The sequence below is a fragment of the Cryobacterium cryoconiti genome, assembly GCF_004403065.1.
Taxonomy (GTDB): Bacteria; Actinomycetota; Actinomycetes; order Actinomycetales; family Microbacteriaceae; genus Cryobacterium; species Cryobacterium cryoconiti.
On record NZ_SOHA01000020.1, the window covers coordinates 1 to 113,057 of the forward strand.

The 113,057-nt window shown below is 68.1% G+C and carries 103 protein-coding genes, 3 tRNA genes, 2 pseudogenes and 1 riboswitch (1 of these 109 running past the window's edge); of the genes and pseudogenes, 51 read left to right on the plus strand and 57 right to left on the minus strand.

The genetic code is table 11. The features are described 5' to 3' along the window. From E3T49_RS07265 to galU, 3 genes and pseudogenes are all read right to left on the minus strand, one after another. Nucleotides 1–367 (minus strand): annotated as a pseudogene (locus E3T49_RS07265) (hypothetical protein); the annotation flags it as partial. A 72-nt stretch (nt 368–439) separates the two neighbouring features. After that, nucleotides 440–1,099, minus strand: coding sequence for a GNAT family N-acetyltransferase (locus tag E3T49_RS07270; protein ID WP_134424303.1), 660 nt, complete (start codon nt 1,097–1,099; stop codon nt 440–442). A gap of 56 nt (nt 1,100–1,155) precedes the next feature. Continuing rightward, nucleotides 1,156–2,049, minus strand: a complete 894-nt coding sequence (galU, locus tag E3T49_RS07275; RefSeq protein WP_134424304.1) for a UTP--glucose-1-phosphate uridylyltransferase GalU — start codon at nt 2,047–2,049, stop codon at nt 1,156–1,158. 34 nt (nt 2,050–2,083) lie between these two features. On the opposite strand from galU, the gene E3T49_RS07280 reads away from it, so the two are divergent. Beyond that, nucleotides 2,084–2,662, plus strand: coding sequence for a 5-formyltetrahydrofolate cyclo-ligase (locus E3T49_RS07280; protein WP_134424305.1), 579 nt, complete (start codon nt 2,084–2,086; stop codon nt 2,660–2,662). Between the two features lie 92 nt (nt 2,663–2,754). Then, a pseudogene (locus E3T49_RS16515) lies at nt 2,755–2,895 on the plus strand (FmdB family zinc ribbon protein); the annotation flags it as partial. A 14-nt stretch (nt 2,896–2,909) separates the two neighbouring features. Here E3T49_RS16515 and E3T49_RS16520 read toward each other — a convergent pair. Then, a complete protein-coding gene (locus E3T49_RS16520; RefSeq protein ID WP_241972706.1) occupies nt 2,910–3,128 on the minus strand; it encodes a hypothetical protein in 219 nt (72 codons plus the stop codon). A 49-nt stretch (nt 3,129–3,177) separates the two neighbouring features. On the opposite strand from E3T49_RS16520, the gene mscL reads away from it, so the two are divergent. Beyond that, nucleotides 3,178–3,615 (plus strand): large conductance mechanosensitive channel protein MscL, encoded by a 438-nt coding sequence (mscL, locus tag E3T49_RS07290; protein WP_134424307.1) that lies wholly within the window; start codon nt 3,178–3,180, stop codon nt 3,613–3,615. A gap of 289 nt (nt 3,616–3,904) precedes the next feature. Here the strand turns inward: mscL and E3T49_RS07295 are convergent, their stop codons facing one another. Together E3T49_RS07295 and E3T49_RS07300 are read right to left on the minus strand one after the other, a co-directional pair. Next, the gene (locus E3T49_RS07295; RefSeq protein ID WP_134424308.1) at nt 3,905–4,183 is read right to left on the minus strand and encodes a hypothetical protein; all 279 of its coding nucleotides are present in this window, start codon (nt 4,181–4,183) and stop codon (nt 3,905–3,907) included. Beyond that, a complete protein-coding gene (locus tag E3T49_RS07300) occupies nt 4,176–7,970 on the minus strand; it encodes an AAA family ATPase (RefSeq protein ID WP_241972702.1) in 3,795 nt (1,264 codons plus the stop codon). Before E3T49_RS07300 ends, E3T49_RS07295 begins: the two co-directional genes overlap by 8 nt. A gap of 139 nt (nt 7,971–8,109) precedes the next feature. Between E3T49_RS07300 and E3T49_RS07305 the strand changes: the two genes are divergently transcribed. Then, nucleotides 8,110–9,141 carry an adenosine deaminase gene (locus tag E3T49_RS07305; RefSeq protein WP_134424309.1) on the plus strand — a complete coding sequence of 344 codons (1,032 nt, stop codon included), beginning with the start codon at nt 8,110–8,112 and terminating at the stop codon, nt 9,139–9,141. On the opposite strand, the gene E3T49_RS07310 is transcribed toward E3T49_RS07305, so the two are convergent. Continuing rightward, entirely contained in the window at nt 9,119–10,135 is a 1,017-nt protein-coding gene (locus E3T49_RS07310) for a magnesium and cobalt transport protein CorA (protein WP_134424310.1), read from the minus strand. The two genes, E3T49_RS07305 and E3T49_RS07310, sit on opposite strands and share 23 nt — an antisense overlap. Nucleotides 10,136–10,230: 95 nt before the next feature. Between E3T49_RS07310 and E3T49_RS07315 the strand changes: the two genes are divergently transcribed. Then, nucleotides 10,231–10,932 (plus strand): 4'-phosphopantetheinyl transferase family protein, encoded by a 702-nt coding sequence (locus tag E3T49_RS07315; RefSeq protein WP_134424311.1) that lies wholly within the window; start codon nt 10,231–10,233, stop codon nt 10,930–10,932. Between the two features lie 12 nt (nt 10,933–10,944). On the opposite strand, the gene E3T49_RS07320 is transcribed toward E3T49_RS07315, so the two are convergent. The 4 genes from E3T49_RS07320 to E3T49_RS07335 all read right to left on the minus strand — a co-directional run bounded on the left by E3T49_RS07320 (nt 10,945) and on the right by E3T49_RS07335 (nt 20,557). Continuing rightward, nucleotides 10,945–12,357 (minus strand): M1 family metallopeptidase, encoded by a 1,413-nt coding sequence (locus tag E3T49_RS07320; RefSeq protein ID WP_134424312.1) that lies wholly within the window; start codon nt 12,355–12,357, stop codon nt 10,945–10,947. 6 nt (nt 12,358–12,363) lie between these two features. Next, nucleotides 12,364–16,296 (minus strand): Pls/PosA family non-ribosomal peptide synthetase, encoded by a 3,933-nt coding sequence (locus E3T49_RS07325; RefSeq protein WP_134424313.1) that lies wholly within the window; start codon nt 16,294–16,296, stop codon nt 12,364–12,366. 123 nt (nt 16,297–16,419) lie between these two features. After that, entirely contained in the window at nt 16,420–17,280 is an 861-nt protein-coding gene (locus tag E3T49_RS07330; RefSeq protein ID WP_134424314.1) for a Cof-type HAD-IIB family hydrolase, read from the minus strand. A gap of 115 nt (nt 17,281–17,395) precedes the next feature. Beyond that, complete coding sequence (locus tag E3T49_RS07335) at nt 17,396–20,557, minus strand: hybrid sensor histidine kinase/response regulator (RefSeq protein WP_134424315.1); 3,162 nt, start codon at nt 20,555–20,557, stop codon at nt 17,396–17,398. Between the two features lie 330 nt (nt 20,558–20,887). On the opposite strand from E3T49_RS07335, the gene E3T49_RS07340 reads away from it, so the two are divergent. The 12 genes from E3T49_RS07340 to E3T49_RS07395 are packed head-to-tail and all read left to right on the plus strand — an operon-like array spanning nt 20,888 to nt 34,535. Beyond that, nucleotides 20,888–22,099 (plus strand): glycosyltransferase, encoded by a 1,212-nt coding sequence (locus E3T49_RS07340; RefSeq protein WP_134424316.1) that lies wholly within the window; start codon nt 20,888–20,890, stop codon nt 22,097–22,099. Continuing rightward, entirely contained in the window at nt 22,096–23,379 is a 1,284-nt protein-coding gene (locus E3T49_RS07345) for an oligosaccharide flippase family protein (RefSeq protein ID WP_134424317.1), read from the plus strand. Before E3T49_RS07340 ends, E3T49_RS07345 begins: the two co-directional genes overlap by 4 nt. Further along, nucleotides 23,376–24,227 (plus strand): dolichyl-phosphate beta-glucosyltransferase, encoded by an 852-nt coding sequence (locus E3T49_RS07350; RefSeq protein ID WP_134424318.1) that lies wholly within the window; start codon nt 23,376–23,378, stop codon nt 24,225–24,227. Before E3T49_RS07345 ends, E3T49_RS07350 begins: the two co-directional genes overlap by 4 nt. Then, entirely contained in the window at nt 24,224–24,556 is a 333-nt protein-coding gene (locus tag E3T49_RS07355; protein ID WP_134424319.1) for an STAS domain-containing protein, read from the plus strand. The genes E3T49_RS07350 and E3T49_RS07355 overlap by 4 nt, the downstream gene beginning before the upstream one ends. Further along, on the plus strand, nt 24,553–25,950 hold the full coding sequence (locus E3T49_RS07360; protein ID WP_134424320.1) for a PP2C family protein-serine/threonine phosphatase: 1,398 nt from the start codon (nt 24,553–24,555) through the stop codon (nt 25,948–25,950). The genes E3T49_RS07355 and E3T49_RS07360 overlap by 4 nt, the downstream gene beginning before the upstream one ends. Next, nucleotides 25,947–26,405, plus strand: a complete 459-nt coding sequence (locus E3T49_RS07365; protein WP_134424321.1) for an ATP-binding protein — start codon at nt 25,947–25,949, stop codon at nt 26,403–26,405. The genes E3T49_RS07360 and E3T49_RS07365 overlap by 4 nt, the downstream gene beginning before the upstream one ends. Further along, on the plus strand, nt 26,398–26,760 hold the full coding sequence (locus tag E3T49_RS07370) for an STAS domain-containing protein (protein WP_134424322.1): 363 nt from the start codon (nt 26,398–26,400) through the stop codon (nt 26,758–26,760). Before E3T49_RS07365 ends, E3T49_RS07370 begins: the two co-directional genes overlap by 8 nt. Nucleotides 26,761–26,769: 9 nt before the next feature. Continuing rightward, entirely contained in the window at nt 26,770–27,141 is a 372-nt protein-coding gene (locus tag E3T49_RS07375; RefSeq protein ID WP_134424323.1) for a response regulator, read from the plus strand. Beyond that, nucleotides 27,138–28,160 (plus strand): endonuclease/exonuclease/phosphatase family protein, encoded by a 1,023-nt coding sequence (locus tag E3T49_RS07380; RefSeq protein WP_134424324.1) that lies wholly within the window; start codon nt 27,138–27,140, stop codon nt 28,158–28,160. The genes E3T49_RS07375 and E3T49_RS07380 overlap by 4 nt, the downstream gene beginning before the upstream one ends. Further along, on the plus strand, nt 28,157–31,585 hold the full coding sequence (locus E3T49_RS07385) for a hypothetical protein (RefSeq protein WP_134424325.1): 3,429 nt from the start codon (nt 28,157–28,159) through the stop codon (nt 31,583–31,585). Before E3T49_RS07380 ends, E3T49_RS07385 begins: the two co-directional genes overlap by 4 nt. Further along, a complete protein-coding gene (locus tag E3T49_RS07390) occupies nt 31,582–32,844 on the plus strand; it encodes a hypothetical protein (RefSeq protein ID WP_134424326.1) in 1,263 nt (420 codons plus the stop codon). The genes E3T49_RS07385 and E3T49_RS07390 overlap by 4 nt, the downstream gene beginning before the upstream one ends. After that, complete coding sequence (locus E3T49_RS07395) at nt 32,841–34,535, plus strand: glycoside hydrolase family 5 protein (RefSeq protein WP_134424327.1); 1,695 nt, start codon at nt 32,841–32,843, stop codon at nt 34,533–34,535. Before E3T49_RS07390 ends, E3T49_RS07395 begins: the two co-directional genes overlap by 4 nt. Nucleotides 34,536–34,541: 6 nt before the next feature. Here E3T49_RS07395 and E3T49_RS07400 read toward each other — a convergent pair. The 5 genes from E3T49_RS07400 to E3T49_RS07420 form a co-directional block, all read right to left on the minus strand. Continuing rightward, a tRNA-Arg gene (locus tag E3T49_RS07400) sits at nt 34,542–34,616 on the minus strand. A 140-nt stretch (nt 34,617–34,756) separates the two neighbouring features. Then, nucleotides 34,757–35,782 (minus strand): CHAP domain-containing protein, encoded by a 1,026-nt coding sequence (locus E3T49_RS07405; RefSeq protein WP_134424328.1) that lies wholly within the window; start codon nt 35,780–35,782, stop codon nt 34,757–34,759. A 117-nt stretch (nt 35,783–35,899) separates the two neighbouring features. Further along, a complete protein-coding gene (locus E3T49_RS07410; RefSeq protein WP_134424329.1) occupies nt 35,900–36,397 on the minus strand; it encodes an HNH endonuclease in 498 nt (165 codons plus the stop codon). Between the two features lie 346 nt (nt 36,398–36,743). Continuing rightward, on the minus strand, nt 36,744–37,592 hold the full coding sequence (locus tag E3T49_RS16360) for a C40 family peptidase (protein ID WP_198414232.1): 849 nt from the start codon (nt 37,590–37,592) through the stop codon (nt 36,744–36,746). Nucleotides 37,593–37,837: 245 nt separating this feature from the next. Continuing rightward, nucleotides 37,838–38,545, minus strand: coding sequence for an iron-dependent transcriptional repressor DtxR (locus tag E3T49_RS07420; RefSeq protein ID WP_134424330.1), 708 nt, complete (start codon nt 38,543–38,545; stop codon nt 37,838–37,840). Between the two features lie 73 nt (nt 38,546–38,618). Here E3T49_RS07420 and serC point away from each other — a divergent pair, with 73 nt between their 5' ends. Continuing rightward, nucleotides 38,619–39,737 (plus strand): phosphoserine transaminase, encoded by a 1,119-nt coding sequence (serC, locus tag E3T49_RS07425; protein ID WP_134424331.1) that lies wholly within the window; start codon nt 38,619–38,621, stop codon nt 39,735–39,737. Nucleotides 39,738–39,742: 5 nt separating this feature from the next. Next, nucleotides 39,743–39,976 carry a DUF2530 domain-containing protein gene (locus E3T49_RS07430; RefSeq protein WP_134424332.1) on the plus strand — a complete coding sequence of 78 codons (234 nt, stop codon included), beginning with the start codon at nt 39,743–39,745 and terminating at the stop codon, nt 39,974–39,976. Here the strand turns inward: E3T49_RS07430 and E3T49_RS07435 are convergent. Both E3T49_RS07435 and E3T49_RS07440 read right to left on the minus strand, forming a co-directional pair. Next, complete coding sequence (locus E3T49_RS07435; protein WP_134424333.1) at nt 39,973–40,551, minus strand: DUF3027 domain-containing protein; 579 nt, start codon at nt 40,549–40,551, stop codon at nt 39,973–39,975. The genes E3T49_RS07430 and E3T49_RS07435 overlap by 4 nt on opposite strands. Continuing rightward, nucleotides 40,544–40,924 (minus strand): cold-shock protein, encoded by a 381-nt coding sequence (locus tag E3T49_RS07440; protein ID WP_134424334.1) that lies wholly within the window; start codon nt 40,922–40,924, stop codon nt 40,544–40,546. The genes E3T49_RS07435 and E3T49_RS07440 overlap by 8 nt, the downstream gene beginning before the upstream one ends. Before the next feature lie 93 nt (nt 40,925–41,017). On the opposite strand from E3T49_RS07440, the gene E3T49_RS07445 reads away from it, so the two are divergent. The 3 genes from E3T49_RS07445 to E3T49_RS07455 are packed head-to-tail and all read left to right on the plus strand — an operon-like array spanning nt 41,018 to nt 44,857. Continuing rightward, a complete protein-coding gene (locus E3T49_RS07445; RefSeq protein WP_134424335.1) occupies nt 41,018–41,293 on the plus strand; it encodes a hypothetical protein in 276 nt (91 codons plus the stop codon). Nucleotides 41,294–41,295: 2 nt separating this feature from the next. Further along, a complete protein-coding gene (locus E3T49_RS07450; protein WP_134424336.1) occupies nt 41,296–43,158 on the plus strand; it encodes a helicase-associated domain-containing protein in 1,863 nt (620 codons plus the stop codon). Nucleotides 43,159–43,201: 43 nt separating this feature from the next. Next, entirely contained in the window at nt 43,202–44,857 is a 1,656-nt protein-coding gene (locus E3T49_RS07455) for a DNA repair helicase XPB (RefSeq protein ID WP_134424337.1), read from the plus strand. 34 nt (nt 44,858–44,891) lie between these two features. Here the strand turns inward: E3T49_RS07455 and E3T49_RS07460 are convergent, their stop codons facing one another. From E3T49_RS07460 to E3T49_RS07470, 3 genes are read right to left on the minus strand one after another with little or no spacing between them, the layout of a single operon-like run. After that, nucleotides 44,892–45,605 carry a pyrimidine reductase family protein gene (locus E3T49_RS07460; protein ID WP_134424338.1) on the minus strand — a complete coding sequence of 238 codons (714 nt, stop codon included), beginning with the start codon at nt 45,603–45,605 and terminating at the stop codon, nt 44,892–44,894. Between the two features lie 2 nt (nt 45,606–45,607). Further along, on the minus strand, nt 45,608–46,516 hold the full coding sequence (gene folP / locus E3T49_RS07465) for a dihydropteroate synthase (RefSeq protein WP_134424339.1): 909 nt from the start codon (nt 46,514–46,516) through the stop codon (nt 45,608–45,610). A gap of 10 nt (nt 46,517–46,526) precedes the next feature. Next, on the minus strand, nt 46,527–47,771 hold the full coding sequence (locus E3T49_RS07470; RefSeq protein ID WP_134424340.1) for an NAD(P)/FAD-dependent oxidoreductase: 1,245 nt from the start codon (nt 47,769–47,771) through the stop codon (nt 46,527–46,529). A gap of 108 nt (nt 47,772–47,879) precedes the next feature. Between E3T49_RS07470 and E3T49_RS07475 the strand changes: the two genes are divergently transcribed. The 3 genes from E3T49_RS07475 (at nt 47,880) to E3T49_RS07485 (ending at nt 50,784) form a co-directional block, all read left to right on the plus strand. After that, nucleotides 47,880–48,572 carry a response regulator transcription factor gene (locus E3T49_RS07475; protein ID WP_134369100.1) on the plus strand — a complete coding sequence of 231 codons (693 nt, stop codon included), beginning with the start codon at nt 47,880–47,882 and terminating at the stop codon, nt 48,570–48,572. Nucleotides 48,573–48,604: 32 nt separating this feature from the next. Next, nucleotides 48,605–50,332 carry a sensor histidine kinase gene (locus tag E3T49_RS07480; protein ID WP_134424341.1) on the plus strand — a complete coding sequence of 576 codons (1,728 nt, stop codon included), beginning with the start codon at nt 48,605–48,607 and terminating at the stop codon, nt 50,330–50,332. 161 nt (nt 50,333–50,493) lie between these two features. Further along, a complete protein-coding gene (locus E3T49_RS07485) occupies nt 50,494–50,784 on the plus strand; it encodes a WXG100 family type VII secretion target (RefSeq protein WP_134424342.1) in 291 nt (96 codons plus the stop codon). Nucleotides 50,785–50,857: 73 nt separating this feature from the next. On the opposite strand, the gene groL is transcribed toward E3T49_RS07485, so the two are convergent. From groL to E3T49_RS07510, 5 genes are all read right to left on the minus strand, one after another. Then, nucleotides 50,858–52,477 carry a chaperonin GroEL gene (gene groL, locus E3T49_RS07490; protein ID WP_134362228.1) on the minus strand — a complete coding sequence of 540 codons (1,620 nt, stop codon included), beginning with the start codon at nt 52,475–52,477 and terminating at the stop codon, nt 50,858–50,860. Nucleotides 52,478–52,595: 118 nt separating this feature from the next. Beyond that, nucleotides 52,596–53,456, minus strand: a complete 861-nt coding sequence (locus tag E3T49_RS07495) for a DUF3048 domain-containing protein (protein WP_166785493.1) — start codon at nt 53,454–53,456, stop codon at nt 52,596–52,598. Between the two features lie 351 nt (nt 53,457–53,807). Beyond that, nucleotides 53,808–54,011, minus strand: a complete 204-nt coding sequence (locus E3T49_RS07500) for a cold-shock protein (protein ID WP_134362230.1) — start codon at nt 54,009–54,011, stop codon at nt 53,808–53,810. A 211-nt stretch (nt 54,012–54,222) separates the two neighbouring features. Continuing rightward, a complete protein-coding gene (locus E3T49_RS07505) occupies nt 54,223–54,804 on the minus strand; it encodes a LytR C-terminal domain-containing protein (RefSeq protein ID WP_134424344.1) in 582 nt (193 codons plus the stop codon). A gap of 63 nt (nt 54,805–54,867) precedes the next feature. Continuing rightward, nucleotides 54,868–55,167: a DUF3263 domain-containing protein gene (locus E3T49_RS07510; RefSeq protein ID WP_134424345.1), complete on the minus strand. Its 300-nt coding sequence runs from the start codon at nt 55,165–55,167 to the stop codon at nt 54,868–54,870. 189 nt (nt 55,168–55,356) lie between these two features. Between E3T49_RS07510 and msrB the strand changes: the two genes are divergently transcribed. Together msrB and E3T49_RS07520 are read left to right on the plus strand one after the other, a co-directional pair. Then, nucleotides 55,357–55,758, plus strand: a complete 402-nt coding sequence (msrB, locus tag E3T49_RS07515; RefSeq protein WP_134424346.1) for a peptide-methionine (R)-S-oxide reductase MsrB — start codon at nt 55,357–55,359, stop codon at nt 55,756–55,758. A gap of 3 nt (nt 55,759–55,761) precedes the next feature. Continuing rightward, nucleotides 55,762–56,310 carry a nitroreductase family protein gene (locus E3T49_RS07520; protein WP_134424347.1) on the plus strand — a complete coding sequence of 183 codons (549 nt, stop codon included), beginning with the start codon at nt 55,762–55,764 and terminating at the stop codon, nt 56,308–56,310. A 56-nt stretch (nt 56,311–56,366) separates the two neighbouring features. Here E3T49_RS07520 and E3T49_RS07525 read toward each other — a convergent pair. Together E3T49_RS07525 and E3T49_RS07530 are read right to left on the minus strand one after the other, a co-directional pair. After that, nucleotides 56,367–56,439 (minus strand) — tRNA-Thr (locus E3T49_RS07525). A gap of 73 nt (nt 56,440–56,512) precedes the next feature. Further along, nucleotides 56,513–57,427 (minus strand): DsbA family protein, encoded by a 915-nt coding sequence (locus tag E3T49_RS07530; protein WP_134424348.1) that lies wholly within the window; start codon nt 57,425–57,427, stop codon nt 56,513–56,515. Between the two features lie 254 nt (nt 57,428–57,681). On the opposite strand from E3T49_RS07530, the gene E3T49_RS07535 reads away from it, so the two are divergent. Both E3T49_RS07535 and E3T49_RS07540 read left to right on the plus strand, forming a co-directional pair. Beyond that, complete coding sequence (locus E3T49_RS07535; protein WP_134424349.1) at nt 57,682–58,779, plus strand: ABC transporter ATP-binding protein; 1,098 nt, start codon at nt 57,682–57,684, stop codon at nt 58,777–58,779. Between the two features lie 91 nt (nt 58,780–58,870). Next, a complete protein-coding gene (locus E3T49_RS07540; RefSeq protein ID WP_134424350.1) occupies nt 58,871–60,199 on the plus strand; it encodes a DUF4032 domain-containing protein in 1,329 nt (442 codons plus the stop codon). Between the two features lie 94 nt (nt 60,200–60,293). On the opposite strand, the gene rlmB is transcribed toward E3T49_RS07540, so the two are convergent. From rlmB to E3T49_RS07560, 4 genes are all read right to left on the minus strand, one after another. Beyond that, nucleotides 60,294–61,403, minus strand: a complete 1,110-nt coding sequence (rlmB, locus tag E3T49_RS07545; protein ID WP_134424351.1) for a 23S rRNA (guanosine(2251)-2'-O)-methyltransferase RlmB — start codon at nt 61,401–61,403, stop codon at nt 60,294–60,296. Then, a complete protein-coding gene (gene cysS / locus E3T49_RS07550) occupies nt 61,403–62,818 on the minus strand; it encodes a cysteine--tRNA ligase (protein ID WP_134424352.1) in 1,416 nt (471 codons plus the stop codon). Before cysS ends, rlmB begins: the two co-directional genes overlap by 1 nt. Further along, the gene (gene ispD, locus E3T49_RS07555) at nt 62,815–64,023 is read right to left on the minus strand and encodes a 2-C-methyl-D-erythritol 4-phosphate cytidylyltransferase (protein ID WP_134424353.1); all 1,209 of its coding nucleotides are present in this window, start codon (nt 64,021–64,023) and stop codon (nt 62,815–62,817) included. The genes cysS and ispD overlap by 4 nt, the downstream gene beginning before the upstream one ends. A 133-nt stretch (nt 64,024–64,156) precedes the next feature. After that, nucleotides 64,157–64,639, minus strand: a complete 483-nt coding sequence (locus E3T49_RS07560) for a CarD family transcriptional regulator (protein WP_134362241.1) — start codon at nt 64,637–64,639, stop codon at nt 64,157–64,159. 168 nt (nt 64,640–64,807) lie between these two features. On the opposite strand from E3T49_RS07560, the gene E3T49_RS07565 reads away from it, so the two are divergent. Continuing rightward, nucleotides 64,808–65,284 carry a DNA modification methylase gene (locus E3T49_RS07565; protein ID WP_134424354.1) on the plus strand — a complete coding sequence of 159 codons (477 nt, stop codon included), beginning with the start codon at nt 64,808–64,810 and terminating at the stop codon, nt 65,282–65,284. Between the two features lie 21 nt (nt 65,285–65,305). Here the strand turns inward: E3T49_RS07565 and E3T49_RS07570 are convergent, their stop codons facing one another. Then, the gene (locus E3T49_RS07570; protein WP_134424355.1) at nt 65,306–65,986 is read right to left on the minus strand and encodes a response regulator transcription factor; all 681 of its coding nucleotides are present in this window, start codon (nt 65,984–65,986) and stop codon (nt 65,306–65,308) included. Further along, a complete protein-coding gene (locus tag E3T49_RS07575) occupies nt 65,983–67,137 on the minus strand; it encodes a sensor histidine kinase (protein WP_134424356.1) in 1,155 nt (384 codons plus the stop codon). The genes E3T49_RS07570 and E3T49_RS07575 overlap by 4 nt, the downstream gene beginning before the upstream one ends. 181 nt (nt 67,138–67,318) lie before the next feature. Here E3T49_RS07575 and phoU point away from each other — a divergent pair, with 181 nt between their 5' ends. Then, nucleotides 67,319–67,975 (plus strand): phosphate signaling complex protein PhoU, encoded by a 657-nt coding sequence (gene phoU / locus E3T49_RS07580; RefSeq protein WP_134424357.1) that lies wholly within the window; start codon nt 67,319–67,321, stop codon nt 67,973–67,975. 90 nt (nt 67,976–68,065) lie between these two features. Here phoU and E3T49_RS07585 read toward each other — a convergent pair whose 3' ends face one another. The 4 genes from E3T49_RS07585 to E3T49_RS07600 form a co-directional block, all read right to left on the minus strand. Continuing rightward, entirely contained in the window at nt 68,066–68,818 is a 753-nt protein-coding gene (locus tag E3T49_RS07585) for a phosphoglyceromutase (RefSeq protein WP_134424358.1), read from the minus strand. 76 nt (nt 68,819–68,894) lie between these two features. Continuing rightward, nucleotides 68,895–70,073: a CAF17-like 4Fe-4S cluster assembly/insertion protein YgfZ gene (gene ygfZ, locus E3T49_RS07590; protein WP_134424359.1), complete on the minus strand. Its 1,179-nt coding sequence runs from the start codon at nt 70,071–70,073 to the stop codon at nt 68,895–68,897. Between the two features lie 67 nt (nt 70,074–70,140). Continuing rightward, nucleotides 70,141–70,755 (minus strand): nitrobindin family protein, encoded by a 615-nt coding sequence (locus tag E3T49_RS07595; protein ID WP_134424360.1) that lies wholly within the window; start codon nt 70,753–70,755, stop codon nt 70,141–70,143. 155 nt (nt 70,756–70,910) lie between these two features. Continuing rightward, a complete protein-coding gene (locus tag E3T49_RS07600) occupies nt 70,911–71,174 on the minus strand; it encodes a hypothetical protein (protein ID WP_134424361.1) in 264 nt (87 codons plus the stop codon). A 74-nt stretch (nt 71,175–71,248) separates the two neighbouring features. Here E3T49_RS07600 and E3T49_RS07605 point away from each other — a divergent pair, with 74 nt between their 5' ends. The 8 genes from E3T49_RS07605 to pstB all read left to right on the plus strand — a co-directional run bounded on the left by E3T49_RS07605 (nt 71,249) and on the right by pstB (nt 80,245). Next, on the plus strand, nt 71,249–71,941 hold the full coding sequence (locus E3T49_RS07605; protein ID WP_134424362.1) for a response regulator transcription factor: 693 nt from the start codon (nt 71,249–71,251) through the stop codon (nt 71,939–71,941). Further along, nucleotides 71,916–72,809, plus strand: coding sequence for a mycothiol synthase (gene mshD, locus E3T49_RS07610; protein WP_134424363.1), 894 nt, complete (start codon nt 71,916–71,918; stop codon nt 72,807–72,809). Before E3T49_RS07605 ends, mshD begins: the two co-directional genes overlap by 26 nt. A 56-nt stretch (nt 72,810–72,865) precedes the next feature. After that, nucleotides 72,866–75,040 (plus strand): RNA degradosome polyphosphate kinase, encoded by a 2,175-nt coding sequence (locus E3T49_RS07615; protein ID WP_134424364.1) that lies wholly within the window; start codon nt 72,866–72,868, stop codon nt 75,038–75,040. Beyond that, on the plus strand, nt 75,037–75,975 hold the full coding sequence (locus E3T49_RS07620; protein WP_134424365.1) for an NUDIX hydrolase: 939 nt from the start codon (nt 75,037–75,039) through the stop codon (nt 75,973–75,975). Before E3T49_RS07615 ends, E3T49_RS07620 begins: the two co-directional genes overlap by 4 nt. A gap of 176 nt (nt 75,976–76,151) precedes the next feature. Beyond that, on the plus strand, nt 76,152–77,240 hold the full coding sequence (gene pstS / locus E3T49_RS07625; RefSeq protein WP_134424366.1) for a phosphate ABC transporter substrate-binding protein PstS: 1,089 nt from the start codon (nt 76,152–76,154) through the stop codon (nt 77,238–77,240). Nucleotides 77,241–77,384: 144 nt separating this feature from the next. Then, the gene (pstC, locus tag E3T49_RS07630) at nt 77,385–78,329 is read left to right on the plus strand and encodes a phosphate ABC transporter permease subunit PstC (RefSeq protein WP_134424367.1); all 945 of its coding nucleotides are present in this window, start codon (nt 77,385–77,387) and stop codon (nt 78,327–78,329) included. Continuing rightward, complete coding sequence (gene pstA, locus E3T49_RS07635; RefSeq protein WP_134424368.1) at nt 78,329–79,423, plus strand: phosphate ABC transporter permease PstA; 1,095 nt, start codon at nt 78,329–78,331, stop codon at nt 79,421–79,423. The genes pstC and pstA overlap by 1 nt, the downstream gene beginning before the upstream one ends. A 42-nt stretch (nt 79,424–79,465) precedes the next feature. Then, nucleotides 79,466–80,245, plus strand: a complete 780-nt coding sequence (pstB, locus tag E3T49_RS07640) for a phosphate ABC transporter ATP-binding protein PstB (protein WP_134424369.1) — start codon at nt 79,466–79,468, stop codon at nt 80,243–80,245. A 35-nt stretch (nt 80,246–80,280) separates the two neighbouring features. Here pstB and E3T49_RS07645 read toward each other — a convergent pair whose 3' ends face one another. The 4 genes from E3T49_RS07645 to E3T49_RS07660 form a co-directional block, all read right to left on the minus strand. After that, nucleotides 80,281–81,183, minus strand: coding sequence for an aminodeoxychorismate lyase (locus E3T49_RS07645; protein WP_134424370.1), 903 nt, complete (start codon nt 81,181–81,183; stop codon nt 80,281–80,283). 52 nt (nt 81,184–81,235) lie between these two features. Further along, a complete protein-coding gene (locus tag E3T49_RS07650) occupies nt 81,236–82,144 on the minus strand; it encodes an anti-sigma factor (RefSeq protein WP_134424371.1) in 909 nt (302 codons plus the stop codon). Continuing rightward, entirely contained in the window at nt 82,141–82,725 is a 585-nt protein-coding gene (sigK, locus tag E3T49_RS07655; protein WP_241972703.1) for an ECF RNA polymerase sigma factor SigK, read from the minus strand. The genes E3T49_RS07650 and sigK overlap by 4 nt, the downstream gene beginning before the upstream one ends. 292 nt (nt 82,726–83,017) lie before the next feature. Beyond that, nucleotides 83,018–83,647: a DNA-directed RNA polymerase subunit beta gene (locus E3T49_RS07660; protein WP_134424373.1), complete on the minus strand. Its 630-nt coding sequence runs from the start codon at nt 83,645–83,647 to the stop codon at nt 83,018–83,020. Between the two features lie 131 nt (nt 83,648–83,778). Here E3T49_RS07660 and E3T49_RS07665 point away from each other — a divergent pair. Both E3T49_RS07665 and E3T49_RS07670 read left to right on the plus strand, forming a co-directional pair. Continuing rightward, nucleotides 83,779–83,851, plus strand: a tRNA-Lys gene (locus E3T49_RS07665). Nucleotides 83,852–84,056: 205 nt separating this feature from the next. Further along, nucleotides 84,057–84,497: a transferase gene (locus E3T49_RS07670; protein WP_241972704.1), complete on the plus strand. Its 441-nt coding sequence runs from the start codon at nt 84,057–84,059 to the stop codon at nt 84,495–84,497. 18 nt (nt 84,498–84,515) lie between these two features. Here E3T49_RS07670 and E3T49_RS16525 read toward each other — a convergent pair whose 3' ends face one another. From E3T49_RS16525 to E3T49_RS07685, 3 genes are all read right to left on the minus strand, one after another. Beyond that, on the minus strand, nt 84,516–85,745 hold the full coding sequence (locus tag E3T49_RS16525) for a GAF domain-containing protein (protein WP_134424374.1): 1,230 nt from the start codon (nt 85,743–85,745) through the stop codon (nt 84,516–84,518). A gap of 109 nt (nt 85,746–85,854) precedes the next feature. Beyond that, nucleotides 85,855–87,174, minus strand: a complete 1,320-nt coding sequence (locus E3T49_RS07680) for a DUF445 domain-containing protein (protein WP_134424375.1) — start codon at nt 87,172–87,174, stop codon at nt 85,855–85,857. A gap of 137 nt (nt 87,175–87,311) precedes the next feature. Then, entirely contained in the window at nt 87,312–89,228 is a 1,917-nt protein-coding gene (locus E3T49_RS07685; RefSeq protein WP_134424376.1) for a primary-amine oxidase, read from the minus strand. 139 nt (nt 89,229–89,367) lie between these two features. Between E3T49_RS07685 and E3T49_RS07690 the strand changes: the two genes are divergently transcribed. The 4 genes from E3T49_RS07690 (at nt 89,368) to E3T49_RS07705 (ending at nt 94,214) form a co-directional block, all read left to right on the plus strand. Beyond that, entirely contained in the window at nt 89,368–89,964 is a 597-nt protein-coding gene (locus tag E3T49_RS07690; RefSeq protein ID WP_134424377.1) for a TetR/AcrR family transcriptional regulator, read from the plus strand. Between the two features lie 112 nt (nt 89,965–90,076). Beyond that, the gene (locus E3T49_RS07695; protein WP_134424402.1) at nt 90,077–91,036 is read left to right on the plus strand and encodes an AraC-like ligand-binding domain-containing protein; all 960 of its coding nucleotides are present in this window, start codon (nt 90,077–90,079) and stop codon (nt 91,034–91,036) included. A 127-nt stretch (nt 91,037–91,163) separates the two neighbouring features. Next, nucleotides 91,164–92,609: an aldehyde dehydrogenase family protein gene (locus E3T49_RS07700; RefSeq protein WP_134424378.1), complete on the plus strand. Its 1,446-nt coding sequence runs from the start codon at nt 91,164–91,166 to the stop codon at nt 92,607–92,609. A 99-nt stretch (nt 92,610–92,708) separates the two neighbouring features. Then, nucleotides 92,709–94,214: an APC family permease gene (locus tag E3T49_RS07705; protein ID WP_134424379.1), complete on the plus strand. Its 1,506-nt coding sequence runs from the start codon at nt 92,709–92,711 to the stop codon at nt 94,212–94,214. A gap of 36 nt (nt 94,215–94,250) precedes the next feature. On the opposite strand, the gene E3T49_RS07710 is transcribed toward E3T49_RS07705, so the two are convergent. After that, a complete protein-coding gene (locus E3T49_RS07710) occupies nt 94,251–95,231 on the minus strand; it encodes an aldose 1-epimerase family protein (RefSeq protein ID WP_134424380.1) in 981 nt (326 codons plus the stop codon). Nucleotides 95,232–95,240: 9 nt separating this feature from the next. Beyond that, a complete protein-coding gene (locus E3T49_RS07715; protein WP_134424381.1) occupies nt 95,241–96,083 on the minus strand; it encodes a DeoR/GlpR family DNA-binding transcription regulator in 843 nt (280 codons plus the stop codon). Nucleotides 96,084–96,168: 85 nt separating this feature from the next. Here E3T49_RS07715 and galT point away from each other — a divergent pair, with 85 nt between their 5' ends. Continuing rightward, on the plus strand, nt 96,169–97,383 hold the full coding sequence (galT, locus tag E3T49_RS07720) for a galactose-1-phosphate uridylyltransferase (protein ID WP_134424382.1): 1,215 nt from the start codon (nt 96,169–96,171) through the stop codon (nt 97,381–97,383). Continuing rightward, nucleotides 97,380–98,540, plus strand: coding sequence for a galactokinase (gene galK, locus E3T49_RS07725; protein ID WP_134424383.1), 1,161 nt, complete (start codon nt 97,380–97,382; stop codon nt 98,538–98,540). The genes galT and galK overlap by 4 nt, the downstream gene beginning before the upstream one ends. Before the next feature lie 167 nt (nt 98,541–98,707). On the opposite strand, the gene E3T49_RS07730 is transcribed toward galK, so the two are convergent. Beyond that, the gene (locus E3T49_RS07730; protein ID WP_134424384.1) at nt 98,708–99,184 is read right to left on the minus strand and encodes a YbaK/EbsC family protein; all 477 of its coding nucleotides are present in this window, start codon (nt 99,182–99,184) and stop codon (nt 98,708–98,710) included. A 148-nt stretch (nt 99,185–99,332) separates the two neighbouring features. On the opposite strand from E3T49_RS07730, the gene E3T49_RS07735 reads away from it, so the two are divergent. Beyond that, nucleotides 99,333–99,881: a gamma carbonic anhydrase family protein gene (locus E3T49_RS07735; protein WP_134424385.1), complete on the plus strand. Its 549-nt coding sequence runs from the start codon at nt 99,333–99,335 to the stop codon at nt 99,879–99,881. A 6-nt stretch (nt 99,882–99,887) separates the two neighbouring features. On the opposite strand, the gene E3T49_RS07740 is transcribed toward E3T49_RS07735, so the two are convergent. The 8 genes from E3T49_RS07740 to E3T49_RS07775 all read right to left on the minus strand — a co-directional run bounded on the left by E3T49_RS07740 (nt 99,888) and on the right by E3T49_RS07775 (nt 108,636). Beyond that, on the minus strand, nt 99,888–100,772 hold the full coding sequence (locus E3T49_RS07740; RefSeq protein ID WP_134424386.1) for a bifunctional methylenetetrahydrofolate dehydrogenase/methenyltetrahydrofolate cyclohydrolase: 885 nt from the start codon (nt 100,770–100,772) through the stop codon (nt 99,888–99,890). Nucleotides 100,773–100,992: 220 nt separating this feature from the next. Continuing rightward, nucleotides 100,993–102,291, minus strand: a complete 1,299-nt coding sequence (gene glyA / locus E3T49_RS07745; RefSeq protein WP_134424387.1) for a serine hydroxymethyltransferase — start codon at nt 102,289–102,291, stop codon at nt 100,993–100,995. 41 nt (nt 102,292–102,332) lie between these two features. After that, a riboswitch (ZMP/ZTP riboswitch) is annotated at nt 102,333–102,422 on the minus strand. 6 nt (nt 102,423–102,428) lie between these two features. Further along, a complete protein-coding gene (mnhG, locus tag E3T49_RS07750; RefSeq protein WP_134424388.1) occupies nt 102,429–102,767 on the minus strand; it encodes a monovalent cation/H(+) antiporter subunit G in 339 nt (112 codons plus the stop codon). After that, entirely contained in the window at nt 102,764–103,027 is a 264-nt protein-coding gene (locus E3T49_RS07755) for a monovalent cation/H+ antiporter complex subunit F (protein WP_134424389.1), read from the minus strand. The genes mnhG and E3T49_RS07755 overlap by 4 nt, the downstream gene beginning before the upstream one ends. After that, the gene (locus tag E3T49_RS07760; protein ID WP_134424390.1) at nt 103,027–103,653 is read right to left on the minus strand and encodes a Na+/H+ antiporter subunit E; all 627 of its coding nucleotides are present in this window, start codon (nt 103,651–103,653) and stop codon (nt 103,027–103,029) included. The genes E3T49_RS07755 and E3T49_RS07760 overlap by 1 nt, the downstream gene beginning before the upstream one ends. Continuing rightward, complete coding sequence (locus E3T49_RS07765; protein ID WP_134424391.1) at nt 103,650–105,221, minus strand: Na+/H+ antiporter subunit D; 1,572 nt, start codon at nt 105,219–105,221, stop codon at nt 103,650–103,652. The genes E3T49_RS07760 and E3T49_RS07765 overlap by 4 nt, the downstream gene beginning before the upstream one ends. Next, on the minus strand, nt 105,218–105,727 hold the full coding sequence (locus E3T49_RS07770) for a sodium:proton antiporter (RefSeq protein ID WP_134424392.1): 510 nt from the start codon (nt 105,725–105,727) through the stop codon (nt 105,218–105,220). Before E3T49_RS07770 ends, E3T49_RS07765 begins: the two co-directional genes overlap by 4 nt. Further along, complete coding sequence (locus E3T49_RS07775; RefSeq protein ID WP_134424393.1) at nt 105,724–108,636, minus strand: Na+/H+ antiporter subunit A; 2,913 nt, start codon at nt 108,634–108,636, stop codon at nt 105,724–105,726. The genes E3T49_RS07770 and E3T49_RS07775 overlap by 4 nt, the downstream gene beginning before the upstream one ends. Before the next feature lie 120 nt (nt 108,637–108,756). Here E3T49_RS07775 and E3T49_RS07780 point away from each other — a divergent pair, with 120 nt between their 5' ends. Together E3T49_RS07780 and E3T49_RS07785 are read left to right on the plus strand one after the other, a co-directional pair. Next, the gene (locus E3T49_RS07780; RefSeq protein WP_134424394.1) at nt 108,757–110,352 is read left to right on the plus strand and encodes an amino acid permease; all 1,596 of its coding nucleotides are present in this window, start codon (nt 108,757–108,759) and stop codon (nt 110,350–110,352) included. Nucleotides 110,353–110,458: 106 nt separating this feature from the next. Beyond that, the gene (locus tag E3T49_RS07785; RefSeq protein WP_134424395.1) at nt 110,459–110,878 is read left to right on the plus strand and encodes a GreA/GreB family elongation factor; all 420 of its coding nucleotides are present in this window, start codon (nt 110,459–110,461) and stop codon (nt 110,876–110,878) included. Between the two features lie 101 nt (nt 110,879–110,979). Here E3T49_RS07785 and E3T49_RS07790 read toward each other — a convergent pair whose 3' ends face one another. Next, nucleotides 110,980–112,305 (minus strand): MFS transporter, encoded by a 1,326-nt coding sequence (locus E3T49_RS07790; protein ID WP_134424396.1) that lies wholly within the window; start codon nt 112,303–112,305, stop codon nt 110,980–110,982. 167 nt (nt 112,306–112,472) lie between these two features. On the opposite strand from E3T49_RS07790, the gene purU reads away from it, so the two are divergent. After that, nucleotides 112,473–113,057 carry the 5' portion of a formyltetrahydrofolate deformylase gene (gene purU, locus E3T49_RS07795; protein ID WP_134424397.1) on the plus strand. Its footprint extends 288 nt past the window's final position, so 585 of the gene's 873 nt are visible here — the first part of the coding sequence; the start codon lies at nt 112,473–112,475; the stop codon falls past the right edge of the window.

Consider the following 113,057-nt stretch of genomic DNA (forward strand, 5'->3'; position numbering starts at 1 on the left):
CGGCGGCGGCCTGGGCGGCAACGGCCTTCGCAGCGGCGGCACGGTTCGCGGCCGCGAGGGCGGCGGCCGAACGGCGAGCGGCGACCGCGGCATCCGTCACGGCTTTGGCCTCGGCGCGGGCGTCGTCCTCGGCCTGGGCGAGCAGCTTGCGCTGGGTGACCACGGTGCGGGCGTTCGCTTCGAGCCGCACCTGCTGGGGCACCTCGGACGTTTCGGCGAGAATCCGCATGGTCTGCTGCAGCCGCACGGCGTTGCGCTCGGTGGCCAGGTACTGGCGTCGGCGCGCCCAGGTCGGCATGAGGTAGGTCACCCACAGGGCAGCGGCAACCGCAATCATCACTCCCCCGCCGAGAACCTCGCTACTCATAGTTTCTAAGGTAGGAGCGGCACGGCGGTGCGGGGATGATTACCGAGGGTGTGTCACGGCCAATTACCGGCCTCATCGGTCGCTCACCGGCAACGGATGCGCCGCGGCCGCCCGATCGACGTCCGTCACCCGGGCAGCGTCGGCCGGCGCCAGACCCGACTGCCACCGGTGCAGAACGCCCTGGCGCACTTCCTCGGCCACGAGACCGAAACAGAAATGGTCGCGCCAGTCACCGTTGATGTGGATGAACCGGCGGCGCAGGCCCTCGTAACGGAAGCCGAGCTTCTCCACGACCCGCAGCGACGGCACGTTCTCGGGCCGGATACAGATCTCCATCCGGTGCAACCCCAGTTGACCGAAGCAGTAGTCGGTGGCCAGCGCCACGGCCGTCGGCGTGATCGACTTGCCCGCGAATTCCTCGCCCACCCAATAGCCGATCGTGGCCGAGGACAGCGAGCCCCAGGTGATCGACGACACGTTCAGCTGACCGGCCAGTTCGCCGTCGTATTCGATCACAAAGGGCAGCCCGCTGCCGGTGCGCGCGTGTGCGAGCAGACTACGGATGCTGGAACGGGTGTCGAAGGACATCGGCGCGTAGGGGCTCGTGGCCTCCCACGTTCGCAGCCAGCCGCGGTTCTCCATCAGGGACCGCTCGAGGTTCCTGTCGTCGCGCAACCGGATCGGCCGCAGGGTGACGGGTCCGTCATGAAGCGTCGGTAGTGCGATCGCCACAGTGTGCCCGTCTACTCAATCCCGCGATGGTGTTCCCTCAATGTACCGCTCGTGCCCTAGTCGAGGGTCGCGACGAACTCGTGCAGCCACGGCCGCAGATCGGGCCCGAGGTCTTCACGATCCACCGCGAGCTGCACGATGGCCTTGATGTAGTCGAGGCGGTCGCCCGTGTCGTAGCGGCGGCCGCGGAAGATGACCCCGTACACACCGCCGGTGGTTTCGGGCGTGAGAGCCATCTCCTGCAGGGCGTCGGTGAGCTGGATCTCATTGCCCTTGCCGGGCAGGGTGTGCTCGAGCACGGCGAAGACTTCGGGTCGCAGCACGTAGCGACCGATGATGGCCAGGTTCGACGGGGCATCCTCGGTGCTCGGCTTCTCGACCAGCCCGGTCACCCGCACGACGTCGGGGTCGTCGGTCGGCTCGACGGCGGCGGCGCCGTAGAGGTGGATCTGCGAGGGCTCGACCTCCATCAGGGCGATGATGGTCGTGTTGCGCTTGGCCTGCTCGGACAGCATCTTCGTGAGCAGTGGGTCGCGATCGTCGATGATGTCGTCACCGAGCAGCACCGCGAAGGGTTCGTTGCCCACGTGCATCTTGGCGCGCAACACTGCGTGGCCCAGTCCCAGCGGGTCGCCCTGGCGCACATAGTGGATGTCGGCGAGTTCGGTGGCGTGGTTGACCTTGGCCAGGCGGCCCTGGTCGCCCTTCTGCTTCAGGATCGCCTCGAGCTCGGTCATGCGGTCGAAGTGGTTCTCCAGCGCGTTCTTGTTGCGGCCGGTGACCATCAGCACGTCGGTCAGACCCGCCGAGACGGCTTCCTCGACCACGTACTGAATGGCCGGTTTGTCGACGACGGGCAGCATTTCCTTCGGCATGGCCTTGGTCGCCGGAAGAAAGCGCGTGCCCAGTCCTGCAGCAGGAATGACGGCTTTGGTAATTGTTGTCCCCATGGTCCCTACGATATCGGCATCTAGGATGAGTTATATGGACTCCGACATCGGTCATCGAAAGCGCGCGCTCCGCGCCGAGCTGCGGGAGCGCCGCCAGAACATGTCTTCGGTGCAGCGGGATGCCGCGACGGCCGGCCTCACCCAGAACCTGCAGAGCATCACCCTGGACCTGTCGGCCCGGTCGATTTCCTGTTATCTGTCGAGTCGCACCGAACCGGACACCCGGCCGTTCGTGAACTGGGCGGAGGCTCAGGGCATCCGTGTGCTGTTCCCGGTCTCCCGCGATGACGGCCTGCTCGACTGGACCGTCGGTGAAGACCAGACCGAATTCGAGGGCCTTTCGGGCGCGCCGGAGCCGCAGGGCCTCCTGCTCGGCCCGATCGCGATCAACGACGTCGACCTGATCGTCGTGCCGGCCGCCGCCATCGACGCGTCCGGACTGCGCATGGGCTGGGGTCGCGGCTACTACGACAAGACCCTCGGCTCGATGGAGAAGTGCCCGCCGGTGTACGCCGTCGTCTTCGACAACGAGTTCGTCGACGAAGTACCCCGCGAGGTGCACGACCAGCCGGTGGACGGCCTGGTCACCCCCACGCGCATCATCGCGTTCTGACCCGTTCCCCCCTACTTTCCCGCCCGTTCCACGAAAGCCATTCAACAATCGGAGATTCCGGCCCGCGCGCCGGTTCCCCCATCGGAGTTCCAGTGCCTACCTATTCTTATCGCTGCACCGAGTGCGACACCGCGTTCGACATCCAGCAAGCCTTCACCGACAACACGCTGACCGAGTGTCCGAGCTGCGGTGGCAAGCTGCGCAAGGTCTTCTCGTCGATCGGTGTGACCTTCAGCGGGTCCGGCTTCTACAGCAACGACTCCCGGTCGGATGCGAAGCGCTCACTCGAACGCTCGTCGAAGACCTCGGACAAAAAGTCCGAGAGCACATCGGCCGACTCCGGCTCGAGCTCGAGCTCCACTTCCAGCGAGAAGTCCGCCGCCGCCTCGACGCCCGCAGCGAAACCCGCCACCAGCAGCACGTCAGCGCCGGCGGCGAAAGCCTCCTGAAGTAATTCCCCTCTCACCACCCCCCACTCGCCTGTCCCGGCGCCGAAACCTCACCGGAGAATCACCATGATCCAGGGCTTCAAAGAATTCATCATGCGCGGCAACGTCATCGAGCTGGCCGTCGCCGTGGTCATCGGCGCCGCGTTCACCGCGGTCGTCCACGCCATCGTCGCGGGTATCTTCAACCCGCTGATCGCGGCGATCTTCAATTCGGAGAGCCTCGCCAAGGCCATGGTCGTCGACCTGCCCGGCGGCGGGGAGCTGTCGTTCGGGCTCGTGCTCGCGGCGGCCATCAACTTCCTTCTGGTCGCGGCCGTCGTCTACTTCGTCTTCGTGATGCCGCTCAACCACGTCAAGCACGCGCAGGAGCGCCGCCGTGCGGCCGGGCTTCCCACCGAGGCCGAGGCCGCCGCCCCGGCGACGGAACTCGACCTCCTGACCGAGATCCGCGACCTTCTGGCCGCCGGAGCGACGATCGACCAGGGTCCGAAGCACACCCGGTAACCGGGCGGGTCCCACCCGATCGGCGGCGCAGCCTCCGGTCCGGAATCGAACCAATTCGACGGAGATTCTGCCCGGATCGGCCTTGACCAGCCCGAAACCCCGCTCCACGACGAAAATCTCTGTCGAATTCGTTCGGGGCGTGGGCGGCGAGCGGCGGGTGAACGTCCGCTCCGGACCCGCACTGGTCCGTGACGGCCGGTGCATGTGGGCGACGGATGTCCCGAGTCAGCCACACGCGCGCGCTCGGCCTGCGCCCAGGCAGCAGGGGCCCAGGCAGCAGCGCGGACGGCTACCAGTGCGGCGGGCGGTCCTGCCGGAGCCGCTCGTCGTTGACGCCGCGGGTGCCCGGTCCGTCGGGGTCGGCGGGCACGACGCCGCCCTCCTCGCGCAGAACCGGCGGATGCGGATTCGGGTCGGTGCCCGGCGCCGGCGTCAGCCGGGCGCGCCGTGAGGTACCGCCCGACGTGACGACCGACTGTCGGGGAACGCCGGATGCCGGTGTCCGCGGGGCGAGCCCGGCAGGACCGACGCCCGCCTCATCCTCCTCGGGCGCTGCGCGCTCAGGCACCAGGCCGGCGTACCGTGCCGGATGAACCAGGCCCGGCCGAACCGTGTGCCGCCGATCCCGGAGCGGAGGGCGTCGCCGTCACCCCGACCAGGGCGGCCACGCGCGCGGCCACCGCGTCCGGGTTGCTGAACAGTTCGAAGCTGTGCACGCGCAGGTAGTGCCAGCCGAGCCGGCGCAGCACCTCGGGGCGGAGCCTCAGGGACTCGCGCAGGCTCGATCGGCCGACGACGGCATCCGTCTCGACGACGACGGCGCGGCCCGCGTGCGAGCCGGCGAGCGCCAGCTTGCCGCGGTGCCCGAGCGACACGGTGAGGCCAAGCCGTTCGAGCCGGCGGGCCAGGTCGACCAGCATGGCCTCGCTCGCGTCGGGCACCTGCGCCTCGTTGCGGCGCGCCTCGGTCTCGCTGAGCACCTGGGAGAGCGCGAGGATGCCGTGGCGCTGACGGTCCTCGTCGATGTCGGAGGGGCGGAAACAGGAGACGATGTCCATGGCGCGGCGCGCGCGGGTCATACCGATGGCCAGCAGCCGTTCGCCGCCGGGTTCGCCGAGGGAACCGAAGTTCGTCAGCAGCCGACCGTGCGGGGTGCGGCCGTAGCCGATGGAGAAGATGACGCGGTCGCGGCTCTGCGCCACGGCCTGCTCGAGCGTGAGCACCGTGAACGGTTCGGCCCGGTCCTTGAGGATGAAGTCGGAGAGGTCGGTGCGCTTGGAGAAGGCGGACAGCACGGCCTGGTGCACGCGCACGGAGTGCCGCGCGCTGGCCGTGATCACCATCAGCGATTCCTTCGGGCGCTTGACGGCGTGGTCCATGACGAGTTCGACGACCTTCGCGACCTCGGCGTCGACGCTCTCCACGGCCCCGGAGTCGGCGTCGGGCATGCCGTGCCCGCCGGCGACGTAGTTGATGGTGAGGCTGCCGTGCCCGAGGTAGCTGCCCGCCCAGGGCAGGGAGTCGATGCGGCCGCCGTAGAAGCGGTGATTGACGAGCTCCGCGAGGTCTTCGCCGCCCGCGCGGTAGCTGCGGGTCAGGGTGAGGGTCGGCAGGAGTTCACCGAGACGGGCCAGGGCGGAGTCGGCGTGGAGGGCGTCCACGTTGGTCTCCTGCAGCGGCTTGTCGTCGGCGGCGGCCGTGATGCCGGTCTCGAACGAGGACGGCGTCTGCGTGACCGGGTCGCCGAACGCCACGATCTGGCGGCCGCGACGGATGGCGCCCACATTTTCGGCCAGGGTGGTCGCGCCGGCGTCGACCAGGAGCACGGTGTCGAAGCTCATCAGGTCGTCAAGGCCGGCAACCTCGTAGGGCGAGGCCAGCCAGACCGGGGCGAGCACGCGGCCCAGGTGCGGGGCGGCCTTGTGCAGGCGGGTGGGGGTGGCCCGGTCCGCGCGCAGCAGGCGCCGGAGGTTATCGGCCTCTTCGGGCCAGTCGACGACACCGATCTTCCAGGTTTCGGCGAGCAGCCAGGCCAGCAGCTGCCCGGTGGTCGAGGCGTGCGCCTCGTCGACCAGCCGGAAGTCGGCCTCGAGTCGGTCGAGCACCTGGGTGTTCGCGTTCAGGAGGGCCTTGTCGCCGCTGAGCATGGTCTCGAGCACGGACTGCCACCAGGCGAGCTCGAGTTCGTCGGCGACGTCTTTCTCTGACACGTGACGCTGGGCCAGGTCGGTCATCAGGGGGTCGAGGTTGTGCTCGCGCAGGGTGGCCAGCAACGCGGTGCGCTCGTGCAGGTTCGCGAGCACCTCGCTCTCGGCGGCCAGTCCGGAGATCGCGTAGATCAATTCCTTGACCGGGCGATTCGACAGCTGCCGCGTCGTTCCGGCCGTGCCGAGGGGGATGTCGAGGCTCGCCAGGTCTTCGGAGACACGCTGGTAGGCCACATGCACATCCGAAATTCCCACCGGGACCTCGGGGGTGACGCCGGCCACCACGAAGCGCTGCCACAGGGTGCGCTGCTGCTGGATGCGACGCAGGCTCTCGTTCATGTCGCTCACGTGAACGCCCGGACGCAGGTACTCCACGGCCAGCTTGCGCAGGCGGCGGCGGTTGGCTCCGGTCATGTCGGGCGATTCCCGACGAGATGCGGTCGCCGTGATCAGTTCGGTCAGCGACCGGTCGAAGACGGCCGGCTGGAACTTGTCGAGGGTCTCCCGGATGTCGAGCAGGAGACGCAGGTACACGCCCAGTTCGGCGATGGTCTCGAAGGGGCGCAACCGGGTCTGGCCGACGAGGCCGGCGGCGCGCTCGAGCAGGCGCGGCAGTTCGACCTGGTTGACCCGTTTGGCGAGCTGATGCGCCCCCGAGGCGTCGGCCGGGGAGGTGAAGGACGCCCCGTACCAGGGTGAGTCGCCGGGGCCGTAGCGGAATTCGCCGAGCGCGGCGGCCTTGATCAGAGTGGCGGCGGCGAGCGGCCGGCCCTGCGCCAGACGTTCGAGCGCGTTGCGGTCGAGGCGGGCCGTGGTCGACGGCGGGGCAGGCAACTGCGCCAGGCGGGCGAGCTCGCCGAGGGCGTCGAGCACGGACACCCCGAGGGCCGGGTCGCGCCGGGTGAGCGCCGACCGGTAGTCGAGCAGCACCTTGCGCAGTCGCACGAGCGCGTCGTCCACGTCGCCGACCAGGGGCTGGGTGGCCTTCTCGTTGCGGGTGATCGACTGGATCAGGTCACGGCGCAGGGTGCGCGGGGTGACCGCGACCCCGGGCAGCCCGACCTGCACCAGACGGTGCGCGATGCCGTCGAGGCTGGAGCGGCGGGCGCTGACCACGAGCACGCGCTTGTGCTGCGCGATCAGCGATCCGATCGCGTTCACGATGGTCTGGGTGCCGCCGGTGCCGGGAAGTGTTTTGACGACCAGGGAGTTGCCGGCCGCGATCTGGGCGACGACGTTCTCCTGCTCGGAGTCGGCGTCGAGCAGCAGGGTGTCGGTGGCCGGCGGCCGGGAGTCCTGGCCGATCGGGACGACGGGGTTGTACGCGGTCTCGATGGCGCGGCGGGCGTTGTTGTTGCCGCCGATCGCGTCAAGAAGCGGATGGTCCAGCTCGGCGGCATCCGCGGCGAGTGCCCGTCCCACGTCGGCGAAGGAGGACGCCACGAGACGGGGAACCACGTTGAACCAGGGCAGGTGCGAGGTCAGTCCGCGCAGGCGGTCGATCACGGGTTGCGGTTTGAAGGCGCCGTTGGTGACGGCCAGCGCCACGAACGCGTCGGCATCGAGCACGATCTGGAACTGGTCCTTCAGCGCGCGTGCCAGCTCCGGGTTCAGGAACGGCTGGCCCTTGAGTTTGAGTTCGAAGTCGCGGCCGTACCGACGGATCGCGAGCGGGCGCAGCAGCACGGGGGCGCTGTAGTCCACGTCGTTGTAGCGCCACTCGGCGAGGCCGATGGCGAGGTTGACCGACTCGATCCCGCGCATGGAGCGCAGTTCGATGCCTTTCTGGGTGATCTCACCGGCCGCCAGCCTGGCGTTCCTGAGGGCCAGCTCGTCGCGGATCAGGTTGGAGAGCAGCGTCGTCTTGCCGGTGATGAACTGGGGCAGGCCGCCCGGGTGGGTGGCACTGAGTTCGATGCGGGTGCGGGGGCCGTCGCTGAAGTGCAGCAGCGGGGAACGCCCGCCCACCTCGGCGAGTTCGTCGCGCCAGCGCTGCCAGACGGGGTCGGCCACATTGCCCACGGTGAGGGACGGATCGCCCAGGCTGACCGCGTGCGCGGCCGCGGAATCGTGCGGGTCAGCAGACGGAGCATCCTGAATCTCCGTCAGGAAGCCGTCGTCATCTAGTTTCTTATCGAGGCGCCACACACTCGACACCCTAAGCCAATCACCTCCGATTCCCCGGCAGGCGGCCCGGAATTGCGGGGATTCGAGCCCGAATTGGGCCAAATCGGGGCTTCCGGATGCGCGTGCGGCCGTGATCGAATCGGCTTGCGAGAATGGTGCAATGAAACTACCCCTCGTCGAACTCCACCTGCACATCGAGGGAACCCTCGAACCGGAGCTGCTCTTCGAACTGGCCGAGCGGAACGCGGTGACCCTGCCGTGGGCATCGCTGGACGAACTGCGCGCCCAGTATGATTTCGCCGATCTGCAGTCGTTCCTGGACCTCTACTACCGGGCGTTGGACGTTGTGCGGGAACGGATCGACTTCGCCGACCTGACCCGCGCCTATCTCGCCCGGGCACGCACGGCGGGGGTGCGGCACGCGGAGATCTTCTTCGACCCGCAGGCGCACACGAGCCGGGGTGTGCCGCTCGGCACGGCCCTGGCCGGGGTGCGCGACGCCCTGGACCGTTCGGTCGACGAGTGGGGCATCACCACCAAGCTGATCGTGACGTTCCTGCGCGACCGGCCGGCCGACGAAGCGCTGCAGATCCTGCGCGAGATCCTCGCCGACGGGGTGGCGATCGACGGAATCGGGCTGGACTCGGCCGAGGTCGGCTATCCCCCGGCGCTTTTCACCGAGGTCTTCGACCTGGCCCGCGCGCACGGTTTGCGCCTGGTCGCGCACGCCGGCGAGGAGGGGCCGCCCGACTACGTCTGGCAGGCCCTCGACCTGCTCGGGGTGGAACGCATCGACCACGGCATCCGCAGCCTGGAGGACGAGGCGCTGCTCGACCGGCTCGTGCGGGACCGCGTGCCGCTCACCGTCTGCCCGTTCTCGAACGTGCGACTCCGGGTGATCGACACCCTCGCCGACCACCCGATCGTGCGGATGCTCGACCGCGGGCTGCTCGCCTGCATCAACTCCGACGACCCGGCCTATTTCGGCGGTTACATCGATGACAACCTGGCCGCGCTCGACGCGGAGTTCGACCTCGGGCCGGACCGGCTGGCCCTGCTCGCCCGGAACGGCATCGAGGCGTCGTTCCTGACACCCGCCGAGAAGGCCGCGCTCCTCGACGAGGTCGAGACCTGGCTGACCGCCCGGCGGGAGCCGGCCTCGGGGCCGGCTACAGCCATCCGTTCTTCTTGAACACCCCGTAGAGGCCCACGCCCATCATGAGCATCAGGGAGAGGGCGAACGGGTAACCGAACACCCAGCCGAGCTCGGGCATATGGGTGAAATTCATGCCGTAGACGGCGCCGACGAGGCTGGGCGCGAAGAGGATGGCCGCCCAGCTGGAGATCTTCTTGACCTCTTCGCTTTGGGCCAGGCTGGTCTCGGACAAACGCCGGGTCTCCTCGTTCTGGCGCTGGGTGACGAGGGTGCTGTGCACCGTGAGCGCGTTGTCGAGGAGCTGGCGAAACGCATCGCCGCGCTCGACGATACGGAGAGTGTGGTCGAGCACGTCCCGCAGGTGATGGCCCAGCTCCGCGGCGACATGGTGGGTGGCGAAGCCCTTCTGCAGCGACTCCAGCATGCCCACGAGCGGCTGCGTCGCACGCTGGAACTCGATCACCTCACGGGAGAGGTCGTAGATGCGCCGCGCCACGGCCTGGTTGCCGTCGAAGAGCTGGTCCTCGATCTCGTCGATGTCGTTCTCCAGCCCGGCGACGACCGGCCCGTACTCGTCGACGATCTGGTCGAGGATGGCGTAGAGCACGGCCTCCGGTCCGAGGGCCAGCAGTTCCGGCGTCTTCTCCATGCGCTCGCGCACCTGCGCGAGGTCGGGCGACTCGGCGTGGCGGATGGTGGCCACGAAGTCGGGGCCGACGAAGACGTGCAGTTCGCCGAATTCGACGCGTTCCTCCCGGTCGAGGTAACGGGCCGGGCGCAGCACCACGAACAGGATGTCGCCGAAGCGCTCCAGCTTCGCCCGCTGGTGGCCCTTCAGCGCGTCTTCAACCGAGAGGTGGTGCAGGCTGAATTCGGCCGCGACCGAGCGGATCTCGTCGGGCGATGGCCGGTACATCCCGATCCAGGCGAAGCCGTGGTGGGCCTTCATCACCTCGTACGTCTCGTCGAGCGACCCCGGGTTCGCCTCCCGGTGGCCGTTCACGTATACAGCGTTGTCGATCAGTGCCACGCGCGTTCTCCTTAGATACCAGCTACCAGTGTCGCACCGGGCTCACCGCCCGCTGACCGAGGCAGGCTCGTCGGCGGGGACGGTAGGTTGGGGTCGTGAATCCTGAGCGAGCCGGCGACGTCGTCGTGGTGCTCGCTCCCCGCGGGCCCACGGATGCCGACGATCGCCTGCTGCTCGCCACCGCTGCCGCGTGGGTGCTCGGCGTTGCGCCACCGTCGGTGCGGATCGAGCGCAGCTGCCCGCACTGTGGCGGCACGGACCACGGCCGCCCGCTGGTGGCGGTGTCGCCCGGAGCCGGCAGCGGGGCCGGCCCGCTGCACGTCAGCCTCAGTCGGGCCGGACGGAGCGCCGCGTTCGCCCTGACCTTCCTCGGCCCGGTCGGGATCGACGTCGAGTCCGTCGCGGCTGTGTCCCGGGCGGGGGTCGACCCGGCCCTGTTCGACGCGGTCGCGTTCGGGCCGGCCGAGCTCGCCGCCCTGTCCGCGGTGCCGAGCAGTGACGCCGCCGACGCCCGGGCCCGGATGTGGACCGCGAAGGAGGCGGCACTGAAGTGCACCGGCGACGGGCTCCGGGTGGACCCGCGCGACCTGACCGTCGGACTGCCGGGCCGCGAAGACCCGCCCGACGTCGTCCTGACCGCCTGGCGCGGAGCCGGCTTCCCGGTCGAGGCCCTGCGCCTGCGCGGCTTCGAGCCGGGCGCCGGGCTCGTCGGCACGGTGGCCGTGCTCTCGGAGGACGGGTTCGCCGCGGGCGGGCCGACCGTGAGCGTGGTGCCGGCCGCGGCCATCCGTCGGTGACGCCGGCCCGGCCTAGAGCTTGGGCAGCGCGCTCCGGTAGATCCAGCGGTCAACGATCCGGCGGATCTCGCTGCTGTCGGTGTGCACGGTGAAGAATTCGACGAAGTCGTCGGTGGAGACAGAGCCGTGGTGGCGCGCCCGGGTGTAGGCGCGCACGGCGCCGAAGAACACATCGTCGCCGAGTGACCGTCGCAACGCGTGCAGAGCCAGCGCACCGCGCTTGTAGACCCGGTCGTCGAACATATCGTGCGGGCCCGGATCGCCGACCACGATGTCGCGCGGCAGCGCCTCGATCTCGGCGCGGTGCACGGCGGCGCTCGTGTCCGCGGGAAGGCCCCCGCTGGCCTCGGCCCACAGCCACTCGGCGTAGCAGGCGAACCCCTCGTGCAGCCAGATGTCCTGCCACCGCGACACGGTCAGGCTGTTGCCGAACCACTGGTGGGCGAGTTCATGGGCGATCAACCGGTCGCTGCCGTGCAGGCCGTCGACGTGGTTGCGGCCGAAGACGGCAAGGCCGTGCGCCTCGAGCGGGATCTCCAACTCGTCGTCGGTGACGACGACGGAGTACACGCCGAACGGGTAGGGACCGAAGAGACCGTCGAAGACGGCGATCATCTCGGGCAGGCGGGCGAAGTCCACCGCCACCTCACGGGCGAGGTTGGCCGGAAAGAAGATGCGCTGGGCCACCGGGGCGGCCGCCACGTCGGCCCGGCGGTACCGGCCGATCAGCACCGTGGCCAGGTAGGTGGCCATCGGCTCCGTCACCTCGTAGGTCCAGCTGCTGCGTCCCGACCGCGTCGTGCGAGCGATCAGCGCGCCGTTGGAGACGACCGTGTACGGGTCTTCGCAGGCGACCCGGATCCGGAACGAGGCCTTGTTGCTCGGGTGGTCGTTGCAGGGGAACCACGACGCGGCACCGGTGGGCTGCCCGGCGACCAGCACGCCGTCGTCCAGTTCCTCCCAGCCGACCTCGCCCCAGATGCTGTTCAACGGATGCGGCGTGCCACGATACCGCACGGTCACCTCGAACCGCTCCCCCGCTTCGATCGCCGTGGCCACCGTGATGGTGAGCTTGCGCTTGCTCTGGCTGACCTTCTGCGCCCGCACCCCGTCGACGGTGACCCGGTCCACGGTGAGGCCGTCGAAATCGAGGCTGAACCGGTCCAGCCGGAGGGACGCCAGGCCGGTCACCGTCGCTGTTCCCCGCAGCTGATTGGTGGACACCCGGTAATCGAGGTCCAGGTCGTAGTGCAGGGCGAGGTACCCGCCGTTGCCGTTACCCGGCAGGTACGGGTCGCCCGCGGACGCGGAGCCGTGGCCGGCGGCGGCGAGCGCTGGCCTGGGCGGCAGCGCGGTGAGGCTTTTGGCGGGACTCGGAGCGGGGATCGTGGCGAGGGCGGGACTCTTCGGCGGGGTGCGAGGCATGGGGCGTCAAGTCTGCCACGGCGGGGCACGCCAGGGCGAAATGGGGTTGCCCGACCACACCGACCCGGCCGGCACGCGTTCCCCGCGCATGACCAGGGAGGCAGGTCCCACGGTCGCTCCCTCGCCGATGCCGGCGGCCGGCAGGATCACACTGTGCGGCCCGAGCGTCGCCCCGGCCGCCAGGGTGACCCGGTCCAGCTGCATGATCCGGTCGTGGAACAGGTGCGTCTGCACGACGCAGCCCCGGTTGACGGTGGCGCCGTCCTCGAGGGTCACCAGGTCGGCCTCGGGCAGCCAGTACGACTCGCACCAGACCCCGTGCCCGACGTTCGCGCCGAGGCTGCGCAGCCAGAGGGCGAGCACGGGCGTTCCGGCGGCCTTGGCCGCGAACCAGGGTCGGGCGACCATTTCGACGAAGCTGTCCGACACCTCGTTGCGCCAGATGAACGATGACCAGAGCGGATGCTCCGTGGCGTCGATCCGGCCGATCAGCAGCCACTTCGCGGCCGTGGTCACGACGGCGGCGACCGCGCCCGCAGCCAGGAGGACCAGTCCCGAGAGCGCGAGGGCCCAACCCGCACCGAGCAGCAGCCAGAGCGCATCGAGGGCGGCCAGCACGCCGAGTCCGATCAGGGCCGTGACGATGACCGGCACGATGCGCAACAGCTCCCACAGGGCACGCCAGGTGACGAGCCGGGCCGGCGGGTGGAAGGTGCGGGCTTCGTCGACATCCGTTGTCGTGCGGCGCAACCGTTCGGGCGGGTTGCCCAGCCACGACGACCCGCGCTTCGCCTTGCGCGGGGTGGAGGAGAGCACGGCGACGAGACCGTTGCGCGGCACGGTGCGCCCGGCGCCCGCGATGCCGCTGTTGCCGAGGAAGGCCCGGCGACCGACCTTCGCCGGTCCGATGCGCAGCCAGCCGCCGCCCAGCTCGTAGCAGGCCACCATGGTGTCGTCGGCCAGGAAGGCGGCCGGGGCGATGGTCGTCAGGGCGGGGATCAGCAGCACGGTGGAGGCTTCCACACCCGCGCCCACCTTCGCGCCGAGCAGGCGCAGCCAGACCGGGGTGAGCAGGCTCGCGTAGACGGGGAACAGCAGCGTGCGGGCGCTGTCCAGGATGCGTTCGGTCATCCAGACCTGCCAGCCGATGCGGCTGCGCACCGGGTAGTACCCCTCGCGCAGGCCCACGCCGAGCGCGCGCACCGCGAGGAGCACCAGACCCGCGTAGACGAGGCCGGCGGCCGGCACCGCGGCCAGGGTGGCCAGGGCGGCCCGGCCGAGCGCGTCACCCAGGGTGGCGGCGTCGCCGATCGCGGCCCCCACGATCAGTGCGCCGACGAGCACGGCGATCACGGGCAGGGCCGTCATCGCGATGGCCCCGGCGGCGAAGGCGGTCAGCCAGCGGGTCCCGCGCGGTGGGCGTTCGGCCGGCCACGACGCGTGGGCGGCACCGACCCGGGCGGCCGGGGATCCCGCCCACCGTTCGCCCGGCGGAACCGGTCCGGACACGGCGGAGCCGGATTCGATCACGGCACCGGCCCCGATCCGGGCGCCGCCGAACAGGGCGCTGCGGGAGCCGACGGTCGCGCCGGCGCCGATCCGCACCGCCCCGATGCGCAGCACATCGCCGTCGATCCAGTAGCCCGACAGGTCGGTCTCGGGTTCGATGGCCGCCCCCGCACCGATCGTGAGCATCCCGGTCACCGGCGGCAGGGTGTGCAGGTCGACGTCGGTGCCGATGCGGGCGCCGAGGGCCCGCGCGTAGTAGCTGATCCAGGGCGCGCCGGCCAGACTCACGGCGTCCGAGAGCAGCGCCACCTGTTCGGCCAGCCACAGCCGCAGGTGCACGGAGCCACCCCGAGGATAGTTGCCCGGCTCCACGCCGCGCAGCAGCAGGCGGGCGGCGACGACGGAGAGGGCCATCTTGCCGGGCGGCGTGACGAACAGCAGGAACCCGGCGGCCACCCACCACCAGGAGATCGTCGGGGCGAAGGAGGCTCCGCCCCAGGCGGAGAGCAGGTTGTTCGCCGCCGCGAGGTAGACCAGCCACCGCGCGCCGACCAGCACGTGCAGGGGCACGCCCAGCAGGGTGAGGGCCAGCTGGCTGCGCCGGGGAACCGGCAGCACCGTGCGCCCGCTGCTCGGCGCCGCGGGCACCCGGCCGTCGAGCTCATCGGCGAGGGAACCGATCCGGGGGTAGTCGTAAATGTCGGAGACGCGGGTGTCGGGGAACCGTTCGCGGATGGTCGAGACGAATTGCGCGGCGGAGAGCGATCCGCCGCCGTGGGCGAAGAAGTCAGCATCCGGGCCGTCGGCCGGCACCCCGAGGATGGCGGCCCAGCCGTCGGCGAGCCAGGCGGCCGTGGGCGTGAAGGCATCCGTCTGCTCGCCGCCCGTGGTCGGCAGCGGCCAGGGCAGGGCGCCGCGGTCGACCTTGCCGGAGGTGCGGGTGGGCAGCTCGTCGACGACGTGCAGCAGCGGCACGAGCGCGGCCGGCAATTCCTCGCGCAGACGGATGTTGGCGGCCGCCCGGTCGAAGACGGCCCCCTCGACCTGGGCCAGATAGCCGACCAGGACCTGGTTGCCGGCCGGTGTTCTCTGCACGACCGCGGCCGCCCCGGCCACCCCGGGGAGCGCGCGCAGCGCGGCCTCGATCTCGCCGAGTTCGATCCGCCGCCCGCCGAGCTTCACCTGGTCGTCGGCTCGGCCGACGAACACGAGACCCTCGCGTTCGTAGCGCACCAGGTCGCCGCTGCGGTAGGCACGGTGCCAGCCCAGTTCGACGTGCGGGGCGTACTTCTCGGCGTCCTTGGCGGCGTCGAGGTAGCGGGCCAGCCCGACCCCGCCGATGATGAGCTCCCCCGTTTCGCCGTGGGCGACGCGGGCGCCGGCCGCGTCGACCACGGCCAGGTCCCAGCCGGCCAGCGGAAGCCCGATGCGCACGGGCCCCTCGCCGTCGAGCCGGGCGGCGCAGGCGACGACGGTGGCCTCGGTCGGCCCGTAGGTGTTCCAGACCTCCCGGCCGCGCACGGCGAGCCGGGCGGCGAGTTCGGGCGGGCAGGCCTCGCCGCCGAAGATCAGCAGTCGCACCCGTTCGAGCGATTCCTCCGGCCACAGCGCGGCGAGGGTGGGCACGGTCGAGACCACGGTCACCCCGTGCTTGATCAGCCACGGGCCGAGGTCGACACCCGACCGCACCAGCGACCGGGGCGCCGAAACGAGGCAGGCGCCGTTCCGCCAGGCCAGCCACATCTCCTCGCAGGACGCGTCGAAGGCCACCGACAATCCGGCCAGAACCCGGTCCGCGGGCCCGATCGGTTCGGACTGGAGGAAGAGGTCGGCCTCCGCGTCGACGAACGCGGCGGCCGAGCGGTGCGCCACCGCGACCCCTTTCGGCACGCCGGTCGAGCCGGAAGTGAAGATCACCCAGGCGTCGTCGTCGGGGGTGGGCATGGCGCCGATGGTGCCGGCGAGGGCCAGGTCGTCGCCGGGCGGGAGCATCCGTTCGGCGAACATGTCGGCGTCGATGCCGCTGCGCACCGCGAACACGCCCCCGGCCCCGATCACCCCCACAACCCGGGCCTCACCGAAGACGAGCCGGGCACGCTCCTCGGGGTCGTCGGCGTCGACCGGCACATAGGAGGCGCCGACCAGGAGCGTGGCCAGAATGGAGAGGTACAGTTCGCGGGTTCCCGACGGGATCCGGATGCCCACGGTGTCGCCGCGGCGCACCCCGCTGCGGCTGAGCTGCTCGGCCTGCTCGGTGACCAGGCGGATCAGGTCCCGGTAGTTGACGGCTCCGTCGACGTCTTCGAGGGCGAGGGCGGTCGGATGCCGCTCGGCCGTCTCGAGCAGAATGTCGACGAGGGTCCGGGCGCGCGAAGTGCGGTGCCCGGCCGCGAGCACGTCCTGGCCGGGCTGAATCGGGGTCAGGGTCACACAGGCTCCTCAAACGGTCGCGGTGCCAGCCACCGCGCGCCACCAGCTTAGAACCCGCAGGTAACGAGCAGGTGTCTTATTACGGGAACCCCGGCACCCGCGCTTTCCGGGCCTGACGGACGGTCAGATCAGACCGTGGCGGCGGAAGGCGTTCCAGACACCGTCGTCCTGCACCGAGGTGGTGACCTCGTCGGCGTGGGCTTTGACGGCATCCGTCGCGTTGCCCATGGCGATGCCGACCCCGCAGACCTGCAGCATCTCGATGTCGTTGCTGCTGTCGCCGATACCGAGGGCGGATGCCGCGTCGAGGCCGAGCCGGTCGAGCAGCTGAAGAATGGTGGAGCCCTTGTTCACACCGTTCAGTGTGACCTCGCCGCTGCCCCGGCCCATGTGCGGGATGGTGCCGGTGATCACATGGAAGTCCGCGCCGAGCGCCTCCGAAACGCGGTCGAACGCCCGAAGGTCACCGGCCAGGAACACCGATTTAGCGATGCCGGTGTGCCGGTACGGGCGCACATCGGCGAACGCTTTCAGGGCTGGGTGGTCGTCGTCGGCATCGGTGACGGATTCCGGTTCGGAGCCGGCTTCCGCCTTCCGCGCGCGGTCCGCCGCGTAGTACTCCGCGAAGCGGTCCCGCACACCGGGACTCGGATACAGCTCGTCGAAGGACTGCAGGTAGAAGTCGTACCCGGACTCCTCGTAGAAGCCGATCATCCGTTCCACGGCCTCGGCCGGCATCGTGCGCTTGATCACGAGCTCATCGCCGATCTCCGCGAACCCGCCGCCGGAGCTGATGGTGCCGTCGAATCCGATGTCGCGGATTTCGGGGTAGATCTCGACCGACGCCCGTCCGGTGCTGAGGTACACCAGATGCCCGTTGCCCCGGGCGGTGCGCACCGCCGCGATGGACGACTCCGCGATCCCCGAGCCGGTTTGCAGGAGGGTGCCGTCGACGTCAACGAACGCGATGCGGGGGGAAATCATGGTGCTCCAGACGGGTGGTCTCCGGGGCGTTTGCATCATCGAAAGACGGCCGGAGCGGTGTAGTCGTATATATCGACGCTAGCTGCTGACACGCGCACCCCGTAACCGGAAAAGGCTATGGGCGCTGCTGGGCCGGAGTTCGCAGATGGGGCAGGAGTGCACGCGTGGTCGCGGCGATGGTCGCCTCGAGCCGGGTGAGGTGGTCCTCCGTCACCGGTCCGCCGGCATCGGCGCAGGCCTCGATCTCCGCGCACCGGGCGGACAGAGCTGCGGCACCGATGGTCGCGCTGGATCCGCGCAGTCGGTGCGCCAGGAAGGCAACCTGAGCGACGCTGCCGCGCTCGATCTCGCGACGGAGCAGGGCCACGTGGTTTCCGCTCTCGTCGAGCACGTGCTGCAGGAGCATCGTCTTCGTCTCGGCTCCCATCTCGTCGAGGTAGCCGAAGACCTCCTGATCGATCATCGCGGAGGGGGCGGCAGCAGCAGCACCCTGGCCGTCGCCCGCGTCGAAGGTCTCGAGGTCCCACTCGGACGGGTCAGAGTCGGCATCGTCGTCATCGAGGGCCCGAGTCACCGCCTGCAGCGTGGCTGCCAGGTCGGAGAGGCGGATCGGCTTGCTGAGGAAGAGGTCCATGCCGGCATCGAGACACAGTTGCCGGGACTCGGCGCTGGCACTGGCTGTCAGGGCGATCACCACCGGCTGACGAATCGTGTCGCCCAGCCGCCGGATCAGGCGCGTCGCCTCCAGTCCGTCGACGACGGGCATGTTCAGGTCCATCAGGACAACGTCGAAATTGCCCTGCCGAACGGCCTGGACGGCTTCGGCGCCGTTGCTCACGGTGTCGACCCGGTGCAGGCCTTTGGCGAGCATCAACTGCGCCACCTTCTGGTTGACCAGATTGTCCTCGGCCAGCAGCACCCGCAGCGCCGTAGCCGGTGGATCGGCCGTCGCGGCATCGCGCCGGTCGGGCGACGGCTCACCGGCCAGCGCCTCGATCAGGATCCGTTGAAGTTGGGCACTGCGCACGGGTTTGGTCGCGATGGCAGCGAACAGGAGCCGGTCGTCCGGGTTGAGCGTCGCACTCAGGCTGGTCTGCAGGATGAACGGGGTGTCTTGCCAACCGGGCAGGCGACGGAGTATTCCGGCGACGGCAGCCCCGTTCATGCCCGGCAGCTGCATGTCGAGGATTGCGATGTCGGGAACGGGGCCGGTCCTGGCGCGGTCGAGGAACTCTTCCGCCGAGGAGGTGGCCTCGCAGGTCATGCCCATGCGCTCGACCTGCACCGAGGTCAGCCGACGATTGTCCGCATTGTCGTCCACCATCAGAACCGTCCGAGCAGCGAGGATGGTGGTCCTGGCCCGCCTCCGATCCGGCACACCACTCTCCGGTGCGTCGGCGCCATCGCGCAGACGACGGTCAGGAAGTCTCTTTTTCAGCCAGTCTTCGCTCGCGCCCGTCGATCCGGCGACCCGAACGAACGGCTGCAGGCCGATGGTGAACGAGAACGTGGAGCCCACTCCGACGGTGCTTCGCACCTCGATTCTGCCGCCCATGAGTTCCACGAGAGCCTGACTGATCGCCAGGCCCAAGCCCGTTCCGCCGTAGACCCGCGTCGTGGAGGCGTCCACCTGGCTGAACGACTGGAAGAGCCGGGGCATCCGATCGACCGGGATCCCGATGCCGGTATCGGTGATCCGGAAATGCAGGGCGACCGGTTCCGCATCCCCGGCTACTCCGCCGCCGACCGGCGTCGGAACCCGCACTTCCGGTTCCACCCGCACCAGTACCGAGCCGGCCACGGTGAATTTGACGGCATTCCCGACGAGGTTGACCAGGATTTGGCGCAGCCGTGTGACATCGCCCAGCACCCAGGACGGGCAGTCGTCGGCGAAGTCCCACGACAGGGTCAGGCCCTTCCCGTCAGCGGCGACGGCGAGCAGGCCGACGGCGTCCTCGACCGCCGACACCAGGTCGAACGGCCGGTTCTCCAGTTCCAGCCCACCCGACTCGATCTTCGAGAAATCCAGGATGTCGTTGATGACGTCGAGCAGGAGGTCCCCACTGCGACGTACGGTCTCCACATACTCGCGCTGCACGGAGTCCAGCCGGGTGTCCAACAGCAGTCCGGTCATCCCGATCACCGCGTTCATGGGCGTGCGGATTTCATGACTCATTGTCGCCAGGAACGCCGATTTCGCGGTCGTCGCGGCGAGCGCCGCATCCCGTGCCCGGGCCAGGCTCGCGTTCAATTCAACCTGCTCGGCGCTCACCCGATCCGCATCCCGCACCGCCAGGACCAAACGTGCGGTGCCGGCGAGCAGAGTGCAGATTGCGGCGAGGACGGCGATGGAGGCGAGCTGCGTGAACTCGTTGACGATGATCACGCTCAGGGCTCCCACGCTGAACAAAGCCGGGGCCGCCAGTGCCAGGGTGGCGCTCGCTCCGTCGGGTGGAGCCTGGGCTGTCGGACTCCACGCGGCGAGTCCGAGCAGGATACCCACGGCGGGCCAGACCGCGTCGACTATGCCCCCGCGAACGTAAGTGCCGTCGGCGATCGCGGGGGCGAGGAACGCGTTGGCGGCGGAGAACGACAGGAAGGCGACGGTGAGCAGCACCCAGACGCGACTCGGCCGTCGCCCGTAGATGGTCAGTGCCCCGCCCAGGATCGCCACCGGGATCAGCGCTGCGACCGGGTACGCGAGGGCGAGCACGTCCTCGACGACGATGTCGGACAACGGCCGAATCAGGAAGGAGGCCGTCACAGCGACCAGGCCGAGCCCTGCGATCAGGCCGTCGAACCAGACCGTTGCGGAAATCGGGTGCAGCCGCCCCCGGATCAGCACGACGAGGAAGGCGATGCAGAGCACAAGGAAGGCGGCAAAGAAGATGATCGCCGCAGTGGACGTCGGATGAGGGATCCCCGGCGGGAACGCCACCGATTCGATCGAGTCGGCCACGCCCACGCACACCATGGCCGCGCCGAGCAGGCTCCAGGCCAGCCGGTCAGCGGACACCAGGACCGCACGCGCGATGACCAGACCGGCGATGACGAACTCGAGGACGAGGTACAGCCCGTAGTCCACCCACACCGGTCGCTCCGAGATCGTGAATTCGAGAGTCGACCAGGCGTAGCCCAGGACGGCCAGGGCGACCAGGACGAATCCGGCCCGGATCCAGGGCGGCGCAGCCATCACGTGCGGCTCCGCCCGCCGTCCGGAGACGGCCGCCTGCCGCGGGTCGGCCTCGTGTCGAGCGGTTTCCGTATCGACCGTCATTCGCCTTCTGACCTCTCCGTCCGTCGGACTTCTGCTGGATAGCGACCGGACAGGCACCGCTGCGGCGCGATCACGCTCGTGGCAAGGATACGGACTTCCACGCCTCCCTGGCTCACTTTGCATGCAATGCCGCTCTAAATTACGACATACTGATCATGCGTGACACCCCGAATTGGCGCGCAACGCAGAGTAAACGCTCCCAGATGCCTCAGTATCTGAGCTGCGATTGCATGCAATTCACGTCTTCCGTCTGCGCACGCAGTGCCACAAGCTGTCAGGGGTATCCATGAGTCCATTCGCGTTCCCGCCTGGCAGGCCGGATTTCACCGCATGAGCCGCTCCACGGCACGGACCCCACCGGCCAGACTCCGCATCGGCGTCGTGACCGCCTTCCCGCCGGGGCGCAACAGTCTGAACGAGTTCGGCTTCCACCTCGTCAAGCATCTGGTTGCGCAGAGCGAGGTCCAGGAGGTGCTGCTCTACTCCGATGTGACGGATGCCGGCACCCCGGCCCCGATGGACGGCGTCACCGACCATCCCAGCTGGACCTTCAACAGCGTGACGAACGTGTTCCGTCTGACGCGCACCATCGCCCGAACCCGCCCCGACGCCGTCCTTTTCAACCTGCAGTTCGCGACCTTCGGGGACAAGCGAATCGCCGGAGCGCTCGGCCTGCTGATCCCGGCGCTTCTTCGGGTGATCCGGGTGCCGAGCGTCGTCGTGCTGCACAATCTCGCCGACAACGTCGACATGCAGGATGCCGGCTTCGCCGGTTCGGCGGTGACGGCCCGCCTGATGAAGTTCGCCGGCCGCATTCTCACCCGGGCACTGCTCCGTGCCGATCTCGTCGCCCTGACCATCCCGCGCTATGTCGAATACCTGCAGGAAAGCTACGGCGCGAAAAACGCCCTCCTGGCGCCGCACGGCAGCTTCGAGGAGGTGGCGGTCCCGTCCTTCGGCATCCCCGCCGGCCGCAGACGCATCCTCGCCTTCGGGAAGTGGGGAACCTACAAAACCGTGGATGTTCTCGTCGAGGCCTACCAGGAGCTGCTGCGGCGGGGCTACCGGGACCTCGAGCTCACCCTCGCCGGAACCGACAGCCCGAACTCCGCCGGCTACATGGCCTCCGTCGCGGACCGTTTCGCCGCCCTGCCGAACCTCGTGTTGACCGGTTATGTCGCGGAGGACGAGGTCGCCCCGCTGTTCTCCTCAGCGACCGTCGTGGCCTTCCCCTACACATCGACCACCGGGAGCTCGGGGGTGCTGCATCAGGCCGGCGAGTACGGTCGCGCGGCGGTGCTTCCCCGCATCGGCGACCTCATCGACATCATCGAGGAAGAGGGGTTCCTCGGAGTGTATTTCGAGCCCGGCGACGCAGAGAGCCTCGCGGACGCACTGGCCCTGGTCCTTGATGACCCGAATCGGCGCACGTCCATCGGCCGCCGCAATTTCGCCGCCGCCTCCGGAATCCCGATGTCCGAGGTCGTGCACTGGCACCTGATCCACATTCAGCGGCTGCTCGACCGGCGGCCCGCCCGGTGAGCACGGGAGTGGGTACCGGTTCGGCCGGTACGAAGTCCCTCGTCGGAGGTGGCACGTACCTCGCCGTGGCGATGATCGTCGCCAATGTGGGCAACTATGCGCTCAACCTGTTCCTGGGGCGAGTGCTGACCCCGGCGGAGTTCTCGGACGCCAACCTGATGGTGACCCTGATGCTCACCCTCACGTCCATCGCCCTCGGCCTGCAACTCGTCGCGGCGCGCTTCGTCGGAACGTACGACGAGGCCGGCCGACCCGAGAAATCCGAACGCCTCGCACGCACGCTGCGCGTCTACGCGCTCGGCGCCGGACTCGTGACCGGGTTGGCGCTCGCCGGCGGCAGCGGGTTCTGGTCCGAATTGTTCCAGACGGCATCGTTCTGGCCGTTCGTCATCCTCGGAGCCGGGATGCCGTTCTACCTGGTCCAGTCCGTGGGACGGGGGGTGATGCAGGGTCGGCTCCGGTTCAGAGAGCTCGCCGCGTCCTTCGTGGTGGAGATGATCGTGCGGCTGGGCGCCGGTGTGGTGCTCGTCGCCCTGGGCTTAGGGGTGAACGGCGCGACAGTCGCGCTCACCGCATCGTTTGTCGCCACCTGGCTCACCGTGAAGCTCCTGGCCAGGGTCGGACCAGCCCTGGCCGGCTCAGCCCCCGCTCCCGAAGTGCGCGCCTACGCCGCCCTCGTAGCGGTCCTTCTGATCGGACAGATCATCGCCAACAACAGCGACGTCCTCGTCGCGAAAGCTTTTTTCACACCGGATGCCGCGGGCATCTACGCGGCGATCGCCCTCGTCGGCCGGGCCGTGTTCTTCCTGGCCTGGTCGGTCGCGACGGTCGTCTTCCCCGTCGTGGCACGTCGGCACGCGAGCGGCGGCGACACCGTCTCGATCCTCACCGGCGGAATCGCGGCCGTCGCGGCCATCGGCGCCGCCTGCACCCTGGGCGCCCTGTGGTTGGGCGGCCCGATCCTCGGAGTCATCCTCGGACCGGACTACGGCGACCTCTCCGCCCCACTCGCTGCGTACGCAGGCATGACCACTCTCTTCGCCGTGGCGAATCTCATCGCCAGCCACGAACTCTCCCAGGGGCGCAACACACAGTCGTGGTTGTTGCTCGGAGCATCGGCCCTGCAGCTCGGACTGCTGCTGATCTGGCACGAGTCGACCGCCCAGCTGATCCTCGTCCAATTCGTGGCGATGGCCGCGCTCCTCCTGGTGATGGCCGCGCGTCGTGTCATGCGAATTTCTTCTTCCCCGATCCTCCCAGCAGAAGGGCCGTCGCGATGAGCGCAGAATCCGGCACGTACCAGGCCTACCGGACGTGGGTCACCGAGAAGGCGACGGTCCGTCCGCTGATCTCGGTCGTCATTCCGGCGTACAACGAAGAGTGGCGGATTCTGCCGACCATCGGCGCGATCGCGACTCATATGTGTTCGCGGGGCGAACCGTGGGAACTCATCATCGCCGACGACGGGTCCACCGACACGACGGTCTCACTTCTGGAAGACCTGCGCTTTCCGAACATGACGGTGCTGGTGGCCGCCCGGAACGCCGGTAAGGGTGACGCCGTACGCCGCGGCATGCTCGCGGCCCGCGGCGACGTCATCCTGTTCGCGGACGCGGACCAGTCCACCCCGATCGAGCAGTTCGACCGCCTCCTGGACAAGATCAATGCCGGCTACGACGTCGTCGTCGGCTCGCGCGCCGCCGACGGAGCCACAGTCAGTAGCAAGAGCGCGCTGCGCAAGGTTCTGAGCCGTGGTCTCAACCTGATCGTCCGGGGTGGTTTCGGCATCTCGGTCTCCGACACCCAGTGTGGGTTCAAGCTGTTCACGGCCCCGGCTGCGCGGTCCCTGTTCACGCTCCAGGTTATTGACGGGTTCTCGTTCGACCTCGAGGTGATCTACCTGGCCGGCCGGCTCGGACTGCGCACCAGCGAGGTTCCGGTCGAATGGATCGACGCCCCCGGCTCGACCGTCGACGCCGCCAAAGTCAGCCTGCAGTTCCTGGCGGACCTGGCCAGGATCAAGGTCCGCGATCTGCGCGGCCAGTACCCCGTCACCGCCCATTCCCCGGCGGGCCGACCGGCTCCCTCCCCCCACAACTTGCCCCGATCGGATAGGACACCACGATGAGAATCCGCACAGAATCTGGAATCGGCCACACGGCAGTGAGCCTCGCCGGCCGTTTCGACGCTCACGAGACTGCAGCCTTCCGGGTGGTCGTCGATGCCCTGTTCGGCCCCGACCAGGCCACCGTGCGTCTCGACCTCTCGAATGTCGTCTTCGTCGACTCCAGCGCCCTCGCCGAGCTCCTGCGCGTGCAGAAGGCTGCCCGGGCAGCCGGCGGCGAGGTCGTCCTCGTCAACGTCTCCGACCCGGTCCGCATCATCCTGGAGCTGACCGAATTGAAGCAGGTCTTCACCCTGGAAACCACGCCACAGACGGCTTCGACGCTCTCGTGACCGCCGCGCTGCCCCACGAATTGATCGAGAGCGACGCCGCCGACGCCGCCCTCGAGCGTCTGCTCGTGGGTGCCGGCGCCCGAAGCATCCACAAGTCCCCCGGCCCGGACTGGACCATTTCGGGCCCCGTGTCGCGTGACGCTCTGGACGCGGTCAACGAGGTCCGCCGAGCCATCCACGACATCTACGCCGCCCAGGACGAGATCGCCGGCGCCCTGGTCCGAAGCCAGGACGACCTTCTCGCCCTGAGGGCGCTCACGCAGGTGAACGTGGGCACCCTCGGCGTTTTCGAGTCGTTCCAGGACCTGTTGCGGGAATCCAGGGACCTCACCTCCTCCGACGTCGTCGCGCTGCTGGACGACCGTCTGATGCAGAGCTCAGGAGGCCGCGGCGCGGATTCGGCGGCGTTCGCCGAGCTTCTGCTCGAGGCCGCGGACGTACCCGGAGACCTGGAACCGAGACTCGCCAGGGGCGGTCACGCCGTCGTCGCCCCCCTCGTGACTCCGGGGGGCGGTGTCCGCGTGCTGGCGTTCCTGCGCGTAGCGGGGCCGGTCTACTCCACAGGAGATCTGCGCCTGATCAGGGCAGCGGTGGCCGCTGCCAATATGCGGTTCACCCTCACCCGCCTGCACCTCCTCGAGATCAAGCGCGCCACCTTCGAACGCGAACACGAGGTGGCCTCGAGCCTGGCGCAGGCGGTCTTCTCCCAACCCGCACCGGTACTCGCCGGGGTCGACGTGTTCTCGGATACCCTTCCGGCCAGCCTCGCCGGTGGAGACTTCTTCGCTTTCGCCGTTGTCGACGGGGTGATCTGGTTCACTGTCGGGGACGTCGCGGGCAAAGGCCTTCCGGCGGCCATGGTCATGACCCGGGCGGTCAGCGCCGCTCGGGTCGCGTTCCTCACCCACCCGGACGACGACGCCGCCGGGGCGATGCTGGCCATGGGTGCGGAACTGTACGACTATCTCGACGACGTCGGCCTCTTCATCACCGTGGTGATCGGCGCGTACCGGCCCGCCACCGGCATCCTGCACCTGTGCAACGCCGGTCATTCCCCCGTCATGCTGGTGCGGGACGGTGCGATCACCCTCGTTCCGGCGTCGATCCCGCCGCTGGGCGTTCTGCCGGCCCCGGTTGGCCGAACGGTACGCTTCGACCTCGACGCCGGCGACGCGTTGGTGCTCGGTTCCGACGGTCTTGCCGAGCAGGAGAATCCCCGGGGAGTCATGCTCGGCTATGACCGGCTGGGCGAAGTCTGTGCTGAGCTTCAGGGCGCATCCGCCGCCCGATTGGGACACCATATTCTGGATGCCGTGACCACACACGCCGATGGCGCGCCCTTCTCCGACGATCGCACTCTCGTCATCCTCCGAGCCGTCGAGATGGCACGATGACCCCCGCCGAGCGCGACGAGCTGGTGATCGAGGGTGACAGCCTCGCGATCAGGAGGATCGGGCCCTGGCTGCGTGACCGGCTCGACGGCCTGCCGGCCGACGAGGCGGGCGAGATCGCGGCGCGACTGGAACTGGCCGTTCATGAGGTAGCGATGAACATGGTCGACCATGCGCGTCTCCCCGCCTCCGCCCTCCTCCGGTTCCGGGCCGCGATCACCGACACCGTCGTCGAGGTCAGCGTCACCGATCCGGGTGAGCCCTTCGACCCCGATACCGAGAAGACGCCCACCGCCGGGACACCCCAGGAACGCGGTTACGGTCTGATGATCGTTCGGAAACTGGTCGATCACCTCGAATACACCCGGCTCGACGCCGGAAATGAATGGATCCTGCGAGTCAACCGCACCAGCCCCGCCGATCCCGGCACACCGGAAGTGAGCAGCACCCATGACTGACGTCTTCACGCTCGACGACTCGCAGCCCACCTTGAGCGCGAGCCTCACGTTCCCGGCCACCGGACTCGCGATCGTCGCGCTCACCGGCCGACTCGATGCCGTCGCCGCGCCGGAGCTGCGTCTCCGGCTGACCGAGGCCGACGTCGCCGGATGCGCCAACGTCGTGTTCGACCTGTCCGCTGTCACCTTCGTGGACAGCGCCGGCCTTGCCGTTCTGGTCTGGCTCCGGCGCAGATGCCGGGCGGAAGGCGGAGACGTGGTGCTGGTCAGTCCGGATCTCGTCGACGCGATGCGCGTCTTCCGGCTCACCCAGTTCGATCAGGTGTTCCGGATGCTCCCGGACTCGGCAAGTTAGGGCCGGCGAATGAGCTACACCGCCCTGGTCGTGGACGATGAGATCGTTTCCCGCCTCGTCCTCTCGCACATGCTCCGCCGAGCCGGCTGGACCGTCACCGAAGCCGACGACGTCGCCCCGGCAGTCGCGCTCACCGAGGCCCGGGACTTCACCGCGATCTTCTCTGATTTCTCGATGCCGGGCGGCACAGGCATCGATCTGCTGAATTCCCTGCCGCAGGCGCCGAACCGCCCCCTCTTCGTCCTGGTGACCGGCGTTGTGGAACACTCGTCCGTCGGCCGTGACCTGGCCGGTGTCGACGGCCACCTGACCAAGCCGATCAGCTCGCGCGCTCTCGCCGAGTGCCTCGCCGGCGTCCGTCCGGCCGAAAGCGACCGGTGACCCAGGTCAGGATGCCCTCCCTGGCCACCGCCGCCATCGTCGTCGGCTGGCTCCTGGCCGGCAGCCTGGCTGCGGTCGCCGTGGCCAGGGCAGTTGACGCGGACGGGAGATCCATTCAGATCGGAATCCAGGGGATCGCCGTCTGGCTCCTGATTCCGGCCTACCCGCTCCTGGTGGGCGCCGTGATCGCCGTCGTGCGCCGGCGCCGACGTGGCACGGCCGGCCTCCGATGGTGCGTCGCACTCGCCTCGGTCGCACTCGTCCTGGTCGGCGTGCAGGTGCTGCTTCTCGTGTCCGCGATCGGCTGGAACGGAACCCGCTCCGCGCCGGTCGGCTCCGGCGCACTGCGGATCGTGAGTGCGAACGTGCTGCTCGACAACACGCAGGTCCCCGATCTGGCCAGAGAACTCGTCGCGACGGGCGCCGACGTCATCGTGCTGCAGGAAGTCACCCCGGAGCACGTCACCGCCCTGAACGCTTCGCCGCTCGCGGCCGCTTACCCCCACCGGCTGCTCGACCCGCTTCCGGGCTACCACGGCTCGGCGATCTTCTCCCGGTTCGCGATCGCGGGCGGCGGGCCCATCGACGTGGCCGGTTCCCCCATGTTGCAGGCGGACATCCACCTCCCCGGCGGACTCATCCGGCTGATCAACGTGCACACGGTCGCTCCGATCGGTGCGGGCAACGCCGCAGCGTGGCGGGAGCAGTTCGCCGAACTCAGCCGGATGGCCGGGACCGAGACGAGTCCGCTCATCCTCGCCGGCGATTTCAACGCCACACTCGACCACGCGCCACTGCGACGACTCCTGGCCGAAGGATTGCGGGACGCGTTCGTCGAGGGCGGCACCGGCTTCGGGGCGACCTGGCCCCGATGGGACGGCATTGTTCCTCCGGTGATGCGGCTGGACCATGTGCTCGTCAGCTCGGAGATCAGCGTCGTCTCACTGGCCACCCAGACGAGCTCCGGCAGCGACCACCGCCGACTCCTCGTCGATCTTGCCCTTCCCCCTGCCTCATGACCCTGACCTTGACCCGGGCGAAGGAGTCTCGCGACCACGTCGAGCGACCGAGAATTGGCTTCGTTCGTCGCCACCGGCTTCTGTTGATCGCGCTCATTCTGGTGGTGCTCTTCCACGGTTCGCTGCTGCTCTCCGGAAGTTACCAGCGCACCTACGACGCCTACGTACACATCTTCTTCGCCGACCACTACGCGAGGGATTGGTTCTCCAGCTGGGATACCCGGTGGTACACCGGATTCTCGACGCTGAGCTACCCACCGGGCAGCCATTTCCTGGTCGCCGGATTCAGCAAGGTGATCGGACTGCGACCGGGGTTCGTCGTGGTGCAGATCTTCGCATTGCTCAACCTCACCATCGGGGTCTACCGGTGGAGCCGCATCTGGGTCAATCGCACGTCGGCCGGCTGGGCGGCGATCGCCCTGGTTGTGGCCTCGTCGATCGCCGAAACCGTGCACGTCTTCGGCCAGCTGCCGACCACGCTGTCGCTCGGGTTCCTGCTCAACGCCCTGCCCTTCGCATACGCCTGGGTGCGAACGGGCAACAAGAAGGCCCTGCTCGCGGGGGTGGGCTGCATCATGGCCACCACGGCCTGCCACCACGTCACCACCCTGTTCGGTTCGATCTTCTTCCTCGGGCCGGTGCTGGTCGCCGCGGTTGTCCTCGCCCTGCGCACCCCGCTCGCGGGGGAACCCGCCGGGCATCCGCCCCGTTTCCGTTTCCGACTCCTCTGGCCGCTGATCGCGCGACGCCTCCGCCGGGCGATGCCGGCGCTCACTCGCACCGGCATCTTCGGCGTGCTGCTCGTGGTGGCCCTGGTCGCCGTCGTGTTCCCCTACTGGCTGTACTCACGAAGCGATCCGATCACCCAGGTGTCGATACCGCACGCCAGCCGCGACAACTTCCTGGTCAACGTCAACGCGGGCCTGGTGTTCTGGGCGATCCCCTGGGGCACGACCCTGCTCGTCCTTCCCTACGCGTTCGTTCGCGGCCTGACCGGCAGGGCCTGGCCCCTCGCCCTCTCGCTGGGCGCGCTGGCGTTCCTGGGCACCGGAGGCACCACCCCGATTCCCCGGTTGCTGCTGGGAGGCGCATACGACATCCTCACGCTGGACCGTTTCACATTCTGGGCCACCATCTCGGTACTGCCGTTCGTCGGACTGTTCGTGTCGAGTCTCACCACCGGGTCGATCCGCGCCTGGCTGCTCGCGCACGTCGGGCGAACCCTCTCCGTGGTCCTGCCGGCCATTCTTCTGACCGCCCACCTGGCCACGACCCTGTTCGCGGCCAACCTGACCCACTACCGCGCGTTCCAGCCTGCCCCCATCGATGTCGCCCCGATCGCGTCCTTCATGGACAAGGACCAGCACTCGCAATGGCGATACCTGACGCTCGGCTTCGGTGACCAGATGGCATGGCTGGGCGCCAATATGACGGCAGGCACCGTCGACGGCAACTACCACTCCGCCCGCCAGCTCCCCGAACTGACGTCCCGGCCGATCGAACGGCTGGAGGGCGCCAAGTACTCCGGGGTGCCCGGTATCGGGAGCCTGCAGCAATTCCTCGCGGTGCCCGGCCGGTACTCCCTCAAGTACGTCTTCAGCAATGACGCGTTCTACTCCCCGCTGCTCGACGCTAGCGGTTGGACCAATCTGGGGCCGCTCGAAAACGGCGTCGAGGTCTGGGAACGCGCCGATGTGGCCCCGCTGCCCACGAACGAGGTCTCCAACGAGGCGCCGCTCTGGAAACGCCTCTGGTGGGGCATCATCCCCCCGGCCTCGATCGCCACGGCCCTCCTCCTCCTGCTGTGGTCACTCGTCGGGTCGCCGACGTGGGGCCTGCCCTCGAACCGGCGAACCCGTTCGTTCCGCGCCGCGCTGCGCGCCCTCGTCAACCCCCTCTTCCGAGCCGCCGCCGGGCTCGACGCCGCTCTCGCCCGGGCGAGCGAACGCATCCCGCCGGTCGAAGATCCGGCATCCGCCTCAACGGACACCGGTTGGTTGCCGTGGGCTGCCCCGCTTCCCGCTCTCCGGAGGCGCGCCCGAGCACGTGTGCGGCGCCGCCGCCGCCGCCGGCAGGCCGCAGCGGTGACCGTTCTCCTCGTCCTCGCCGCCGCCGGGGGTGCCTTCGCTGTCGCAAAGCCCCGCCAGCCCACCGCAGCCGCGGTCGTGGAAGCCTACTATGAGCACCTCGACTTCCGTCGGTTCGCCGACGCGTATGCCCTCCTCGACCCGGCCACCCGACCGGACTACACGCGGTTCCAGCAGGAGCTGGGTCGCGACGGCGGCCTCGTCGCATCCTTCGCCAAACTGGCCTCGGTCTCGACCGTCCAGACGTCGAGCACACCCGGCGGGCAGGTGCTGACCACCAGCCTCACCTACCTCACCTCGCTGCAGTCCTACGTCGTAACCACACCGGTCTCCCTGGTCCACGCGTCAGGCGGCTGGTTCATCGACCTGCCCGCGGCCGACGCGACCAGCCCGCCCGACCAATTCACCAGCCGTCCCGCGGTGGGATTCCTTTCCCAGGGCCGGCGGGCCATCAGCGTTGACGGCACGGACACGGTCGATGTTCTCGACCGTCCCGAGCTCACCCTGGCCAACGTGAAGTCTCTGTTGGTCGACGGCCGCTGGGTCGTGATCGGGGAGGTCACCAACGCCGACGTCGATCCAGCCGACGTCACGGTCGAGGCGCAACTGCGCGACCGGAGCGGCACGCTGCTGGCCAGCTGGGACGCCTCCCAGGTACTCGTCCACAAGCTCATGCCCGGAGCCACGAGTCCTTTCCGGATCGAATTCCAGAGCCTCGCCGGCACCGGCGACTACGGCCCGGAGGCGGGTGGCGGCCTCAGGAACGCCACCCCGGACACACCGGGTTCGGCGACCACGGTCACGGCGGCGGCGCCCGCCAAGACCTCCGACGTCTATGGTCCCGTCGAGTTCGACCCGCAGACCATCACCCCCCTCGTCCTGGCCGCCGACGCACAGGTCGCATCGGTGGACGTCTATGCCAGGGCCGTCGTCACGGCGCGGGCGACCGAGCGTGGGCTGCAGGTGCAGCACCTGCGGCTGGGGGGTTCGGCGGAGCTGGGCTACTTCGTGGCCGGGGAACTGCGGAACGACGGCACGGTCGAGGCCTCGGTGCCGCACCTCCTGCTCTCCTACACGGCGGCCGACGGTACCCTGGCGTGGGTCGACCACGCCTACCTCGAGCACAGCATCGCCCCGCAGTCGGTCACCATGTTCCAGATTCCCCTGGCATCGAGCACGCTGATCATCCCCGCCGCGGTCCCGGCGGAAGGGTTCGGCGGTCCCGCCCATTCCCCGCCTGCGTCCGCTCTCGACGCGGCCCTGCAATTGCCGCCCGACACCGGATTCGCCGGGCTCTCTCTCACCGCCACGACCTTCGCCCGATTGGGCGCGCCATGAGGCGGGTACGGTCCGGCCCGCTGCTCGCCCTGCTGCTGCCCCCGATGCTGGCCCTGGGACTCGCCACAGACACCGGCGCGGGCGCCCGCGCCTCCGCGGGTCCCCTGCACAGCGAACGGACGGCCCTCGCCGTCGACGCCCCGGCGTCGGCCGAGGCCGGACGGGTGCTGACCGTGGCCGTCTCGGGCGCCGGCAACGGCTCCACCGTGCGATTGATCGCCATCGGTTCCCTCGGCCAGATCGTGCTCACCGCAACCGCCACGGCCGACACCGCGCGCTTTCATCTCCCGGTCGCTTTCACCCGCACCGCCGGCTCGGTCACCCTGGTGGCGACCTCCGCCGGCTTCGTCGCGCACGGCACCACCGAGCTCCTCGCCGGCACCGCGGTCGGTCCGGTGCAGGCGGTGGTCGGTGCGCGCTCCATCGTCGCCGACGGAGCCGACGCGTCGATGGTCGTCACCATCCCGGTCGACGTCTGGGGCAATGCCGTCGCCGAGGGCTCGCCCGTGCAGTTCTTCCGGCAGAATCCCGACGGCACGCAAGGTACCAGCCAGACCACGATGACTCACCTCCTCGCCTTTGCAAACCTCCTCTCCGGCACCCGTGCCGGTCGCGGCACGGTCTGGGTCTCCGTCGGCACCGTGTCCGGCCCCGCCGTCAGCCTCGACGAGGTCGCCGGTCCCCCCGAGCCCTTCACGCTCGAACCGGTCGAGCCGCTGCTGGCCGGCAGGGCCATGGCCGACGGTCAGACGTTGGTGCCGGTGCGGACATCCGTGCTGCGCGACCGATTCGGGAACGTTGAACCTGACGGCACCCAGGTGACCGTGGAGTGGTCCGGGGCGGAGGGACCGGCGCGCGCCACCGCTGTCACGATCGCCGGCGTCGCGCAGATCTCCGTTCAGGCTCCCTCCACGCCCGGAGATCTCCAGATCACCGGCTTCTGCCGCGGCGTGGCGTCGGCCGGCGCACTGGTGCTTCCGTTCTCAGCCGCGGTGGGCGACTTCCCCGTGACCGCGGACCTGCGCCCTGCCGCCGTGAACGTCACGGTCGGACCGGTCACCGGATACGGGGGCAGCCTCGTGCCTGACGGAACCCCGGTCTCAGTCAGTGTGACCGACGAGACTGGTCCGGCCGGTTCCCGTTCGGGCGGTCTCGTCAATGGAACCGCCGACGTCGTCGTACCGAGCCGGAAACTCGTCGGCCGGGTCACCGTCACGGTTTCGGTGCTCGGCGCCCAGACCGAGAAGACGCTCCGATGACCGACACCAGGGCGGCTCTGCGACGTTCGCGCACGCTCACGCGCGGCCGCACGAAACGCGTCGCCGCGGCGGTGCTCGCCCTCGGTCTCGTGGCCCTGACGAGCGGGCTCCTCGTCATGTCGGGGCAGGTCACCCTGCAAACGTCGACCGGTGCGGCAGTGTCCTCCGGACTGAACGAAGTCGCGACGGTCCCGGCCAACGCCGACCAGCTCGTAAATTGGTTGCCCGACGCCTGGCCGGATGAGCGGGAAATGGAGCCCGCTTCCCGCACCAGGATAGCCGCGAGCTATATCCGGGCCTGGGCCGCGATCGGTCGCTTTCAATCCACGGGCGAGACGCCAGCCGTCATCGATACGTTCAGCGGGGCCGCCCGGCGTGCCGTTCTTGAGCTGCCGAGCACTGGGCCGAGCGCCACCTGGGACCTCCGGCACTCCCTCGAGCTCGAGTTCTACTCGCTTGACGGAGCCACGGTCGCTTTCCAGGACCAGGGTGCGCGCATCGCCCGCACGGTCGGCACCGGAGAGTCCGAGACTGTCATCCTCAGCCAGGAGACGTACGACGTCGTGATGGTCCTCGAGGACGGGTTCTGGCGCATCCGTCAGCTGAAACGCGCGCTCGGCAGCGACGATGTCACGGTGACGACCGCTGCCGCGGGAGCGGCCACGATCACCGGCGCCACCCCGAGAGCCCCTCTCCCGATCCCCTCGAGTCGCGCCACCGAATACCGGCCGGACGGGTGGGAGGCGCGTGACCCCGCCGAGCTCGCAGCAGACTTCACCCGACTGCGTGCGCTCGGTTTTGACACCATCCGGGTGCCGCTGTCCTTCACGGACCTGGGTGGCACTCGTCCGACCGACGACGCCATCGACGGAGTGACAACGCTGCTCGAGCAGGCCGACGCGCACGGGCTGCGGGTCGCGCTGGTCCTCTTCGACGACTTCCCGGACCTCACTCCGGCGACGTGGGTCGGCGCCGGAGCCCATCTGACCCGAATCGCGACCGCTGTCCGAGGCCAACCTGCGCTCGTTCTCTGGGACCTCGCCGATCGGCCCGACCTCCGTACGAGCGGGCCGACCAGCGCCGCAGAAATCCGCGCGTTCCTCGTTTACGCCGGCTCCGCGCTGCGCGAAATCGACCCAGAAACGCCGCAGACGATCTCGTGGGCGACCAGCGCGACCGCTGCCGATCCGGCCATGGCGGGCCTCGTCGACGGCGTGACCCTCCATCTGACCGGGAACGAGGACCCAGCCGGTGCAATCCAGGCAGTGCGCACCGCGGTGCCCGACAGACCTGTTTTGCTCACTGTGACGGGCCTCGATACCGACGGCGGCTGGAGCCCGCTCCCGCGAACCGAGGCCCGGCAGGTCGTCGACGTCGATCGGGTGCTCCAGGCCGGTGAACGCGCCGGTCTGTCGCGTGTGAGCGTGGCAACGTTCATCGATACCGAAACGGATGCCGGCGGGCTGCTGCGCCGCGACGCCTCCGCGAAACCGGCCGCCGCTTTGTTCGCCGCGAGCGCTGAACCAGCCGCCGTTTCCCCGCCCGGTGTACTCGACTACGCCCGATCGAAGTTCTGGATCCTGATGACCGCGCTCTTCGCCGCGGCCGCCAGCGTCCTGCTGTGGGTCCGGCGGCGCAAACATACAGCGCCTGCGAGGCCGAAAACGTCAAGCGAGGCCGACGGTGATTGAAAAGCGTGGTGCCCCTGGAGGGATTCGAACCCCCAACCGTTTCCTTAGGACGGAACTGCTCTTCCGTTGAGCTACAGAGGCTGACCTGTGAAGTTTAGCCGTATCCGTCGCCACGCGGCGCAGGTTATGGAAGCTGGCGCACGTTCTATCGTGCGCCCGCTTCCACAGGGTGCGCCCCAAGACTCGCGGCAGTGACGGGACGGCCGCGGCAGGGGTGGCGGTTACGTCGGCGGGTACAGGAAGAGCGGAACCTCACTGGGCGAGACCGTGCGCGTGTGGTACGCGTGGCTGCTGTTCCAGTTGTATTCCTCGAGCATGACCGAACCGTCGCTGTTGATCGACTGCACGTAGGCGACGTGGTTGTAGTTGAACCACGCGACCGCGCCGACGACGGGCGTGTCCCCTGTGGCCCAGCCGTGACCGGCCCACGCGCTGGCCCAGTTGCTCGCGTTGCCGCCGCTGGGCGTGAGGCTGCTCCAGGTGTAGCTCCACGGGGAGCCGGTCGACCCGGCGTCGCGGTTGAGCCGCCAGGCAACGAAGTCCACGCACTCGCGGTAGTAGTAACCGAGGGGCGACAGTCCGCCGCCCTGGTCGTCGGTCGCCTGGTCGAACCAGGGGTAGTCGTCGCCCTTGGCCCGAACCGTGTAGACGGCGAAGTCCGCCGAGGCCGATCGGTTCGTGGACGCCGCGGCCTCTTCGGCCTGCTTCGCGGCGAGCGCGTCGGCGTCTCGCTGGGCGAGTTCCTCGGACGTGGTGGCCGTGAAGCCGTCACGGGCAACGGTGATGGCGGCGGCGCCACTGGCGACCGTGACACCCTGCGTCTCACCGGCAACTCGGGTTGAGGTGGATGCGACGTCGCCGGCAGGCGAGAACGCGTAGGCCGGCAGGCCGGCGGTGAGGAACATCCCCGGGATGGCGAGGAGGGTCACCGCGATCTTCAGTGGGCGGCGGACTCGCGACGTGCGAACCGGACGACTGGCGGCAGCCCGGTGCGCCTGCGGTGGCACCGGATTGAGTCGACCGGGCCGCGCGACCAGCGATGCGACATCGACGGCCACGGTCTCGGCCGGCGGCAGCGCGACCGTGGCCGAGGCCACGGCAGGACCGTCCGTGTTCACCGGTGTGCTCACGGTGGCGTCGGCCTGAGCCTCGGCAGCCTCTCGCTGGGCCCGCAATTCGCGGCGCGAGGGAACGGAAATCGGGGTCTCTGGCGAGCCAGGAGTGCCGGGTACGCCGGAGTAAGGCAAGAGAAGATCCTCTGTGGCACCGAGATCGGGGATCGGCGCCTCCCCAACACTAGGGGAACGGAACGGGGAAGTCACCCTCCCGCGTTACATTTCCGTTACATCCGTCACATTCACAGATCAGGCGGCCGGCGCCAGGAATTCGTCCCACTGTGGCAACGGACGTTCGGCCCCGCGAACCACCCAGGTGGTGCCGGCCGGCAGCCCCGGATGGAACAGGAGGTTCCACCCCATCTCGGCCGGCGTGCGGTCGCTTTTGAGGTTGTTGCAGCGCAGACAGCAGGCCACGAGATTGTCCCAGGTGTCCCGGCCCCCGCGAGACCGCGGCAGCACGTGGTCGATGGTGCTCGCCGACGTGCCGCAGTACCCGCAGCGGTGCTCGTCCCGGCGCAGCACCCCGCGCCGGCTGACCGGCATGGCTCGGGACCGCGGGATGCGCACATAGCGCGTGAGCAGGATGACGCTCGGCCGGTCCCAGGAACCGGAGGCGGCACAGACCGGATGCCCCTGGTCGGCCTGCACGATCGTCGCTTTGTGATTCATGACCAGCACGAGTGCCCGTTTGAAGGACACCACGGCGAGGGGTTCGTACCCCGCGTTGAGGACCAGTGTGCGCATGCGTTCCCTTTCGAAAAGGGCTGGACGGCTTCCAGCCATTCGAACTACGACGGCCGGCAAGGAAGGAGCGCACAGGGAACAAAAAAGGGCGTCGTCACAATGACAACGCCCCACAGGCCACGCAGCGTCCACGACACGCGCAACTCAGATTTGCTCGACTGATCCGCCGCAACGCGAAGCGGCCGCGCACATCCATGGTGTGGATCGTGCGCCGCTCGCGCATTGGCTCTCCCGAAAACTCGCAGAACATCAGAGCAACAGGTTAACCCAGATTCGGTGCCCCGCGCAGCGTGGGGCACCGAATCAGGCGGGTGTTACGAAACGTTCACAATCGGGTCATCCTGACTCAGATGCCCAGGCGAACGATGGTGTACGAGCTGGTCCAGATCGGCTGCACGCGCACCGACGCCCCCTCATACGGTGCGTGCAGGATGTTTCCGTTGCCCGCGTAGAACCCGTCGTGACCGTCCATGATGACCAGGTCTCCCGGCTGCGCCTCGGACACGGGGATCTGGGTACCCGCGGCACCCTGCCCGGTCGAGGAGTGCGGCAGCGAGATGCCGAACTGCGCGTAGACGTACATGACGAATCCGGAGCAGTCGAAGCCGGCCGGGGTGGCACCGCCGTAGACATACGGAACGCCCTCGTATTGCAGGGCGACACCGTAGACGGATGCGAGGTCGAAACTCGGGTACGCGGGCGCGGCCAGGAAGTCGGCCGTCGACGGGCCGGTATAAGAGGCGGCGTACGTCGTCATCGCGGCAGCGGCCGCCTGCCGACGCTCCTCTGCGGCAACGGCCTCCGCGGCGACGACGGCCGCCGCAGCAGCCGCAGCAGCAGCCGCCAGCTCCTCGGGTGTGGTGGCAGTGAACCCATCCCGGGCGACGCTGACGGTCGCCGCCTGGGCTGCGACCTGCACGGACTGCGCTCCCGACTCGGTCAGCTGGGTCGTGGCCGTGGCCGAGTGCTGGTCTTCGGTGGGGGCGAACGCGTAGGCGGGGATGGCCATGGTCGTGACCAGTCCGCCGGCGAGGGTCATGAAGACCACGTTCGCCAGGGCGCCGCGGCGCCGGGGCCGTCGGGTGGAATGAGGTGGGGACGCTCGGTAGTGGCTGAGCTCCGCGTGCTGCGTGTCGATTGTGGTGGATGCCGAGTTCGGGGCTCGACGGGACAGTTTGTTTCCTGATGCAGCCAAAGTGTTTACCTCCGGCACCTCGACAACGCTAGGGAGTTGCCCCGTCCACTGCGCTCATGGCGTGAGTGACACCGGAACAAGAGACGGGAGTGAAAGGCGTCTTGATCCGGGCCCGACGGCCGGAATCTGACCTGTGGGACGTTTCCAAACTATGTGACGGTCAGCCGTTTGTCACTCGAAACGAGATTTTCCCTAACATATTGATAACGAAACCACGGTCGGCTCGTGCAGTCGGGAGGCGCAATCTAGGCGGATGTCGACGGTGTGGCCACGAAGATGTGGCCGGCCACGTCGCCCGGCAATTCCAGCCCGTCAACGAAGCCGTTGACCTGGACTCGCACATAGGACCCGACCGCGGAGAACACCCCGGTGGCGCCCGGGATCACCCCTGCGCCCTTCAGCTGGGCGAGCAGCTCAGGGTCGACCTGCACCGGCTCGCCCAGGCGGCGTACGACGGCGGTGACCGGTGCGTCTGCGCCGGCGACGAGGTCGACGAGGCTGGTGACCCCGGCCATGAAAGCCATGGCCGGCGAGTCGCCGAGCTCATCGAGCCCCGGGATCGGGTTCCCGTACGGCGACTCGGTGGGGTGACCGAGAATTTCGAGAATCTTGCGCTCGACGCGCTCGCTCATCACATGCTCCCAGCGGCATGCTTCGTCATGCACGAACTCCCACTCGAGGCCGATCACGTCGCTGAGCAGGCGTTCAGCCAGCCGGTGCTTGCGCATGACATGCACCGCTTTGCTGCGCCCGTCCACGGTCAACTCGAGGTGGCGGTCACCGGAGACGACCACCAGGCCGTCCCGTTCCATCCGCGCCACCGTCTGGGAGACCGTGGGCCCGGAGTGCCCGAGGCGCTCGGAGATGCGCGCACGAAGGGGCACGATGTCCTCCTCTTCGAGGTCCAGGATCGTGCGGAGGTACATTTCGGTGGTGTCGATCAGATCCGTCATGTCCAGCTTTCCTCTCGGCTCTCCACGTACTGCCCAACCTTATCGCCGTGACAGCGGCCATTAGAATCGCCGTATGTCGAACCTGATAATTCCCCCGGAACTTCTGCCCATAGATGGACGATTCGGCTGCGGCCCTTCGAAAGTCCGTCAAGAACAGCTCGATCACCTCATTAAGTTCGGTACGAGCATCATTGGCACCTCCCATCGCCAAGCACCCGTTAAGAATCTGGTCGGGCGCGTGCGCACCGGCCTCGCGGATCTGCTCCGCGCACCTGAAGGCTATGAAGTCATCATCGGCAACGGCGGGTCCACCGCGTTCTGGGATGCGGCCGCTTTCTCTCTTATTCTCCGACGCAGCCAGAACCTCGTCTTCGGCGAGTTCGGCGGCAAGTTCGCCGCCGCCGCCGCCGCTCCCTTCCTCGAAGCGCCCGATGTGGTCAAGGCTCCGGCCGGTTCGCGCAGCGAGTTCGTCGTGACGGAAGGCGTCGACGTCTACGCCTGGCCTCAGAACGAGACCTCGACGGGCGTCATGGCCCCGGTCACCCGGGTGGTCGCCGACCCCGGCGCCCTCACCGTGATCGACGCCACCAGTGCCGCGGCCGGGATCGACTACGAGGCTGACCAGGCGGATGTCTATTACTTCGCCCCGCAGAAGAACCTCGCCTCCGACGGCGGGTTGTGGATGGCCCTCTTCTCCCCCGCCGCGATCGAGCGCGTGGAGCAGATCGCCGCGAGCGGCCGTTACATTCCGGAGTTCCTCAGCCTGAAGAACGCGATCGACAATTCGCGCCTCAACCAGACCCTGAACACGCCGGCCGTTGCCACCCTTCTGCTGATCGAGAACCAGCTGGACTGGATCAACGAGAACGGCGGCCTGGCCTGGGCGTCCGCTCGTACCCGTGAATCGTCATCCGTTCTTTACGACTGGGCCGAGAGCGTCTCGTTCGCGACGCCCTACGTCGTCAACCCGGAACACCGGTCTCAGGTGGTCGCGACGATCGACTTCGACGACGCGATCGATGCTGCCGCGGTGGCCAAGACACTGCGCGCCAATGGGATCTCCGACACCGAGCCGTACCGCAAGCTCGGCCGCAACCAGTTGCGGGTGGCCACGTTCACCGCAATCGAACCCGACGACGTGCGCCAGCTGGTCGCGTCCATCGAGTTCGTGGTGCAGAACCTGGGCAAGTAGCTCGCATGCGGTTCTGGCTGAAAGACAGTGAGCGTCGGCCAGACCCGCTGCCGGCTCGAACGGATGCCCGCAAGGCTTTCCTTGCGGGCTCCGCCGCCTGGCTCGTGGCGCTTGTTCTCGCGGTCGTCTTCCGCGGCGAACTCGCCGCCGCGGGAGTGGGCTGGTGGCTCTGGGCTGCCCTCATCGGCCTGGGCCTCGGCGTGGCCGGCCTGGCCTGGGTGACCCTCCGGCGCCGCTAGGCCTCCGCCGAGTCGATCCCGTCGAGCGTGTCGTCGTCGTCGTTGAAGTCGTCGTCCTCGAGAGCGAGGGGGTCGCTGTCCGACTCGTCGTCGTCATCATCAGACTCGTCGTCGTCGTCATCATCATCATCGGACTCGTCGTCGTCGTCAGACTCGTCGTCGTCGTCGTCGTCAGACTCGTCGTCATCGTCGTCGGACTCGTCGTCGTCATCGTCGTCAACGTCCAGGGCTTCCGCCGCGGCCACGGCCGCCGCCAGCTCCTGCGCGGTGCGGTAATCGGCCAGACGGTCAGACCAGGGCACCCATTCGGGCGCGATCAGCGCGTCGTCGCCCGGGGTGAGCTCGGCTTCGAGCACAGTGGGCTCGGCATCGCCGACGCGGGCCAGGGTCACCGTCCAGCGCCATCCGGGGTACCCCGTCAGGTTGCAATCGAAGAGCAGCGAGAGCAGCTGTTCACCTTCGACGATGTGGCCGAGGGGCTCGCCGACGGTGTCGGCGGGCGTGATTTCGAGGAGCGCGGCGCGCGCCTGGTCGACGGCGGCCAGCAGGCGCTGATCAGCTATCGCCTCACGCATCGAGTTCCTCCGCGACCTTGCGCAGCATGGCCGCGATCTTGTGACTGTGGGCGCTGTCGGGGTAGCGGCCGCGGCGCAGGCTCGCCCCGATGCCGTCGAGCACCTTCACCAGGTCCTCGATGATGATGGCCATGTCGTCAGCCGGCTTGCGGCTGAGTTTGACCAGGCTCGGTGGCGCCTCGAGGATGCGAACGGACAGTGCCTGGGCGCCCCGTTTGCCGTCGGCGATGCCGAATTCAAGCTTCGTTCCCGCCTTGACCGAAACGCCGGCGGGCAGTGCAGAAGCGTGGAGAAAGACCTCATGGCCCTCATCTGACGTGATGAAGCCGAAACCCTTCTCCTCGTCGTAGAACTTGACCTTGCCGGTGGGCATCTGGACCTCGCTGCATTCCGGGCACGCGGAATACGCGCCGACCACACCCAGCCTATTCGGTCCTACCGGTTCCCGCCCCGTATCCTTGAGTCTGTGACCAATCAAACTCCACACGCCGCGAGCCGGCTCGAACGCATCCTTGCTTACATGGTTGCGGGTGTGGTGGGTGCGTCCATCCTCGCGTTCTTCGCCGTCATCATCGGCACGGCAGTCGGCGCAGGGGCGGACAACGGTTTCGGCCAGGGGGTCTGGCCGGCGGTGCTTGCTTTGCCGCTGTTTGGATTGCCTCTCGGATTCGTGCTGATCATCGTCCTCATGGTGATGACCGGCATGCGTCGCGCTCGTGAGGCACGACAGAATAAGGAGTAGCAATGCTCACTCTCGCTTCGCGCCTTCGGGCGCTGGATGACGCAGCGCTGCGTCGCACGATCGACCTCCGCGCAGTCTCGGCGACGGGCATCCGTGATTTCTTCGACCTGGCCGAGGCTCTCCTCGAGCCTGATGCAATCCAGCGGGTGCTGGCGCGGCTCGACCGGGCCACGCTGGCGGTCCTCGCGGTCGCCGGTGAGTCCAGTCAGGGCACGGATGCCGCGCCCTCCCTGTTCGATCTCGCCGAACGCCTCTCCGCGCTGGCGGGCTCCCCCGTGGATGTGGCCGAGGTGGCCGGTCGAGCGGCCGAGCTCGACGCGCTCATGCTGGCGCGCCTGGCCGACGGACGCTTCAGCCCGTATTCCGCGGTGACCGTGCAACTGCTGTCCTGGCCGGAACTCGGCCTGCCGAACGCGCTGGAGCTGGCGTCCACGCCGGCGCCCGCCGCGTTGGCCAGCGTCGACAACACCGACGCCCGGTTCACCGACCGGCTCGCGGCCGAGCGCGCCTTCGCCGCAGTGTCGTCGATCGCCGAACTGGTCACCGAACTCGCCCGCGAACCGGCCCGCGAGCTCAGCAGAGGCGGACTGGGCCTTCCCGACACCAAACGCCTCGCCGCCGTGATGGGCGTGGACCTCGAAGCCGTGCCCTCCGTCGTGGCCACGGCGGCGCGCGCGGAACTGATCGCGCACTCCGAGGGCTACTGGAATGAGACGGAGACGGGCGAGGCCTGGCTGCTCGAAAGCACCGCCCGCCGATGGGCGACCCTCGCCGAAGCCTGGCACTCGGCCCTGCCCCCGGATGTGCGCGGAATCCTCGCCCACCGGCCCGGCGTGTCCTGGGGTGACGTACTCCGCAGCTTCGTGGCGTGGCTCTACCCGGCCGGCGGCCAATGGATGGATGACCGGGTCACCGAGTTCGCCGATGACGCGGAACTGATCGGCGTCACCGCCCACCAGACCACGAGCACGGCCGGAGCCGCGGTGCTGGCCGGCGACCTCGAAGGCGCCGTCGCCACGATGTCGGCCTCACTGCCGGCCACCGGTGGCGCCGTCTACCTGCAGAACGACCTCTCGATCGTGTCCCCCGGCCCGCTCGCCCCCTCGATCGACACCCGCCTCCGCGGGCTCGCCGACGTCGAGAGCCGGGAACTCGCCCTCAGCTACCGCATCACCGCCACCTCCGTGAACCGGGCCCTGGCCGCCGGGGAGAGCGCGGAGTCCCTGCTGGAGTTCCTGCGCACGGTGTCGCTGACCGGCATCCCGCAGCCGGTCGACTACCTGATCCGGGAGTCCGCCGGTCGCTACGGGCGGGTGCGCGTCGGCCCGGCCGACAAGGCGGATGCCCCGGCCCAGTCATATGTGCAGTCCGACGACGCCGCCCTGCTGAGCACCATCGCCGTGGACCAGACCCTCGCCTCCCTCGGGCTGATCGCCGCCGAGGGCAGCCGGCTGACCAGCCGGTTCAGCTCCGATGTGGTGTTCTGGGCGCTGAGCGACGCCCGCTACCCCGTCGCAGCCGAAGGCGCCGATCACGAGATCGTGCACCTGCGCCGGCACCAGCTGGCCCGGGTCGTGCCGGTCGACGCGCCCGACCCGGCCATCGCTCTGGTCGAGAAGTTGCGGGCCGCCGATGGCGGAGAGGGCCAGGCCGCGGATGCCTGGCTCGCCCGCCAGCTCGACTCGGCCATCAAGGCGAAACAGACCGTCGTCGTCAGCATCGCGATGCCCGGCGGCGTCGTGGTCGACTACCTCCTCGAACCGGCCAGCGTGGGCGGCGGACGCTTCCGGGCCCGGGACCGCCGTGCCGACATCGAGCGCACCCTTCCCCTGTCCAGCATCATCAGCATCACGCCGGCTCCGTAAGCGGTGCGAGGCTTCACGACGACCGGGCGTAGGATTGACGGCTATGTCTGATGGCCCACTGATCGTCCAAAGTGACCGCACGGTTCTGCTCGAAGTCGCGCACCCTCTCGCCGAGGATGCGCGCCACGATCTGGCCGTTTTCGCCGAGTTGGAGCGTGCCCCCGAGCACATCCACACCTACCGGATCACCCGGCTCGGCCTGTGGAATGCCCGCGCCGCCGGGCATGACGCGTCCAACATGCTGGCCACGCTCGAGAAGTACTCGAAATTCGCGATCCCGCAGACCGTCAGCGTGGACATCACCGAGACGGTCGGCCGCTACGGTCGACTCGTGATCGAGCGCGACGCCGAAGGTCAGCTCATCCTGCAGAGCAACGATGAGGCCGTGCTCACCGAGATCGCCGGCGCACGGCGCATCGCCCCCCTCCTGATCGGGCATCCGTCACCGGATTCGTTCCTGGTCGAGCCGTGGGCCCGCGGCCAGCTCAAGCAGGAACTGGTGAAACTCGGCTGGCCCGCCGAGGACCTCGCCGGGTACACGCCGGGCACGCCGCATCCGATCGCCCTCAAGGAAGACGGCTGGGCCCTCCGGGACTACCAGAACAAGGCGGTCTCCAGTTTCTTCGACGGCGGTTCCGGCGTGGTCGTGCTGCCCTGTGGGGCCGGCAAGACCCTGGTCGGCGCGGGGGCCATGGCCACTGCCAAGACCAACACGCTCATCCTCGTCACCAACACCGTCTCGGCCCGCCAGTGGCGCGACGAGCTGCTCAAGCGAACGACGCTCACGCCGGACGAGATCGGCGAGTACTCCGGCCAGGTCAAGGAGGTCAAGCCGGTCACGATCGCCACGTACCAGATTCTCACCGCGAAGCGGAAGGGCGAGTACGCGCACCTGGAACTTCTCGACGCGATGGACTGGGGGCTGGTGATCTACGACGAGGTGCATCTGCTGCCGGCGCCCGTGTTCAAGCTCACCGCGGAGCTGCAGGCCCGCCGTCGCCTCGGGCTCACCGCCACCCTGGTGCGCGAGGACGGCCGCGAGGGCGACGTCTTCAGCCTGATCGGTCCCAAGCGGTTCGACGCTCCGTGGAAGGAAATCGAGGCCCAGGGCTTCATCTCCCCGGCCTCCTGCTACGAGGTGCGGATCGACCTGCCGCAATCCGAGCGTCTCAGCTACGCCGCCGCCGCCGATGACGAACGCTACCGAATGGCCGCGACCGCTCCCGCCAAGCTCGACGTCGTGAAGCGGTTGGTGGCCAAACATCCCGGCGAACGCATCCTCGTGATCGGCCAGTACCTCGACCAGATCGACGAGCTCGCCGACGCCCTCAACGCTCCCAAGCTCACGGGCGCGACCCCGGTCGATGAACGCGAACGCCTCTACCAGGCGTTCCGAATCGGTGAGGAGAACCTGCTCGTCGTGTCGAAGGTCGCCAACTTCTCGGTCGACCTGCCGGAGGCGACCGTCGCCATCCAGGTGTCGGGTTCGTTCGGCTCGCGCCAGGAGGAGGCTCAGCGTCTGGGACGCCTGCTGCGCCCCAAGGAGTCCGGCCTGTCCGCGAATTTCTACACGCTCGTGGCCCGCGACACCGTCGACCAGGACTTCGCCCAGAACCGCCAGCGGTTCCTCGCCGAGCAGGGCTACTCCTACACGATCCTCGATTCCCAGAACCTCGACGCGCAGACCGTAGCCGTCTAGCCCCGTCACGCACGGGCCGGTGACGGGGCGTGCGTCAGGAGGCGACGCGGCGGGCGTAGCGCAGGAAGAGCATGTCTCCGTCGGTCAGCACGTGCAGCAGGGTCATCGTCCGGGTGGCGCCGGCTGCGCCCGAGGCGATCCGCCCGGCCGGGCCTCCCTCGAGCACCGGGCTGACGGTCAGGCACAGCTCGTCGACGCAGCCGGCCTCGATCAGTGCGCCGAACAGGTGCGGCCCGCCCTCGCAGAGCACCTGCACCAGGCCGCGATCGGCCAGCGCCGCCACCATTCGATGCGGGTCCACGGCATCCTCCCCGCAGACCACCACGTCGGCCACCTCGGCCAGGTCGCGGCGACGCTGCGGCGGGGACGCTGCGTGCGTCAGCACGAGTGGGCGCACCGCGGCGTCGGCGAAGAGCGGATGCGACGGGTCGAGGTCCAGCCGCGAGGACACCACCGCGACCGGCGGCTGGGCGCCGAGTCCGGCGGCAACCCGCCAGGCCGCATCCGCAGGCTCGAGGCGGATGCCGCCGTACCCTTCGGCGCGCACCGTGCCCGCCCCGACCACGATCACGTCGGCCAGCATCCGCAGGGTGTCGAAGACGAGCTTGTCGTCGGCGTTCCCGAGCCCGCCGCTCACCCCCGCCCGGGTGGCCGCGCCGTCGAGGCTCGCGATGAAATTCACCCGCAGGTGCGGCACGCTCCGGTCGGGCACCGAATAGCGGCTGAGCAGCTCGTCACGATCCAGCATCGTCAGGCCAGGTTGTGGCGCAGGTACGCCGGTTCACGGAAGCCCAGCATCGCCTCGGTCATCCGCACGGCGTCGACCGCGGCGCTCACATTGTGCATCCGCACGATCCGGGCTCCCTGCACGATGCTGAACACGGCGGCGGCGAGCGATCCCTCCACCCGGTCCCCGCGTTCGCGGTTCAGCGTCTCCCCGATGAAGTCCTTGTTCGACACCGCGACGAGTGTCGGGTAGCCGAGCGCAGTGATCTCGGCGAGCCTCCGCGTCAGCTCGAGCGAATGGCGGGTGTTCTTGTTGAGGTCGTGTCCCGGGTCGACGATGATGCGGGATGCCGGCACGCCGCGTCCGAGCGCCAGCTGGACCCGTTCCCGCAGGAACGCCCCGACCTCGTCCACGACGTCACCGTAGGCCGGCGCCGGCCAGGGCGTCCGCGGCGGCGCGAGACTGTGGGTGATCACGAGGGTGGCGTCGCTGTCGGCGACGACGTCGGCCATGGCCGGATCGTGCACCCCCGTCGTGTCGTTGATCACGTGGGCGCCGGCCGCCAGGCTCGCCCGTGCCACGGCCGGATGAAACGTGTCGACGGAGATGACGACGCCTGAACCGCGGAGTGCCTCGATCACCGGCACGACCCGGTCGATCTCCTCCTCGATCGGGATCGCCGGGCCGGGCGCGAATTTCGCACCGCCGATGTCGACCCAGTCGGCTCCGTCGGAGATCGCGCGCCGGGCAGCGTTCACGGCCTGATCGAGGGCGAAGGTCGCACCCTTGTCGTAGAACGAGTCCGGCGTGCGGTTGACGATGGCCATCACGGCGACTTCGCGGGAGAAATCGAACATCCGCCCGCCGATCAGTCGTTTCGGATGGATCAGCTCAGGCAGCGACGGGCCGGGCCGGGTGATCGCGTTGTCCATGTCAGGTCCTTCAATCGGGTGCACCGGCGAGTAGTTCGTCGAGTGCAATGCTCTCATCCGCGAGCCGGGACGCGTCGACCCGAACCCCGGTCCGGATGAAGCGCTGCACGGTCTCGTTGACGTTCCACACGTTCACGTTCAGGCCTGCGACGACCTGCCCGTCGGCCACCCAGAAGGCCATGAACTCCCGGCCGGCCCGGTCGCCGCGGAACACCACCTCGGCATCCCGCGCCCGGCTGCGGTACCCCGAGTATTCCATCCCGAGATCGAACTGGTCGGTGTAGAAGTACGGAATGGCGTCGTAACTGATCGCCTGATCGAGCATGGACCGCCCGGCGGCCGCGCCGGCCCGCTCGGCGTTGTCCCAGTGTTCGATGCGCAGGTTATGCCGGAGCGCCGGGTGGAAGACGGATGCGACGTCGCCCACCGCGTAGACGTCCGGGTCGATCGACCTGAACGCCGCGTCGACGACGATGCCGTCGTCGACCGCCAGGCCTGCGTCCCGGGCCAGCTCCGTGTTCGGCACGGCACCGATGCCCACCACGACAACGTCGGCCGGAACGATCTCACCGGTGCTGAGCACCACACCCGTGACCCGGCCCGACGCCCCGGTGAGGTCCACGGGGCGGGTGCCCATCCGCAGTTCGACACCGTTCACGCGGTGCAACTCGGCGAACACGGATCCGACCTCGGCGCCGACCACGGCCGCCAGGGGCGTGCTCTCCCGGCCGAGGACCGTGACGGCGTTCCCGTACCCCCGGGCGGCCGCAGCGACCTCCAGGCCGATCCAGCCTGCTCCGATGATCACCACCTGCCGAGTACCTGCCTCGACGTCGGCCCGCAGCGCCTGCGACTCGCCGACCGTGCGCAGATGGTGCACACCGTCCAGTGCGGCACCCGGGCCGGGGAAGCGCCGGGACGACGCGCCGGTGGCCAGGAGCAGCTTGTCGTAGCGCACCGACCGGCCCTCCCCCAGGTTCACCTCGTGGGTGTCGAGGGCCAGGCCGGTCACCCGGTTGCCCAGCCGCACATCGATGCCGCGGTCCCGATACCACTCGGCCGGGTGCACGTCGATCGTGTCCCGGGCGGACGTCCCGGCCAGGTAATCCTTGGACAGGGGCGGTCGCGCATACGGGAACTCGTTCTCCCCGGCGAGCAGAACGATGCCGCCGTCAAACCCTTCGGAACGGATGGCCTCAGCCGCCCGGGCGCCGGCCAGGCCGGCGCCCACGATCACAAAGGTAGGAACGCGCATCCTGGTCTCCCAACGCCGCCGCGGCCTGATTCGCCCACCAATCTACCCACCTCGGCACGCACCGGTCCTTTTCAGTGAACTTCCAGCTAACGCGCAGATACTAGGGTCATGACTGACGGCCCCCGCATCCTTATTGTCGACGACGAGCCCAACATCCGGGACCTCCTCACCACCAGCCTTCGCTTCGCCGGTTTCGCCGTTCGCGCCGTCGGCAACGGCGCCCAGGCGATCTCCGCCGTGCTCGAGGAAGAACCCGACCTCATCATCCTCGATGTCATGCTGCCCGACATGAACGGCTTCGGGGTGACCAAACGCCTGCGGTCGGCGGGCTACACCGCCCCCATCCTCTTCCTCACGGCGAAAGACGACACGGAAGACAAGATCACCGGCCTGACGGTCGGCGGTGACGACTACGTCACCAAGCCGTTCAGCCTGGACGAGATCGTCGCCCGGATCAAGGCAATCCTGCGCCGTACCATGCACGCCGACGAAGACGCCGTCATCCGGGCCGGCGAACTCACCATGGATCAGGACACCCATGAGGTCCTCGTCGGCGAGGCACCCATCGAACTCAGCCCCACCGAATTCAAGCTGCTCCGCTATCTGATGCTGAACCCGAACCGGGTGTTGTCCAAGGCCCAGATCCTGGACCACGTGTGGGAGTACGACTTCAACGGGGACGCCGGCATCGTGGAGTCCTACATCTCCTACCTCCGCCGCAAGGTGGACGCGCACTCGACAGAACCCCTGATCCAGACGAAGCGCGGCTTCGGCTACATGCTCAAGGCCGCCAAGGCTTAGTCTCAGGCAGCGCCCATAGACTGGGAGGCCTGATGCATCAGTCACTTACGGAGCGGTGGAGCCGCGTTTCCCTGCGATCCAAGATCACGGGTGTCACGGTTCTGATGCTGACCCTCGGACTCCTCGTCTCCGGTATCGGCACCATGGCCATGCTTCGCCAGTATGTGATCCAGCAGGTTGACTCCCAGCTTCAGGTCGACGCCCAGTCCGCCTCGAACAGCTACTCGGCGGCGGCCCTCGGTCAGGGCACCACGGCGGTGGTGTCGTCTGATTATTACGTCGCCCTCTACGATGAGCACGGTCATCTCAAGGACCATACGTGGCGTGATCACCCCCGCGACGAGCTCCCGCATGTGACCGGCTCGCTCGACCTGCAAACCGTGATGGAACTCGACGGCCGCACGATGACGCTGGAGGACGCGGCTCATGACACCGAGTTCCTCGCGGTGGCCGTCCCCCTCGTGATCTCCCCGCAGGGAACTCTCGGAACGCTCGTCATGGCTGTCTCGTTGAAACCGACCGAGAACACCATGGCCACCTATCTCACCATTTTCCTGGGGTTCGGCCTCGGCGTCGTGCTCGTCGGGGCCCTGCTCACCCGGCTCCTGGTCACCTCCACCTTCGCTCCGCTGCGCGAGGTTGAGCGCACGGCCGCCGCCATCGCCGACGGCGACTTCAGCCAGCGTCTCGGCGGCGCCACACCCAATACCGAGGTCGGGCGTCTCAACCGGTCCCTGAACACCATGCTGAGTCGCATCGACCGCCTCTTCAAGGACCGCGCCCGCACGATCGATCAGATGCGGCGCTTCGTCGGTGACGCCAGCCACGAGTTGCGCACGCCCCTCGTCTCGGTGCGCGGCTACGCCGAGCTCTACCGGATGGGTGCCCTGCAGTCGCCCGAGGAGATCGCGCAGGCCATGGAGCGCATCGAGAAGGAAGCGATTCGCATGGGCGGGCTGGTCGAAGACCTGCTGGAGCTGGCCCGGCTCGATGAGACGAAGCCGCTCGCCCTCGCGCCGGTCGACCTGATGCCCCTCGCCCGCGATGCGGCGCTCGACGCCATGGCCTCCTCCCCCGGGCGCACCATCACGGTCATCACGCCCATTCCGGCCGAGTTCGAGGACACCGTCGAACGCCCGGCCATCGATCTCGCGCATTCCACGGGCGAGGTTCCCGCGGCGTCCGCCACGGGACCGAAGCCCGCCGAGAAGCCCCCGGAAACGTCCCATCCGACGAACGGCTCCGTCTCCTTCGCCGGCGCCACCCTGGCCCGGCTGCGCACCCGCAAGCCCCGCAAGACGGATGTCCCGGCCCCTGCACCGGAAGCGGCGCCCGTCAGCGAACCGGCCACCGTGCAGGCCGTGGTCATGGCCGAGGAGAATAAGATCCGTCAGGTCATCACGAACCTGATGGGCAACGCGCTGCGGTTCAGCCCGGCCGACAGCCCGGTGGAACTCGAGGTCGCCGTGGACCGCCGCAACCAGCGGGCGTCCATCGCCATCATCGACCACGGCGAGGGCATCCCACCTCAGATCCGCGACAAGATCTTCCAGCGGTTCTGGCGCGCCGACACCTCCCGAGCCCGCGAGACCGGCGGCAGCGGCCTCGGCCTGGCCATCGTCGCCTCGATCGTGGCCAGCCACAACGGCACGGTACAGGTCGTCGACACCCCCGGCGGCGGCGCGACCTTCCGGGTCTGGTTCCCGCTGGCCTGCTCCCCGAGCGCACCCCAGCGCGTCACTCCTGCCACCACCCCGTAGCGTGGGTCGTCACTCCGTGACGATCATCGACGAGCAGGCCCGTTGGCGTTCCTCCCCAGCAGGGTGCGGCACCGTAAGAGCAACGGAGCGGCTCCCTCCCCGGCCCCGGTGCACGCCGGCTCGTAGTCTGATCGGCACACCCTCAGCCGAAAGGACTCCCCATGACCCGCTACCAGGTCGACAGTGAAGCCGTGCTCCACACCACCGCCATGGCCCGTGCGTCGATCGCACGCATCCAGAGTGAAGTAGCCGGGCTGATCACCCAGCTGACCGCTCTGGAAGGGTCATGGACGGGGCAGGCGGCGACCGCGTTCCAGACGGCCGTCACAGACTGGCGGGCCACCCAGCAGCAGGTGGCACAGAGCGCAGAGGCCCTCAACCTGGCCCTGAACCAGGCCGGTCAGCATTACGCGGAGATCGAGCAGGCCAACGCACGCCTCTTCCTGCGCTGACCGCGGCAGAAACGACACAGGGCGCCTCCCGAAGGAGACGCCCTGTGTTGTGAAGCGGTGAAGCGGTGTGGACTTAGAAGTCCATTCCGCCGCCCTGGTCGCCGGCCGGAGCCGGGTTCTTCTCGGGCTTGTCGGCGACAACGGCCTCGGTGGTGAGGAACAGCCCGGCGATCGACGCTGCGTTGAGCAGCGCGGAGCGGGTGACCTTCACCGGGTCATTGATTCCGGCGGCGAGCATGTCGACGTACTCACCGGTCGCGGCGTTGAGGCCCCAACCGATCGGCAGGTTGCGCACCTTGTCGGCGACAACGCCCGGCTCCATGCCGGCGTTGAGGGCGATCTGCTTGAGCGGAGCGTCGATGGCAACCTTGACGATGTTCGCGCCCGTTGCCTCGTCGCCGACCAGTTCGAGCTTCTCGAACGCGGTCTTGCCGGCCTGGATCAGTGCAACGCCACCACCGGCGACGATGCCCTCTTCGACGGCAGCCTTCGCGTTACGGACGGCGTCCTCGATACGGTGCTTGCGCTCCTTGAGTTCAACCTCCGTCGCGGCGCCGGCCTTGATGACGGCAACGCCGCCGGCGAGCTTGGCGAGACGCTCCTGGAGCTTCTCGCGGTCGTAGTCGCTGTCGGTGTTCTCGATCTCGCTGCGGATCTGCTGAACACGTCCGGCGATCGCCTCGGGGTCGCCGGCACCTTCGACGATGGTGGTCTCGTCCTTGGTGATGACGATCTTGCGGGCGTTGCCGAGAAGGTCGAGCGTGACGTTCTCGAGCTTGAGGCCGACCTCTTCGCTGATGACCTGTCCACCGGTGAGGATGGCGATGTCCTGCAGCTGCGCCTTGCGACGGTCACCGAAGCCGGGAGCCTTGACGGCGACCGACTTGAAGATTCCGCGGATCTTGTTCACGACGAGCGTGGCCAGGGCCTCGCCGTCGACGTCCTCGGCGATGATGAGGAGCTGCTTGCCGGTCTGGATGACCTTGTCCACAATGGGGAGCAGGTCCTTGATGTTGGAGACCTTGGAGTTGACGATCAGGATGTAGGGGTCTTCGAAGACCGCTTCCTGACGGTCGGGGTCGGTCACGAAGTACGCCGACAGGAATCCCTTGTCGAAGCGCATGCCCTCGGTGAGCTCCAGCTCGGTGCCGAGAGTGTTCGACTCCTCGACGGTGACGACACCCTCCTTGCCGACCTTGTCGATGGCTTCGGCGATGATGGCGCCGATTTCGGCGTCTCCGGCGGAGATGGACGCGGTGGCCGCGATCTCTTCCTTGGTCTCGACCTCTTTGGCATTGGCGATGAGCTCGGCGATCACGGCAGCCGTGGCCTTCTCGATGCCGCGCTTGAGGCTGATGGGGTCTGCGCCGGCCGCGACGTTGCGCAGGCCTTCGCGGACGAGTGCCTGAGCCAGGACGGTGGCGGTGGTGGTTCCGTCGCCCGCGACGTCATCGGTCTTCTTGGCGACCTCTTTGACGAGCTCGGCACCGATCTTCTCGTACGGGTCGTCGAGCTCGATCTCCTTGGCGATGGACACGCCGTCGTTGGTGATCGTGGGGGCGCCCCACTTCTTCTCCAGCACCACGTTACGTCCGCGCGGGCCGAGGGTGACCTTGACAGTGTCAGCGAGGATGTTCAGGCCACGCTCAAGGCCGCGACGGGCCTCTTCGTTGAAAGCAATGATCTTTGCCATATGTGTTTCTCGTCCCTCCCGGACGTTACCAAAACGGTGATGGGTTGGCACTCAAACAGAGAGAGTGCCAAATCGATTCTGGCACTCTGGGGTCGAGAGTGCAAGTGAACGACAGGGGCTACGGCACGAGCACGACCGAGCCGCGGTCCGCGGGGACCAGCTCGATCCAGGTGTTGCCGGCGGCGAGTCGAACCGCCACCCCGAAGTCATCGACCAGACGGATGGGCGCAGTCTGGTCGGCCTTGGACCAGACCGCGTGCAGGGACTTGCCGCCGGACGCAACCCAGGCCTCGCCCGATCCGATCATGGTCGTCTGGGGAACGTCGGGGAAGCGGTCGTCAATGGCGACACGGAGAACCACCACGTTGGTGGCCCGCAGCTGCGCACCGGTGGAGTCGAGGTCGGGGGCACCCTCCTGCGAGCGAAGAAAGGCGGCGCTGGCCGCGTCCCAGGTCCAGCTCGGCCAGCGGGAAGCGGAGAATGTGGAGTCGATCGCCGAGACGGGCACACCGTCGACGGCGGCGGAAGAGCCCTGGGCGGTCGCGGCGTAGGAGAACTGTTGCGGCGGCGGCGGCAGGGTGGAGTTGCGGTCCACCAATTCGGACGCCTGCAGGATGACGTCGTGCGGGGCCTGCCTCTCGTCCGCGCGGGCGAAGAGGCCGGTGTCATCGGTGTCGAAGGCCGCGTTGACCACTTCGGTCGCCTCCATCATGTCGATGAACTGCTGCTGCCCGCCCGAGTAGGCGATGATTCCGCCGAAGGGCGCGACGATGTCGGGGTCCATCGGTCGGATCGAGCGCACGGGGCCAACCAATTCGGGAATGTCCGACTGCCAGACGGCGACGTACCGGGTCAGGCCACCCTCGACGAGTTCTTCGAACACGAGGTCGGTGCGTTCCAGAGCGAGCTGCGGCCTGGCCTGTTCATGGTTGTCGATCTTCGCGGCGAGAGCCGGATTCTGCAGGCTGCCGGCAACCACGCTCGTTCCCCGCAGCGGGGCGACGTCCAGGACCGCGGGAGCATCGTAGGAAGAGTCGCTCGGAGCGCTGGCCGACGGTTGTGGCGCATCACCGACCCCGGCGCATGCGGTGAGAAGCAGGACAGAGGACAGCAGTACGGCACCGACACTCCGGAAGGACCGGACTGACGGTGCCGTACGACGTCGCTGCGGATGAGTCACAGTAGTCGCTGTCACGTTTTTCGATGTCACGCACCACACACTAACCCGGCTTCAACACCGCGTCTGTGAACCTGGAGCGCAATCCCGAAATGCTGTTCGAACTGCAACGCCTGACACCGGATGGTGTCGCCGCCGCCTCCCCCCGCTGGGTCAGACCGGACGAACCGATTCTGCCTGGGGCCCCTTCGCCCCGGTACCCAGTTCGAAGATGACATGCTGTCCTTCTTCGAGAACCTTGTAGCCGTGCATATCGATGGCCGAGTAATGCACGAAGACGTCCTGGCCACCTCCATCGACAGTGATGAAGCCGAAACCCTTTTCAGCGTTGAACCATTTGACGGTTCCGTTCGCCATGTGTAACTCCCTGTTGCTTTGAATTCGTCGACACGCGCCCGCTGGCCGTACCGGGCCTGGCGCAGTTACTGCGTCCATTACGCCCGACCAGTGGAATACGCCTCTTACGAGAACGTCAGGACGGGCGAATGAGCGACCAATGTCAAACCTACGGAAGCTGCGAGAGAACAACAGGGGGTTGACGTGCAGGCCCCGGACGTATAGGTGAGGCTTATTCGGCGGGCTCGTAGTCGTTGCCGACGACGACCGTCAAAGAGGCCGCGGAATCGGCGAAGTCGCTGGAGAGCAACACATCTGATCCGGGAAGAGAGGCGGCGACGCCGCGAGCCGCGCCTTCCAGTGTCTCGTCGGCGTAGTAGACGATCGTGGTCGGTACGTCTTCCGTGCTCGCATTGTCGAGTTCGCCGAGCGTCCAGCCTTCGGTCTCGAGGAGGTCACCCACTGCCCGAGCGACGCCGTCACCCGCCGTTCCGTTCAGCACGGTCACGGTCAGGCTGGGGTCCACCGTTGCGGCAGGAGCAGGAGCAGGCGCGGGGGCTTCTGCGGGGCTGGCCGGGTCACTGGTCTCGGCGGTGCTCGCCGCGGTGGTCGCGCCCGGGAGCTCGAAGTCAAGGTTGTTGTTCAGCATGGCCAGCCCGAAGACTCCGGCACCGACCAGCACCACGGTGGCTCCGAGTGCCCACCAGAAACCGATCCAGCCGCGTCCCTTCTTACCGGGGGCGCGGTGAGCGCCCACCCGGGCCAGGTCATGCGGGAGGTGGTCGAAGCGGTCTTTCTCGTAGGAAGTCGGCATCGTCAGGCTGTGTCAATCCTCTTGGAGCTGGATCTCAATGGAGGCAGCATGCTGGTCAGGGTGTCAATCGGCGGGGCGCAGCGACCGGTCGGCCCGTGCGTTCGACCGGGCTTCACGCATCCGTTGCAAGCGTTTCACCAGCATCGGGTCGTAGGCCAGCGCGAGCGGAGAATCGATCACAACTCCCAGCAACTGATAATACCGGGCGGCCGAGAGGCCGAACTCGGCCCGGATCGCCTGCTCCTTCGCGCCCGCGTGCTTCCACCATCGGCGTTCGAAAGCCAGGATCGACTGTTCGTGGGCGGCCAGCGCGGCCGGCGCTGACGGGTCAGGAGTCGGATCAGGAACGGATACCCCGTCCATCTGCCACCTCCCTTGTCTCCGCCAGTCTATTTGCCCGGGCCTCCGCACTCGCTGAGTCCGCGGTACGCGCGGTTCGCTCGCTGTGCGGCGGTGCGCTTCCGGATCGAGGAATACTGGCGCGGTGCGGTGAGTTTATTGTTGGTACGTACAGATTTCGGCCGCTCCCCGGCCGTGCAGGAAGGACGGAACATGGACTACGAGGTCGAAAAGTCGGATGCGCAGTGGCGCGCGGAACTGAGCCCCGAGCAGTACGCCGTTCTCCGCGGTGCCGCGACCGAGCGCGCCTGGACCGGTGAGCTGCTCGATGAGGGTCGCTCCGGGATCTACACCTGCGGGGCCTGCAATGCCGAGCTGTTCAAGAGCGGCACGAAGTTCGACTCCGGTTGCGGCTGGCCGAGCTTTTACGAGTCGGTGCGCCCCGAGGCGGTCGAGCTGCTCGAGGACCGCACGCTGGGTGTCGTGCGCACCGAGGTGCGCTGCGCGAATTGCGGCTCGCACCTGGGACATGTCTTCGACGACGGATTCGGCACACCCACCGGCGACCGTTATTGCATGAACTCCATCTCGCTCAACTTCAAGCCGGTCGAGTAAGCGTTGTCTGCGGTCCTCGATGCGGTCGGACGGCGACGGTCCCACTCCAAGGTGACCGCCCAGGCGCCGACCCACGAGGAATTGCTGCCACTGGTGAGCATCGCGGCCCGGGTCGCCGACCACGGAGCCCTGCGTCCCTGGCGACTGATCGAGGTACGCGGTGACGCTCGACTCCGTCTGGGCGAGGCGCTGGTGGAGGCCGCCGGCCTGACCGGGACCGAGGCTGCCAAACTCGCCGCCAAGCCCCTGCGTGCCGAACTTCTCATTGCCATCGTCGTGAGCCGACGCGAGAGCGATTCCGTGGCCGCCTGGGAACAGGATGCCGTTGCAGCCGGTGTCGGACACATGCTCAGCCTCCTCCTGACGGATCAAGGCTGGGGCGTGATGTGGCGCACGGGGCCGCTCACCCGCTCAGAACCCGTGCGTCGTGTTCAGAGGCTCCGCGAATCCGAGGAGCTCCTGGGGTGGCTCTACGTCGGAGGCGTGCCGATCGATTGCCGGCCGGGAGTGCGCCAGACCATCAACCCCTCGGATTATCTCAGCGAGCTCTGACTATCTCAGCGAGCTCTGAGCTCGGCCCGAAGAGACCTGTCCATTACAAACGTCAGGGCCGGCCACGGGACTTGAACCCGTAACCCCCACTTTACAAGAGTGGTGCGCTACCAATTGCGCCAGGCCGGCATGAGGCGAATGCCGCCTCGACACACCATCCTAAATGACGAAAGTAGCCCGTGGGGCCACTCCCCGGCAGGGATCAACCCGCCGGTGCCGGTTCTGGAGTCGGCGTCGAGGTGGAGTAGGTCTCCCCGGCCGCCTGCAATACGAAGGCAGCGAATTCCTTGGGGTCGTCGAGGGCGCCGACGTACTGCTTGCCGTTGACAAGAACGGTGGGCGTTCCCGTGATGGCCTCGACCTCCGTGTTCGGAAGCGGTCCGGAAACGGCACGGTCGGTGGAGGCGATCACCCAGGACTTGAAGGTCGTGTCGTCAATGCACTCATTGATCTTCGGCACCGCCGAACTCACGCCCGCCTTCTTCACCAGGCCCTTGATGGCCGCATCGTCGTGCCCGACGGTTCCCTCCTCCGGCTGCTCTTCGAAGAGGATGGCGTTGAAGGCGTAGAAGTCCTTGGGGGCGTAGTTCGCGACGCAGGCCGCGGCGTTCGCGGCCCGCAGCGAATACTTGGATCCGGACGACTTGTGGGTCAGGATCGACACCGGGTGGATCTCCACGGTCGCCGCGCCCGATGTGACCCACTGGCTGATCTGCTCGCTGTTCGCGGTCTCGAACTGGCTGCAGAACGGGCACAGGTAATCGGAGTAGATGCGAATGTCGGCAACGGTGCCGGTAGCGTCCGGTTCAGACGGGATCGGCTTGGCGTCGGGTTGAAGCGCTGTGGTGACGACCGGCGTCATCCCCTCGCCGATCAGCACGCCGTCACTGGCCATATTCGCCGGCCCCGGGCCTACCGGGGGAATCGAATTGATGATGACCAGGGCGATCACGGCGACGACGGCCACACCGGCCGCTGCGATCCCGCCCCGAAGGACGACCCGGTTACGGCGGTCCTTCTTCTTCTGCTCTTCGCGGATCCGTTTGGCTTTGGTGCGTACGGCGTCGCGTCGATGATTCTTAGTGGGACGGCCATCGCCCGATCCGCCAATAGTCATGAATGCTCGCTCCGAAATAGGTATGTGCAGAGGCAAGCCTTTTGCGAATGCCTCCCAAATAGTAGGTCCCCTTTCTGGGAAACGTCCAGACGAGCCCGGCCGGCGCACCGGAGACAGCGTTTCTCGCAGACGGGCTGTTCCCCCGACATGACATACTGAGGGAGTTGACCCGCAGCACATGACGCGCTACGGGCGTAGTAACCCATCACAACGGATCGTCCGGCACGTACCTGCCGGTGAAGGAGAAAACAACCATGGCTTCAGTCACGTTCGACAAGGCGACCCGCCTCTACCCGGGTTCCGCCATTCCCGCCGTTGACAAGCTCGACCTGTCGGTTGCCGACGGCGAGTTCCTCGTGCTGGTCGGCCCGTCGGGCTGCGGCAAGTCCACGTCCCTGCGCATGCTCGCCGGTCTCGAAGAGGTCAACGACGGCAACATCTTCATCGGTGAGCGCAACGTGACGGATGTCCCGCCGAAAGACCGCGACATCGCCATGGTCTTCCAGAACTACGCGCTCTATCCCCACATGACCGTTGCGGAGAACATGGGCTTCGCGCTCAAGATCGCCGGCGTCAACAAGGACGAGCGCGCCACCCGCGTTCTCGAGGCAGCCAAGCTGCTCGACCTCGAGCCCTACCTCAGCCGCAAGCCGAAGGCGCTCTCCGGTGGTCAGCGTCAGCGCGTCGCCATGGGACGTGCCATCGTGCGTCAGCCCCAGGTGTTCCTCATGGACGAGCCGCTGTCGAACCTTGACGCCAAGCTCCGCGTGCAGACCCGCACCCAGATCGCCTCGTTGCAGCGCCGCCTCGGCGTCACCACGGTCTACGTGACTCACGACCAGACCGAAGCGCTCACCATGGGCGACCGGATCGCGGTGCTCAAGGACGGCGTGCTGCAGCAGGTCGGCACCCCGCGCGACCTGTACTCGAAGCCGAACAACGTCTTCGTTGCCGGATTCATCGGCAGCCCGGCCATGAACCTCTTCCTGGCCGACACCGTCGACGGTGGCATCAAGTTCGGCACGGCAACGATCCCCGTTCCCCGTGATACCCTGGCCGGCTCCACCGGCCCCAAGGTCACGATCGGCGTGCGCCCGGAGGACATCCACCTGTCCACCACGCACGGAGAGGGCCTCGAAGTTGCCGTCGACCTCGTCGAGGAGCTCGGCGCCGACGGTTACCTCTACGGCCACTCCACGGTCGAAGGAAAGCGCACCGACATCGTCGCTCGCGTCGACGGCCGTTCACACCCGTCCGCCGGCGACACCGTCTACCTGACCCCGACGCCGCACCACATGCACGTCTTCGACGCCGAGACCGGCCTCCGCCTCGGTGGAGCAGTCGCCGACTAGTCTGCGACCCAGTCGAACGGCCGGATGGAGCTTGCTCCGTCCGGCCGTTTTGTCGTTCCCCGGGCCGGGAGTCCACCGGTAAACTCAAATCATGAGCGGTTCTCTCAACATCACGTCGGCCACGGCCGACCCAGCCCTGCTTGACCTTCCCTGGCACCTCCCGCTCGACGCCTGGCCTAACGAGAACATCGCGGCCCTGCCCAAGGGAATCTCGCGCCACCTGGTGCGCTTCGCACATTTGAGCGGTCGTGTCGTCGCCATCAAGGAGACCACCAGCGAGATGGCCAAGCGCGAGTATGAAATGCTCCGCACCCTCCAGGGCCTCGAAATCCCCTGCGTCGAACCTCTCGCCGTCATCACCAACCGCACCAACGACGACGCCGAGCCGTTGAACTCCGTGCTGGTCACCCGGCACCTCAAGTTCTCGCTGCCCTATCGCGCCCTGTACTCGCAAACACTCCGCCCGGACACTGCCACCCGCCTGGTCGACGCCCTCGCCCTGTTACTCGTGCGCGTGCACATGGCGGGCCTGTTCTGGGGAGATGTCTCGCTCTCCAATACGCTCTTCCGCCGCGACGCCGGCGCCTTCGCCGCATACCTGGTCGACGCAGAGACCGGGCAGCTCTACCCGGGCGGCCTGTCCAACGGCCAGCGCGAGAATGACCTGGAGATCGCACGCGTCAACATCGCCGGCGAACTGATGGACCTCGAAGCCGGCGGACGGGCGGCTGACGAACTCGATCCCATCCGGGTCAGCAACGGAATCGTCGCCGCCTACCGTCTGCTCTGGAAGGAGCTGACCGGTTCGGAGTCGTTCTCCAGTTCCGAGCGCTGGCGCATCACGGAACGCGTGGAACGCCTGAACGACCTCGGTTTCGACATCGAGGAACTCGCCATCAAGACCGACAACACGGGCACGACAGTGCGGATCCAGCCGAAGGTCGTCGACGCCGGCCACCACCAGCGCCGGCTACTGCGCCTCACGGGGCTCGACGCCGAGGAGAACCAGGCCCGGCGGCTGCTCAACGACCTCGACTCCTACCGGGTCTCGTATGGTGACCCGGAGGCCGACGAGGAGATGCTGGCGCACGAATGGCTGGTGCGCGTCTTCGAACCCGTGATCCGGGCCATCCCCCGCGACCTCAAGGGCAAGCTCGAACCGGCGGAGATCTTCCACCAGCTGCTCGACCACCGCTGGTTCATGGCCCAGAACCAGTCCCGGGACATCCCGCTGGCCGAGGCAGTGACCTCCTACGTCAAGGATGTTCTGCGGCACCGCCGCGACGAGGCCACCGTGATCGAGCCGGTCACCGGTGAGATCACCATTCCGATCGACGTGACCGACGATGACACCGCTGCCCTGGCGGACGCGGCCGAGTCGGCCGCCGACGATGAGGCCGACTGGCGCCTCAAAGTCTAGTCACCGGCCACTCTCGCCCCCGCGAGATGCGGAAAAAGCACCCCCACTTCGAAAACGAGGGTGCTTTTTCCGCATCTCGCGGGATGAGGGTTCGCTAGGAGGCGGAGGTTGCCGCCGCAGTTGCTGCCGCTGCCGCCTTTGCGAGTTTCGCGGCCTTGGCGGCCGCACGCAGGCGGGAAACCTCGTACAGGGTCACGCCGGCTGCGATCCCGGCGTTCAGCGATTCGGTCGAGGCGCTGATCGGGATCGACACGATCGCATCGCAGGTCTCGGTGACGAGGCGGGACAGGCCCTTGCCCTCGCTGCCGACGACGATCACGATCGGACGCTCGGCGAAACCGATTCCGAGCTCGGGTAGCTGGGTGTCACCGTCGCCGGCGAGGCCGATCACGAGCACGCCGCGTTCCTTGAGCGCCTTGAGCGACTGGGTCAGGTTGGTGGCCATCGCGACGGGCAGGCGGGCTGCGGCGCCCGCCGAGGTCTTCCACGCCGACGCGGTCACACCGACGGAGCGACGCTGCGGCACGATCACGCCGTGACCGCCGAAAGCGGCCGTCGAACGGATGATGGCACCGAGGTTGCGCGGGTCGGTGATGCCGTCGAGGGCGACGAAGAGCGGCTTGTGGCCGCGGCTGATCGTCAGTTCCAGGAGCTCGAGGGGCTCGGCGTACTCGTAGGCCGGCACCTTGAGCGCGAGGCCCTGGTGCACCGAGTCCCGGCCGGCCAGACGGTCGAGTTCCGGACGCATGACCTCGAGCACCGGGATGCCGCGGGTCGTCGCGAGGGTGAGGACTTCCTTCACCCGAACGTCCATTTCAATCCGCGTTGCCATGTACAGGGCGGTGGCGGGGATCTTCGCCCGCAACGCTTCCAGCACGGAGTTGCGTCCGGTCACGACCTCATGCTCGTCGATCTGCTTCGCGCGCCGGGTGGAGGCGCCGCCGCCGCCGGTGTTGCCGGTGGTCGCGCTGCGCGGCGCGCTCTTGGGTCCCGCGGAGCTGCGGCTGCGGCCGCCGCCGGCCGCGACGAAGCGGTCGGCAGCCAGCTTGCGCTTGCCGGCCGGGTGGTACGGACGGTCTTCGGCCTTGGGAGTGGGCTTCTTGCCCTCGAGCGCCTGGCGTCCCTGGCCGCCGGAACCGACCTGCGGTCCCCGGCTGCCCTTGCGCACGGCCCCGGTGCGGGACTTGCGGTCTGTGTTCTTCATCAGTCAAAACTCCAATGGGCACCCGAGGGGGTGTCTTCGATGGTAATTCCGGCGGCGACGAGCTCGTCCCGGATACGGTCTGCGGCCGCATAGTCGCGGCCCTGCCTTGCGGTTTCGCGGTCGTCGAGCAGTCGCTCGACGAGGGCGGTCAGTGCGATCATCGCCGGTTCGTCCGTCGACACGGCCCACCCGGGCGACAGAGGGTTGATCCCGAGGACCTCGCTCATGGCGAGCACATGTCCACGGGCGGCGGCCGCGGCGTGCAGGTCTTCGGCGTCCAACGCCGCGTTGCCGGTCCGCACGGTTTCGTGCAGCACGGCCAGGGCCTGAGGAACGGCCAGGTCGTCGTCCATGGCGGTCGCGAATTCGTCCGGGACGATTTCCACTCCGGATCCGGCGAACCGGGTGTCGGCCAGGCGGCGATCGGCGCGGTCGAGGAAACTCTCGATGCGCTCGAGGGCCGCTTCGGCCTCCACGAGGGCACCTTCGTGGTAATCGATGGTGGAGCGGTAATGGGCCGCGCCCAGGTAGTAGCGAACCACGATGGAACGAGCCTGGTCGAGCAGTTCCGCCGCGAACACGGAGTTGCCGAGCGATTTGGACATCTTCTGCCCGTTCACGTTCACGAGCCCGTTATGCACCCAGTAGTTCGCGAAACCATCGCCGGCAGCGGCGGACTGGGCCAGCTCATTCTCGTGGTGCGGGAAGCGAAGATCGAGCCCGCCGCCGTGGATGTCGAACCGTTCGCCGAGGTAGCGCGATGCCATGGCCGAGCATTCCACGTGCCAGCCGGGCCGGCCGGGTCCCCACGGGGACGCCCAGGAGGCCGACTCCGGCTCGTCGGCCTTGCGTCCCTTCCACAGAGCGAAGTCGCGCGGGTCCTTCTTGCCGCGCGGGTCGGCATCCACGGCCGCCTCCATATCGCCGCGACGCTGACGGGTCAGGTCGCCGTAGTCGGGCCAGCTCGCCGTGTCGAAATAGACGTCGCTGGAGTCGTCGTCGGCCGGGTAGGCGTGACCGCGCTCGATCAGGCGGCCGATGAGGTCCTGCATCTGCTGGATGCTGGCGGTGGCCCGGGGTTCGTAGCTGGGGGCCAGGATGCCGAGCTTCTGGTAGCCGGCGGTGAACTCCAGCTCGTACCGGTAGGCCAGGGCCCACCATTCCTCAGTGCCGCGGGCGGCGTGGGCGAGGATCTTGTCGTCGATGTCGGTGACGTTGCGCACGAAGGTGACGTCGAGACCACGGTAGGTGAGCCACCGACGCAACTGGTCGTAGACGAGCGCGCTGCGCAGGTGGCCGATGTGGGGCGAGGACTGCACGGTGGGTCCGCAGACGTAGATGCCCACCGCGCCGGGCGTGAGGGGAATGAAGTCGCGGAGGGCCTGGGCCCGGGAATCGTAGAGTCGCATGGTCACGCTTCCCAGCTTAGGTCAGGGTCTGCCGGCTGCCTGGGGAAAATGAGCGCTGTCGCGAGGGCAGCGATGCCCTCGCCGCGCCCGGTGAGGCCCAGGGCATCCGTCGTGGTCGCGGACACGTTGACCGGCGCCTTCAGCAGCCCGCTCAGGAGCGCCTCCGCCTCGGCCCGGCGGGGACTGAGCTTGGGCCGGTTGCCGATGATCTGCACTGCGACGTTACCGACCCGGAAACCGCCGTCAGCCAGGAGGCGCAGTGTCTCCCGCAGGAAAACGTCGCCGTGGGCGCCGTCGAAGCGCGGATCGGAGGTGCCGAAGACGCCGCCGATGTCGCCCAGCCCGGCGGCGGACAGCAGGGCGTCGCAGATGGCGTGCACGACGGCGTCACCGTCGCTGTGCCCGGACAGGCCGCGCTCCCCCGGCCAGTGCAGACCGGCCAGCCACAGTTCCGACTCGTCGTCGAAGGCGTGAACGTCGAGGCCGGTGCCGACCCGCGAGGCGGACGCGGCCGGTTCCCGCGCCCTGAGCAGGGACTCGGCGCGGCGCAGATCCCATGGAGTGGTGATTTTGAACGCCAGCGGGTCTCCGGCGATCACGCTCACGGGGAAGCCGGCGGCCGCGACCACGCCCGCATCGTCTGTCGCCGAGGCGGTGGCGCCCACGATCGCGAATTCGAGCATCTCCCGCGGGAAGCCCTGGGGCGTCTGAACGGCGGACAGCTCGGCACGGTCCACCGTGCCGAGGATCGCGCCGGCACGGGTGACGTTCTTGATCGTGTCGACCAGGGGCAGTCCGGGAACGATCCCGTGCCCGGTGGACCGTACGGAATCGACGACGGCGTCGCAGAGCGCGGCGGGGGTGAGCGCGCGCGCCGCATCGTGCACCAGAACGACGCGCACGCCGGGCTGCAGTGCGGCCAGCCCGCGAATGACGGAGTCCTGCCGGGTCGCACCGCCGGCCACCACGTCGACCGAGGTCCCGCCGCCGGCCCGGGCGGCGATCCGGTGCGCCTCCGCGAGGTGGCTGTTCGGTGCGACGACAATGACCTGGGCCGCGTCGCGCATCCCGAAAACGGCGAGCAGGGAGCGTTCGAGCAGCGTGCGCCCGGCCAGCAAGACGAACGCTTTGGGCTGCGGGTGCCCAAGCCGACTGCCGCTGCCCGCGGCGACGACGATGACCGCAACCTGGGGCACAGGGGAATCAGTCATGTCTGGAGGCTATCTGGTGAGGTCTGCGACAGGAGACGCGGAGTCGGGGCAGGGAGGGAAACGCGAAAGGCGGCACCTCTCGGCACCGCCTTCCAACGAAAGCAATTCTGGATGTTTCAGGAGATGCTCCGGGTCAGGAAGCGAGGACCTCATCGAGAACCGTGGAGGCCTTCTCCTCGTCGGTCTTCTCCGCCAGGGCGAGCTCGGAGATCAGAATCTGACGGGCCTTGGCCAGCATGCGCTTCTCGCCGGCGGACAGGCCGCGGTCCTGATCGCGACGCCACAGGTCGCGAACAACCTCGGACACCTTGATGACGTCACCGGACGCGAGCTTTTCCAGGTTGGCCTTGTACCGGCGCGACCAGTTGGTGGGCTCTTCGGTGAACGGCGCGCGCAGCACCTCGAACACCTTGTCGAGGCCCTCTTTGCCGATCACGTCGCGAACGCCGACCAGGTCGACGTTCTCAGCAGGCACCTCGATGGTGAGGTCGCCCTGAGTAACATTGAGCTTCAGGTACAGTTTTTCTTCACCCTTGATCATCCGCGTCTTCACCTCGGTGATCGTCGCGGCTCCATGGTGGGGATAAACGACAGTTTCGCCAACCTCAAAAAGCATGTGTGTATATCCCTTCAGCAGCGTCTAGGATACCACAGCCGACGGTGGTAAGGTTCGCCGCGCCTTCAGGCGCGCCGTGGGCCCCGGTGGAAGCCAGTAGGCTGGGGCGAAAGCTAAATTTGCGGCGTTTGGCCATCGGGCAAAACGGTGAACTGTTGTGGAGGCCTTGTGAGAGCTCGAACCATCGTGTCCGTCGTCGTGGCGGCCGGCATCCTGTTGGGAACCAGCGGCTGCAACCTTTTTGCACCACAGTCGACGACCGCCAAGTATGACGCGAGCGACGGAGTGAGCGGCGATGTCGGCGATCTCGCCATCCGCAACGCCATCCTGCTGTCCGAGGACGGCGACGTCGCCAATCTTCTGGTCACCGTCGTCAACTCGTCCGACTCGGCGCAGAGCCTGAACGTGCAGTACGACGACGGGTCCGACAAGGTCACCCAGGAGGTGAACGTGGATGCGAATTCCAGCGTCACCCTCGGCACCGAGGACGCGCCCACGGTCACGGTCACGGCCGACCTGGAGCTCGGTTCTCTGTTCCCGGTGTTCTTCCAGTACGGCAGCGAGACCGGCGTCGAGGTACTCGTACCGGTCCTCGACGGCACTCTCGACGAGTACTCGACGCTGCTGCCGACGCCCGCCCCGTAAGGGCGGGCGCGGTCGGCGCTCTCAGGCGTCGAAGCGGTAGCCGAGACCGCGCACGGTGACCAGCATCGTCGGGTTCGACGGGGTGGCCTCGATGCGAGAGCGGATCCGTTTGATGTGCACGTCCAGAGTCTTGGTGTCACCGAAATAGTCGGTGCCCCAGACCCGGTCGATCAGCTGGCCGCGGGTGAGCACCCGGCCCGCGTTGCGCAGCAGGAATTCGAGCAGTTCGAATTCCTTGAGCGGTAGGTTGACGATGTCGCCGGACACCGTGACGGTGTGCCGCTCGGTGTCCATGCGCACGGTTCCGGCCGCCAGGATACTGAGGTCCTCTCCGGCCTCGTCGACGCGCCGCCGGGACACGGCACGGATGCGCGCCAGCAGTTCCCGGGTCGAGTAGGGCTTGGTCACGTAGTCGTCGGCGCCGAGTTCGAGTCCGACGACGATGTCCACCTCGGAGTCCTTGGCGGTCAGCATGATGATCGGCACCATGGACCGCGTGCGAATCTCCCGGCAGACCTCCGTGCCCGGAATGCCGGGCAACATCAGGTCGAGCAGGATGAGGTCGGCGCCGGTGCGGTCGAACTCGGTGATGGCGCTCGGGCCGTCTTCGGCCACCGTGACCTCGTAGCCTTCACGTTCGAGCAGGAAGCTCAGCGGTTCGCTGAGCGCGCTCTCGTCTTCGACCAGCAGGATGTGGGTCACAGGGTGTCTCCTATCGCCGCCGGAGCGGTGTGCGGTGCCTCAGGGAGGCGGATGGTGAACGTCGATCCGCTGCCGGGCTGGGACCAGACCCGGATGTCTCCCCCGTGGATCAGAACGATGTGTTTGACGATCGACAGGCCGAGGCCCGTGCCGCCGGTGTGCCGCGAGCGAGCCTGGTCGACGCGGAAGAATCGCTCGAAGATCCGATCGAGGTCGGTTTCCTCGATGCCCACACCCTGGTCCGTGACGCTGATCTCGACGACGCCGTCGTGGCGGCGCACACCCACGCCGACCCGTCCGCCCTCGGCGGAGTAGTTCACGGCGTTGGACACCAGATTGTGCACGGCCATCACGAGCAGGCGCTCGTCGCCGGCAACCTCGGCGCCGGACTTCTTGCCGACGGCAATGGTGATGTGGGCAGCGTCGGCCGGGACCCGGTTCTGGTCGGCCGCGGCCGCCACGATGGCATCGACATTGAGGATCTCGGGTTCGGTCAGGGAATCCTGCGCCTGCAGCCGCGACAGTTCGATGATCTCCTGGGTCAGCCGGGTGAGCCGGCCCGACTCGGTGGTGAGGCGGTTCGCGAAGCGGCGCACCTGGGCCGGTTCGTCCGCCGCCTGATCGAGGGCTTCGGCCAGTAACCCGACCGCGGCAATGGGTGTCTTCAGCTCGTGGCTGATGTTGGCGACGAAGTCCCGGCGTACCTCATCGAGGCGGAACGCCTCGGTGCGATCCTCTGCCAGCAGCAGCACATACCGGGTGCCCAGCCGCGCCAACCGAACCCGTACTCGCATGCTGGCATCGCCGAAGGGGCCGCGGGAGAGAACCAGGTTCTCCGAGATCGGTTCCCCGGTGCGGCGCACCCGGGCGATCAGGTCGAGCAACTCGGTGTGCACCAGTTGACGGTTCCAGACCAGGCCCATCGACACCGCGGCCTGGGACGTCTTGATCACGTTGTTCGACGGGTCGACCACGGCACCGGCGGTCTCGAGCGCGTCGAGCACCTGATCGATGCCGTCGGGGACCGCCGGGTTCACGACCTCGGCCGCCCGTCGCCCGTGGCGCTCGGCCACATGCAGGAGAGTCATGAATCCGGCGCCGACGGACAGGCCCAGTGCCAGCGCCAGCAGCACAAGCCCTGTCGATTCCATTTATCCAGATTACTGACACTTATCGGGGACAGGTGACCCAGCGGCACAAGCGCGCGGACTACTTTAGGTAGAGTTCAAGACCACGGCACCTGCCGTTAACCTCGCTCCCCCATGATTACCCGGGGCCCAGCTGGGTCTCACGTGTCTGCGCGTTACGCGCGCCCAGGAAGGACCACACACCATGCGTGAAGTATTCCAACAGGAACTCGCTGAAGTGCAGGATCGCCTCGTCGAGATCTCGCGCCTCGTGGCGATTTCCATCGACAAGGCGACGCGCGCCTTCAACGAGTCCGACGTCGGCCTCGCCGAGGAAGCGATCACCGAAGACGAGAAGATCGACGAGCTGACCCTCGAACTCGACGAACTGGCCATCACGATCCTCGCCCGCCAGCAGCCGGTGGCCCGCGACCTCCGGATCGTCGTCAGCGCCCTGCGCATCAGCGCATCGCTCGAGCGGATGGGTGATCTGTCCACCCACATCGCCCAACTCGCCCGCTACCGGTTCCCGGACAAGGTCGTGCCCAAGAGCCTGCGCGGCACATTCGCGGAGATGGGCTCGCTCGTCACGGCGATCGCGAAGATGCTCACCGAGCTCCTCACGAACGAGGACATGCTGCTGGCCGAGACCATTCGCAACGAAGACGACAAGGTCGACGCACTGCACCTGAGCGTCTTCGACGCCGTCCTCGGCGAGACCTGGAAGGGTCAGGCGATCGACACGGTCGACTCCACCCTCGCCAGCCGCTACCACGAGCGCTTCGCCGACCACGCGGTCTCCATCGCCAAGAAGGTGCAGTACCTCGGCACCGGCGCCTGGCAGCAGAACTCGAACGCCTAGGACCAGGCGTCCAGCTCGGCAACGAACGAGAAAGCCCCGGAAGCAGTTGCTTCCGGGGCTTTCTCGTTCGTGTGGGTGGGAGCGGCTGCTCTACTTCTTGTTGCCCTGGGCCGCGACGGCGGCGGCGCCGGCGGCGGCGGCCTCCGGGTCCAGGTAGCGGCCGGGGCCGAGCGGCATCATGTCTTCGCCGAGGCGGTAGACCAGCGGAATGCCGGTGGGGATGTTCAGCTCGGCGATGTCGGCGTCGCTGATGCCGTCGAGGTGCTTGACCAGGGCACGCAGCGAGTTGCCGTGGGCGGTGACGAGCACGGTCTTGCCCGCCCGCAGGTCAGGCGTGATGTCCGATTCCCAGTAGGGCAGCATCCGGTCGACGACGTCGCTCAGGCACTCGGTGCGGGGCAGGTCCTCGCCCAGGTTCGCGTAACGCACGTCGTGCGCCTGGGACCAGGGAGAATCGTCGGCCAGAACGGGCGGCGGCACGTCGAACGAGCGACGCCACAGCTGGAACTGCTCCGGACCGAACTTGGCGAGGGTCTCCGCCTTGTCGAGGCCCTGCAGGGCGCCGTAGTGACGCTCGTTGAGGCGCCAGGAACGCTTGACGTCGATCCACAGCCGGTCGGCCTCCTCGAGCGCGATGTTCGCGGTCTGGATGGCGCGGGTAAGTAATGAGGTGTGCAGGATGTCGGGCAGCAGGCCCGACTCGGCGAGGAGCTCGCCGGCGCGCTTGGCTTCGCCCGCGCCCTGCTCGCTCAGCCTGACATCCACCCAACCGGTGAAGAGGTTTTCTTGATTCCATAGGCTTTGGCCGTGACGGAGAAGGATGAGATTGTATGCATCTGACATGCCTTCAACTCTACCGATGTGGTGGCCGCGCCGGTGCTGGACCGGCAGACCGGACCGTGCCTGCGTCCGTGGCCGGTCAGCGGCCCGGTGTGCGGATGCCGAGGCGGGGCAGCCGGGGGATCTCCGCGACGGAGCCGGCCGACTGGGGCACGATGACCTCCTGGGCGGCCGAGACGAGGATGCCCTGGGACGCCACATAGAGGGTGACCGTGGCGGGAACCGTGCGCTTGATCGTGGCAAGCGCGATCGGACCGAGCTCATAGTGGATGGCACTGGACGTGATCAGGCCGATCCCCCGATGCTCGGTGCCGCCGTCCGGCAGCTGCCGCACGGCCTGCACCTCGTCGCCGTGAGCGGGGAGGACCGCGTCGGAGCCGTCCAGGTGCAGCAGCACGAGACGGCGCGGCGGATGCCCCAGATTATGCACCTTCGCCACGGTCTCCTGCCCGCGGTAGCAGCCCTTGGCCAGGTGCACGGCGCTGCGGAGCCAGTCGAGTTCATGCGGCAGGCTCTTCTCGTCGACCTCCCGGGCCCGGCGCGGACGCCACGCAGCGATCCGCAGCGCCTCCAGGGCGAGCAGACCGGACACGGCGACCTCGCCGTCGCGCACGGCGTCGCGCAGGGCCGGCAGCGACGAGCGCGGCACCAGGGTCTCCGTCCAGCGCCAGGCGGCGCCCGGATGCGCCGGCGCATCCGCGTACTGGAATCCGCCGGCGCCGACCTGGTTCCACGGGTCATGCCACACCAGCGGTACGCCGTTGGGCGCGGCGGAGACGCACGGAAGCCCCGACGGGTCACCCATGGAACCGATCACGGCCCAGGACAGGGTGTGGTCGACGACCTGCACGCGCAGGGTGAAACGCATCTTGTCGAGCCAGGCGTGCAGTCCGGGCAGTTGGGCCGCCTCGACGAGCAGCCAGGTCTCGACCCCGTCGTCGATGACCGCCATGGCGTATTCGACGTGACCGTTCGGGTCGAGCAGGAGCGTCTCGGTTGACTCCCCCGGGGCGAGTGTGCGCAATTCCTGGCTGGAAATCGAGTTGAGCCAGGTCAGACGGTCCGGTCCGGCCACACTCAACACGCCGTGATGGGACAGGTCCACGATGGTCCCGCCGGCCAACAGCCGACGCTGCTCGGTGAGGGGGCTGCCGTAGTGCGCGGCCACACCGGCATCGATGCCCTCGGCCTGCACCGCGCCGTCGAGCTCGAGCAGCGGAGAGGAAGCTGACGGGGACGACGGGGATTCGCTGGTCATGAGAACTCTTTCCATCGGGCTGGTGGACGAGGTGCCGTCCGGACGCTCGGCGCCCGCAGGCACCGGATCATTCGACGCGCTTGAGACGGCCGGAGGCGTGCGTGCGCAGGCTTTGGCCGAGGGCTGCGATATCCCAGGCCCAGAGCAGGTGGCCGTCGACCAGCCCGTACAGCCTCGTGGCGGCGGAGTAGGGCTTGGCGCCCTGGGTGCGCATCACGGCATCCGTCGCCAGATCGATGCGGGGGCCCTTGACCTGACCCAGGTAGATTTCGGCGACCCCGCCCGGATGCACGATGGTCACGTCGATGTCGAAGCCGTCGTCGGCGTTGCGCAGGGTCTCGACCGCGGCGGCAGTGATGAACGGATGCGCGCCCTCGGCCGGCAACAGCCCCGGTCCGGGATCACCGGCACCCTGACTGCGACTCAATCGCCAGTACCCGGTCTCGGTCATCAGCGGCGTCTTCTCGTCGCTGCCGCTGCCCGCTTCGGGCTCGAGCCAGGTGTAGGAGCTGTAGTTCAGATGCGGGAGACCGTCGTGGCTGAAGCTCAACCGCTGGCCGAACTCGCGACTGACGGACTCGTCGCCGATCTGATAGTCGAGGACCCCTGACCCCTCCCACACTCCGAGGAGCCACGACAGCGGCACCAGTTCGGACGGGAGCTGAGTGGGGAGCTCAAACATCGATGGTTACCGCTGCCCCCGGAACAACTTGAACAGAACCATGCCGGACACCCAGGCGATCGACAGGCTCGCCAGTGCGAGCAGCCCCAGGAAGAAGATTTCGAGAGCGAGGATTGACATGTCCCTCACTCTAGCCCGCCCGACGGACAGAACCCCTAAACGAGGCCGATCAGGGCGAAAACACCGGTCGCGGCGGCGAGAACGGTCACGGCGCCGACCAGGCTGGCCGTGACCCGGTTGACGTAGCCTTCCTTCTGCCCGGTGGCGAGTTGCACACAGAGCGTGCCGATCGTGCAGCCGGCGAAGGAGAGTCCGATCCAGGTCAGGTGTTGGCCAGGCAGGGACAGCCACCCCGTCAGAACGGCGCATACGAGCGCGAACAGCCACACCACGACGACGCTCTTCCACTGCCAGCTCACCCTCTCATTCTGCACTGCCCGGCACCCTTTCCGCGGCACGCTAGGATTATGCGCACAATCCTTGGAGGGTGCGCGTGGCCCAGTTGTTGATCCTGACCTCGGCGGTCAACAGTGACGTTCTACCCGCCCTTGCCCTGCTGTCCCACGGCACCAGGGTCATCCCGGCGCAGCCGGACCAGCTCGTGACGGCGCCCGACGCCGACCTGATGCTCGTTGACGCTCGCTCGAATCTGATGGCGGCCAAGTCGCTGTGCCAGATCCTGCGCACCACGGGAAGCACTGTTCCCCTCCTCCTGGTGATCACGGAGGGTGGCCTCGCCGCCGTCAGCCCGGATTGGGGGGTCGACGACGTCATCCTCGAGACAGCCGGGCCGGCCGAGGTGGATGCGCGCATCCGTCTCGCCGCCGGGCGTGTGCCCCGCACGGAGGAATCAGCCACCATCCGCGCCGCCGGCGTCATCATCGACGAGGCCAGCTACTCGGCCAAAGTGCACGGTCGGCCGCTGGACCTCACCTACAAGGAATTCGAGCTGCTGCGCTTTTTGACCGCGCACCCCTCGCGGGTCTTCACGCGGGAACAGCTGCTCAGCGAGGTCTGGGGCTACGACTACTTCGGCGGCACCCGAACGGTCGACGTGCACGTGCGCCGCCTGCGGGCCAAGCTCGGCGATCAGGAATCCCTGATCGGCACCGTGCGCAACGTGGGCTATCGCTTCAACGTGGCGGAACAGGACGGAACCCGTGGCATTCATCCGATACGCGCCTGACCTGACGGATGCCGGCTTCGCGGCCGAGTTCCACCGGGTCGCCGCCGCCACTCGCGTCGACGGCTACGCCCCCTTCAACGAGCAGGCCCTGTTCGATGCGGCCGCCGGCCAGCGGACCTCGTTCCTGGTCGAGGATGCGGACACCGTGGTGGGCGCGGGAATCCTCGGCGCCGGTGAACTCGACCTCGTCGTGGACCCGGCCCGGCGCCGACTCGGCCACGGCGGCGCCGCCCTCGCCGCCGTTCTGGCCGACACGTCCGGCGAGCTGAGCCTGTGGTCGCACGGCGACCATCCCGCCGCCCGGGTGCTCGCCGACCGGTTCGGTTTCACGGCCGACCGAACGCTGCTTCAGCTTCGCCTGGATCTGACGGTCCCGGTACGCGCCGGCATCCGCTCCGACACGCCGGCCGACGCCTCGGCCGACGTGCGCGTCGAGGGGTTCCGGCCCGGACAGGACGACGCGGAGTGGGTCGCGCTCAATGCACTCGTCTTCGCCGCTCACCCGGAACAGGGTGCACTCACCGAGAGCGACCTGGCCGACCGCCGGGCCGAACCCTGGTTCCAGGCCGACGATTTCCTGATCGCCCGCGACGCGGGAACCGGCCGCATGGTCGGCTATAACTGGCTGAAGATCGAGGACGACTCACCGGTCGGCGAGATCTACGTCATCGGTGTTCATCCGGATGCCGCCGGCCGGGGCCTCGGCCGCCGGCTCATGCTGGCCGGCCTGCACCGTCTCCGCGAGCGCGGCTGCCGGACCGCGGACCTGTACGTGGAAGCGGACAGCGCCGCCGCGGTGACGCTCTACCGATCGCTCGGTTTCTTGGATCGAACCGTCGATGTGCAGTACCGGCGAGGCGCGCGTTAGACAGTGTTCATCCAAGATCGTCGCGTTCGCGCGGTCGGCAGTGTCAAGATGGACGAATGGACGGCGACAACATCCAGACCGACTCGGGACTGGGCAGCGACTTTGACGATGATTTCGATCCACTGATCGGCGAGGACGATCCAGCGCTCCCCACCGAGCGCTACCTCGATCGTGAGCTGAGCTGGCTGGCCTTCAACCAGCGGGTGCTCGAGCTGGCGGAGGATCCGGATCTGCCGGTGCTCGAACGGGCGAACTTCCTCGCCATCTTCGCCAGCAACCTGGACGAGTTCTTCATGGTGCGCGTCGCGGGCCTCAAGCGTCGCATCCTCACCGGGCTGGCGGTGCCGACGAACATCGGCCGCGCCCCGCAGGACGCCCTCTCGGACATCTCCGCCATGGCCCACGTTCTGCAGGCGCGGCACGCGCGCGCCTTCCAGGACCTCGTCATCCCGGCCCTCGCCGGCGCCGGGATCGACATCGTTCAGTGGGACACCCTGGACGACGCCGACCGCCGTTCGCTGCGCGACTACTTCTCGAATCAGATCTTCCCCGTGCTGATGCCCCTGGCCGTGGACCCGGTGCATCCGTTCCCCTACATTTCCGGGCTCTCGCTCAACCTCGCGGTCCGGGTGCGCAATTCCAAGACCGGCAAGCAGGAGTTCGCCCGGCTCAAGGTGCCCACCATGCTCCCCCGCTTCGTGCGCGTGGACCGCCGCGAGGAGGCGAGCAGCGTGCGCTTCATCACGCTCGAGGACCTGATCGCGAATCACCTCGGCGATCTCTTCCCCGGCATGGACATCCTCGAGCACCACATCTTCCGGGTCACCCGCAACGAAGACGTCGAGATCGAAGAGGACGAGACCGAGAACCTGATCAAGGCCCTCGAGAAGGAGTTGCTGCGCCGCCGGTTCGGCCCGCCCATCCGGCTCGAGATCACCGAGGACATGGACGAGGTCACCCTCGGCCTGCTCGTGCGCGAGCTCGACGTCACCGACCAGGAGGTGTACCGGCTGCCGGCGCCGCTCGACCTGGGCGGATTGTTCGACCTGCGGATCGACCGGCCGGACCTGCGCTACGTGAAGCACGTGCCGACGACGGCCGTGCAGCTGCTGGCCCCGGAACCGAACGCGGAACCGGACATCTTCAGCGCCATCTCGCGCCAGGACATCCTGTTGCACCACCCGTACGAATCGTTCGCGACCAGCGTGCAGGCATTCCTGGAGCAGGCCGCAGCCGACCCTGACGTGCTCGCCATCAAGCAGACGCTGTACCGCACATCCGGTGACAGCCCCATCGTCGAGGCGCTCATCGCGGCTGCCGAATCGGGCAAGCAGGTGCTCGCCCTGGTGGAGATCAAGGCCCGCTTCGACGAGCAGGCGAACATCACCTGGGCTCGAAAGCTGGAGAAGGCCGGTGTGCACGTGGTCTACGGTCTCGTGGGCCTGAAGACGCACTGCAAGCTCGCCCTCGTGGTGCGCAACGAGAACGGTGTGCTGCGCCACTACAGCCACATCGGCACCGGCAACTACAACCCCAAGACCAGCCGGCTGTACGAGGACCTCGGGCTGCTCACAACGGACCCGCAGGTCGGCAAGGACCTCACCCGCCTGTTCAACGAACTCTCCGGCTACGCGATCGAGAAGAAGTTCAAGCGTCTCCTCGTGGCGCCGTTGCACCTGCGCCGCGGCCTGCTGAAGAGCATCGCGGCGGAAACCGCGGCCGCCCGGGCCGGCAAGCCGTCCGGCATCCGGATCAAGGTGAACTCGATGGTCGACGAGGCCATCATCGACGCCCTCTACCGGGCCAGCCAGGCGCGCGTGCCGATCGAGATCTGGGTGCGCGGCATCTGCAGCCTGAAGCCCGGGGTCCCCGGGATGAGCGAGACCATCAAGGTGCGCTCGATTCTCGGGCGGTACCTGGAACACTCCCGGATCTTCTCGTTCCACAACAGCGGCGACCCCCAGGTCTACATCGGCAGCGCCGACATGATGCACCGCAACCTCGACCGCCGGGTCGAGGCGCTGGTACGCCTCGTCGCCCCCGACCACCTGACCGAAATCGACGCCCTCTTCACCCGGGCCATGGACGACCGCACCTCATCGTGGTGGCTGGACAGTTCGGGCGAATGGACGCGCCACCACCTGGACGGCTCCGGCCATCCGCTCGACGATATGCAGGACAGGCTCATGCAACAAATCACCCTTCGTAAACGCCCGACCGGCCGCCGATGAGCGTTCCACCCGTGTACGCCGCGGGCGCCGTCTGCTGGCGCCCGATCGACGGCAAGATCCACGTTCTTCTGATCCACCGCACCGTGTACGGCGATGTGACCATCCCCAAGGGCAAGGTCGACCCCGGCGAAACCCTGCCGCAGACAGCCGTGCGCGAGATCGAGGAGGAGACCGGCCTGGCCGTCGCCCTCGGCGTGCCGCTGGGCATGTCCGCCTACTCGCTCCTCAACGGCCGCGAGAAGATCGTGCACTACTGGGCTGCGGAGATCACGCCCGAGGCCATCCAGCACTCGACCTTCGTTCCCAACGGCGAGGTCGCGGCGATCGAGTGGGTCACCATCAAGAAGGCCCGCACCTACCTCAGCTACACCCCCGACGTGGACATCATCGACGCCTTCGCCAAGCTTGTCGACACCGGCGTCACCCGCACCTTCGCCCTGATCGCGCTCCGTCACGGCAAGGCCGTGCAGCCGGGCCAGTGGGAAGGCCCCGATTGCAGCCGGCCTTTGTCTGAGCGCGGCGTCAAGCAGGCCGCGGCCATCGTGCCCACGATCACCGCCTGGCAGCCCCAGCGGATCGTGTCGAGCACGGCGACCCGTTGCGTGACGACCGTGGCCCCGCTTGCGGCGGCCACCGGCATCCAGATCAAGCGCACCGAGCGCTACAGTCAGGACGCGTTCGAGCAGGGCCGGGCGGATGTCCGCTCGGGCATCGGCAAGCGGGTGCGGTCGCGCAAAACGGCCGTGATCTGCAGCCATGGGCCGGTCCTCCCCGAGATCCTGCGCGAGATCGCTCTTGCCACCGGCACCACCCACGGCGCGTACATCTCCGACGCGGCGGCACTCGAAACCGGTTCGTTCTCGGTGGTGCACCTCTCCGCCGACAATCCAAGCGCGGGAATCGTCGCGATCGAAACACACTCTCCTGCGCTCTGATCAGGCTTTCCAGCGCGAAACCGACCGTGATCCCTTGGCTGCCGCGCCGCGTTCACCTTCCGTTAACCTTTTTGCAGGGGTGTCGTTAACCGGGCCGAATAGGGTCCATTCGAGGCCAGCACCGGCCTCGAGCTTGCAGTCACTTTTTTTGAAGTCAACCCTCGAAAGGGATATCTGTGAATTTCACGCGTTTTGGCCGACCCGCGGTCATCGCCGTCGTCGCCGCACTTGCTCTGTCTTCCTGCGCCGCGAACGAAGGAGCCGCACCGGAGACTGACTCCGCGAGCGCCCTCACCGGTACGATCAACGCCGGCGGGTCCTCCGCACAGGGTGCCGCCCAGGAAGCCTGGATCGCCGCCTTCCAGACCTCGAACCCGGATCTGACCATCAACTACGACCCGTCCGGTTCCGGCGCGGGTCGCGAGGCGTTCATCGCCGGTGGCTCCGACTTCGCGGGCTCCGACTCCTACCTGAGCGACGAAGAGCTGGCCGGCACCTTCGGTTCCTGCGCAGCGGACACCACCGCGGTCGACCTCCCCAACTACATCTCCCCCATCGCCGTGATCTTCAACGTCGAAGGGGTCGACGAGCTCAATGTCGACTCCGACACGCTGGCGAAGATCTTCGCCGGTACGATCACCACCTGGAACGACCCGGCCCTGGTCGCCCTGAACGAGGGCGTCACGCTCCCGTCGACCGCGATCACCGCCGTGCACCGTTCGGACGACTCGGGTACCACGAAGAACTTCGCGGACTACCTGGGCCAGACCGCGCCGGACGTGTGGACCGAGAAGGCCTCCGACACGTTCCCGTTCCAGACCGGTGAGGGTGCCCAGGGTACCTCGGGTGTCGTCGACGCCGTCACCAACGGAGTGGGCACCATCGGCTACGCCGACGCGTCGCGCGCCGGCGACCTCGGGGTCGCAAAGCTCAAGGTCGGTGACGAGTTCGTCGCCTACAGCGCCGAAGCCGCTGCCGCCGTCGTCGACGGTTCGCCCCTGGTTGAGGGCCGCGAAGCCAACGACCTCGCGTTCAAGCTGAACCGCACGACCACCAACCCGGACGAGTACCCGCTGGTCCTCGTCAGCTACGCGATCGTCTGCACCGAATACGCCGACCCCGCCCAGGCGGAGCTCGTCAAGGCCTACGTCGGCTACATGACCAGCGCCGAGGGCCAGGCCGAGGCCGAAGCATCCGCCGGAGCCGCTCCGATGACGACCGACCTGCAGGACAAGGTCGCAGCGGTTCTCGAGACCATCAAGTAACACCCGCATCACCGCTTCTCAGCTGCCCGATCCGGGCCTCGCATCGCTTGCGAGCACCGGGTCGGGCAGACTGGGGTTTGTGGCCCGTGTCCTGAACCCCTCTTTTCCAGCTTTCGCCCCAACCCTCCCAGGGAGTTACCCGGCATGACGACCGCAGCAGAGCGCCCCGCGCTCAAGGCCAAGGAACGGCCCGGAGACCGCATCTTCTCCACGAGCACGATCGTGTCGGGAAGCCTCATCCTGGCGATCCTCGCCGCCGTCGCCGTCTTCCTGCTGGTGCAGAGTCTGCCGGCCCTCATCGCCGACCCGGAGGAGTTCAAGGGCGACGCCACTAATTTCTGGCAGTATGTCGGGCCACTCGCGTTCGGCACGCTCTGGGCGGCATTCCTCGCGCTGCTCATGGCCGTGCCCATCGCCATCGGCATCGCGCTCTTCATCTCGCACTATGCCCCCCGCAAACTCGCGCAGGGTCTCGGCTACCTGATCGACCTGCTCGCCGCCGTGCCCTCCGTGGTCTTCGGCCTGTGGGGCATCGGCGTTCTCGCCCCACTCGTGCAGCCGTTCTACACGAACCTGGTCGAGTGGTTCGGCTGGTTCCCGCTGTTCGCCGGCCCGGTCTCCGGCACCGGGCGCACGACTCTCACGGTCGCCATCGTGCTCGCCGTCATGGTCCTGCCGATCATCACCGCGCTCTCCCGCGAAATCTTCCTGCAGACCCCCGTGCTCTACGAAGAGGCATCGCTGGCCCTCGGCGCCACGCGCTGGGAAATGATCACCATGGCCGTGCTGCCCTTCGGGCGCGCGGGCATCATCTCCGCCTCGATGCTCGGCCTCGGGCGGGCCCTGGGTGAGACCATGGCCGTCGCCATGGTGCTCTCACCGAGTCGGGACGTGATCTTCCAGCTCCTCACCTCGCAGAACCCCACCACCATCGCCGCGAACATCGCCTTGAACTTTCCGGAGGCGAACGGCGTCGGCGTCAACATCCTGCTCGCGACGGGCCTCATCCTCTTCGTCATCACGCTCGTGGTGAACATGATCGCGCGCGTCATCATCAACCGCCGCAAGGCCTTCTCCGGAGCGAACTGATGAGCCTGACAACGACGGCCACGGCCGCTCCCCTGACGAACTCCCTCACCGCGGGCAAGCTTCCCCGGCACTCGCCGCTCGCCGTGCTCCTGGCCAGCTGGCTGGTCACCGGGTCGTTCTTCCTCGTACTGATGCTCTCCGGCGCCACCGAGGGCTTCAACGCCGTCGGAACGCTCTTCTTCGGCACCATCGTCTACGGCATCGCCATCTACCTGCTCTCGTACTTCGTCGAGGGCGTGCGCAAGGCCAAGGACCGTCTGGTCACGGCCCTGGTCACGGTGGCCTTCGTGGTCGCCCTGCTGCCGCTGTTCTCGCTCGTGTTCACCACCCTCGTCAACGGGCTGCCCGCGTTCCTCACCCCGAGTTTCTTCACCCAGTCTCAGCGCAACGTCGTCGGCGAGGGCGGCGGAGCACTGCACGCTGTCATCGGAACACTGCTGATCACCGGTGTGGCCACACTGATCTCCGTTCCGATCGGCCTGCTGAGCGCGATCTACCTCACCGAATACGGCCGTGGACGGCTCGCGCGGGCCATCACGTTCTTCGTCGACGTCATGACCGGGATCCCCTCGATCGTCGCCGGACTCTTCGCCTTCGCGCTCTTCTCCCTCCTGTTCAACGATCCCGGCATCCGCTTCGGGTTCGGCGGCGCCGTCGCCCTCACGGTGTTGATGATCCCGGTCGTCGTGCGCTCGAGCGAGGAAATGCTCAAACTCGTTCCCAACGAGCTACGCGAGGCTGCCTACGCGCTCGGCGTGCCGAAATGGCTGACCATCCTCAAGGTGGTGCTGCCGACATCCCTCGCCGGGATCGTGACCGGGATCATGATCTCGATCTCCCGCGTGATCGGCGAGACGGCACCCCTGCTGATCATCTCCGGATTCACGGCCAGCATGAACTACGACCTCTTCAACGAGCGGATGATGACGCTGCCCGTCTTCGTGTACACCCAGTACGCCAACCAGGGCGCGGACACCCAGGCCTACCTGGACCGCGCCTGGGCCGGCGCCCTGACGCTCATCCTGATCGTGATGCTGCTGAACCTCGGCGCGCGCATCATCGCAAAACTCTTCTCTCCCAAGCTCGGCCGCTAGGCTCCACCTCCCGGCCTCCGGCCGTCTGAACCAAAGGAATGCATGTCCAAGCGCATTGAAGTCAACGACCTCAACGTCTACTACAGCAAGTTTCTCGCTGTCGAAGAGGTGTCGTTGGTGATCGAGCCTCGCACTGTGACAGCCCTGATCGGGCCCAGCGGATGCGGGAAGTCAACGTTCCTGCGCACGCTGAACCGCATGCACGAGGTCATCCCCGGGGCGTATGTCACGGGCGAGGTACTCATCGACGGCAACAACCTCTACGGCCCGGGCGTCGACCCGGTGCTCGTACGCCGGCAGGTGGGCATGGTCTTCCAGCGCCCGAACCCGTTCCCCACCATGTCGATCGGCGACAACGTGCTGGCCGGTGTGAAGCTCAACAACCGCCGGATGGCCAAGTCCGACGCCGACGACCTGATCGAGAAGTCGCTGATGGGCGCGAACCTCTGGAACGAGGTCAAGGACCGCCTGGACAAGCCCGGATCGAGCCTTTCCGGCGGGCAGCAGCAGCGGCTCTGCATCGCCCGGGCGATCGCCGTGCAGCCCGACGTCATCCTGATGGACGAGCCCTGCTCGGCTCTCGACCCGATCTCCACGCTGGCGATCGAGGACCTGATCGAGGAGATGAAGGCCGACTACACGATTGTGATCGTCACGCACAACATGCAGCAGGCCTCCCGGGTCTCGGACCGCACCGGCTTCTTCAACATCGCCGGCACCGGCAAGCCCGGCAAGCTGATCGAGTACGACGACACGACCACGATCTTCTCCAACCCGAGCATTCAGGCGACCGAGGACTACGTCTCCGGTCGATTCGGCTAGGCCCGGCTCCGCCGACGCCGGCGAGAGGCGGCGGCTCAGGCGGTGCGGGCGAGCAGGGCGGCGTTGAAGGCGCGGGTCAGCTCGGGGACGGCCGGCAGGGGCCGACCGTCGAGTTCGGTCACCTGCACGGCCAGGCGCACGCTGGACAGCAGCCACACGGCATCCGCCGCCCGCAGCTCGTCGACCGTCACGTCGCGGTACTCCGTGCGCTCCCCGGCCGCCTGCAGGTGCTCGAACACGCTCTGCTGCGTGGTGCCGTGCAGGATGGCCCCGCTCGGCACGGGAGAGACGAACACGCCTCCCGTGCGCAGCACCACGGTCGAGGTGGGTCCCTCCAGCACGAAGCCGTCGTGCGTGAGGAAGATCGCGTCGTCGGCGCCCCGGCGGTGCGCCTCCCGGAGCGCGGCCATGTTGACCGCGTAGCTGAGCGTTTTGGCACCCATCAGGAGCCAGGGTGCCTGTTCGGCAAGGCCGTGCGGGTAGCCCCTGTCCAGGGTGACCGCACGGATCCCGGACTCCCGCACGGCCCCGAAGTCGGGGGCCATGGTCGCGTGCAGCCACGCAGTGGGAGCCGGGCCGGAATCGACACCACGGCTGTAAATGAGCTTGAGAACGATTTCACCCTGCTGAGGGAGTCGCCGGGTGGCCCGCGCGATCGCCGCGTGCCACTGACCCAGGTGCGGTTCGGGCAGCTCGCAGATGGCGGACGAGGTAGCCAGACGATCGAGATGCGCTTTCACGGCCTGCGGATGGCCGCCGACCACGCCGAGGGTCTCGAAGACGCCGTCACCCCGCTGGGCGCTCAGCTCCCCGACGCGCAGGGCCGGGGCGGTCCAGTCGACCTCCCGGAAGGTGTCGTCGAACTGGGTGCGCGGTGAGTCAGCGGCAACCGGATCGATCAGCAGGGTGAAGGGCAGCGTCTGAGGCTGAGCAGTCATTTTCCGAGCTTAGTCATTTCCGGAGCGGAATCAGTTCCCGACCAGGAACAGGTCAGGAACTCTGGATGGCCACGATCGGGTCGCTCGTGGGCTGCTTCGAGCCGCCCTTCGGTTCGACCGTGACACCGATCGTGTCGCCGGCGGTGAGACTGCCGTCGAGCACGCGCCAGACGGTGCCGGTGCCGGACGAGTCGAACGTTCCCGCCGAAACCGGACCGGAACCACCGATGTACCAGAGCTGGTAGTCCTGGTCGGCCGACAGGGCCGGCAGGTCGTCGATCAGGAGGGCGGACAGTCCGCTCTGCTCGGACCAGACCAGGGTTGCCTCCTGGCCGTCGGCCGTTCTCGCCGTCGCACGCTGCGTGTCCGCGGCCGCCGTGATCTGCACCAGGCCGGCGGCCTGGTCCTGCTCGAACTGGTCGGACTCCAGCGACTGGCCGACGAAGGTGCCACCCGCGAACAGGGCGACGGCGGCAGCCGCAGCCGCCAGCACACCGACGGGACGCTGGAACCAGCGCAGGCGGGCACGCTCGGCGGCACCGCCGCGGGGGGGCGCGGAAGCATCCGTGGCGTCGGCCGACGCCTGTGACGGCGCCACGACGGGCACCACCGGCGCGGCGGGAGCGGCGCTCTGATCGGCGGCGGGAGCAGTCTGCTCGGTCGGGTGGGCGACCTCGGGTGCGGTCAGCGGCGCCAGCTGCGGTGTGGACGCGAGCCTGGCCATCAGGGAGGCCTTGAGCCCGGCCGAAGGCTGTACGGGGGTGACGGCGAGGCCCAGGGCCACCGCGGTGTCGCTCAGCTCGGCCGCTTCGATGCGGGCCTGCTCGGAGGCCGCGAGGTGCACCTCGTAGGCCGCGGCGTCGTCCGCGCCCAGCGCATTGAGGGCATAGGCACCGGCGAGCTCGCCCGGGTTGTCCCCGCTACCGCCGTGGGTGTCGTCGTTGCGGGTGTTGTCGCTCATGACGCCACTCCCATCTCGTCGCGCAGACGGATCAATCCGTCTCTCAACCTCGTCTTCACGGTTCCGAGGGGGATCTGCAACCGCTCCGCCACTTCACTCTGGCTGAGACCGCCGTAATAGGCGAGGCTGATCGCCTGGCGTTGCAGTTCCGTCAATCTGGACATCGCCTTCTCCACCCTTTCGTGCTCGATTCGTACGGCGACCGTCTCGGACACCTCGTCGTAGGCAACCGCGAGATCACGGATGCCGATTTTGACGTCGCGGTCGCGGCTCGCCTGCGACGACCGGATCCGGTCCACCGCCCGGCGGTGCGCCATGGTCAGGATCCAGGTCGATGCTCCGCCGCGCTGCGCTTCGTAGCGCGTGGCCGTCTGCCAGATCTCCAGGAAGATCTCCTGGGCCACCTCCTCCGACTGCGCGGGGTCGACCAGCAGGCGCCGGACCAGACCCAGGACGCGCGGGGCCATTCGGTCGTACAGCTCCCCGAATGCGGCTTCATCGCCCTGAGCCACCCGGCCCAGCAGTTCCTCCTGGGAAGCAGGAACGGTCGACTCCCGGTCGACATCGAATTCAGCACTCATGAGAACAAGCATGTCAGGTCTTGTCCGGGTCCATAGCCGTAGTTCGGTGCGCCGGCCGGATCGGATTGGTGCCACCGGGGGCACGGTGACGGGCCCGGCCCGAGCGCGGACGAAGTGAAGGCCGGGCCGCAGAACGCCTCTCGGCGCGAGGCCGCTCAGAGCGGCGAATATTGGAGCCCGGGGTTACTGCGGCCCGACCAGCATCCAGTGTAAACGACACGGATGCCCTTCGCGCACAGACTCGGTCGGCATCCGTTCGCGGGTGCTGCGGTCGGGCTGCGCGGGCACGGTGCTAGTCGAGCGACTCGCTGCGCCAGAGCCGGGCGCAGGCGGCGAATTCCTGGGCTGTGGTCGAGAACCGAAGCGCCCGGCGGGTCAGTTCGGTGGACCGGCCCGGCTCGGTCGTCTCCAGATCGTCGGCGATGCTGGTGCACCCCACCGAGCTGACGCGGCAGAATGCGGCCGCGCGATCAAGGGCCACGGCGAAGTCTCCCGTGAAGATCCCGCGCAGGATCTGGTCGGCCAGGATGATGATCTCGGTCGTCCCGGTGGGCACCATCGCCCCGGCGATGAGCGGGTCGATCGCCGGCGTGACCTCGGTGCCGCGCTGGTAGAGGAAGGACGTGCCCTCGGGATCCTGGCGGATGAGCAACCGGATCAGGTAGAGACGCCAGAGCGCGCCCGGCAGGCTGCGCGGAGTCGCCCGAGACCAGAGTTCGGCCACGGCGTCGATCCCGTTCTCGTCGGTGTAGGCCACGAGCCGGTCGACGATCTCCGGGTCCGGGTCGCTGCGCACCCGGGCGAGCAGGGCCTGGGCGGTCTCGTGCGCCACCCGGCTGATCGCCGCGGGGTCTTCACCGCCCTGGAAGGACTCGAATTTGCTGCCGGAGAACTGGGTCGGCTTGTGGAAGTTTTCGGCCATCGCATCCTCCTGTGGTCGTCGGCGAGGTTCACCGGGTGTTCGCTGCGGGCGCATCCGCGGCTGGCTCGGAAGGCTCTCTCCCACGCTACCGAGAAAAACCGATCCGGAATCCCCTGTACATTATTAACCGCGGGCCTCTAGCTCAGTTGGTAGAGCAAAGGACTTTTAATCCTTGGGTCGTCGGTTCGAGCCCGACGGGGCCCACTCAGAAATACAGTCGGTGCACGCCCGGGCCGTGGCCTGTCGTCACGCCTGGGCCTGCCCACGGCTCCTCCCGCCGTCTCTGCACCTCTCCCTTGGACTCCCGGCGGGCGTCCAGCGTTGATTCGGGCGATGCTCGGGTCTGTCCTTCATACTTCGGGGATGAAGCAGGCATGACCGATGCCGGCAGCAGGAGACGGAGGTCGCCATGGGCAGAGTGAACGAGGAAGTCGAAGTCGAGGCCGGAGTCGTCTCACGGTACCGGCGCCACCCGCATGGGTGCGGCCTGGTCTCCCCCGGCGCACGCGTACACCCTGGCGCGTTCGTGTCCCGAACCGCCTATGTGGAGAGCGGTGCCCGCGTCGGACCGGAAACATGGATCGGACCCGGCAGCTGGATCGACCACGGCGCCGAGGTCGGGGCCGGGGTGTTCGTAGGCCAGAACGTGCACATCGGTGCAGACGCGGTGGTCGGCACCGCCGCCCGCCTCGGCAGTTATGTGCGGATCGGACGCTCCGCGACGATCACCCCCGGTGCGGTGGTCGAGCGCGACGAACGGGTGCCGGACAACGCCGTCATCGGTGCGCCCCGCGGCCCGGCGCAGCCGCGCGCTCGGCCGGCAGCCGACCGGCTCGAACACGCCGCGTAGACCCGTGCGGCGCCAGATCTAGGCCAGGTTCGGGGGAACGCCGAGTTCCCGCTGCACCATCAGTGCGAGTTCGCGGAGCAGCACGAGGTCGACGGTTTCCGCAGCGCGCGGCTCCGGGTCGAAGACGCAGAGGGCGCCGATGAACTCCCCGGACGGCGACTCGATCGGGAACCCGGCATAGAAGCGGATGCCGCCCTCGGCCAGAACCAGGGCGTTCTCCCGGAACCGGTCGTCCAGACTCGCATCCGGGATCACCATCGCGGACGTGCTCTGGATCGTGACGGCGCAGAAGGACGACGACCGCGCCGACTCCCGCTCCGCCACGCCGACACGGGCCTTGTGCCACTGGCGGTCCCGGTCGATCACCGTGAGCGCGGCGGAGCGGGTACCGAACAGCGTGCTGGCGAGCGCCACGATGCGGTCGAACCGTTCCTCCGCCGGGGTGTCGAGGATACCGAGCCGATCGACCGCTCGCTGGCGACGCACCTCTTTCGCCTGAGCCTGTTCGTCGGACGGCGCCGGCTCCGCATCATGGGTCGAGACCCGGTCGGCGGCGAGGAGCGGGGACATCCGCGCAGCCAGCGCCTCAGCGCAGTGCGCATACGTCTCTGCGGACCGGTACCGGCCCGGCGGCGGCGTGGGCGCAGCGATGGACGGAACAAAGGTGACCCGGTCGGCGGCGGCGCAGAGACGCTCCGTCACCCGATTCAGGAGCCGGGCATGGCTGTCCGCCACCGTGCCGAGCCTCGAGTCGAAGACCGGAATCGACCGGATGGGCTGGATTCCCGACACGATGATCCGGGTACTGCGCGACGACGAACCCTCCAGGAAGCGGAACAGGTTCGCCAATTCGCTCCGCCACACCCCGGTGGGCGTCAGATTGAGGGCGTCGTTCACCCCCAGGAACACCACGATGGCGTCGTAACGGGACAGCCTCACCCCCGTCAAATCGGCGACGGCGGAACCGACGGTCATCCGCGGGTTCGCGATGAGGTCGACGTCGACTCCGCGCCCGGTCTGTGCCGACAGCGCACGCGCAAGCGAACCAGGCAGAGCCAGGTTGTGGCTCACCACCCCGCGGCCGATTGCCAGCCCGGAGCCGAAGATGAGCACCCGGTCGGAGTCGATTCCTGCGGAATGCGCCTGCGGGGCATCCGTGGGCACCGGGATCGCGCCGAAGCCGCGTTCGGATGCCGCGGCCCAGGCGCGCATGCCGGGGGCCAGCAGCCACCGTATGACTTCCTGCACTGACGCCCCTTGCTGCTCGGACACCAGGGTGTATCGACCAAAGCTCAATTATCCCCCATCCGGGGTGCGCGCGGGCAAACCCCATCCGGGATTCGCGTGAACGCCCCCCCTAGACGAGGGAGACGACAGCCTGGGCGGCCACAAAGATGAGGAGGCCGGCCAGTGCTCCGACGACGGTGCCGTTGATCCGAATGAACTGGAGGTCCTTGCCGACCTGCAGTTCGATCTTCTCGCTTGTCTCGGCGGCATCCCAGCGGGCGACGGTTTCGGTGATCACCCCGGCGATCTCATGCCGGTAGCGCCGCACGATGTAGCTGGCCGTGTCGGCCAGCCAGCGGTCGATACGCGCGCCCAGGGCAGGGTCGCTGATCAGCCGCCCGCCGACCTCCATCACGGTTGAACGGATGCCGGTGCGCAGCCCGCTCTCGGGATCGGCCAGCGCCGCCACGAGGGAGAGCTTGACCGCCTCCCAGGTCTCGCTCGCGAACTCGCGCAGCCGGGCGCTGTCGAGCAGTTCGAGCTTGAGCCCTTCCACGCGCGAGATCATCTCGGGCTCGTGCTGCAGGTCGTGCGCCAGCTCGCCGAGGTAGCGGTCGATGGCCTGGCGGAGCGGGTGCGCGGCATCCGCTCGCACGGTGGCCATGAAGGCGAGCACCTCCCGGTGCGCCTTGTCGTCGACGAGCTTGTCGACGAAGCCGGGCATCCAGCTCGGCAGCCGCTGGGACACGGCCCGCCCGAAGGCCTCCGGATGCGCCAGCAACCAGCCCTCGGCCCGCTCCAGCAGCAGGTCGACGGCGGCGTGCTGCTGCCCTGACTCGACCAGCCGCTCCCCCACCCGCCCGATGGGCGGTCCCCACTCGGGTTTCAGCAGGTTTTCGCGCGCCACCGTCTCGATCAGGTCCTGGATGGCGTTGTCACTGAGCAGGTTGAGCAGCCCCGACCCTGCCACCGCGACCTCATCGGTGAGCCGGCGGGCGTTCTCCTCCTCGGAGAGCCACGCACCGAGCCGCCTGGAGACACCGATCGACTCGAGCTTGCCGCGGATCACGGTTTCGGAGAGGAAGTTCGTCTCGACGAATTCGCCCAGACTCGCCCCGATCTCGTCCTTGCGGCCGGCGATGATGTTCGTGTGCGGGATTCGCAGTCCGAGCGGGTAACGGAACAGGGCCGTCACGGCGAACCAGTCCGCGATGGCGCCGACCATGCCGCCCTCGGCCGCCGCGCGCACGTACTGCAGCCAGGGATAGCTCTCCTGCAGGGCGAACGCGGTGGCGAACACCACGGCCATCAGCAGCAGCAGACCGAGGGCGAGCCGCTTCATTCCGATCAGGGCCCTGAGACGCTCAGCGTCCTGCGGGCTCAAGGGGGCCCGGGGTGCTGCTCCCCGCGGAACGGTGTCGGTCAGGTTCTGCCTCAGATTCTCGGCCATCTTCCCAGACTGCCCGATGACGGCCGCCGAGCGAAACCTGAGGACGAGTGTCGCTCAGTCGGACAACTGTTGCCGCCGCGGCGGCAACAGTTGTCCGACTGAGAAACAGATGCCCGGCCGGGGTCGTCAGCGCAGGGTCAGCAGTGGCAGTGGCCCTCGTCAACGGGCGTGGACGGCGGCACGTCGAGCACCGGGCTGCGGTCGAAGAAACCGTCGGGCTTCAGCTTGAATCCGGCGGTGTCCACCGGCATGATCGGCCAGTCCTCGATCCGTGGATAGTGGGTGAGGCCGAACGTGTGCCAGAGCACGATGTCCTGGCCGTCGATATCACGGTCGGCTTCGATATAGGTCGGCAAGCCGGCTCCGCCCGCGTGCTGGTTGACGAAATCGCCGGTCGGGTAGCGTTCCTCCTCCGCGTACCGGGTCACCCACAAATCCTTGGTCGCGAAGGCCGCCCGGCGAGCCACGGACGAGTTCTCATCGGCGAGCAACGTCGGCTGCCCCTCCGGATAAAGCTTGTAGCCGACCGGTTCTCCGAGCCGGTTGAGCACCTTCGGGTTGGACACGAGCCAGGTACGCCCACTGCGCATATCGGCCTCACGCACCCCGTTGGATTCGCGGGTCAGCAGCGTGCGCTTGCGGGTGAAAGCGTTGCCGCGTTCATTGCCGGGGCCCATCGGAACGCGCACGGCCTGCTCCTCCTCGACCCGGTTGGTGTTGCCGTCGAGGGCCATGTCCAGCCGTGCGCTGAAGAGGTGCTGGTGGAACGGTGCTCCCAGCCCCGGGGCCAACTCCGACGCGTACGGGTAACCCTTGCCGGGGAAGGCGCTCGTGAACACGACGCCGGTGGCCTTGGCCTCGAACTCGATCGTGCCGTCGAGGTAGAGGTACCAGTAGAAGCCGTAGTCGTAGTTGCCCACGGTGGTGAAGAAGGAGATCACCAGCCGGCGGTTGCGCCGCGTGTATTCGATCCCCGACCAGAGATCGCTGTGCTTGGCGAGGATGCTCCAGTCCTCCTCGTGCATGCAGATGCCGTTTTTAATCGTGCGGGGGTTGCCGAAACCGTCCGTGATGACCGGGCTCAGGTAGGTGATCTCACCGAGGCAGTCGCAGCCCAGCTCGAGCGAATTGGCGTATTGCCCGACCAGGTACTCTCCCGTGTCGAAATAGTTCTGCCACGACCGCACCGGGGCCGGGTCTCCATAGGGCACGACCATCTCCGCGATCGAGGCCCGGTTGATGATGGAGCGGCGCGTGCCGTTGTCGTCGAAGCCGATGTTGTGCAGCACGACGCCTTCCCGCACGTCGAAGCCGACGTCCAGGCTCCATTTCTCCCACTCCACGTGGTTGCCACCGGTCACGGTGAAACTCGGGCCCTCCGGCTGCGTGATCTCGATCGGTTTGAGCGTCTGGCGCAACGGCCCGGTCAGAGTGGGATCCGTGTAGTTGCCGTGCTCGGCCGGAATCGGCACCACACCGAAGTCGATCACCTGGTCCACGGTTCTGCTCACGATGTCCACGTAGGCGACGAGCCCGTCGATGGGGTGAGCCCAGGCGCTGTCCTCCGGGAAATTCTGCACAAAGGCGAGACCGCGCAGGATACGGCGGCCCTTCTCCTCCGGGTACTCGAAGACTCCCGCCGACAGCGGCGCCACGCGCACGTTCGCCACATCGAGGCCTCGGTCGGCGAGGGCACTCAACCAGCGGTCGTCGTGGGTGAGGAGCTCTTCGACCGCAGCGAATTCCTCCTCCAGCACGGGTAGTTCACCGGTCTCGGCGGTGTCCAGCACGACCACGGACTCGACGATCTGCCGGGTCGCCGACACCGTGACATCCCGCGGCGCGGTGCACCCGGACACGTCGTGCAGGAACACCCGGAACCTGCGGTCGGCTTCGGCCGCCGCACCACGCGGCGGATCGAGCAGCCCGAGATAGGCAACCCGGATGCTGTCCCCGAGCAGACCGGCTTGGGTCAGGATGCCGCGCACAGCAAGAATCTCGCTGTCCGTAGCGAGGGCGTAGGCGGCGGTGACGGCGAGCGAAACGGAAGTCATGATTCCCCTTTCCGGGGCTGCGGGAGGGCAGACGCGATGCCCCGGCCGAAATCTTTTTTCTATAGTTGTAGAACCATAGGCGGTCACTAAGCTCACTGGCAAGGGGTTTATTCAGCCGACTTTTCAGCGGGAGGGCATCATGCCGAAGGTCGTCGACCACGATCAGCGCCGAGTCGAACTCGTCGAGGCAACCTGGCGGATCATCGCCCGCCACGGCATCGAGGGTGCGACGATGCGTGACATCGCCGCCGAGGCCGGCTTCGCCAACGGCGCCCTGAAACCGTATTTCCCGAGCAAGGACGACCTGCTCGCCTTCGCGTTCAGCCACGTCTTCAGCCAGACCGGCCGCCGCATGACCGATGCCACAGTCGGCCGGTCCGGACTCAGCGCGCTCCGGGCCTATTGTCTGGAAATCCTGCCGCTGGACGACATCCGGGTCAGTGAGGCCCGCATCGTCATCCCGTTCTGGCAGAAGGCGCTGACGGATCCCGCCAAGGCCGAGCTGCACGCGGCTGCGATGTTGAAGTGGCGCGACACCATGTGCGAGCACCTCCGGGAGGCCGGCGCCGCCGGCGAACTGGGCACCGCCACTCCCCACGAGGACCTCGCGGGGCTTTTGATGAATTTCGTTCTCGGCACCCAGATCACCGCGGTGCTGTCCCCGATCGAAAACTCCGCGGACCGGCTTGTGGCCCAGCTGGATGCCTGCCTCGGCCTGATAGCCGACGGCAGCTGAGCCTCCACGCATTTTTCGACGAACGTGGAAAAACCCGTGACAATGCTGCACGGCTGAGCTAAATTACTTGCAATGTGTGGTGTTCACGCTGGCAAAGGAGCTACCCGTGACTCTGACGACCGTACCTGCCCCGCCCGGCGGCGGCGACCCGGTGCAGTGTGCGCAGGCGGACACGTTCGCCGAGTGGCGCACGTTGGTCTCTGACTCCTTCGTTCCGCTGGAAGTGCGTTCGGATGCGATTGACTTCCGGGGAACGCTGCGATCCCGTGTGCTCGACGAGCTCTCCATCGTCGAGGTCACCGCCAACGGACACCAGGTGCTGCGCACCCCCGCCCTCATCGCCCGGTCGGACCGGCACTATTTCAAGCTCAATCTGCAGCTCTCCGGCCACGGCATCCTGATCCAGGACAACCGGGAAGCCACCCTGCGCCCCGGAGACCTGGCCGTCTACGACACGCACCGCCCGTACACCCTCGCATTCGAGCAGGATTTCCGCACCCTCGTGCTGATGTTCCCCCACGAGGCCCTCGACCTGCCCGCCGAATCCGTGGGCCAGCTCACCGCGAGGCGGATGGCAGGGGACGCGGGGCTCGGCCGGATGATCAGCCCGTTCATGGTGCAGCTCGCCGAGAACCTCGACGCACTGTCCGGCACGACCGGGCACCGGCTGGCCTACAACGCGGTCGATCTGATCGCCACGATGTTCGAGAGCGAGCTGAGCATCCGCCGCGAACCCGTGGCCGGCACGCACGGGGACCTGCTCACCAGCATCCGTCAGTACATCGAGGCCGAACTGGGCGACCCGGCCCTCTCCCCGGCCGGCATCGCCGCCGCACATTTCATCTCCACCCGCCAGCTGCACAAGGTGTTCCACGAGGCCGACACGACGGTCTCCACCTGGATCCGCGCCCGCCGGCTCGAACGTTGCCGCCGAGACCTGCGCGACCCCATCCTCACGGACCGGTCGGTCGGCGTGATCTCCGCTCGCTGGGGTTTTCTCGACCCTGCCCACTTCAGCCGGATCTTCCGCACGGCGTTCGGCGAACCACCCAGCACCTACCGGCGAGGCTGAGGGAACGCCTCGAGAGCCGTCGCGCTCCGGCAAGTTCCGTTCGTGGAAAGACAAGTCTGCGGCCCGATGCTCGGCGAGAGTCGTGGCACTGGCTTCCACAGGCGGAGCCGCTCAACGAGGAGCACCCATGACAACGAAGCTATTCATCAACGGCGAGTGGACCAGCGCGACGGGCGGATCGATCGCCACCCTGAACCCGGCGACCGAGGAGATCCTCGACGACGTCGGCTTCGCGAGCACTGTTGACGTCGACGCCGCCGTCGACGCGGCCCGGGCCGCCTTCAACAGCACCGCGTGGCGTGACCTGCTCCCGGTGGCCAGGGCGCGGCTCCTGTTCCGGCTCGCGGACCTGATCGAGGCACACGCCGACGAGCTGGCCGAACTGGAGACCCGCGACCAGGGCCAGCCGCTCGGCGTGTCCCGCACAATCTCCGTGGCCGGCGCGGCCGAGCACTTCCGCTACTACGCAGGCTGGGTCACCAAGATCGAGGGGCGCACCTCCCCGATCTCGTTCCCCGACACCCACCACTACACGCGACGCGAACCAATCGGCGTCTGCGCCCTGATCACACCGTGGAACTTCCCCTTGATGATCCTGGCCTGGAAACTCGCCCCGGCCCTGGCCACGGGCAACACCGTGGTGATCAAACCGGCCGAGCAGACCCCGCTGACGGCCATCCGTCTGGTCGAGCTGGCTGCCGAGGCCGGCTTCCCGGCGGGCGTGGTCAACCTCGTCACGGGCGACGGCAGCACCGGCCAGGCTCTGGTGGATCACCCGCACGTGGACAAGGTGTCGTTCACCGGTTCCACCGCCGTCGGCCGCTCCATCGTGGCCGGCTCGGCCGCCTCGAACCTCAAGAAGATCACCCTCGAGCTGGGCGGCAAGGCTCCCTCGATCATCACAGCGGACGCCGACATCGACGCGGCCGTCGGTGGCAACCTGGCCGGCGGCATGCTCAATTCCGGGCAGGTTTGCGCCGCCTACACCCGGTTCTACGTGAATAAGAAGCGCGAGGCCGAGTTCGTCGAAAAGATGGCAGCCGGGGTCTCGGGTATGAAGCTCGGCGCCGGGATGGACCCGGCCACCCAGCTGGGCCCGCTGGTCTCGCAGCGACACCTCGACCACGTGGAACGGATGGTCACGGTCGGCCGGGCCGAGGGTGCGGAACTCGTGACCGGCGGATCCCGCTCCGGCGATGTCGGCTATTTCTTCCAGCCGACCGTGTTCGCCGGTGTGCGCGACGACATGGCCATCGCAACCGACGAGGTCTTCGGACCGGTGCTCTCGATCATGTCCTACGACGACGACGACGACCTGCAGGATCTCATCAACCGGGCCAACGACACCGACTACGGACTCGCGGCCACCGTCTGGACGAAGGACCTCGAAAAGGCGCACCGCCTGGCGAACGGCATCCGTGCCGGGGCGATCTTCGTGAACATGCCGCCGGTGCCGGACATGGCCGCGCCGTGGGGCGGGTTCAAGACCAGCGGCTGGGGCAACGAGATGGGCCCGTATTCGATCGACGCGTACACGCAGGTCAAGGGCGTCTGGATGCACTACGGCAACTAGGCACTCGGGCGGGGTGGCATCCGTTCGCCCGCCCCCGGCCTCCGTTTCACCCCTCAACCGTCTCTTCCTGCCATCGTCAACTCATCGAGGAGTAAACCCATGACGACTACCCGCAGTACCCCTCAGTCCGACTCCCAGTCCACCCTGCACACGGGCCGCCTCGGCGTGATCGGCATCGTCTTCTTCGTGGTCGCCGCCGCCGCACCGCTCGTCGGCATGACCGGCGCGGTGCCGGTCGCGATCGTTCTCGGCAACGGCGCCGCCGCCCCGGGCGCGTACCTCGTGGTGGGCCTCACCCTGCTCCTGTTCAGCGTGGGCTACGCCGCGATGAGTCAGCGGGTCACCAACGCCGGGGCGTTCTTCGCCTACATCGGCCGGGGGCTCGGCCGACACCTGGGCAGCGCATCGGCCTTCGTCTCGATCCTGGCCTACCTCGCCATCCAGCTGGCCATCTACGGGTTCTTCGGCGGACTCCTCGGCGCTCAGGTCGGCCTGCTGCCCTGGTGGGCCTGGTCGCTCGTCGCCTGGGCTGCCGTCACTCTGCTCTCGCTGCTGAGCGTGGAGGTCGGAGCCAAGGTTCTCGGGGTGCTGATGCTGCTCGAGCTGCTGGCCCTTGTGGTCACCTCGGTCGCGATCCTCGCGGACGGCGGACCGGAGGGCGTCAACCTCTGGGCGTCGTTCAACCCGGCCGCGATCCTCGCCGGCGGGCTTGCCGGCTCGGCCGGGATCGCCTTCGCGTTCGCGTTCGCGTCGTTCATCGGGTTCGAGGCCACCGCGATCTATGGCGAGGAATCGAAAGACCCGAAGACCGTGGTCCCCCGGGCGACGTACCTCGCGGTCGCAGTGATCACGGTGCTGTTCGCGCTGACGGCGTTTGCCATGGTCACCGGGATGGGCGCGTCGTCGGTGGTCGAGAAGACCGTGGAACTGTCGACACTCGACGGGGTCCCCCTCGCCGACCCGGCCGCTGTGCTCTTCTCCCTGGCGACCCAGTACGTGGGCCCGTGGATGGCGACCGTGATGGGCATCCTGGTGCTCTCCAGTCTGTTCGCCGGGCTGCTCGCGTTCCAGAACGCCGCAAGCCGGTACCTGTTCGCTCTCGGCCGCGGCGGGGCACTTCCCCGGAAGCTCAGCCACGTGAACGGCCGCGGCGCTCCAAGCACCGCTTCCCTCGCGACCTCAGTGCTCACGGGTGTCGTCATCGCGGCCTTCGCGGTCTTCCGACTGGACCCGGTGCTCAACCTGTTCTACTGGTTCAGCGGCCTGGCCGTCGTGGCGATCGTGCTGATCGAGATTCTCGTCTGCGTGGCGGTCGTCGCATTCTTCCGCCGGAACGCGGGGCACGAGAATGCCTTCCAGACCGTGATCGCCCCCGTGCTGGCGACCATCGGGCTCGTCCTCGGCGAGTACCTGCTGATGAGCCGTTTCGGGCTCCTCGCCGGAACGGTGGCCGCGGATGTCGACCCCACGGTGACTCCCTGGGGCCTGAGCCCGATCGGCTGGGTGCTGGTCTTCCTGCCGTTCGTGGTGCTGCTGGCCGGGTACCTGCACTCGCTGTTGTCGAAGACGGAGAACGAGGACCTGGTCAGGGACGTCCTCTCGTAACCGGGCCGGCCGCACCGACCTGGACGGGTGTTGCGGCTACAGGCCGAAGCCGGTGTGACGGATGCCCCAGCGCACCGTCCAGGACTCGCCCGGTTCCAGCCGGCGCAACCCCGCTCCCGAGTTGAACGCGTCGGCCGGAGCGGTCATCGGCTCGATCGCAACGGCCAGCCCCAGGTACGGGCCCTCCCGGCCTTCGAAGGGGAAGTTGCGCGGCGTGAAAACCTGCACGTTGCGAATGTTGCGGTCGCCCCAGACCATGACGCTGCGGCCGTCGGGTGCGGTCACCGAGGCCACCGTGCTGCCGGGCTCATCGCCGGCCACGTCGGGCAGCACCTCGGCCGGCTCGGACGCTACCCCGCCGAAGCCGTCGTCCAGGTCGATGTCGCCGACCCGGCGGCCCCCGCGCAGGTCGAACCGCGTACCGGCGACGGCGGATTCCCCGACGGGGTTCTGCCGGTCGTCGACGTCGATGTGGGTGTTCGCCGCGATGGTGAGAACGAGGTCCTCCGTGGGGACCCCGCCGATCTTGAGGTACGGATGCGCGCCGAGGGCAACCGGGGCCGTGTCCCGGCCGACATTGCGCACCGTGTGCGTGACAGCGAGGCCGTCATCGGTCAGTGCGTATCGCACGGTGGTGTCGAGCAGGAACGGGTAGCCGGCCTGCGGGAAAACCGTGGCGGCCAGGGTGACCGAGCTCGGGCTGCGCTCGAGCATGCGGTAGGGCGAATACCGCAGCAGCCCGTGAATGGCGTTGGAGAGCTCGGGCTCGGTGAGCGCCAGACGCTGCACGACTCCCCCGTGCTGCCAGAGGCCGTCCCGGATGCGATTGGGCCACGGCATCAGCACGATTCCGGCGCCCCACGGCGGGGCGGACGCGGCCGCAAACGGCTCGACCAGGTCTATGCCGTCCACGGAATACATGCGGAGACCCGCTGCCACCTCGGTGACGATCGCCAGGGCCGGCCCGCTCGGCGTGGCCGCCCTCAAGTCATACTGGAAACCCGTTACTGCGCGCATGAGGCCAACCTACTCCGGTTGCAGAACGGTCAGACCGGCCTCACGGAGCGGCGCCAGCGCGGCTTCGTCGGCTGCGGCATCCGTCACCAGGGTGTCGAACGCAGCCAACGGACCGACCTGCCCGAGATGCACCTGACCGAGCTTGGAGCCGTCGGCCACGACGACCGCCCGGGTCGCGGCCGCGAGCATGAGCGTCTTCACGCCCGCCTCGGGCAGGTTGATGTTGGTGACCCCGTGGTCGGCGGCCACACCGTTGCAGCCGATGAAGGCCAGGTCGGCATGCACCTGACTGAGCACGGTCCGGGCGAGCGGCTCGACCAGGGAGTGCTGCAGCGGGCGGAGCGACCCGCCGGTGACGATCACGGTGAACCGTGGGATGGCAGGCTCGAGGGCGAGGGCGATGCTCAACCCGTTCGTGATGATCACGACGTCGGTCAACTCGGTGCGAGCCAGCAGGGCACGGGCGACCGCGAGGGTGGTGGTGCCGACATCGAGGATGACGCTTTGCCCGCTTGTGACCAGGGACGCGGCGAGCGCCCCGATCTGCTGCTTGGGCAGCACCGATGACGCGAGCGCCTCCTCGAACGAGGACTCGCGCTGCGGGCGACCGCCGGCCGACGCGACCGGAACCGCTCCGCCGTGCACGCGCTGCAGCGAACCGGCGGACTCGAGCAGATCGAGGTCGGCCCGAGCCGTGACACCGGACACCCCGAACGCCTCGCGCAGCTCCCGCACCCGCACGAAACCGCGCTCTCCGACCAGACGCTGGATCTGCTCACGCCGCTGGTAGGCCGGAATCGTGTCGCGGTCGCCGGCAGGATCGGCCGGGGTAGGAGGTTCAACGGATGCCATCTCCCCATCTTCGCTTAGTTTGCTTTAGTTCTCAATGCGAAGCCTCTGGTTTCAGATACGCAAATCGGATAGCGTGTTGTGTGCCATGAACACACCAGACTTCGTAGCCGACACCGGCATCATCCGTCACCGCCACACCCTCGCCGATGGTCGGGATCTCATCTACTTCGATGACCCGCAGACCACCCTGCCGCCGGAACGCGCGGCCGACCTGCGCGAACTCGACCCGCGCCCCGCCACGGCCCGGATGCGCCAGGACCCCCTCAGCGGCGAATGGGTCTCCATCGCCGCCGCCCGCCAGAACCGGGTCTTCCTGCCCCCCGCGCACCTGGACCCGCTCGCACCGTCGACCCCGGGGAACCCGTCCGAGGTGCCCAGCAACTACGACGTCGCCGTGTTCGAGAACAAATCGCCCTCGTTCGGGCCTCTGCTCACCGATGCCGACGCCCCCGCCGGGCTCGACGACCTGAACACCATCGGCCTGAACCGCATCCGCACATCGGTCGGTCGCTGCGAGGTCGTCTGCTTCAGCCCCGAGAACGAGGGCTCCTTCGCGAGCCTCTCGGTCGTGCGCGCCCGCACCGTGATCGAGGCCTGGGCCGAACGCACGCACTCCCTCTCACAGCTGCCCGGCGTGGAACAGGTCTTCCCGTTCGAGAACCGCGGCGAGGCCATCGGCGTCACCCTGCACCACCCGCACGGCCAGATCTACTCCTACCCGTACGTCACGCCGCGCACGCAGCGCGTGATCGCTTCTCTCGACCAGTACGGGCCGAACCTGTTCGCCGACATCCTCGCCAGTGAGCAGTCCGGCGGCCGCGTCATCCTCACCGGAGAGCACTGGACGGCGTTCGTGCCGTTCGCCGCCCGCTGGCCCATCGAGGTGCACATGCTGCCGCACCGTCACGTGCCCGACTTCGCCGCGACCAGCCTCGCCGAACGCGACGAGTTGGCCGTGCTCTACCGGCGGCTGCTGCGCGGCATCGACGCCCTCTACGACACCCCCACGCCGTACATCGCCGCCTGGCACCAGGCCCCGGTCTCGGTGCGCCGGGACGAGATCCGACTGATGCTGCAGGTGACCAGCCCCCGCCGGGCCGCGGACAAGCTCAAGTTCCTGGCCGGGTCGGAGGCCGCAATGGGCGCCTGGATCGGCGACGTCACACCTGAGCAGGCGGCCGACAACATTCGCCGCGCGGTCGAACGCTCCGCCGCGGCGGACGCGGCCGACGAGCTCGCTGGCGCCGCGGCATCCGTTTCCACCATCAGCACCACGCTCGAAGGGCAGGCCCACGCATGAACGACCTCATCACGACCGTGACGGATGGCTTCACGAGCCGCTTCGACGCGGCCCCCGCCGGGCTGTGGTCGGCCCCCGGTCGCGTCAACCTGATCGGCGAGCACACCGACTACAACGACGGCTTCGTCTTCCCGTTCGCGATCAACCGGCGCACCGTCGTCGCGCTCAGCCTGCGCGACGATCGCCTGCTGCGGGTGGCGAGCTCGTTCGCCGCGGAGACCGTTGAACTTCCCCTCGACGACCTGACCCCGGAGAACCTGGCGGGCTGGTCGGCCTACCCGCTCGGCGTGGCCTGGGCCCTCAGCCAGTTCGGCGCGGACCTGACCGCCGTGCCCGGCTTCGACGTGTTCATCGACTCTGACGTGCCGATCGGAGCCGGACTGTCGTCGTCCGCCGCGATCGAGAGCGCGGTCGCCGTGGCCCTGAACGACCTCTGGCAGCTCGGGCTCGACCGGCGTGTGCTCGCCCGAGTGGGCCAGCTCGCCGAGAACCGGGCCGTCGGCGCCCCCACCGGCATCATGGACCAGTCCGCGTCACTGCTCGGCGAGGCTGACGCCGCCGTGTTCCTGGACTGCCGCAGCCTCGAGGCCGAGGTGATCCCGCTCGGCTTCGACGCCGCCGGCCTCGAGCTGCTGATCATCGACACCCGGGTGAGCCACGCCCACTCGACCGGCGGGTATGCCTCGCGCCGGGCATCCTGCGAACTCGGTGCACGGATGCTGGGCGTCACCTCCCTGCGCGACCTCACCGTGGACGACCTCGCCCGGGCCGCCGACGTGCTCGACGACGAGACGTTCCGCCGCGTACGGCATGTGGTCACCGAGAACCAGCGCGTGCTGGACACCGTGCGCACACTGCGCGCGCAGGGACCGACCGCGATCGGCGACCTCCTGGACGCCTCGCACCTGTCCATGCGGGACGACTTCGAGATCTCGGTGCCCGAGCTGGACCTCGCCGTGGAGACCGCCCGCGGTGCCGGGGCCATCGGTGCCCGGATGACCGGTGGTGGTTTCGGCGGAGCGGCGATCGCCCTGACCCCGAGCGCCCTGATCCCCCAGGTGACCGCGGCTGTCATCGCCGCTTTCGCGGCCCAGGGCTTCGGGGTCCCGGACCTGTTCGTGGTGCGCGCGGCCGATGGGGCGGGGCGCCAGGAATAGCGCTCGGCGCCGAATGGCAGCATGCCCCGACTCGGGCGGCCTCGGCATAACTCCTGCAATTTCGTCGGCCGAGGCCTGATTCAGCCTGATTTCGAGACTTTTCGCAGAATTTGCAGGAGTTATGCACGGGGCGAGCCGGACATCCGTCGCCGGCGGCCCGGGCATGGTCAGGGGGCAACCGCGGTCGGCTCGCCGTCGGTGATCCGCACGAGCTCGTCGAAGGTGGTCGGGAACACGGTGTGCGCATGGCCCGCGGCGGCCCAGACCACGGGGAATTCGGCGAGGGCGACGTCCACCAGGGTGCGCAGCGGCGACGGATGTCCGAGCGGCGCGACCCCGCCGATCACCTGTCCGGTGGCCTGCCTGACGACATCCTTCGAGGCATGTCCGATCGTGCCGCCCAGCCGCTCCCCCAGCCAGGCCGCGTCGACCCGGTGCGCCCCCGACGTGAGCACGAGCAGCGGCTCGCCGTCCAGGGTGAAGACGAGCGAATTCGCGATGGCACCGACGTCGATGCCGAGCGCCTCCGCGGCGGCGGCCGCCGTCGTGGCCGCGTCGTCGAACCAGCGGATCTCCGGGTCCAGGCCCTGGGCGCGGAGTGCCTCCCGAACCCGGTCGACGGACGGATGCGCGGTGTTCACCATGCCGAAATCCTACGACCCTCCTCGCCGAGCCGTGGGAAACGCTCCTGAATACACGCAGCGGACAGGTAATACTCACGGTTCGGCGGAGGGTGGACGGTCGTTCGGGGCGGGCGGAGCCCGGCACAACGGGGGCGCTAGGCTGACGCGTATGACTGCCGACAGCGCCGCCCGCATCATCACCCTTCCTGACCGACCGGGACCCGTCGTCGCCGAGAGCGCCTACGTCGCACCGGGCGCCGTACTGGTGGGCAACGTGACCCTGGCCGAGCATGCCAGCGTCTGGTACAACGCCGTGTTACGGGCCGAGGCGGAGCCCATCCGGATCGGTCCAGGCTCCAACCTGCAGGACAACGTCTCCTGCCACGTGGATCACGGGTTCCCGCTGATCGTCGGGCGCAATGTGTCCGTCGGACACGGGGCCGTGCTGCACGGCTGCACGATCGAGGACGGTTCGCTGATCGGAATGATGGCGACCGTGCTGAACGGCGCCGTCGTCGGGGCCGGGTCACTCGTCGCCGCCGGAGCCGTGGTGCTCGAGGGCACCGTCATCCCGCCGCGGTCGCTGGTGGCCGGCGTTCCGGCCAAGGTACGACGCGCCCTGACGGATGACGAGGTGGCCGGTCTCGGCCACAACGCCGAGGAGTACCTGCGCCACTCCGCCCTGCACGCGTCGGTGAGCGCGGTTCCGCAGGACTGAGCCGGGCTACCGGCCGAGGGACAGCTCGGCGGCCTTCACCACGTTGCAGAGCAGCATCGCGCGGGTCATCGGTCCGACGCCGCGCGGGTTCGGGGACAGGTGACCGGCGACCTCGGCGACATCCGGGTGCACGTCACCGGTCAGCATGCCCTTGCCCGTGATCGGGTCAGTCACCCGGGTGATGCCCACGTCGAGCACCGCAGCGCCGGGCTTCACCCAGTCGGCCTGGACCAGGTGCGGCACGCCGACGGCCGCCACGACGATGTCGGCGCGGCGCACTTCGCCGGCGAGGTCGACTGTGCGGGAGTGAGTGAGAGTGACCGTGGCGTCCAGCCCCTTGCGGGTGAAAAGCAGGCCGAGAGGGCGGCCGACGGTGAGTCCTCGCCCGACGACGACCACACGTCGCCCGACGATCGGCACCTCGTAGCGGCGCAGCAGTTCGACGATTCCGGCCGGGGTGCAGGGCAGCGGCGAGTCCAGTTCGCCCTCGATGCCGAGCACCAGCCGGCCGAGGTTCGTCGGGTGCAGGCCGTCGGCATCCTTGGACGGGTCGATCAGTTCGAGCATGGCGTTGTCGTTGTGGCCGACCGGCAAGGGCAACTGGATGATGTACCCGGTCACCTCACGCGCGGAGTTGAGGTCTGTGATCGCGGCGCGCACATCGGCGCTGGTCGCCGACGCGGGCAGGTCGATGCGGATGGATTCGATGCCGACCTCGGCGCAGTCGCGGTGCTTGCCCGCGACATACGAACGCGATCCCGGGTCGTCGCCGACCAGGAGGGTGCCGAGTCCGGGCACGATGCCGTGCGCGCGCAACTCCGCGATGCGGTCGATGAGCTCGGTCTTGACCGCGGACGCCGTCTTGACTCCGTCGAGGGTGATTGCCGTCATTGTGGATCCATTCACTCGGTCATTCTCAAGTTCGTCAGTGCTGCGTGCCCGGAGGCCGGAGACGCGTGCGAATTCGACGGAGATTTTACGCGACACGCCGGTGACGGATGCCGTCAGCGCGTTCTCAACGCACAATCTCCGTCGAATTCGTTCAGGCCGGGGGCCGGGGGCCAGGCGCAGGGCGCGGGGTCGGGCCCGCTCCGAGAGGGCGCGGCGGGTGTTACTGCTGCAGGTCGGGGTACAGCGGGAACGCGTCGGTGAGCACCTTGACGCGGGCGCGGAGGCCCTCGATGTCGGCGTCGGGCTTGAGGGCCTCGGCGATGACGTCGGCGACGACCGTGAACTCCTCGTCGCCGAAGCCACGGGTGGCCAGGGCCGGGGTTCCGATGCGCAGGCCGCTGGTGACCATCGGCGGGCGCGGGTCGAACGGCACCGAGTTGCGGTTGACCGTGATGCCCACCGCGTGGAGGGCGTCCTCGGCCTGCTGGCCGTTGATCGGCGAGTTGCGGAGGTCGGCGAGCACAAGGTGCACGTCGGTGCCGCCGGTGAGCACGTCGACGCCGCCGGCGCGGGAGTCATCCGCCATCAGCCGGTCGGCGAGGATGCTGGCACCACGCAGGGTGCGCTCCTGACGTTCCTTGAACTCGGGCTCGGCCGCGAGCTTGAACGCGGTCGCCTTGGCGGCGATCACATGCATCAGCGGCCCGCCCTGCTGGCCGGGGAACACGTTCGAGTTGAGCTTCTTCGCCAACGCCATGTCCCGGGACAGGATCAGACCGGAGCGGGGACCGGCGAGCGTCTTGTGCACCGTGGTGGATACGACATCCGCGTAAGGCACCGGGGACGGGTGCAGGCCGGCGGCGACGAGTCCGGCGAAGTGGGCCATGTCGACCCAGAGCATGGCGCCGACCTCGTCGGCGATGCTGCGGAAGGCTGCGAAGTCGAGGTGACGCGGGTAGGCGGACCAGCCGGCGATGATGACCTTGGGCCTGGTTTCGAGCGCCTTCTCGCGCACGACGTCCATGTCGACCAGGAAGGTGGTCGGGTCGACCCCGTACGCGACCGGGTTGTAGAGCTTGCCGGAGAAGTTGAGCTTCATCCCGTGGGTGAGGTGGCCGCCGTGGGCGAGCTCCAGGCCGAGGATGGTGTCGCCGGGGGCCGCGATGGCCGAGAGCACGGCGGCGTTCGCTGTGGCGCCGGAGTGAGGCTGCACGTTGGCGTACGCGGCGCCGAACAGGGACTTGGCGCGGTCGATGGCGAGTTGCTCGGCGACGTCGACGTACTCGCAGCCACCGTAGTAGCGGCGTCCCGGGTAGCCCTCGGCGTACTTGTTGGTGAGCACCGAGCCCTGCGACTGCAGCACCGCGCGTGGCACGAAGTTCTCGCTGGCGATCATTTCGAGGTAGTCGCGCTGGCGTCCGAGCTCCTGCTCGAGGACGGCGGCGATCTCGGGGTCGACCCGCGAGAGGGGCTCATTGAACGTGGACCGCAGAACGGTCGAAGGCACGGAATCGGGCACGGGGTCTCCTCAGACTTTTTGATTACGACGTGATGATCAATCGTCGTGGCCCAGGCGTGCGGTCACTAACCGTGTCAGTCGCTCCCCGATGGTGACCCATCTTTCGTGCTACGCCAGTCGCGACAGGGTCGATCTTATCAGTCGGGCCGGGTGCCCAGCTCATCGAGTATGAGCACGTCGATGCGCACATGGTGGGTGTCGTAGGAGGACCGGGCCACCAGATGCGCCACCACCGGCGCAGTCAGGGCCTGGAACACGACGATGGCGATGACGAGAGTGACGGTGCCCACGGTGAAGTTGTTCAACGCCACGTCGGCCGTGATCGCCATCAGCCCTAAAATCTGCGGTTTCGTGGCGGCGTGGAGCCGGGACAATACATCCGGAAAACGGATGAGGCCGACCCCGGCCGCGAGGCACATCACCGCACCGGCGAGCACCAGTACCGCCGAGATCACGTCACGCAGTTCGTCGCTCATTCGGTGTCCCGAACGGGCAGGAAACGGGCGACACTCAACGATCCGAGAACGGCGAACAGGGCGAGTGCCAGGAGCACGGCGAGAGTGTCGGTGTGACGGTTGAAGGCCATCTCCGCGCCGAGAGCGCAGATCACGGTGGCGACGAGGACGTCCGAAGCGATAACCCGGTCGAGCACGGTCGGCCCGCGCACGATCCGGTAGAGGGATATGAGGGCCGCGGCCCCGAATAGTATCCCGGCGATGATGGCGACGATGTGCATCAGGTGATTCCTCCCCGCTTCCTTTTCTCGCGCGCATGCTGGGTGCGTGCGTGCTGGTCTTTTTCACTCCGGTCTTCGCCGCTGACCCGGCGGAGGCGTTCAACGTCCGCCCGTGATCCGAGGGCCATGACGATTCGGCGCTCCTCGGCCAGGACGCCCTTCCGGAATTTCTCCACCTGTTCCGGCCGATGGACGTTGAGCACGTGCAGGTACAGGGTGGATCGCACCCGGTCCACGTCGACCACGATCGCCCCGGGCACGATGGACGTCGACACCCCGGTCAGCGTCAATACGAAGTCGCTGCGGGTCCGAAGATGCACGGCCACGATGGCATTACTGGGTGTGTAGCGCGGTGAGAGCGCCAGGACCGCAACCTGCACCGAACCGAGCACGATGTCGAACAGAAGCCTCGAGAAATAGACGAAGGAGTACCAGAGGTTCACCCGCAGCCCCAGCTCGACGGCAGGCAGGTAGAAGCCGACGGAGACGATCACGGCCAGCAACGCCCCGGTGAGCACGGTGAGCCCGGAATAGGACCCCCAGAGCAGCATCCACAGGAGTATCAGCCCCAGGAACAGCGGCACCTGGTTCAGAGTGGCCTTGAGTCGTTCCTTCCTGGTGGTCATGGCATTCCGTTCGGGAAGACGGCGTCGATGTAGGTGGACGGGTTCTCGATGTTGGTGGCAGCACGTGAAGCGAGTCCGAAGACCGGCCCGGCGAACACGGTGAGCGCAATGGTCAACGCCAGAAGCGCCGTCGTCGCTCCCGTCATCAGGGGCGAGATCGTGCGGGTCTTGACCGTACCGGTGTCCTCGGGGTCTTCGACGAGGCGGTCCAGCATCGGGGACTCGTAGTCCGACACCTCTTCCGGGGACCGCCAGAACGCGATGTTCCAGACGCGCGCCAGGGCATACAGCGTGAGCAGCGAGGTCGCGGCCCCGGCGGCGATCACGATGTAGGCGGCCGGGTCGCCGATCTCGGCACCCGCCTGGAAGAGGGCGAACTTGCCGAGGAACCCGGAGAACGGTGGAATCCCGCCGAGGTTGAGCGCCCCCACGAAGAAGAGGAGGGCCACGAACGGCGCCGCCTTGAGCAGCCCGCCCAGACGGGCCAGCGACGTGGTTCCACCCACTCGCTCGATCAGCCCGGCGCAGAGGAACAGCGCGGTCTGCACGGTGATGTGGTGCACAACGTAGTAGATGGTGGCCGTGATGGCCGCCTGGGTGCCCATCGCGATGCCGAAGATCATGTAGCCGATGTGGCTCACCAGCGTGAACGACAGCAGCCGCTTGATGTCCGCCTGCGCGAGCGCGCCGAGGATACCCACGATCATGGTCAGGAACGCCACCACCATCAGGGGCACCGAGAGCGGACTCTCCGGGAAAAGCAGGGTCTGGGTGCGGATGATCGCGTAGATACCGACCTTCGTCAGCAGGCCGGCGAACACCGCCGTGACCGGGGCGGGAGCGGTGGGATAGGAGTCGGGCAGCCAGAACGACAGCGGGAACACCGCGGCCTTCACACAGAACGCCAGCAGGAGCAGCAGATTGAGGATGAGCTGCACGTCGGCCGGGAGGTCCCCGACCCGGTCGGCGATCAGGGCCATGGTCACGGTGCCCGTTGCCCCATAGATCAGCGCGATGGCACTGAGGAACAGCAGGGAGGAGACGAGGCTCACGATGACATAAGTCACGCCGACCCGGATGCGCGCTCCCGTGCCGCCGAGCGTCAACAGCACGTAGCTGGCCGACAGCAGCATCTCGAACCCGACATACAGGTTGAAGAGGTCACCCGCGATGAACGCGTTGAAGAGGCCGGCCGCGAGCACCAGATAGGTCGGGTGGAAGATCGAGACCGGCGTCTCCCGATCACCGTCGACGATTCCCTGACCGACGGCGAACAGCAGCACGCCGAGCAGCATCAGCGCCGAGATCAGGAGCATGATCGCCGAGAGCCGGTCGACGACGAGCACGATGCCCCACGGGGCATCCCAGCCGCCCACATGCACCACGGCCGGGCCGCTTTGATCCACCTGCCCCAGGAGCACGGCGCTGATGACGACAACCGCGGTCAGGGCCAGCACGCTCACGGCGATCTGCTGGGGCCGGCGTCGGCCGAGGGCGAGGGTCAGCGCGCTACCCAACAGCGGGATCGCGACGACAAGGGGAACGAGAGTATTCGCGGTGATATTCATCGGTTCATCGCCTCCCCCGGGGCGTCGGCAGGGTCGCGCTCGCTCGCGGGTGCGCGCCCGCTTGCTTGCTCACGTTCGCTCGCGTCGAGGTCTTCCTGACTGGCCGCTTCGTCGTCGGTCACCGACCGGAAGGACTCCTCCGTGCCTGCGAGGGTCTCGGCGGCATGCTCATCGGTGAGCGTGTCGCCCTCGTCGCCGAGCTGAGCCAGCCACCAGGACCGATAGATGAGAGCGAGGATCAGCGCCGTGATGCCGAAGTTGATCACGATGGCGGTGAGCATGAGCACCTGTGGCAGCGGGTCGGCCATGTCAGCGTCGGAGGCGGTGCCGGTCACGATCGGTGCAGTGCCGGGGCGGCCGCTCATCAGGAACAGCAGCAGGTTGGTGGCGTTGCCCACCAGGAGGAAGCCGATCAAGACGCGGGTGAGGCTGCGTTCGAGCATCACGTAGACGCCGGCCGCGTACATGACCGCCATCACGACGACGAGGGTGAGGGAGGCGCTCATGCCGAAGCCTCCACACCCTGCTGCGACCGCGGGCGCGGATCGGTCTCGATATCACTCTGCCGGTCGACCTCGCTGCCGAGGCTGCGCAGGATGTCCAGCACCAGGCCGACCACGACGAGGTAGACCCCCACATCGAAGATGGTCGAGGTGCCGAAGGAGAGGGAACCGAACACGGGCACCGAGGTTTCGAAGTAGGCGGATTCCAGCGGAAGCCCACTGAAGAAGAGCGAAACGACGGCCATTCCCACGGCCAGCACGATGCCGAGCCCGAGGATCTTCCCGGGGTCGATCGGCGCGGCCTCGCCCAGCTCGTAGCGTCCTCCGGCGAGGTAGCGGGAGACGAGTGCCAGACCGGCGATCAGACCGCCGGCGAAACCGCCGCCCGGCTCGTTATGGCCGGCGAAGAGGAGGAAGACGGAGACGATGATGGCCGGGTGGAAGAGCAGTCGCACGAGTACCTCGAGCATGATCGACCGGTCCTTCTCGGCGATCGTACGACCGGCCAGCAGCCAGGACTGGCGCGTCACGGCATGCCCGTCCGAGGGCGCATGCGGGTCGGCGACGACTTTGCGGCGGTGCATCAGGCTGCGCCGTTTCTCGGACTCGCCCATCCTCGGCAGGTCGGCGTTTCGACCCGAGACGAACAGCAGGCTGGCCACGCCGGTGGCCACGACGATCAGCACGGAGATCTCTCCCATGGTGTCCCAGGCACGGATGTCCACGAGCATGACGTTCACGATGTTCCGCCCGTGACCCTCCTCCAGTGCGAGGCGCGGGAACTCGCCGGCGATACTGGGGGCCTGCCGGGCACCGAGCGCGATCACGCCGATGGTGCCCATCACGGCACCGACCAGCACGCCGATCAGCGCGCGGCGGCGGCGCTTCATGGGCCGGTTGTGCTGGGCGATCTTCTGGGGCAGCCGACGCAGGACGAGGACGAAAACGACGATCGTCATCGTTTCGACCAGAGCCTGCGTCAGGGCCAGATCGGGAGCGCCGTGGAAGGCGAAGAGCGCGACAAGGCCGTATCCGGTGACGCCGGCGAGCAGCACGGCCGTGATGCGCTCCCCGACGCGAGCCGCCATCACCGCAGCGATGCCCATGATGAGGGCGATCACGACCTGGCCTGGGTAGTCCCAGAGCACGATGGCGTCGGGCCAGCTGCGGTTGATGAAGGCCGCGAAGCCCAGTGCCAGCACGAAGACAACGAGGATGGTGGAGAGGTACTGCGGCAGCCCGCCCTGCTGGGCGAAGTGGGTGATGCGGGCCGCGGCCCGGTCGATGCCGCGCACGGTGGAGCCGTAGCCCTGGCCGGCGTCGATGTAGGCCGGGACCCTGCCCTGCAGCCGGGACACGCCCTGCCGTCTCCAGAACAGCACGGCACCGAGCAGCACCACCGCGGCGCTCAGGGCGAGCGCGGGTTCGAAGCCATGCCAGAGGGCGAGATGATAGTCGCCGCCGCCGGGCACGGTGTCGGCGTAGGACGCCAGCACCGGGTCGAGCAGGAAGATGAGCGGGCCGAGCAGCACGGTGGCCACGGCGAGCAGTCCCGGTGCCAGCTGGAAGTCCCAGCGCGCGGGGTGCAGGGCGGTGTCCGCGAGGCTCACCCGGGTGCCGAACGCGCCCCAGAAGAAGCGGGCGCTGTAGGCGACCGTCAGAACCGAGCCGAGCACGGTGCCGACCAGGGCGACCCAGCCCCATCCGTCACCGGCCAGGGCTGCCTCGAGGAATGCCGTGAACACGGCTTCCTTCGCGACGAAACCGAGCAGCGGCGGAATACCGGCCATGGAGGCGACCGACACGAGGGCGATCACGGCCAGCGCGGGCGCGGTGCGCCCCACGCCGGAGAGCTGGCGCCAGTCGCGGGTGCCGGCGCGGTGGTCGATGATGCCCACGGTCAGGAACAGCGAGGACTTGTAGAGCGCATGGGCGAGGAGCAGCGCCACCCCGGCGAGCGCGGCATCCCGGGTGCCGAAGCCGACCACGACCATGAGGAAGCCGAGCTGGCTGACCGTGCCGTAGGCGAGCACCAGCTTGAGGTCGTACTGGCGCAGCGACCGCCACGCGCCGACCAGCATGGTGCCGACGCCGAGGGTGACGAGCACGGGCATCCAGCCCGGAGTGTCGGCGTAGCCGGGGGCGAGGCGGGCCACCAGGTAGATGCCGGCCTTGACCATCGCGGCGGCGTGCAGGTAGGCGCTCACCGGGGTCGGCGCCGCCATCGCGGCCGGCAGCCAGAAGTGGAAGGGCACGAGCGCGGACTTCGACAGCGCCCCGACCAGGATGAGCAGCACCGCCCAGGTGGCGGCCGGCCCGGTGACGGGGTCGGCGACGATGGCGGCGAGGGAGGTGGTTCCGGCCTCCACGGCGAGGATCACGACACCGATCAGCATGATCAGTCCGCCGAAGGTCGTCACCAGCAGCGCCTGCAGGGCGGCGCCGCGACTGGCCCTCTTGAACGTGTAGTGCCCGATCAAGACGTAGGAGAGCACGCTCGTGATCTCCCAGAAAATGAACATCACGACGATGTCGTCGGCCGTGACCAGACCGTACATGGTGCCGGCGAACGCCAGCAGGGCCGCGGCGAAACGCCCAAGTGCGGGTTCGTCGGCCGTGAAGTAGCGGGCGCAGTAGATCAGCACAAGGGCGCCGACCCCGGTCACGACGAGGGCGAGCAGCCAGGCGAGGGTGTCGACGCGGAACGATAGCGAGATTCCCAGCGCGGGGATCCACGGGACGGACTCCGTCACCGAGCCGCCCGAGATGACGAACGGGGTCTGGCCCAGCGTGTAGACGAAGGCTGCCGCCGGGAGCAACGCGATCACGTAGAAGACTCGCAGCGAGAGCCACCGGGTGAGGAGGGGCGTCAGCGCGGAAACGGCCGCGAAAATGAGGAGGATCGTCGCCATGCGGCCTCCCGGCTCTCTCCCAGTCAGAGTGTCGATCTCAGTCTACCGGAGGTCCGATGGCGCACACCCCGTCCGGGGGCCGCTAGGGTTGGCGGAAACCCGATCTATCGGAAGAGCCCCATGACGCGTGCAAGCCGGGGGCCTCAACTCCCCCACAGACCTGACCACCCCGAGTACCACGGGCGCGGCACCGAGACGCCGTTCGAGCACATCTCCGACGCCGTCAACGTGCACGAGGACGAGGGACTGCACAAGGGTCTCAAGGCCCGCCAGGTGCAGATGATCGCCATCGGCGGAGCCATCGGAACCGGCCTGTTCCTGGGGGCGGGAGGGCGCCTCGCCACCGCGGGCCCCTCCCTTGTCTTCGTCTACGCGATCTGCGGTTTCTTCGCGTTCCTGATCCTGCGCGCCCTCGGCGAGCTCGTGCTGCACCGGCCGTCGTCGGGCTCGTTCGTCTCCTACGCCCGCGAGTTCTTCGGCGAGAAGACGGCGTTCGTCACGGGCTGGCTCTACTGGTTGAACTGGGTGATGACCGCCATCGTCGACGTCACGGCCGTGGCGATCTACATGAACTTCTTCGCCAAGTACTGGGCGCCCTTCGGCGACGTGCCGCAGTGGCTGTACGCGTTCGCCGCCCTCGCCGTGGTGCTCTCCCTGAACCTCCTGTCGGTCAGCGTGTTCGGTGAACTCGAGTTCTGGTTCGCCCTGATCAAGGTGCTCGCCATCGTGGCCTTCCTGCTGGTCGGCACCTGGATGGTCATCTTCGGCACGCCGATCCCCGGCCAGGAAGCGGGCTTCAGCCTGATCGGGGAGAACGGGGGCTGGCTGCCGAACGGACTGATCGCATCCGTTCTCGTGGTGCAGGGCGTCGTCTTCGCCTACGCCTCGATCGAGCTGGTCGGCACGACCGCCGGGGAGACTCAGAACCCGGAGAAGGTGATGCCGAAGGCGATCAACACCGTCATCATCCGCATTGCCGTGTTCTACGTGGGCTCGATCCTGCTCCTGTCACTGCTGCTGCCGTACACCGCCTATAAGGCCGGCGAGAGCCCGTTCGTCACGTTCTTCGGCACCATCGGGGTCGGCGGCGTCGACGTGATCATGAACCTGGTCGTGCTCACGGCCGCCCTGTCCTCGCTCAACGCGGGCTTGTACTCCACCGGGCGCATCCTGCGATCGATGGCGCTGGCGGGATCGGCACCGCGCTTCGCCGGCAAGGTGAGCCGCACGGGCGTGCCGTTCGGCGGCATCCTGCTCACCGGCGTGGTCACCCTGCTTGGCGTCGGCCTGAACGCCGTCGTGCCCGACAAGGCGTTCGAGATCGTGCTGAACATGGCGGCCATCGGCATCATCAGCGCCTGGGGCATGATCGTGCTCTGCCAGCTGCGCCTGCACGCCTGGTCGAAGCTCGGCATCCTGCAGCGACCGGCATTCCGGTTGTTCGGGGCCCCGTACACCGGCTACGCCAGCCTGGCCTTCCTCGTCGCCGTGCTCGTGCTGATGGCCTTCGACTGGCCCGTCGGCACGCTCACGATCAGCTCGCTCGTGATCATCATCCCGCTGCTGATCGTGGGCTGGTATGCCTGCCGCGGCCGCATCCTCGAGATCGCGAGCGCCCGCGAGGGGTTCACCGGCCAGGTCCCGATTCTGCCCAACCGGCCGCTGTCCGACCAGCTGCGCGGAACCGATCCGACGGACGACAACCGGACGGAATAACCGCCACGCCCACAACTTAGCATTCCGCTTCCCGCCAGCCGGTGCGGCTAACATGGCCGATTGATCACTGCGAGGCAGATCGTCTCGCGACGTTACGGAGAACCCTATGACCACCGAATCGGTGTGGATGCCACCCAGCGCGCTCGCCCTCCTGATCGAGGAACTCGCCGTACTGGCCAGTCAGCCCAGCCCCGACGCGGCCACGGAAGAGCGAATCCGTGAGCTGCGCAAGACCCTCAGCCAGGCCGAGGCCTCCATCAAACCCGATGACGGCCTGGTCGAGCCAGGCATGCGGATCACCGCCATGCTCTCCGGCGACACCCGGGCCACGGTGTTCCTGCTCGGCGAGCGCGAACTCGTCTCCCTCGACCCGGCGGTGGAGGTGGACGTGTATTCCCCGTCGTCGCCGATGGGCAAGGCCATTATCGGGTCCTACGTCGGCGACACCGTGTCGTACACGACGCCGAACAACTCCACCGTCCAGGTCGAGATCCTCGCGGCGGTCCCGTACACCGGCGGTCGCTGAACCGACAGCCTGAACCGACGGAAATGGGGGGTCCGGATGCGTCCGCACCCCCCATTCGTGTCGGTTCGGTGGGCCGGCGGTGTCGGGTCGGGTGCCGGCCGTCAGTCCGCTCGGCGCCGCACGACCACGTCGCTGACGATCACGAGCACGAACGCCAGGGCCAGGATTCCGACGTAGGCCAGCGGCACCGCTGTCATCCCGACCGTGCCCAGGAGTGTGGCGCCGAGCAGGGCGCCGCCGCCGATTCCGGCGTTGAAGGCGGTGGTGTAGATCGCGCTCGCGGTGTCACGGATACGCCGCGAGGCGGTGTGCAGCAGCCGCGTCTGCAGCAGCGGCGGAAGCACGCCGAAGGCCAGACCCCAGAGCACGAAGGCGGTGATCGCCACCGGCAGCGTCGCGGCGAAGAGCGCCAGCACCGTGACGCTCAGCGCCGACACGGCGATACCGATGACGAGGCCGAGCTGCGGCCGGGGGCCGAAAACCGTCCCGGAGAGCACCAGGCCGACCGCGCCCGCGATCCCGTAGGCGAACAGCAGGGGCGCGACCGCACCGGATCCCACGCCCATCTCGTCGATCAGGAACGGGGCGATGTAGGTGTAGAAGGTGTAGTGGCCGACCATGGTCAGGCCGGTGATGGTGCAGAGCAGGATCACGGCGCGCATCGTGGGGTCGCGGCGTGGTTCGGGGACAACGGCCGCGGGGTGTTCCACAGCGGACCCGGGACCGTCGGTCGCGGCGGAAGCGGACGCGGCTGCTGCTGCGGCTGCGGCTGCTGCTGCATCCGTCACGCGGGCCCCGTAATGCGACACCGGGGGCAGGAAGCGCCAGACGACGACCGCGCCCACCAGCATGAGGCCGGCGAGGGCCAGGAACGACAGCCGCCAGCCGAGCAGGTGGCCGGTGGCGGTGGCGATGGGCACTCCGAACACGAACGCGAGCGTTCCACCCGAGACGGTGATGGCGACGGCGCGACCGATCTGCTCACGGGGAACGAGATGGGCGGCGTACGCGCCGACCACGGCCCAGAACAAGCCGTGCGCCATGCCGCCGATGATGCGCCCACCCACCATGAACGCGTAGTTCGGGGCGATGGCGGTGAGCACGTTGCTGACTGCGAGCACGACGAGCACGAGCACGATCAGCCCGTGCCGAGGCAGGCGGCGGGTGACGTGGGCCAGTGACGTGCTCGTGAGCACCACCGTGAAGGCGAACCAGGAGACGAGCAAACCGATCTGCCCCTCACTGACCCCGAGAGCCCGGCTCATATCGGGCAGCAGCCCCGTCGGCAGCATCTCGGAGGTGACGGAGAGGAAGACGGCGGCGGCCAGGGCGAGCAGGCCCACCCAGGGGAACGGGGCGGCGGCGTCGGGGGTCGAAGGCGAGTCGCCCGAATCCCGAGGCAGATTGATGGGTGCGGTGAATGACATGGCGCTGTGGCTCACAGACGGGAACAGTGGCTGCGCGGTCGTGCCGCGGGCCGGTCCGGATTGACTGCGCGCCGACGTGCGCGCCCGGGGCCGGCGTGCTGCGCCGACCATCGACCAGTCTAGCAAACGCGCAACGGCCGGTGCCATGGGGCCGGTAACCTAGTCGGATGACTTCTTCGCTTGCGCCGAACCCCCGCCACCACTGGGTGATCACCCTCGTCTGTGTCGACCAGCCGGGTATCGTGCACGCCGTCAGCGGTGCGATCGTGCGAGCGCGCGGCAACATCACCGAGAGCCAGCAGTTCACCAGTGCCGACACCGGCCGCTTCTTCATGCGACTGCAGGTGGAGTCCCCGGCCACACGGGCCGAGCTCGAGGAGGAGCTCGCACCGGTCGTGCGCCGGTACGAGATGGAATCCGTCATCGATGTCGTCGGACGCCCCCAGCGCACCCTGATCCTGGCGTCGACCGCCGGCAACTGCGTCAACGACATGCTCTTCCGGCAGCGCGGCGGCCAGCTTCCGATCGAGGTGCCGCTGGTGCTGAGCAACCACGGCACGCTCCGCGACCTGGTCGGTTTCTACGGGGTACCGTTCGAGTCCCGTCCGGTGACGGATGCCGACAGCAAGGCGGCCTTCGAAGCCCGCGTCGTCGAGGCCATCGACGAGCACAACATCGAGCTCGTCGTGCTGGCCCGGTACATGCAGATCCTCTCCCCCGCTCTCTGTGAGCTGCTCGAGGGCCGTGCCATC

Excerpts from the sequence above, each read along its gene's own strand:
- galU (WP_134424304.1), bottom strand. The coding sequence starts at position 2,049 with ATGGGGACAACAATTACCAAAGCCGTCATTCCTGCTGCAGGACTGGGC.
- E3T49_RS07280 (WP_134424305.1), top strand. The coding sequence starts at position 2,084 with ATGGACTCCGACATCGGTCATCGAAAGCGCGCGCTCCGCGCCGAGCTG.
- mscL (WP_134424307.1), top strand. The coding sequence starts at position 3,178 with ATGATCCAGGGCTTCAAAGAATTCATCATGCGCGGCAACGTCATCGAG.
- E3T49_RS07305 (WP_134424309.1), top strand. The coding sequence starts at position 8,110 with ATGAAACTACCCCTCGTCGAACTCCACCTGCACATCGAGGGAACCCTC.
- E3T49_RS07320 (WP_134424312.1), bottom strand. The coding sequence starts at position 12,357 with ATGCCTCGCACCCCGCCGAAGAGTCCCGCCCTCGCCACGATCCCCGCT.
- E3T49_RS07330 (WP_134424314.1), bottom strand. The coding sequence starts at position 17,280 with ATGATTTCCCCCCGCATCGCGTTCGTTGACGTCGACGGCACCCTCCTG.
- E3T49_RS07335 (WP_134424315.1), bottom strand. The coding sequence starts at position 20,557 with ATGACGGTCGATACGGAAACCGCTCGACACGAGGCCGACCCGCGGCAG.
- E3T49_RS07340 (WP_134424316.1), top strand. The coding sequence starts at position 20,888 with ATGAGCCGCTCCACGGCACGGACCCCACCGGCCAGACTCCGCATCGGC.
- E3T49_RS07350 (WP_134424318.1), top strand. The coding sequence starts at position 23,376 with ATGAGCGCAGAATCCGGCACGTACCAGGCCTACCGGACGTGGGTCACC.
- E3T49_RS07355 (WP_134424319.1), top strand. The coding sequence starts at position 24,224 with ATGAGAATCCGCACAGAATCTGGAATCGGCCACACGGCAGTGAGCCTC.
- E3T49_RS07365 (WP_134424321.1), top strand. The coding sequence starts at position 25,947 with ATGACCCCCGCCGAGCGCGACGAGCTGGTGATCGAGGGTGACAGCCTC.
- E3T49_RS07370 (WP_134424322.1), top strand. The coding sequence starts at position 26,398 with ATGACTGACGTCTTCACGCTCGACGACTCGCAGCCCACCTTGAGCGCG.
- E3T49_RS07375 (WP_134424323.1), top strand. The coding sequence starts at position 26,770 with ATGAGCTACACCGCCCTGGTCGTGGACGATGAGATCGTTTCCCGCCTC.
- E3T49_RS07385 (WP_134424325.1), top strand. The coding sequence starts at position 28,157 with ATGACCCTGACCTTGACCCGGGCGAAGGAGTCTCGCGACCACGTCGAG.
- E3T49_RS07390 (WP_134424326.1), top strand. The coding sequence starts at position 31,582 with ATGAGGCGGGTACGGTCCGGCCCGCTGCTCGCCCTGCTGCTGCCCCCG.
- E3T49_RS07395 (WP_134424327.1), top strand. The coding sequence starts at position 32,841 with ATGACCGACACCAGGGCGGCTCTGCGACGTTCGCGCACGCTCACGCGC.
- E3T49_RS07410 (WP_134424329.1), bottom strand. The coding sequence starts at position 36,397 with ATGCGCACACTGGTCCTCAACGCGGGGTACGAACCCCTCGCCGTGGTG.
- E3T49_RS07420 (WP_134424330.1), bottom strand. The coding sequence starts at position 38,545 with ATGACGGATCTGATCGACACCACCGAAATGTACCTCCGCACGATCCTG.
- serC (WP_134424331.1), top strand. The coding sequence starts at position 38,619 with ATGTCGAACCTGATAATTCCCCCGGAACTTCTGCCCATAGATGGACGA.
- E3T49_RS07430 (WP_134424332.1), top strand. The coding sequence starts at position 39,743 with ATGCGGTTCTGGCTGAAAGACAGTGAGCGTCGGCCAGACCCGCTGCCG.
- E3T49_RS07435 (WP_134424333.1), bottom strand. The coding sequence starts at position 40,551 with ATGCGTGAGGCGATAGCTGATCAGCGCCTGCTGGCCGCCGTCGACCAG.
- E3T49_RS07440 (WP_134424334.1), bottom strand. The coding sequence starts at position 40,924 with ATGCCCACCGGCAAGGTCAAGTTCTACGACGAGGAGAAGGGTTTCGGC.
- E3T49_RS07450 (WP_134424336.1), top strand. The coding sequence starts at position 41,296 with ATGCTCACTCTCGCTTCGCGCCTTCGGGCGCTGGATGACGCAGCGCTG.
- E3T49_RS07455 (WP_134424337.1), top strand. The coding sequence starts at position 43,202 with ATGTCTGATGGCCCACTGATCGTCCAAAGTGACCGCACGGTTCTGCTC.
- E3T49_RS07460 (WP_134424338.1), bottom strand. The coding sequence starts at position 45,605 with ATGCTGGATCGTGACGAGCTGCTCAGCCGCTATTCGGTGCCCGACCGG.
- folP (WP_134424339.1), bottom strand. The coding sequence starts at position 46,516 with ATGGACAACGCGATCACCCGGCCCGGCCCGTCGCTGCCTGAGCTGATC.
- E3T49_RS07470 (WP_134424340.1), bottom strand. The coding sequence starts at position 47,771 with ATGCGCGTTCCTACCTTTGTGATCGTGGGCGCCGGCCTGGCCGGCGCC.
- E3T49_RS07475 (WP_134369100.1), top strand. The coding sequence starts at position 47,880 with ATGACTGACGGCCCCCGCATCCTTATTGTCGACGACGAGCCCAACATC.
- E3T49_RS07480 (WP_134424341.1), top strand. The coding sequence starts at position 48,605 with ATGCATCAGTCACTTACGGAGCGGTGGAGCCGCGTTTCCCTGCGATCC.
- E3T49_RS07485 (WP_134424342.1), top strand. The coding sequence starts at position 50,494 with ATGACCCGCTACCAGGTCGACAGTGAAGCCGTGCTCCACACCACCGCC.
- groL (WP_134362228.1), bottom strand. The coding sequence starts at position 52,477 with ATGGCAAAGATCATTGCTTTCAACGAAGAGGCCCGTCGCGGCCTTGAG.
- E3T49_RS07500 (WP_134362230.1), bottom strand. The coding sequence starts at position 54,011 with ATGGCGAACGGAACCGTCAAATGGTTCAACGCTGAAAAGGGTTTCGGC.
- E3T49_RS07505 (WP_134424344.1), bottom strand. The coding sequence starts at position 54,804 with ATGCCGACTTCCTACGAGAAAGACCGCTTCGACCACCTCCCGCATGAC.
- E3T49_RS07510 (WP_134424345.1), bottom strand. The coding sequence starts at position 55,167 with ATGGACGGGGTATCCGTTCCTGATCCGACTCCTGACCCGTCAGCGCCG.
- msrB (WP_134424346.1), top strand. The coding sequence starts at position 55,357 with ATGGACTACGAGGTCGAAAAGTCGGATGCGCAGTGGCGCGCGGAACTG.
- E3T49_RS07530 (WP_134424348.1), bottom strand. The coding sequence starts at position 57,427 with ATGACTATTGGCGGATCGGGCGATGGCCGTCCCACTAAGAATCATCGA.
- E3T49_RS07535 (WP_134424349.1), top strand. The coding sequence starts at position 57,682 with ATGGCTTCAGTCACGTTCGACAAGGCGACCCGCCTCTACCCGGGTTCC.
- E3T49_RS07540 (WP_134424350.1), top strand. The coding sequence starts at position 58,871 with ATGAGCGGTTCTCTCAACATCACGTCGGCCACGGCCGACCCAGCCCTG.
- rlmB (WP_134424351.1), bottom strand. The coding sequence starts at position 61,403 with ATGAAGAACACAGACCGCAAGTCCCGCACCGGGGCCGTGCGCAAGGGC.
- ispD (WP_134424353.1), bottom strand. The coding sequence starts at position 64,023 with ATGACTGATTCCCCTGTGCCCCAGGTTGCGGTCATCGTCGTCGCCGCG.
- E3T49_RS07560 (WP_134362241.1), bottom strand. The coding sequence starts at position 64,639 with ATGCTTTTTGAGGTTGGCGAAACTGTCGTTTATCCCCACCATGGAGCC.
- E3T49_RS07575 (WP_134424356.1), bottom strand. The coding sequence starts at position 67,137 with ATGGAATCGACAGGGCTTGTGCTGCTGGCGCTGGCACTGGGCCTGTCC.
- phoU (WP_134424357.1), top strand. The coding sequence starts at position 67,319 with ATGCGTGAAGTATTCCAACAGGAACTCGCTGAAGTGCAGGATCGCCTC.
- E3T49_RS07585 (WP_134424358.1), bottom strand. The coding sequence starts at position 68,818 with ATGTCAGATGCATACAATCTCATCCTTCTCCGTCACGGCCAAAGCCTA.
- ygfZ (WP_134424359.1), bottom strand. The coding sequence starts at position 70,073 with ATGACCAGCGAATCCCCGTCGTCCCCGTCAGCTTCCTCTCCGCTGCTC.
- E3T49_RS07595 (WP_134424360.1), bottom strand. The coding sequence starts at position 70,755 with ATGTTTGAGCTCCCCACTCAGCTCCCGTCCGAACTGGTGCCGCTGTCG.
- E3T49_RS07615 (WP_134424364.1), top strand. The coding sequence starts at position 72,866 with ATGGACGGCGACAACATCCAGACCGACTCGGGACTGGGCAGCGACTTT.
- E3T49_RS07620 (WP_134424365.1), top strand. The coding sequence starts at position 75,037 with ATGAGCGTTCCACCCGTGTACGCCGCGGGCGCCGTCTGCTGGCGCCCG.
- pstC (WP_134424367.1), top strand. The coding sequence starts at position 77,385 with ATGACGACCGCAGCAGAGCGCCCCGCGCTCAAGGCCAAGGAACGGCCC.
- pstA (WP_134424368.1), top strand. The coding sequence starts at position 78,329 with ATGAGCCTGACAACGACGGCCACGGCCGCTCCCCTGACGAACTCCCTC.
- pstB (WP_134424369.1), top strand. The coding sequence starts at position 79,466 with ATGTCCAAGCGCATTGAAGTCAACGACCTCAACGTCTACTACAGCAAG.
- E3T49_RS07645 (WP_134424370.1), bottom strand. The coding sequence starts at position 81,183 with ATGACTGCTCAGCCTCAGACGCTGCCCTTCACCCTGCTGATCGATCCG.
- E3T49_RS07650 (WP_134424371.1), bottom strand. The coding sequence starts at position 82,144 with ATGAGCGACAACACCCGCAACGACGACACCCACGGCGGTAGCGGGGAC.
- sigK (WP_241972703.1), bottom strand. The coding sequence starts at position 82,725 with ATGAGTGCTGAATTCGATGTCGACCGGGAGTCGACCGTTCCTGCTTCC.
- E3T49_RS07660 (WP_134424373.1), bottom strand. The coding sequence starts at position 83,647 with ATGGCCGAAAACTTCCACAAGCCGACCCAGTTCTCCGGCAGCAAATTC.
- E3T49_RS07670 (WP_241972704.1), top strand. The coding sequence starts at position 84,057 with ATGGGCAGAGTGAACGAGGAAGTCGAAGTCGAGGCCGGAGTCGTCTCA.
- E3T49_RS07680 (WP_134424375.1), bottom strand. The coding sequence starts at position 87,174 with ATGGCCGAGAATCTGAGGCAGAACCTGACCGACACCGTTCCGCGGGGA.
- E3T49_RS07685 (WP_134424376.1), bottom strand. The coding sequence starts at position 89,228 with ATGACTTCCGTTTCGCTCGCCGTCACCGCCGCCTACGCCCTCGCTACG.
- E3T49_RS07690 (WP_134424377.1), top strand. The coding sequence starts at position 89,368 with ATGCCGAAGGTCGTCGACCACGATCAGCGCCGAGTCGAACTCGTCGAG.
- E3T49_RS07700 (WP_134424378.1), top strand. The coding sequence starts at position 91,164 with ATGACAACGAAGCTATTCATCAACGGCGAGTGGACCAGCGCGACGGGC.
- E3T49_RS07705 (WP_134424379.1), top strand. The coding sequence starts at position 92,709 with ATGACGACTACCCGCAGTACCCCTCAGTCCGACTCCCAGTCCACCCTG.
- E3T49_RS07710 (WP_134424380.1), bottom strand. The coding sequence starts at position 95,231 with ATGCGCGCAGTAACGGGTTTCCAGTATGACTTGAGGGCGGCCACGCCG.
- E3T49_RS07715 (WP_134424381.1), bottom strand. The coding sequence starts at position 96,083 with ATGGCATCCGTTGAACCTCCTACCCCGGCCGATCCTGCCGGCGACCGC.
- galT (WP_134424382.1), top strand. The coding sequence starts at position 96,169 with ATGAACACACCAGACTTCGTAGCCGACACCGGCATCATCCGTCACCGC.
- galK (WP_134424383.1), top strand. The coding sequence starts at position 97,380 with ATGAACGACCTCATCACGACCGTGACGGATGGCTTCACGAGCCGCTTC.
- E3T49_RS07730 (WP_134424384.1), bottom strand. The coding sequence starts at position 99,184 with ATGGTGAACACCGCGCATCCGTCCGTCGACCGGGTTCGGGAGGCACTC.
- E3T49_RS07735 (WP_134424385.1), top strand. The coding sequence starts at position 99,333 with ATGACTGCCGACAGCGCCGCCCGCATCATCACCCTTCCTGACCGACCG.
- E3T49_RS07740 (WP_134424386.1), bottom strand. The coding sequence starts at position 100,772 with ATGACGGCAATCACCCTCGACGGAGTCAAGACGGCGTCCGCGGTCAAG.
- mnhG (WP_134424388.1), bottom strand. The coding sequence starts at position 102,767 with ATGAGCGACGAACTGCGTGACGTGATCTCGGCGGTACTGGTGCTCGCC.
- E3T49_RS07755 (WP_134424389.1), bottom strand. The coding sequence starts at position 103,027 with ATGCACATCGTCGCCATCATCGCCGGGATACTATTCGGGGCCGCGGCC.
- E3T49_RS07760 (WP_134424390.1), bottom strand. The coding sequence starts at position 103,653 with ATGACCACCAGGAAGGAACGACTCAAGGCCACTCTGAACCAGGTGCCG.
- E3T49_RS07765 (WP_134424391.1), bottom strand. The coding sequence starts at position 105,221 with ATGAATATCACCGCGAATACTCTCGTTCCCCTTGTCGTCGCGATCCCG.
- E3T49_RS07770 (WP_134424392.1), bottom strand. The coding sequence starts at position 105,727 with ATGAGCGCCTCCCTCACCCTCGTCGTCGTGATGGCGGTCATGTACGCG.
- E3T49_RS07775 (WP_134424393.1), bottom strand. The coding sequence starts at position 108,636 with ATGGCGACGATCCTCCTCATTTTCGCGGCCGTTTCCGCGCTGACGCCC.
- E3T49_RS07780 (WP_134424394.1), top strand. The coding sequence starts at position 108,757 with ATGACGCGTGCAAGCCGGGGGCCTCAACTCCCCCACAGACCTGACCAC.
- E3T49_RS07785 (WP_134424395.1), top strand. The coding sequence starts at position 110,459 with ATGACCACCGAATCGGTGTGGATGCCACCCAGCGCGCTCGCCCTCCTG.
- E3T49_RS07790 (WP_134424396.1), bottom strand. The coding sequence starts at position 112,305 with ATGTCATTCACCGCACCCATCAATCTGCCTCGGGATTCGGGCGACTCG.